The following is a 112,829-nucleotide window of genomic DNA, read 5'->3' as shown; positions in this document are numbered from 1 at the left end:
TGGCCTGGTCGTCCATATTCCGGAAAAGCAGAGCTGACGGCGTTCCGGAGTCCGGCAAAAAAATGCCTCGCTCGACGGTGAAGGCGAGCGAGGCAAGTAAGACGCATCGTCAAACAGGCGAGGGAGGAGACACCTGTTGCCACTCCAATGCGTCGGGGAAACCACACATGACACCGTAAGGAAGGCTGCTCTACGCTGCGACCGCTTCGACCTGTTCAGTGATTGAGAACCTATTTAAGTTAGTCCGCAAGTTCAATTGGGACAAATGGCGGGCCAATTAACAGGAAGTGCGCAAGCTACGCGCAAGCCTGCTGCTCCATTTGGGCTGATTTTGCGGATTCGAGGGGCGCTTCAAACGGCCGGGATCGTTATTCGGCGCGGCCGGTCGCCCGATAGCGCAGCAGGCGCGTCATCCGAGCGCTGAAATTTGCGGCTTCGATTCGGTCGAATCGCTTCTGATCCGCGTCATGCGCTTCGAGCGCCTCTGCGGTGACCCGCGAGACCTGGGCCTTGAGCGTTTCGCAATCGCGTTCCGGCCGAAGCGCGCGCAGCGCCTTTTCGAGCGCGCGGGCATGGTTGCGGGCGATTTCCGCATGCCGCTCCTCATGCCGTTTGATGTCGGCCGACAGCGTGTCCCACAGCAGCCCCATGCGGGCGTCGGCCTTCGAGCGGTTTCTCCATCGCGGCAGCGTCATCTTCGTGGTCAGCAGAATGCGCGCCTCGCCGATGCTGCAACGACCTTTTTCCGCCACGTAAGACGCCTTTCCGGAAAACGTGACGCGCGTCGCGCCGGGATGCCGACGTCCAGTGCCGAGCAGCGGGCCGCGTTCGGCCATTTCCCGGTCGAGGTCGGCGGCCGTCTTTCCGCCGATGCTGAAATAAGTGACGGTCTTGCGCGCGATCATTTCGGATTGTGCGGATGGAGCGATCGCGAGAACGGCGGCGACAAGCGCGAGGCGGGCCATTCTCTTCATCGGTTCACTCCTCGCATCCCCGGCGCGTCTATGCCGTCCGTCGGCATTTTCGGTGATTGTCTGTCGGCGCGCAATATGCAATCAGCAACCCAGCACATTCCGAGCGGAGATCCCGGATGACCTCGCCCTTCGCGCCCTTCGACTGGAAACTCGCGCATGGACGCAGCCTGACGCTGGGTCCGGACGCCGTGATCATGGCGGTGATCAACGTCACGCCCGATTCCTTCTCCGACGGCGGCCGAAATCTCGCGCTCGACAGCGCCGTGGAGAATGCTCTGCAGGCGGTGCGGGACGGCGCGGCGATCATCGATATCGGCGGCGAATCCACCCGGCCCGGCGCAGCCCCCGTATCGGCCGAGGAGGAGCAGGCGCGCATCCTTCCGGTGATCGAGCAACTGGCGCGCCGATCCGACGCGCTGCTGTCCGTCGACACCTACAGGGCGGAGACCGCGCGGTCGGCGATCCGCGCTGGCGCGCATATCATCAACGACATCGAGGGGTTGCAGAAAGATCCTCAGATGGCCCCGGTGGCGGTGGAGGCCGGCGCCGGCGTGATCGCCATGCATACCGGAAGAGGTCGCGAAAAACTGGCCGATCCCATCGAGGACCAGCGGCATTTCTTCTCGGCGACGCTCGCCGTCGCGAAGGCGGCCGGACTTGCTCGGGAACGGATCGTGCTCGATCCCGGTTTCGGCTTCAACAAGGAAACGCCCTCCGAGAATCTGGCGCTGATGGCCCGGTTTGACGAGTTGATCGCACTCGGCTATCCGCTTCTGGCGGGAACGTCGCGCAAACGGTTTCTCGGCGCGCTGACGGGCCGCGAACCCGCCGAGCGCGACGTGGCCACCGCGGCGACGAGCGCCCTTCTCAGAATCTCGGGCGCTGCCATTTTCCGCGTCCATAATGTCGCAATCAACCGCGACGCCCTGCGCGTCGCCGATGCTATTCTCAAGGCCCGCGAAACGGATGGGCGAGGAACACCTGCATGACTGGCACTTACACGATCACACTCGCCAACTGCGCCTTCTTCGCGCGCCACGGCGTCATGGACGAAGAGGAAGTGCTGGGGCAGCGCTTTTTCGTCGACGCCGAACTCGAAGTCATGCCGGCCGGCCCGCTCGAGCACGACGCGCTGGAGACGACCGTCGATTACGGCGTCGCCTTCAAGTTGATCGAGAAAATCGTGACGGGCCGTCGCTATTATCTGATCGAGGCGCTGGCCACTGAAATCGCCCGGGCGCTCGCCCAGCAGTTCCCGCAGATCGTGCGGGCCAAGATCACCTTGCGCAAGCCAAATGCGCCGATTTCCGGCGTTCTCGATTATGTCCAGGTGTCCGTCGAGCATCATGCCCAACGCTGAGGCCGTCGCCTATCTCGGGCTCGGCGGCAATCTCGGCGATCCCGTCGTCAATATGGCCGAGGCTTTGAGACGCGTCGACGAACGCCCTGACTGTAGGGTGGTCTCAGTTTCGCGCCTCTACCGGACGCCGCCCTGGGGCAAGACCGATCAGGACTGGTTCTTCAACAGCGCGGCGGAAATCGCCACCACGTTGGATCCTTTGTCGCTTCTGCGTCTCTGTCTGGAGATCGAGCGGTCGATGAAGCGCATCCGGGTGGAGCGCTGGGGCCCGCGCACGATCGATCTCGATGTGCTCGCCTATGGCGACCTGCAGATGTCGACCGAGGACTTGACCTTGCCGCATCCACGGATGACCGAACGCGCCTTCGTGCTCCAGCCGCTCGCGGACGTCGCCCCGGTCCTGATGATCGCCGATCGTTCGGTCACCGCATGGCTCGCCGAAGTCGACGCCGCGGGCATCGAACTGGCCGACGCCGATCGAAACTGGTGGCGGCGCGCATAAAACAAAAAGGCCGGCGCATCCGCCGGCCGATATTCAGATCATCGAGTTCAAGCTTTCACTCGACCGAGCCGACCGCTATCTCATCCGTCTGGCGGTTCAACGACATGCCGATCACCGGGATCATTGTTTCGTCGACTTTGACCGAAATCGTCACGGTCATGGAATTCTTGCCCTGCAGGCGGGCGATCATCGCTCCGTTCAGACGGGCGCGGGTGATGCCGACGACCATCTTCTGGCCTGTCACGTTGCCCGAGACGATGTCGAGGCCCTTGCCGGCCGCGCCGTCGAGGAACTTGCCCTTATAGCTGCGTCCGTCGGCCATGATGGTGGCCTTCATCGGCTGCTTGAAGAAGCCGACGCGGCAATGTCCGTCGAGCGTCATGCCCGTGGACTTGCCCTCGGTGACGCCGGTGAGCGTGCATTTGAACTTGGTGCCCTTGTACTTGCCGGCGACGATTTCGCCCGGGCCGCTCCACTCGCCGGCGACGCCCTCGAAGAACACCTTGTCGCGGCTGCCGGCTTCCGCCGGCGCAACCATCGCCGGCCCGAAGGCGACGAGGCTCGCAAAGCCAAGGACGAATGGGGTAACGCGCGAAAACATTGAGCTTCCTTCCGGGTCAGCCGCTACTGGAACTAAGACGCCAGTTTTGGCCGATATTGGTTAACGGAGAGTTTCGATATAGTCGTATTTAGCCGTCTCTCTCCGCGAATGGGAAGCGTTTCGGGCCGCGAGCGAGTCTCCCGCCGCCATAGGCCGAGGGGGCTGTTGCGCGGTTGCAACGGCAAGCCGTCCGAGATCGTTTATCCACCGGAATATCCGGTCAGATCCCCTACGAAATCACTGACGCCGGGCCGCCGCTGGGCGCGGAATGGAAGCGGACGCAGCAGATCCATGGCCGCGATGCCGATTCGCGCCGTCATCAGGCCGTTAATGACGCCTTCGCCGAGGCGCGCTGAAATCTTGGAAGCGACACCGTGGCCGAGCACCTGCTGGGCGATGCCGTCGCCGACCGCGATCGAACCGGTGACGGCGAGATGGGCGATCACGTCGCCGAACAGCCGCAGCATGCCGAGACGACCCGGCCGGGTGCCATAGGTCTCGGCCACCGTCCGCACCAGCCGCGCCGATTCGAACAGCACATAGCCGAGATCGACGATGGCGCGCGGGCTGACGGCGGTCACGATCGACACCCGTTTGCTGGCGTCGAGGATCAGCCTTCGCGCGCGGCGGTCGGCGGGAGAGAGCAGTTCGAGCTCGGCGAGCCGGATCAGGCCCTCGGGATCGATGACGTCCTGTTCTGTCGCCGCCAGCGCCTTGCGGCCCGATTCGGTTTCCGGGATAGACGCCGACAGCGCCACGAGCCGCGCCACGACGGCGCGGGCATGGGCGGGTTTGCGGTCGGCGAGGGCGATTTCCGCCTCTCGCTTCAGGTCCTGCACCGACGACAGCCGGCGCAGCGCCCAGATCTCGCGGCCGACCATGCCGAGCGCGGCGAGCACGGCCACGACGGTCAGCGTCAGCGCCGTGTAGCCGAGCCAGTCGGCGCGGGCGTAGAGATCGCGGATCAATCCGTCGAGCCACAGCGCGAAGGCGGCTGAAAACAGCAGGCCCAGCGCGCCCGTGAGGATGGAAAGCAGCGGCAGACCTCTGCGGCGCGGCGCGGCCACCGGCGGTTCCGCCATCTGTTCGGCCAGAAACGGGTCGTCCTGCGCCGCGGTCAGCGTCACGTCGGCGTCGAAGGCGGCCGGCGCCCGCGGCGATCTCGGCGCGGCCGGCTGCGGTTCGTTCAGGGAAAACGCCTGGGGAGGGCGGCTTTGCTTATCGTCGGTCATGTCAGCCGGTCTCCGATGAGGAACTGGAGGGCGCGGTCGAGGCGGATATGCGGCAGCGACAGTTTCACGCCGCCGCCGGTGGCTTCGATCTCGGGCGGCCTGAACCTGACGATGTTGATCTGCGGCGGCGCGGTCGCCGCGACCTGGTCGTCGCGGTCGAAATAGACGTCGGGGTTCGACGGCAGGTCGCCCGGAAACACCGCCGTCTTCTTTTCGCCGTCGAAGGTCTCGCCGCCGATCTTCTCGCCCAATATCGGGGTGCCGACGATCACCGGCAGCGTGTCGCCGTCGCGGGACACGGTCGCCTCGCGGGTGGCGCGCACCGAGGCGAGAGCGATCACGTCGATGCCCGCCCCGGTCCGGCCGATGCGCTTGACGGCGCGATCGACCATGCGGCGGGTAATCGCTTCCAGCCGATCATGACTTTCGTGATGCAGGTGATCGGCTTTGGTGGCGGCGATCAGGACCTTGTCGATCTTCCGCGTCAGAAGCGAGCCGAGAAAAGAATTGGCGCCGGGACGGAAAGAAGCCAGCACGTCGCCGAGCGCCGATTCGAGATCCTCGATCGCATCCGGCCCGCCATTGATCGCCTGCAACGCGTCGACGAGCACGATCTGTCGGTCGAGACGCGTGAAATGGTCGCGGAAGAACGGCTTCACGACATGCGCCTTATAGGCCTCGAAGCGCCGCTCCATCATCGCCTGGAGACTGCCTTTCGGCGCCTTGCCGGGCAAGAGCTTGACGAGCGGCGCAAAGGTGAGCGCCGGCGAGCCGTCGAGATCGCCGGGCATCAGAAAGCGGCCGGGAGCCAGCGAGGAGAAGGCCTGTTCATCGTCCTTGCAGGCGCGCAGGTAAGCGGTGAAATCCTGGGCCAGATCCCGAGCCGTCATCTCGTCGGCCGCCGCATCCGGCGGGATCTGTTCGGCGCGCGCCAGCCACTCCCGGGCGAAGGCGGCGCGGCGCGGCTGGCGGGCGAGCCGCGCGGCCTGTTCGCAGAAGCCTGCGAAATCCTGCGTCAGCAGCGGCAGGTCCATCAGCCATTCGCCGGGGTAATCGACGATGTCGATCGACAGCTTTCCGGGCGACAGCCAACGCCCCCAGCCCGACGCGCTCTGATAATGCAAGGTGATGCGCAGCTCGGAAATCGCCCGCGTCGACCCCGGCCAGATCCGTTTTCCGACGAGCGCCTTGACATGATCCTCATATTGAAAGCGCGGCACGGCGTCGTCGGGCTGCTCCTCAAGCGCCACCGATTTGATGCGCCGGGACCTTTGCGCTTCGAACAACGGCAGACGGCCCTCGTTGAGGAGATTGTGGATCAGCGCCGTGATGAACACGGTCTTGCCGGCGCGGGAAAGGCCGGTCACGCCCAGGCGTATGGACGGATTCAGCAGCCCGGCGGCTTTGTCGCCGAGATTTTCAAACGCGATCCGAGCTTCATCGGTGAACGACGTGGGGGAAGGAGACAAGGCGACATCCGCATGCGTTTCTGTGACTTCAATATAGGTCGCCTGGATCGGAGATCAAAGCGGCGCGATCATGTCTACGACCGCCGCAGCTTTCTGTTTCAGGCGCGCGGGACGCTCAAAATCGAGAACCAGCAATCCGGCCGTCGGGTAGCCGAAGGCCAGTTCCGCCGGCTGCTCTTTCGCAAATTGCCCGGCAAGCGCCTCGATCATCGGGTTATGGCCGACGATCATCAGCGCCGGCTCGCTTACATGGCGTTCGATCAGCCGGCGGTAGGCGTCGGGACCCTGATCGTAGAGCGCTTCGTCGAAATCCACTTTCGCGGCCCCGAACACGTCGACGACGGCCAGCGCCGTCTCCCGGCAGCGACGCGCCGGCGAGGCGATGATCCGGTCGGGCTGGTAGCCGGCGGCATAAGCGCGGATGGCGACGTCGCGGATGTCGGCCTGCCCCTTGCGATCGAGCGCGCGGTCGAAATCGCGACCGCCCGGCTCAGGCCAGGCGGCGTTTGCGTGGCGCAACAGGAAAAGACGGAAAAACGGACTTATGGGCGACGTCATCTCGTTCTATCCGGCTCGCTACGGCATGATCGTCGTTTAAACCAGCCGTGCCGGGAAAGGTCAATCCTGTGCCGGATCGGGACGCGATGTCACGGGCCGGTGAATTGCGTCGCATCTGACGCAACGTAACGCAGTCCGCCTCCGGCCGCCCATTGGCAAGAAAGGTAATTCTTGCACGAAAAATAACCACTTAGCACAAGAATATGACAGATTTAAAATTTGTTAAAGCCGCGCTTTCCGCTTGAAACCAAAAGGCGGCGGAGCTATAGAGCCGCCTTGTACGGGTTGTTCTTCAGGAGAAGCGCGTTGAGTGAGAGTATCGATCTTACGAACTATGTTCCCTCGGAAAACGAAGAATTCATGAACCCGAGACAGCGAGCATATTTCCGGACTAAACTGATCGCCTGGAAAAACGAGATCCTGCGCGAGGCGCGCGAGACGCTCGGCCATCTCGCCGAAGAAAGCGCCAACCATCCCGATCTCGCCGATCGCGCGTCTTCGGAAACCGACCGCGCCATCGAACTTCGGGCGCGCGACAGGCAGCGCAAGCTGATTTCCAAAATCGACGCCGCCGTGCAGCGTATCGACGACGGCACCTACGGCTACTGTGAGGAAACCGGCGAACCGATCAGCCTCAAACGTCTCGACGCAAGGCCGATCGCCACGCTGTCGATCGAAGCGCAGGAACGCCACGAGCGCCGCGAAAAAGTCTACCGTGACGAATGATGTTCAAGGCCGCCTCCGAGCGGCTTTTTTTTATTGTTCCGCTGCGCTTCGGCTTCGTTGGCGAAGGGCGCCTTCCGCCACATGGCCGGTTGCTTTCCTTTTTGGCGTGACCGGGCGTCAGAAAGTTGTTTTGAAAGAATATTTCAGGCTTGAGCGATATCCAGCGCAAATTTTGCGCGCGCTTCTCTCGGCAGACGTTATAGTCGCCGTCGCACAATCATCACGGCGTTTCCGGGATATGTCTTTTCGGAACGCGCCGACCAAGGGAGGACCTCATGAGCAAAGACAATCCGGGCTTTTCCACGCTCGCCGTACACGCCGGCGCGCAGCCTGATCCGACCACCAAGGCGCGCATCACGCCGATCTACCAGACGACGAGCTTCGTGTTCGACAATGCTGATCACGCCGCCGCTCTCTTCGGCCTGCAGCAGTTCGGCAATATCTACACCCGCATCATGAACCCCACCCAGGCCGTGCTCGAAGAGCGCGTCGCGGCGCTCGAAGGCGGCACCGCCGCTCTGGCCACGTCATCCGGTCACGCCGCACAGTTGCTGATCTTCCACACCATCATGAACCCGGGCGACAATTTCATCGCCGCCAAGCGCCTCTATGGCGGTTCGATCAACCAGTTCGGCAACGCCTTCAAGAGCTTCGACTGGCAGGTGCGCTGGTCCGACATGTCCGATCCCTCCGCCATGGAAGCGCTGATCGACGAAAAGACCAAGGCGGTGTTCATCGAAAGCCTGGCCAATCCCGGCGGCGCCTTCGTGGATATCGCGACCATCGCCGAGATCGCCCACAAGCACGGCCTGCCGCTGATCGTCGACAACACCATGGCCTCGCCCTATCTCGTGCGCCCGATCGAGCACGGCGCCGACATCGTCGTCCACTCGCTGACCAAGTTCATGGGCGGCCATGGCAATTCCATGGGCGGCATCATCGTCGACGGCGGCACGTTCGACTGGTCGGCCTCCGGCAAATATCCGATGCTGTCGGAGCCGCGTCCGGAATATGCCGGCGTGATCCTGCACCAGACCTTCGGCAACATCGCTTTCGCGATCGCCGCCCGCGTGCTGGGCCTGCGCGATTTCGGCCCGACGATCGCGCCGATGAACGCCTTCCTGCTGATCACCGGCATCGAGACCTTGCCGCTGCGCATGCAGCGCCATTGCGAGAACGCGCTCGCCGTCGCCAAGTGGCTCAAGTCGCATCCGAAGGTAGGTTGGGTCAGCTATGCCGGTCTCGAGGATGATCCGAACAACGCGCTGCAGAAGAAGTATTCGCCCAAGGGCGCCGGCGCCGTCTTCACCTTCGGCCTCAAGGGCGGCTACGACTCGGGCAAGACCCTGGTCGAAAGCCTGAAGCTGTTCTCGCATCTCGCCAATATCGGCGACACGCGCTCGCTGGTCATCCATCCGGCCTCGACCACGCATCGCCAGTTGACCGCCGAGCAACAGATCGCCGCCGGAGCCGGCCCGGATGTGGTGCGCCTGTCGGTCGGCATCGAAGACGCCTCCGACATCATCGCCGATCTCGAACAGGCTCTGGAAAAAGCATGACCAACCACGCCCTCGGCTTCGATCTCTCCTCCGTCACTCCGGAAACCGGCGCGCCTGCGCCGGACAGACTGATCGCGGGAGAACCGGTTTTCACAACCTGGAACATCGAAGAGGCCGAGGGCGGCCTCTATGCCGGCGTGTGGCGATCCACACCCGGCAAGTGGTATATCGTCTATGACGAGTGGGAATATTTCCACATCCTCGAAGGCTATTCGATCGTCACGGAGGAGGGGGGTGAGCCGATCCACCTCCGCGCCGGCGACAGGCTGATCCTGAGGCCCGGTTTCATCGGGACATGGGAAGTAGTCGAGACGACCACGAAGGATTATGTGATCAGGGTGTAGGCCAGAACACGGGTGAATTTTTATCCGCCAACAAATAGCCTCGCGGCGTCCTGTTTTCGGACGCCAGAAGGCTCAGAGGGTCACCACTCCAGATCCAGCCGCTCCAGTCCATGGAAGTGATACACGTCCTTCACCACCGGCTCCCGGGCGATCCGCATCTTCGGCAGCCGCTCGAACAGGATCGGCAGCGCGATGTTCATTTCCAGCCGCGCCAGCGGCGCGCCGATGCAGAAATGGATGCCGGCGCCGAAGGAGAGGCTGAGGCCTTCATTGCGATCCGGCTTGAAGGCAAGGGGATCGGAGAACTTTTTCGGATCGAGATTGGCGGCGGCGAGGATGAGGCCGATCTCGTCGCCCTTGCGCAGTTGCACGCCGTCGACCTCGACATCCTCGAGCGCCCAACGCTTGAAGATGTGGACAGGGGCGGAAATGCGGAAGCTTTCTTCGACGGTCAATTCGGTGCTCTTCGCGTCAGAAAACAGCGTCTTCGGGTCGTGCTCGGAGCCGAGGATGATGTTTACCGCATTGCCGATCTGATGCACCGTTGCTTCATGGCCGGCATTGAGCAAAACGATTGCGGTGGAGACCAGTTCGTCCTCGGTCAGGAACTGGCCATCGCGGGCCGGAGACAGCATCAGCGTGAGAAGGTCATCCTGCGGATTGGCGCGCTTTTCCTTGGCGAGCGTCTTCACATAATCGGCGAATTCCCGCGCCGCCTTATTGGCCAGCGTTTCATCTTCCGCGGTGCGGCCGAACATGTACATCCGCACGTAGTCGTGGCTCCAGTCGAGCAATTGCCGCCGCATGCCCATCGGCACGCCCATCATGGCCGCGATGATGGTGACGGGGATGACCTCGGCGAAGGAGGACAAAAGCTCCGTGCCGCGGTCGGGCGCAAAGCCGTCGATCAGTTCGTGACAGAGCGAGGTGATCTCGGGCCGGAGCTTCTCGATCTGGCGCGACACGAAAGCGCGGTTCACCAGAGTGCGCAGCCGCGTATGCTCGGGCGCTTCGAGCGACAGAAGCGATTTCGACTCGGCGCGATCGAAATCGGCGAGATCGGCGCGCGGCTCCGCCCAGCCCAACTCTTCGCGGCTCATCACATGGGTGATCTGCCGGCCGAAGCGGCGGTCGCGCAGGAAGGCGTTCACCGTGTCATAGCCGGTGAAATACCACTGCTTTTCTTCCTCCCACCAGAAGGTGGGCGAGGCGGCGTGCATGGCCGCGTAAGCGATGTTCGGATCGCGGTAGAAGTCCGGATTGCGGGCGTCGAGCGACACGCGGCGATTGCCGGCGTCGAATTTGAAATAGGCGGGGAAATGGGACATGCGGGATACTCGTGTGAACTCCGCGGGACTTTATGGCGGGGCCTGTGAAAATTGCAATGGCGCCGCTCCTGTCTCATATTCAGGCCCGTTGAGCGGGAGAACGGCCATGCGTCATGTTAGCCTGCAGGAAGCGGAAGAAAACTTCAGCGACTTGATGTCGGCCGCCGAGAGCGGCGAGACGATTATCGTTGAAAAGGCGGGTAAGCCCGTGGTGCGTTTCGAGCCAGCGGAAAAAGCTCCTCGCCGACCGCGCCGTTTAGGCTTTCTCGATGGCCAGATGAGCGTTCCCTACGATTTCGACGCCATGTGTCGGGACGAGAGCATTGCGCTTTTCGAGGGGCGCGATGAACTGCCTCGTTGACACCAACATCTTGATTTGGATGTCGATGCAGTCGGCTCGATTGTCCAGGGAGACGACGGAAATTCTGGAGAACTCCGGCAACACTCCGGCAACAATATCTGGTTCAGCGCGATCTCGGTCCTTGAGGTGGCGATCAAGCAATCGCTGAGGAAGGCGGACTTCAATGTCGACCCATAAAGGCTGAGGTCGATGCTGATCGCCGAAGGCTACGAGGAACTCCCCGTCACCGGCGCCCATGCGGTTCGCGTTCTGGATCCGCCGCTCATCCACCGCGACCCGTTTGATCGGCTGCCGATCGCCCGAGCGCCGGCCGAAGATCCGCTGCTGATGACGTCGGACCATGTGATAGCCGAATATCCCGTCCGCCATCTCCGCGTCTGATTTTGACGCGGCATTTCATAGATTGTTCACCGTGACGGCCAATTCCGGTGCAGGCATGCCCCGCCGTAATCTGACCTTAAGTGCGAATCGTACAGGGATAGCGCAATTTCCGCGCATGGCTTGAAGTCCGGGGGACGGACACTCTATGTATGGGAAAAGAGAAAAGGTTGATTCCCGAGAAAATAACCGATCTCCGGGGAGTTTATGTGAAGGATGGACATGAGAGATCCGATTGAAACCACCATGGCGATTATTCCCCAGGTGATCGAGCAGACCAATCGCGGCGAACGTGGTTGGGACATCTTCTCGCGGCTGCTTCGGGAGCGGATCATCTTTTTGATCGGCCCGGTGGACGACACGATGGCGGCGCTCGCCTGCGCGCAGCTTCTGTTCCTGGAGTCGGAAAACCCGAAGAAGGAAATCTCGCTCTACATCAATTCGCCGGGCGGCTATGTCACGGCCGGCATGGCGATCTACGACACGATGCAGTTCATTCGTCCGCCGGTCTCGACGCTCTGCGTCGGCCAGGCCGCGTCCATGGGCTCGCTGCTGCTGACCGCAGGCACAAAGGGCCTGCGTTTCGCCACGCCGAACGCCCGCATCATGGTCCACCAGCCCTCCGGCGGCTTCCAGGGCCAGGCGGTCGACATCGAACGTCACGCCCGCGACATCCTCAAGATGAAGCGCCGCCTGAACGAGATCTACGAGAAGCACACCGGCCGCTCTTACGAGGAAGTCGAACGCGCTCTCGACCGCGACAATTTCATGACCGCCGAGGAAGCCAAGACCTGGGGTCTGGTCGACGACGTGATCACCACCCGCGCCGAACGCGAGGGTGGCGAGGAGGCCTGAGGCTCATGGCCGCGCGAAATGCTTCGACTGGAAGAGCGGCGCGTCCGCTCTTCGCTTGACAAGCCCTGTTCTTGACAAGATTGTGTCCGATAGCAGTTTGCGTGGAAGCCTTGGGCGTTTAGGAATAGCATTAAGCCTATGTTGAAGAATTGTGACATAGGCTTCCCATTGAGCAATGGGGACATGTTGCTGTTTTCTGGCGAATGTGCTGCGTTACGCCGAACCATCTGTCCCCCAGGCCTCGTGTAACAGCGGAATGCCGCTTCATGCCGGGGTGTCATGATCGACCCCGCGTTCCTTTCTGGTCGCGGCGTGCTGGAAGGAAGTGAAAATGAGCAAAGTCAGCGGAAGCAACAGTGGCGACTCGAAGAACACGCTTTATTGTTCTTTCTGCGGCAAGAGCCAGCATGAGGTGCGCAAGCTGATCGCGGGGCCAACCGTGTTCATCTGCGACGAATGCGTCGAACTCTGCATGGACATCATCCGCGAGGAAAACAAATCCTCCATGGTCAAGTCGCGGGAAGGCGTGCCGACCCCGCAGGACATCATGAAGGTTCTCGACGAGTATGTCATCGGCCAGAAGACGGCCAAGCGCATTCTCGCCGTCGCCGTGCACAATCACTACAAGCGGTTGGCGCACGCCTCCAAGAGCCAGGACATCGAACTGGCGAAGTCCAACATCCTGTTGGTCGGCCCCACCGGATGCGGCAAGACCTATCTCGCCCAGACGCTGGCCCGCATCATCGACGTGCCGTTCACCATGGCGGACGCCACGACGCTCACCGAAGCGGGTTATGTCGGTGAGGACGTCGAGAACATCATCCTGAAACTGCTGCAGGCTGCCGATTACAACGTCGAACGCGCCCAGCGCGGCATCGTCTATATCGACGAAGTCGACAAGATCAGCCGCAAGTCGGACAATCCCTCGATCACCCGCGACGTGTCGGGCGAGGGCGTCCAGCAGGCTCTGCTGAAGATCATGGAAGGCACCGTGGCCTCGGTTCCGCCGCAGGGCGGCCGCAAGCATCCGCAGCAGGAATTCCTGCAGGTGGACACGACCAACATCCTGTTCATCTGCGGCGGCGCTTTCGCCGGCCTCGAAAAGGTCATCTCGGCGCGCTCGGAGAAGACCTCGATCGGCTTCGCCGCCAAGGTCGCGGCTCCGGACGATCGTCGCGTCGGTCACGTGCTGCGCGATCTCGAGCCGGAAGATCTGGTCAAATTCGGCCTCATCCCGGAATTCATCGGTCGTCTGCCCGTCGTGGCGACGCTGGAAGACCTCGACGAGGACGCGTTGATCCAGATTCTCAGCGAACCGAAGAACGCGCTGGTGAAGCAGTATCAGCGCCTGTTCGAGATGGAAGACGTGGAACTGACCTTCCACGAAGCGGCGCTTCGCGAAATCGCCCGCAAGGCGATCATCCGCAAGACCGGCGCCCGCGGCCTTCGCTCGATCATGGAAAAGATCCTGCTCGACACGATGTTCGAACTGCCGGCCATGGACGGCGTCCAGGAAGTGGTGATTTCGGAAGAAGTGGCCAAGGGCAGCGCCCGTCCGCTCTACATCTATGCCGATCGCCGCGACGAAAAGGCTCCGGCCTCCGCTTGAGGTCATGACCGTCGATATCCGACCTGAAGCCCGGCTCCGGCCGGGCTTTTTGCGTCCGAGACGCGGTTTGGCGAGCCGATGGCGAAAAACGCGTTGCCTTGGCGGCCGTATGGGCGCAAAACACTTGTGAGATTCCGGCGATGCTAATACGCGGCGACCGCGTAAGCTTCGGACCATCCGGATCGTATTGAATGTTCACGGGGATATGACGGATTTTTGACGGCAGGCAATTGGGGGCGCTCGTTCCAGCCTTGAATTGCATGCTTAGGATCTCCACCTCTACCCCGAACAGGCCGATGGCGCGGACCACTCTCCGGCAGTCATAGGGGTCTGGACTGAAAGGGAAACAAATGACCAAAAAAACATTCCCGACGGAAGAAAGCCAGCAGAACTATCCCGTCCTGCCGTTGCGCGACATCGTGGTGTTTCCACATATGATCGTGCCGCTGTTCGTCGGCCGCGAGAAGTCGATCCGCGCGCTGGAGGAGGTTATCGGCACCGATCGCCAGATCCTTCTGGTCACGCAGAAGAACGCCACCGATGACGATCCGTCGCCCTCGGCGATCTTCGAGGTCGGAACCGCAGCCAACGTGCTTCAGCTTCTGAAGCTGCCCGACGGCACCGTCAAGGTGCTGGTCGAAGGTCGCGGCCGCGCGAAGATCGACAGCTACACAGATCGCGAGGATTACTACGAGGCCGCCGCCAGCGTTCTGGTCGAGCCGAAGGAAGACGCCGTCGAGATCGAGGCTCTGTCTCGCTCCGTCGTGTCCGAGTTCGAGAACTATGTGAAGCTCAACAAGAAGATCTCGCCCGAAGTGGTCAACGCCGCCGGCCAGATCGACGACTATTCCAAGCTCGCCGACACCGTGGCCTCGCATCTGTCGATCAAGCTGACCGACAAGCAGGGCATGCTGGAAACCGTCAGCGTCAAGGAACGGCTGGAGAAGGCGCTGGGCTTCATGGAAGGCGAGATTTCCGTCCTCCAGGTCGAGAAGCGCATCCGCTCGCGCGTCAAGCGCCAGATGGAAAAGACCCAGCGCGAATATTACCTCAACGAACAGATGAAGGCGATCCAGAAGGAACTGGGCGACGAGGACGGCCGCGACGAGATGGCCGAAATCGAAAGCCGGATCGCCAAGACCAAGCTGTCGAAGGAAGCGCGCGAAAAGGCCGACGCCGAATTCCGCAAGCTCAAGCAGATGAGCCCGATGTCGGCGGAAGCCGCCGTCGTGCGCAACTATCTCGATTGGCTGCTCGGCCTGCCCTGGGGCAAGTTCTCGCGCGTCAAGACCGACTTGCTGAACGCCGAGAAGATCCTCGACACCGATCACTTCGGCCTCGACAAGGTCAAGGAGCGCATCGTCGAATATCTCGCCGTGCAGGCGCGGTCGACCAAGATCCGCGGCCCGATTTTGTGCCTCGTCGGCCCTCCGGGCGTCGGCAAGACCTCGCTGGCGCGTTCGATCGCCAAGGCCACCGGACGCGAATATGTCCGCATGGCGCTGGGCGGCGTGCGTGACGAGGCCGAGATCCGCGGTCACCGTCGGACCTATATCGGCTCCATGCCCGGCAAGGTCGTGCAGTCGATGAAAAAGGCGAAGAAGGCCAATCCGCTCTTCCTGCTCGATGAAATCGACAAGATGGGCATGGACTTCCGCGGCGATCCGTCTTCGGCTCTGCTCGAGGTGCTGGATCCGGAACAGAACTCCACCTTCATGGACCACTACCTGGAAGTGGAATATGACCTGTCCAACGTGATGTTCATCACCACGGCGAACACGCTGAACATCCCTGCGCCCTTGATGGATCGCATGGAGATCATTCGCATCGCCGGCTATACCGAGGACGAAAAGCTGGAAATCGCCAAGCGGCACCTGATTTCCAAGGCCATGCGCGATCATGCGCTGCAACCGAAGGAATTCTCGATGACCGACGAAGCGCTGCTCGAGGTCATCAGGTCCTATACCCGTGAAGCGGGCGTTCGAAATTTCGAGCGCGAGATCAGCAAGCTGGCCCGCAAGGCCGTGACCGAAATCCTGCGCACCCGCGTGCTCAAGGTCGAAGTCACCAAGGATAATCTGTCCGATTATCTCGGCGTGCCGCGCTTCCGTCACGACGAGGCCGACAAAGAAGACCAGGTCGGCGTGGTCAACGGTCTCGCCTGGACCGAGGTCGGCGGCGAATTGCTGATGATCGAAGGGCTGATGATGCCGGGCAAGGGCCGCATGACGGTCACCGGCAATCTGAAGGACGTGATGAAGGAATCGATTTCCGCGGCGGCGTCGTATGTCCGTTCGCGCGCCATCGATTTCGGCATCAAGCCGCCCTTGTTCGAAAAGCGCGACATCCACGTGCACGTTCCGGATGGAGCGACGCCCAAGGACGGTCCGTCGGCCGGCATCGGCATGGTCACCGCCATCGTTTCGGTGATGACCGGCATTCCGGTTCGTCACGACGTGGCGATGACCGGCGAGATCACCCTGCGCGGGCGCGTTTCGCCGATCGGCGGGCTCAAGGAAAAGTTGCTGGCGGCGCTGCGCGGCGGCATCAAGAAGGTGCTCATTCCGGCCGACAACGCCAAGGACCTGGCGGACATCCCGGACAACGTGAAGAACAATATGGAGATCATTCCGGTCTCCAGAATGGGCGAGGTGCTGGAGCATGCTCTGGTGCGTCAGCCGGTTCCGATCGAATGGGACGAATCTTTCGAGAACGCGCCGGCCAAGGCCGATGCCGACGGCGACGCGACGGTGTCGATCGCTCACTGAGGCCGCGACGCCTCAGAATGATCCGAAAACACGATGGCCGGTCGAAAGACCGGCCATTTCGTTATGGAAAAAGCGTTGAACAGGCTGGATTCGCCGGGTTTTTCGTATAACAGAGTTGCCGCCGGGCAGCCGATGACTATTCTGCCCATCGCGTTACGAATCGTTTCATACCAACCAAGAAAGGGGTGGAAACATGAACAAGAGTGAACTCGTGGCGGCTGTCGCCGAACGCTCTGGCCTCAGCAAGGCCGATGCAGCGACCGCTGTGGATGCGGTGTTCGACACCGTGCAGGACGAGCTCAAGAAGGGCGGCGAGATTCGCCTCGTGGGTTTCGGCAACTTCTCCGTTAGCCGCCGCGAAGCCTCCGTCGGCCGCAATGTTTCGACCGGCGAGAAAGTGGACATCCCGGCGCGCAACGTGCCGAAGTTCACGGCAGGCAAGGGCCTGAAGGACGCGGTCAACAGCTGATCGCTTCCGCCTAGATTTGGCGCAAGGCCCGGCCCTTCACATGGCCGGGTTTTGTTTTTTGCGGGCCGGCCTGGGCGGCGCGATCAGGCCCCGCCAGGCCATGAAGGCGATCAGCGCCAGGAGCGCCACGCCGCCATGGGCGAGATAGGCGAGGCTGTAGCCGCCCTGTTTGGTCAGGAAACCGGCGGCGATATTGCTCAGCGAGGCGCCGACGCCCTGCACCGTCATCACGGCTGCAAGTCCGGTGTTGAAACGGCCCGTGCCCGCCAGGATCCGCTCCGCCGCGATCGGCGTCGCGATGCCGATCAGGCCAGCCCCGACGCCGTCGAGGATCTGGATCGGATAGACCATGACGAAACCTTCGGTGAGACCGGCGAGCGCCCCGCGGAGCGGCAGGGCCGCCAACGCGACGATGAACAGCGCCGGCAGGCCGAAGCGTTTGAGGGCAAACGGCGCCAGCGCCGCCATCACGATCATCGACAGTTGCGACACGCCGGTGGTGATGGCCGTGGTCTGGAAGGGCGAGCCGAGTTCGATCGAAAATTGCTGGGCGATCAGCCGGCTGATCGGCGCGTTGCCGAAATGGAAGATCAGCAGCACCACCGCCAGCCGCCAGAGGCCCGGCGCCGACAGGGCCTGGCGGAAGCCCTGATCGCCGCCGTCGTCTCCGCCGCGCGCCGCCTCATGGTCGATCTCCTCGCCGCGAATGGCGCCGGCCGCAGCGCTCGCCGCCAGCGCCGTGAAGATCATCAGGCCGATCACGCCCGACAGGCCGAACATCATGCTGGCCACGAAGACTGCCGCCAGCGAGGCGACATTGCCGGCGTGGTTCCAGATTTCGTTACGCGCAACCTGATGGGAAAAAGCCCTTTCGCCCACCAATCCCAAAGTCAGCCCCATCACGGCCGGGCCGATCACCGCGCCGACCACGGCGGTCAGCGCCTGGCCGCCGAATACGGAGATCGGGTTGGGCGCGATAAGCGTCCACAGCGCAGCCGCCGTCACCAGCACGATCGGACAGACGATCAGCAGTCTCTTTCGCGTGCTCTTGTCGACCAGCGCCCCGAAAAACGGCGTGGCGGCCATGCCCAGCAACCCGCCCATGGTGGCGATAATCCCGAGCGTGAAGGGGGACCATCCGCGCGTGGCCAGAAAACCATCGAGAAAGGGCCCCAACCCGTCGCGGGCGTCGGCGAGAAAGAAGTTGAGGAAAGCGAGAGCGATCAAGGACCGGGTGGAGGGGGAGGAGGCCATGAAAAATCCGAATCTGGAGCCGCGCCCACCTCAACGCGCCGATCCGAAAGCGGTTCCCCCGTCGCAGCGCCGTCGATCGTTGGTCCCGTGCAGCCTTGATCTCTCGCCGTGGCGGCGCTACATCTGCCGCGCCGGGCGATCGGCGACGTTCTCAGGGCGGGGTGAAATTCCCCACCGGCGGTAAAGGAGAAATCCAAGCCCGCGAGCGGCCTCTTGCGAACGCAGGAGGCGTCAGCAGATCTGGCGCAATTCCAGAGCCGACGGTCACAGTCCGGATGAAAGAGAGCGGGTTTGACAATGGCTGCCGGGAACGCGCTCTGCGCATCTGCGGTGAAATTGCGCATCCTCGTGCGCCCTGATTTGTGTTGGCCCCGATGGGATAGGAACATGAATCAGTCTGGTTTGAATGCAATATCTTCGCCCGCCTTCCGCGGCGCGGCGTTCATGGTGCTGGCGGGCCTCGGCTTCACGCTGGTCAATGTGGTGACGCAGCATGTCACGATGAATCTCGGCCTTCCCCCCACCGCCGACGCTTTCTGGCAATACGGCTTCGCGCTGTTGTTTTCACTGCCTGTCGTGGTCAAAGCCGGTTTTCGCGCGCTGGCGACCCGGCGGCCGCTGACGCATCTGGCGCGCGTGGCGCTGTCGGTGCTCGGCGTGCAGGCCTGGGTGATGGGTCTGGCCAATGGCGTGCCGATCTGGCAGGCCATTGCGCTGGTGATGACCTCGCCCTTCTTCGTCACATCAGGCGCGGCGTTGTTTCTGGGTGAAAAAGTGACGGTGGAGCGCTGGGGCGCGATCACGCTCGGCTTCGCTGGCGCGATGGTCATCCTCAGCCCGTGGTCCGACGCCTTTTCGCTCTATTCGCTGCTGCCGGTGCTGGCGGCGGCTTTCTGGGGCGGCGCCTCGCTCCTGACCAAGAGCCTGCTGCCCGAGGAGAGTTCCGCGACCGTCACCGTCTGGCTGCTGCTGCTGCTGACGCCGATCAATGCCGCTTTCTCTGTCGCGGCTGGGTTCCAGTGGCCCACAGGCGAAGTGTTGGGCTGGGTCGCGCTCTCCGGCCTGGTGATGGCGCTCGCGCAATACTGGCTTGCCAAGGCCTATGAAAGCGCCGACGCGGCCTATGTGCAGCCCTTCGACGATCTCAAGCTGCCATTGAATGTCGCAGCAGGCTGGATCGTCTTCGGCTACGCGCCAGAGGGCTATCTCTGGCTGGGCGCCGCGATGATTCTCATCGCCTCCATGGCGAATATCGCCGTCGAGCAGAAGCGCCTGCGCACGGCCTGACGTCGACATTCACCATGGCGCCGCCCTTACCTTGATTGCGACACAACCGCATTCTATATCGCCTTGGCGGCTCCTTCACGGGGCCGCCTTTCCTTGGCGATATAGGGTGCTTTCTTGGCCAACAACGCGGCTTCCTCCTCCGATATTCACGTTCTCGAACAGCTCGCCGGCATCTTTCGCCGCCGCTGGAAGGGATTGGCTGTCTTCACCATTCTCGGCCTCGCCGCCGGCGGTCTCTATGCCGCCAGCCAGCCGCCGCGCTACAGCGCCGCCGCCACCGTCATGGTCCGCTCCGGCTTCGCCGTCGATCCGCTTCGGGAAGGCGCTGTCACCACGACGCCGGAAGAAGAAGGCCAGTTCCTCAGCCAGATGGAACTCGCGAAGTCGACCACCGTGTTGCGCGCCGCTGCCGCTAAGATGTCGCATCTCGATGAATTGCTGGGATATACCGGCGTCCAGCCTTCTCTTCTTGATCAGCTCTTAGGTCAAACGCCACTGGCGCGCTATCATGTCCAACTGGGAGAAGCCGCAGCGGGCGATGAAATTGTTCTCAGCGCACTCCGGAATGGTGTAAGCGTCACTCGGCAGGGGCGCACTTACGTCGCCTCAATAGGATTCACCCATGGAAATCCTGATGTTGCGAAGGAAGCGGCGTCCGCTGTGGCTGTGGCCTTCACCGAAGTATTGAAGCAGATTTCAGACGCCGCCAACGCCCGTATCCGCTCCACCATCGAAGCCGAACTCGCCACAGCCGCGGGTCCGGCGCGCGACGCGCTGGCCGCCAAGCTGCAGGACGTGACCATCTCTCGCGCGCTGCCCGGCGTCGACGCCGTCATCATTTCAGACGCCAGACAGCCCGGCGCGCCGATCGCGCCGCGCAAGGGCTTCCTGCTGGCGGTCGGGGCTATTCTCGGCGCGGCGCTGGGCTGCCTTTTCGCCGCTTGGCGGGAAATGCGCGACCGGGGCTTCCGTGACGGCGACGCGCTCGCCCGCAGCCTCGGCGTCCGTTTCCTCGGCTATATGCCCGTGGTGCCCAAGGAGCGCCGTCGCGCAGGCTCCACCACCGTCTCCGAATTCAGCCTGCCCGCCGGCGCCCGCCGATCGGTCGACCAGCCCTATAACCGCTTTGCCGAGACGCTGCGTTCCGCTGGCGTGGCGGCCCTTCCTGCGCCTGGGGACAAAGCCCGGGTCATCGGCGTCACCTCGGTTCTCCCCGGCGAGGGCAAGACCGTGGTCGCCGCCAATCTCGCCGCACAGCTCGCCAATCAGGGCCGCCGCGTGCTGCTGGTCGATGGCCATCTCCGCGATCCCGACCTCACCAACTGGCTGGCCGGCCGTCCCGCCGGCGGCATTGTCGACGCCGTCATGGTCGACGCCCCGCTCGATCAGGCCGCGCTTTTCGACCGCAAGAGCAATCTGACGCTTCTGCCGGTGGGCGAGGGCCGCAAGGCCGATCCCGCCGCTCTGTGGACAGGGGAGAAGTTCCGTGAATTCCTGGCCAAGCAGGCCGGCGAGCACGATATCGTCATCCTCGACTTCCCGGCCATCGCCGCCGTCTCCGACGCGTCCGCCATCGCTCCCGTGGTCGACGGCTTCCTGCTGGTCGCCGAATGGGGCGGCGCGCCGGCCGATCTGATTGCGTCAGTGCTGGCGGGCGAACCCGCCATCAAGGCCAAACTCCTGGGCGTCGTGGTGTCGAAGACCCGGCTCGGCAAATTGTCGCGCTATGTGTCGGGAGCGTCTCGCGGCGCCTATCAGCATCGGATTGGGTGAGTCTCGCGTGCTATTATAGGGCGTGTTCCGCCCCTTATCCGGCTCCCGCCACCTTCTCTCCGAAGAACGAGGAGAAGGCGGTCGTGGCGATTTCGGCGCTCCATTGCCCTTCTCCCCGCAAGCGCGGAGAGAAGGTGGCGGCAGCCGGTTGGGGCTATGCACGCCGGCCAGATCACCAAGTGACGCCAAGGCCTAAAACTTCTTCCGCTCCCGGATCTTCTTCGCCGGGTTCCCCGCGTAGATCCCCCAGGGTTCGAGATTCTTCGCCGCCACGGCGCGCGCGCCGAGAATAGCCCCTTCGCCCACCGTGACTCCCGGTCCCACGAAGGCCTCCGCCGCCACCCAGGCCTTGGGCTCGATGGTCACAGGCTTGGGCTGGATCTGGAAATGCGGATCATCGGGATCATGCGTGCCGCCGCAGAGATGGGCGCGCTGGGAGATGATGGCGTAGGAGCCGATCCGCATCGGTCCCATATTGTAGAGAATCACGCCCGGCCCGACCAGCGCATGGTCATCCATAGTGAGGTTCGGCGGATACCAGATCGTCGTCTTGGGATAGACCCGCGCCTTGGGCGAGAGTTTCGCGCCGAAAGCGTTGAGCAGGAATCGCCGCCAGCCATAGAGCGGCACCGGCGTCCAGCTGCCGGCGACAGCCCAGGTCAGGTTCCAGGCGGCGCGGAACAGCCGGTGTTTCAGCGAAAAGCTCGGTCCGCCCTCGCGCGGATTGGCCGATTTGGCGTCGAGAACGCTCATTGTTTCACCTTCTTCCAATCGATGGCTGCCTGATAGAGATCGAGCAACCCGTTGCGCACGCTTTCCTCGGAGAATTCCTCCGCCGCCAGCGCCCTCGAACGCTCTGACGCCTCGTTCCACTCCGCATCCGACAGCATATGCGCAGCCTTGAGAGCCGGATAGATCGTCTCCGGCGTAAAGCCTGTGCGGAAGGCTGCGCCGCGCTCGAAGCCGATCGCGAGGTTGCATTCAGGCGTCAGGATCGCGGGCACGCCCGCCGCCCAGGCCTCGAGCACCGCCATCGGCAGGCCCTCGCTCTTGGAAGGCAGAAGGAAATAACGGGCCGACGCCATGGAGCGGGCCTTGTCAGGCCCATATTGCGGGCCGGCGAACAGCACATTGCCGAATTTACGGTTGAGCTCATCTGCGCGCCGCTCGAAACCCTCGATGCCGTCGTTCCAGCCGCAGAACACCAGCAGCGACGACCGGGCAAAATCGGCATCGTCGATCGACAGCTTTTCCCAGGCCTGCATCAGCTCCATGCAGCCCTTCTTCTCATGGATGCGGCCGAGGAACAGATAGACCTTGCGGCCCTCATAGTCCGGCTTCATCCAGGAGGGTGGTTGCCCGTCGCTCGCGAAGGCCTGCGCGAAATTGCGGATGATGCGGCTCGGCTGGCCCGTCACGAATTCCGCGACATCGCCGCCTTCCTTGTCGGTCAGCAGATGAAAGCCGGCGGCCTTGCGCAGGAAGCGATTCTGATAGAGTTTCGACACCGCGCCCTTGAGCTCAGGCGAACGCGCCCGGATCCACGGCTCCAGCATGCCATGCGGGCTCACCACATAGGGACGCCCTGTCAGCATCGACCAGGCATAAGCGGCGGCGGCTTGAAACTGCCAGACCCCATGCACATGCACGAGATCCGGATCGGCTTTGAGCAGCGAGACAAGCGCGCCGGGCGCAAAACTGTAGCTCTTCGGCCCGAGGAAGCGATGCAGATGCAGTTCCGCCGCCCGCCATTGTTCCGGATCGACCTTCTCGGTCGAGTCGTCCACGGCATGCACGCTGATGTTCTCAAAACCCGCCGGCGCCAACGCCGACAGATGCAGCCGCACCGCTTCCGACACGCCGCCGCCGAGCGGAGAGACCGTGGGCAGCGTCAGCGCCAGCCGCCTGATCATGAGCGGCTCCCGATCTTGGTGAGTATGTCCTGCAGCCGGGTGAAATTGGTCTGGTAGACCTTCACGGCGTTCTGGATCTCGGCCTCGGATGCGGCGAGATCGGCGTAATCCTTCGACACCCGCTCGATCAGATAGGCGTAGTCGATCTTGTCGATCGGCGTATGCCGGTGGCTGAGCTTGAGGTCGTTCATGATATATTCGGTCTTCGGCAGATAGGCGATGGCGAAGGTCGGCCGGCCCGCCATCATCGCGAAGATGCAGGAATGAAAGCGCGTGCCGAGAAACACGCTTGAGCGACGGATCAGCGCGCGCAGAATGTCCGGCTCGCGGCTGACCGCGTCGATCACCACCGGATGCTTGGCCTTCTTCTGCACGTCATAGGCCGTCTTCAGGTCTTCGGAGACCTGATTGAAGATCACCGGCGTCACGCCGTGCGTCTCGCTCATACGGTCGGCGGCTCGCGCCACGGCGTCGGTGTAGCGCTCGTAGTCGGCGCGCGGCTCCTTCGATTTCGGGAAGGACCAGTTGACCACCGTCATGCCGAAGATCGGCTTGGCCGGATCGACGCCGATCTGGCGATAGATGCCGTCCACCAGCTCACTGTCGTCCTCGACGCGGTCGTTCCAGAAGGCGCTGTCGCCGGTGCGGAAGATCTGCTTTTCCGGCAGCTTCAGTTCATGGGCGAGGAAGTCGTAGGAATAGCTTTCGCGGGCGCAGAGGAACGGCACCCTGCCGAGCACATGGCGGGCGACGGCGCGTGACAGCGGCCGCTCGATCGGCCCCACGCTTTGCGGCGCGAGAATGACCGTCTTCCTGTAGAGCGTGCCGAGATGCACATGCAGAAGCGCGATGAAATAGGCGAAATTGGTGTCGTGGATATAGCCGCCCGGCGCTGAAATCACCACATCGGCGTCGCGGATGGCGGCGAGCGTCTCGCGCTGCGCCGGCGGCAGCAGTTTTTCGAGACCGAGAAAGGGCAGATAGGGCGACAGCCAGGCCGCCAGCAGATAGACGAGCGACTTCAGCCGGTTGACGAGACCGCCGCCGCCGGTATTGCCGATGCGTTCGGACCAAGCCACTTTCGGGTGCACGGCGGCCGCGTCGGCGATGCCTTCGAAGACCGCGCCGGCGATCTTCGCATCCGGATAACGCGCGCGGATTTCGTGGATGCATTCGTCGAGCAGGACGGAGTCGCCGCGGTTCGAACGCCCGAACGCGTTGACGATCATGAACTTCATCGGTGGTGGTTCTCCGAAATGAGGGCAGGGCGGCGTCAAACGATCATAATGCGGTGAGATTAAGTCGGTTCCCGCTGTTTTTCCTGCCAGACCGGGTCGTCGCTGTCAAAAGTCTCGGCGTTTTTCCGATTCCGTCTGCGCATTAGCGTCAACAAACCGAAAAAGGCCGGCCAGAGCGGATTGGCGATCAGGAAGTTCGACGCCGGAAAAGCGAAGACGATGGTGTAGATCAGGTAAAAATAGAAGAACAGCACGATATCGTCGAGCCGGCCGCGAAACAGGTCCGCGAAGAACATGCCGAACACCGTCAGGATCAGGCCGCCCACCAGCGCCAGCCCCGCAAAGCCGAATTTATGGAAGATGGCGAAGTGCAAGAAGTGGATGTTGTGCACTTCCGTCGCGCCGAGCAGCGCATGCTGTCCCGGCGTCTTGTCGGCGGCGCCGGTCATGTCCACGGTGCGGCCCAGCCCCATGCCGAACAGCCATTCGGCATCCGTGGCGTCGCGATAATCCTCCATCACCATCTGGCCCTCATAGACCCGCTGATAGGAGGAGACGTGGTTGTAGACGTTGTCTCCCTTCATCAGCATGATGGCTTCCTTGATGTTGCGCGGCAGCGTTTCCACCGTCTCGTCGTCGAGCGACAGCGCGTAACCGATCGAACCGAGCGCCGCGAAGATCAGGAAGAACAACACGACGAGATGCCGGCGCGACAGCAGATGGAGGACGCCGATCGCGCCCACCGCCAGGATCGAGGCGCGGTTGATCTCCACCTGCACGAAACCGTCGTTCGAACCGAGATGGATCAGCAGATAGATGATCGCGCCGAAGGCCTTGTCGAGCAATCGCGGCCGCACCAGCATGCCGTAGAGGGCGATCACCTCGAACAGCATATACTGGTAGTGATTGTCCTTGTTGAACACCGAGAGAAAGGCGAAAACCAGCGCAATCGCCAGGAAGGGCGGCGAATAGAGCAGCTTCACCACCGTGTCGGGCTGGCTCTCCATGCGCGGATTGCGGAAGAACTGAAACACCAGCACGGCGGTGACGACATAGAGGCTCCAGGCGACGATATATTGTTGCGCATTGCCGTTCAGCAGGCCGGTCACGGCGGCGATGAAGCCCGCGAGCAGGAATAGAATCGCAAAGGGATGCGGCAGGAAAAAGCGGATCGTCACCTTGTTGAGCGCAAGCCCCGCGGCCACGAAGCCGAGAGCGTAGAGATAAGACGCGGCGTTGAGATAGGGCGCCTTGGCGAAACCGATGATCCCAGCCCCATGTTCGAGCATCAGCGACACCGCGCCATAGAGCAGGATGAAGCCGGACAGGAACAGCGTGAACGGCTCCATCCGCGCAAGCCGCGCCGTCAGGCCCGCGCGCTCAGCTGTTTCGGGGATCGAAGCCGCCGCCATCAGGTCCTGTCACCCCTCTTCAGCCAGTAGAATGTCAGCGATATCACCAGCATATGCGACAGAAGATCGGACAGGATGAACACCTGCGGTCCGAGGCTGCGCGCCAGAGCATAACCGAAGATCGTGGCGGCGACCACCGCCGTCAGCCGCGCCACGCCCGCGCCATGGATGCGCCCGCGCGCGAACAATCCTTGCACCAGCCCCTGTCCGACGGATTCGCTGAGGATCGTCACCGAAAATAGCGCCAGGAAAGTCCAGGCTTCCACACTGAAACCCGAGGCGAAAGCCTTGACGACGAAGCTGGTCGCCACGACCCCCAAAAACAGCACGCTGGCGATCGCGAAGGAGCCTTTCTGCATCATCATCAGCGGCCCGACGCCGAGCGACGGATTACGCTCCAGCGCCTGCACCATGCGCGGAAATTCGATGCGCCGGGCAAAGGCCGCGACCTGGCTCGCCGCGCCGATGATCTGCTTTGAGTAGACCAGCATGGCCGTAGGGGTCGCGCCGAGAAACAACGAAGAGATCGCCAGCTGGGCGCGGAAATAGAGCTGGCCGGGCAAAAGCCCCATCAGCATCGAGCTTTCCTCTATGAAAGCCTTGCGGATGCCGACTGCGCTGGGACGCGCCCATGCGGGCCGCCAGCCGAAGGCCGAAAGCGCGGTGAACTGCGCGAGCACGGTGACACTATAGCCGAGGCTCAGCGCGCCGCCGGTCACATAGCCGGCGGTCTCGGAATCGAGATCGAGAGAAAGCACAAGCGAGATGGCGGAGGCGACATAGGCGATTGCGCCGGTGAGGCCGCTGACGCCGCTCTTCTGCAAGCCGTCCAGAAAACCCGCGCCGTTGAAGGCCCAGACGGCGAAGGCTGGCAGGATCGACATCACATAGGCGCGGGAAAAAGCGGGCAGGGGCAGGAACGCGACGGTCAGGAGCGACCCGACGATCAGCAGCGCCGCCATGGTGACGCGGAAGGTCGTGGTCTCCCAGTAAAGCCGCCACAGGTCGCGTTTCTCGCCGCCGGAATGCAGCAGCCTTGCAATCTGCGCCGCTAGAATCGTCAGTGATCCCGCTTCGACAGCGATAATGCCGAGCATGGCGAAGGAGAAATGCGTGCCGAACAGCGCCAGAAGCTCGGTGCGGCCGGTGGCGACCAGATAAGACTGTGCGAGGAAAATGGAGCCCTGGCCGGCGCCGAAGCCGCCGATCAGCAGACCCAAATTGACAAGGCGCCGAAAGGCGCCTTGCTCGGTCGATCCGGATTGCGGCATCGGGCTCAGCCCGTGACGGCGTTGATGAACAGAATGCAGCCGTCCTGCTTGGACAGTTTGCGCGACAGGTCGGCGCGGCGATCCTTGTAATCTTCGCGGTCGCCCTTGGACGCGTTCTGGATGGCGCGGGTCAGCGCGTCGACATCGCCGGGCGGGGTAATCAGCGCGCTGTCGCCGAGGAAGTTGGCGAGTTCGGTGCCCATATCGGCGGTCACCACCACCGGCGCGCCGGAGGCCAGCATACCGCCGAGCTTGGAGGGCAGCACGAGGTCGGCTGCGCCGCGTTCCTGCGGCAGCGCATGCAGGCTGGCGAGATTCATGAACTCGTTGAAGCGCTCATAGGGCTGGAAGGGCAGGAACTGCACATTGGTCGATCCTGCGTATTTGGCCATCAGCGATTTTTTGGCCGGGCCTTCGCCGGCCACGACGAACTTGATCTTGCGATGGCTGTCTTCCAGCCTCCGCGCGGCGTCGAGCAGCGTGTCCAGACCCTGCTTGGCGCCGATATTGCCCGAATAGAGCACGATGAAATCATCGTCGGCGTAGCCGAGTTCCTGGCGATAGGCCGAGGTCCGGCCGAGCGGATAGATATGTTCGAGATCGACCCAGTTGCGGACGATCACCACCTGTTCGGGATTGCCGGTCTTCTCGGCGAGCTTGCCCGCCATACGCTCGGAAATCGTGATGATGCGGTCGAACATCTTCAGCGTGGTCTTCTCGAACAGGAAGGCGGCTTTCTGCAGCCACTTGTTCGCCTTCAGGTGACCGACGGCGAAAGCCGCGTCGACTTCCAGATCCTGCGAATGCAGCACGGTGCGCGCGCCGACCGCCTTGGCCGCCAGGATGGCGAGCGGGGCGGCGAACAAGGTCGGCTCGATGCAGATGACGATATCGGGACGATGGCGCAGGATACGCCAGAGCGCCACGGGCGCCGAGGTCAGCGCGAATGAGAGCGGAGCGATCAGGCGCCAGACGCCGCCCATGTTTTCCTTCAGGAAGAGCGGAACGCGGAAGACCTTCACGCCCTTGCGGCTTTCCACCGAGTAGGCGTTCTTGTAGCCGTCGCGCACGGCCCAGCCGGGATAATGCGGCGGCGTGGTCACGACGGTGACATCGGCATTCTGACCGCTCAGATATTCCGCGATTTCGCCGGTGTATTTGCCGACGCCCGCGATCTCGGGAGAGAAATTCATCCCGTAGATCAGGACTTTCTTTCCTTCGATATCGGTCATCTCCGCCTTGGCGGCGCGAGAGAAGGAGGTCGGCGAGACATTCATCGTCATGTTGTGGAACCCGTTAGACGCAAGCAGCGAGGGACGAATCTGGTGTTTTCGATCGATAATCAAGGTTTCGGGCAAGAGTCTGTCGAATTTGCGGTTTTAACGCGCCGCCGTCGGCGCTGGTTCCATAAGCCTTGTGCGGCGCCCCTAACTGAGGGCCTCGACAGTGCATGGCCGGCAAATTGTCTGGTCGGCTCCCTTGCATTCGCGTTCGTATCGTCCTTGCGCCTCCGATCTCCTGGACGCGGCTATCCGCCAGCCGACGTGTATCACCGGCCGGCGCCGTGTCGGATCACGACAGGGCGCGACCGCCGGTGCGGCGGCGATGGATATGCGCGGGCTTGACGAGAGGCGCATGGGGCGGCTTTTCCAAGCCGACCACATTCAACTCCAAGCGGTTGAAATACGGTCGATTTATGACGTGGGAAAGCCGTGGCTCACAATTACGTGAAATCTGTTTTTTCCGCAACGCGGCGCCGAAAAAAATCTGTTCGAAAATGCATGCCTTTCGCTGTTTTTTAACGGTTGGAAAACGGATTGATCCAGGTCATTGAAAAGTCCTTTTCCGTGCCCATATCTCCTCGCGCCGGCGGCGACCGAACGCCGCCCGGTTCGCAATCCAGATCAGGGAGGCAAGCGAATGAAAATCGATGATCGTTCCGCTTCTTCTTGCGGCCGCTCCATGACGGCCGGCTGTACCGGATACAGTCGCTAGCGCGGGTTTCCCGCCTCCAGTGATTTCACTCCCCAGCAGAACGACAGAGCGACCTGCGCAACAGGCGCAATGGAAAGGAATGCCATGGAAAAACAAGTCATCGAACATGCCGGTCAACCGGTCGGCGTTGCGCTTCACCACGACGGCAAGGTCAAGTTCATGGCCGTCAAATATCACGTGATGGATCTCGACGACGTCGTCTTCAATTCCGTCACGGAACTGCGCGGCGCTCTGGCGCGGCTCAAATCTCCCCAGCCTCGCGCCGCGGCCTGACGGTCGATAATCCTCTCGCGGGCCGCCTCACGGGCGGCCCTTCGTCGTCGTCGATTCGACGGCTTTCGTCGGCGCAAAGTCGTCGCGACTGCGTATAATCGTGGTAAATCCGCAACAATCCCGCGCAAAAGATAGTATGTGCTACGACCGGCTCGATGAGCGGTGATCGCTATCGATTTTGACTAAATTTCTAAGCATGAATAGTAAATCCGGTGGGTTTCCCGCATCGCGGCGAACGCGCCCGGCCCGCGCAGCGACGAAAGTCGACCGAATCAGCGGCTTGGGCTTGCGAGCCGGCATCGGGAGCCGTGTGGACAAATCTTAAATTTTTGTTGAATTCCTGTCATCCGCGCTGAATAAAAGAGTATGGTTCCGGAACTCGGCGCGGAGGAAGCCGCGCTGCTCGTTTTGCGTGATGTGCCGGTCGCGGCTTTTGCATTCTGCTGGTTCGCCAGCATCCAGTTAGGTTCGCGCTTTTTCGCATGTGCGGGAGAAGCGCATTTCACAATGCCTCGGGGAATGATTCCTGGGGATCAGGAGTTCGTCTGATCCATGTCGAAAAATCTTGTCGCGCTGGCCGCTTTCGCAGCCCTGATGTCGTCCTGCAGCACCAATTTCATCGCCGGGCCCGACATTGCCCTGACGCCGCATTTCAAGGAACGAGTGACGACCAAGGGTGAGACCATCCAGCCGACCACGACCTGGTGGGCAAATTTCGGCGATTCCAATCTCAATCGCCTGGTCGACGAAGCGCTCGCGCAAAACCTCAACGTCGAGACGGCCCGTGAGCGTGTTCGGCAAGCCCGGATCGTGGCGCGCGTCAATGTCGGCGCCTATCTGCCGGCCGGCGGCCTGAACGCGTCGATCACGCGCAGCCACACCAATCCGGAAGGCCAGCCCAGCACGACGTTCACCAACAATTCCGCCACGGTCGGTCCGACCTGGACCCTCAATCCGTTCGGCTGGGCGAAAACGTCCGAGCGCGAAAAGGCCAATATCGAAGTGGCCAAGGAAAACCTCAACGACGCCCGCCTGACGGTGATCGCCAATATCGCGACCGCTTATATGAATGCGCAGGGCACCGGTCGTCAGATCGAGATCGCCAAGAAGTCGCTGGCGGTGCAGAACAATACGACGCAGATCACCAAGGCTAAGCTCGAAGCCGGATCGGCGAGCGCGCTCGACGAAGCCCAGGCCTCCGCTCAGGCCGCGCTGACGGCCGCCGATATTCCGCAGCTGGAGCAGGCGCGTCTGCAATATATCAACCAGATCGCCATCCTGCTCGGCAAGGAGCCGGCGGCGCTCGACAATCTCTTCACCAAATACAACGCCATCAAGCGTCCCAAGGTGAAGTTCAACGAAGGCATCCCGGCCGACCTCCTGCGCAATCGCCCCGATGTGCGCTTGGCGGAGCAGGATCTCAATTATGCGCTCGCCGATATCGGCGTGGCCGAAGCCGACCGCCTGCCGACGATCACCCTGTCCGGCTCCGTCGGCCCGGGTCGTTCGAACGGCGTCTCCTACAACGGCTGGAGCTTCGGCCCGTCGCTGAACATCCCGATCTTCAATCAGGGCACGCTCAAGGCCGCGGTCGATCTCAACAAGTCCACGGCCAAGGTCCAGTATCTCGCCTATAAGAGCGCGGTGCTGACGGCGGTCAAGGATGTCGAGGATGCGTTGGTGGCGCTGCGCAAGGAACGCGAGCACTATTCACGCCTTTCGGTCGCGGTGAGCGAATATCGCCGCGCGCTGGAACTCGCCCAGCAGCTCTACGACGCCGGCAACACGGAATTCTCCGACGTGCTTCTGGCGCAGGATTCGCTCTACACGGCCGAGCTGCAACTCGCCCAGAGCTCGCAGCAGCTGGCGCTGAACTATATCGCGCTGTGCCAGGCGCTCGGCGGCGGCTGGGCCGGCGACGAACAGGTGATGGCGTCAAACTAAACCGGCGCGTTGAACGGCGTCACCACATCCAGTTTCGACAGAATCGGCCCCCGATCGGGGCCGATTTTTTTGTGCCAGTCGAGAAAGGCGCGAAACACCGACGCCGCGTCCCGACGCAGGTCGTGCCATAGAACGAAATTCACCCGCTCCTGCGCAAGCAGATCGCGATTGTCCTCGTCGAGATCATGCGCCACGAAACAGGCGACCTTCCTCCCTAGGGCGTCGAATTCCGCCAGGATCGACCTGTTGCCGCCGCCGATCGAATAGACGGCGTTGACATCGGCATGGCGGCGAAGCGCGGCGCGCACGATCTCGCCCGTCGCCCGATCCCTGCCGTATCCTTCGCTCGCCTCGACGATTGCGAGATGCGGCCAGCGCGCGCCGAGCAACCTGCGAAAGCCCGCGATCCGCTCCTCTTCACCGCGGAAGCGGCTGGACGACAGGGTGACCAGGACCGCGCCCCGCGCCAGCGTCGAGCCGATCAGATAGGCGGCGGTTTCCCCGGCCGCGCCATTGTCGGCGCCGGCATAGGCGATCCGCACGGATCCCGGCAGGTCGGTGGCGATGGTGACCACCGGAATGCCTGCCTGCGCGAGATCCGCGACGGCCTGGTTGACCACAGGCGTATCGGCCGCCTTCAGCACCACGCCATGGCTGCCGCGGCTGCGCACCCGGGCCAGCAATTTCACCAGCGCCGCGTCCTCGATGCGCTCGGAAAAGTGAAAACGCGCCCGCAGCACCGCCGGCGGAGAAATCGCCGCCTCCTGTTCGAAGGCCTGCCGCACCGCCGTCGAGAACCGGTCGGGCGTTTCCATGATGACGTCGAAGACATAGGTCCGTCCGGCCAGCGCTTGCGCCTGTTCCTGCTGCCTCAACTCCTCGATCGCCGCCTGCACCCGGTTGAGGGTTTGCCGCCGCACGCCGCCGCGGCCGTTGATCGCCCGATCGACGGTGGCGGCGGAGAGACCGGCCTGAAAGGCGATGTCCTTGATCAGAAAGTCATGCGCCATGCGCGCCCCGATTTGATGGATTTTTGATGGATCTCGCCCCTGTGCCTATCACGACGCGCGCCTATACTGAACTCACATTCGTCAAGCTCGGGGAGGAGCGCATGAAGACCGATAATCCCAAGGCCGTCAGGGCAAACCGCGTCTGGTATCGCGAGACCGATTGCGATCTCGACGATTTCGCCGCGCTGGTCAGCCGGACCACCGACCTCACTGACTATCCGCATGCGAGCGCGGTCGAGAAGAATGTGCTGATCTACGACGCCCGGGACATCGTCGAGGCCTGCGCCACGGAGGAGGGGCGTCGCGACGTTCTGGCCGAGATCTGCGACGTTTTCGCTCACGGCCCCGGCGTCGCTGTGTTCAAGCGCGCCTACACGGATCTCGGCGCGATTGATCGCGCCACGCAGATCTTCGCCGACATCATCGAGGAGCAGCATCGCAGCAAGACCGGCGGCGGCGATCACTTCGCCAAGCCCGGCGCAAACGATCGCATCTGGAATTCGCTGGAAAAGCACTGCCTCGCCGACGCGGAGAATTTCGCTCATTATTACGGCAACGCCATCGTCGCGCTCGCCTCGGAAGCCTGGCTCGGCCCTCATTATCAGATGACGGCGCAGGTCAACCGGGTCAATCCGGGCGGGGCGGCGCAGAAATTTCACCGCGACTACCATCTCGGCTTCCAGTCGGCCGCCGAGATCGAGCGCTATCCCGCCCATGTCCACCACCTGTCGCCGGTGCTGACGCTGCAGGGCGCGGTCGCCCATTGCGACATGCCGCTCGAAAGCGGCCCGACCTGGTTCCTGCCCTATAGCCAGCTTTACCCACTCGGCTATCTGGTTTCGGCGCGGCAGGAGTTTCAGGACTACTTCACCGCCCATCACGTCCAATTGCCGCTGGAGAAGGGCGACGTGGTGTTCTTCAATCCGGCGCTCATCCATGCGGCGGGAACCAACCGGTCGGAGAATATTCTGCGCACCGCCAATCTCCTGCAGGTCTCCTCGGCTTTCGGACGCGCGATGGAATCGGTCGGCCGGGAAAAGATGTCGGCGGCGCTCTATCCGGCGCTGAAGGCCATGCTCGCTTCCGGCCGGATCAGCGACGCTGCGGCCGACAACGCCATCGCCTCCTGCGCCGAAGGCTATTCCTTCCCGACCAATCTCGATCGCGATCCTCCGCTCGGCGGCCTGGCGCCCAAGACGCAGGCGCAGTTGTTCCGCGAAGCGCTCGCGTCCGACATGACGCCGGACGACTTCGCAAAAGCGCTGGCCGATCAGTCTGAGAAAAAGCTCACCTGACCAACCCTTTCGTCTGCGCCGCTGACCGATCGGCGCGGGCGACGAGCCGGGGCGCGTTCCGGCTCGCACAAGCGGAGACCAAAATCCCCGCACGGGCATTTCCAGCAAATACGCCAAGCTTTGCATGGGGAAATGCTCCGGACGTCCGTCTCCTGTCGCGGTTTCTCCCCCGCGTCCGGACGTCGTCAAAGACCCTCCCCGGCGCCGGGGAGGGTTCTTCGTTTTGGATCGGGTCACCGCGAAGTGACCAAGGAGGACGCATGACTGACAACGCCGCCCGTCTCACGGGCAAGATCGCCGTCGTCACCGGCGGAACGCAGGGACTGGGCGCCACCGTGGCGAGGCTGTTCGCCGAACGCGGCGCGGAAGGACTGGTGATCTGCGGCCGCAACCAGGCCAAGGGTGAGGCCAAGGCGCGCGAGATCGAAGCCGCCACCGGCGTCCGCACCATCTATCAGCCCGCCGACCTTGAAAAAGTGGAGGACGCGCGCGCTGTGATCGCCCGCGCCGACGCGGAGTTCGGCCGGATCGACTGCCTGGTCAACGCCGCCGCCATCACCGATCGCGGCACGATCCTCGACACAAGTCCCGAACTGTTCGACCGCATGTTCGCCATCAATGTGCGGGCGCCGTTCTTTCTGATGCAGGAGACGATCGGATTGATGCGCCGGGAAAACACCGAGGGCGCGATCGTCAATATCGGCTCGATGTCGGCCATGGCCGGACAGCCCTTTCTGGCCGCCTATTGCGCCTCCAAGGGCGCGCTGGAGACGCTGACCAAGAACACGGCCTATGCCGTTCTGCGCAACCGCATTCGCGTCAATGGCTTGAACATCGGCTGGATGGCGTCGGAAGGCGAGGATCGCATCCAGCGCGAATTCCATGGCGCCCCCGCCAACTGGCTGGAAAAGGCCGCCGCCGGCCAGCCCTTCGGCCGCCTGGTCGATCCGCAGGAAGTGGCGCGCGCCTGCGTCTATCTCTGCTCGCCGGAATCCGGCTTGATGACGGGGTCGGTGATCTGCCTCGACCAGTCGATCTGGGGCGCCTATGACGGTTCGCCTCATCCCGCCGCACCGCTCTGACCCGGGCAGGGCGCGTCAGATCTGCATCTGTCGCGCCTCTTCCACCACCCATTCGCGAAACGCGGCGATGCGGGCGTCGCCGGCGTTCTGCTGCGGATAGACGAGGAAATAGGCGTATTCCGAGGGCGCGCGGATGCTGAGGTCGAACGGCCGGATCAGCTTGCCTTCCGACAGGTCGCTGGCCACCATGGCGAAATCCGCCAAAGCCACGGCTTCGCCGGCAAGCGCCGCCTCGACCGCGTCGGTCGAAGTGCCGAAGACGATGGTGCGGCTGTCGTCGAAATCCGCCACGCCGGCGGCGGCCATCCACATTCGCCAGTTCGGCCAGGTCACGCCGGGGCGCGACCATTCGATATGCGCCAGCGTGTGCAGTTGCAGGTCGCGCGGCTCCTTCAACGGCTTGCCGGAATCGAGCAGCCGCGGGCTGCAGACGGGCACGATGATGTTGTCGAACAGACGATGCGACCCCAGCCCGGCATATTTGCCGGAGCCGTAACGGATCGCGACATCGACGTCGTCGAGATCGAAGTCGCGCACTTCGTAGGAGACGTCGAAGCGCAGTTCGATTTCCGGATGCCGCTTGCGAAATTGATCGACGCGGCGCATCAGCCATTTGGTGGCGAATTGCGGATCGACGGTGACGCGCAGATAGTCGGCTCCGCGCGCTTTCTTGCGCGCCCGCGACACGGCTTTCTCCAGAACGTCGATCGCTTCCTTTGCGGCGTCGAACATGATCGCGCCGGCTTCGGTCAGACGAATGGAGCGGCTCGTTCTGACAAACAACTGCGCGCCGACCTGATCCTCGATTTCCTTGATCTGGTAGCTCACCGCCGCCGGCGTCAGGCCGAGTTCGTCGGCCGCGCGGGTGAAGTTGAGGTGATGTCCTGCGGCCACCAGCGTTCGCAATGCTCGGGCGCCGGGTGCGGCTCGCATGTTGGACCTTCAAAAAAAGCTTGAAATTAGATTGAGAATTACTCGTTTCCCCAATTCCCGTCAATGCGTCATAACAGGACCATCAAATCAGCTTAAAGAAAAACTTGATGGAGCAGGCTATGTCGACCTCTTTCGCCACGCATCACGCCGGCCATGTTTCCCTCGATTGGAGCAATGCGCTCAATCGCATCGCAGCCCTGTTCGGCGCAGACGAGACCACCGCAGCGGCGCCAGAACTTCCGGCCGAATTGCGCCGGCTGTCGCCGCATCTGCTCGCCGATATCGGCGTGGACCCGCGCTTCGTCACGGACGACGATTTCTCCCGGCGCGGCACCTCGCCCGGCCTCTGAGCGTTCCCGTCATCGGTCGCGGACCGCGCGCGCCGTCTCCGCGATCCGGAGAAACTCGCGCGCCGCGGTCGGCAGGGAAGATCCCCTCCGCCAGACGAGCCCGACCTGAACGACGGGCAAAGCGCCGGAAACATCCCGGCTTTCGATCCTGTCGCCTTCCAGTGACCACGGTCGATAGACGAGGTCGGGGAGCAGCGCGACCCCGGCGCCGGTGGCGACCAGGCTGCGCACCGCTTCCACCGATCGCGTCCGGAAGGCGACATGCGGCTTGGCGCCCAACGCCGTCAACAACTTGCCGGTATTCTCCTCGATTTCATCGACCGTCAACATGATCAGCGGTTCGCGCGCGATGTCCTTCACCGAAATGATGTCGGCGCCGCCGAGCTTGTGGCCCATCGGCAGCCAGAGCCGATAGGGTGAGGTTTCGATGATCTCCGCCTGCAACGCCATGCGGTCGCGCAGGTTGGAAATCGTCATCACCGCGATATCCAACTCGCCGCCGACCAGCAGATGTTCGAGATAAGAGCCGTTGTCCTCCATGGCGGTCACGTCGACGCCCGGATAGGCGCGCCTGTAGCGGCGGAGAAGATCCGACAGAACGTAACCTGCGACCAGCGAGGTGACGCCGAGATTGAGCGCGCCGGAGACATCCTGCTTCTGTTCAGAAAAAGCCCGGCGGGCGTCCGACACCTGCGAAAGAATGTTGGTGGCATGGCGCAGGAACTGATGGCCGTTATGGGTGATCGTCAGCCCGCGCGAATGCCGCTCGAACAGCGTCACGCCGAGATCGCTTTCGAGTTCCTTGATCGCTTCGGTGATCGAGGATTGCGAGATCGACAACATCTGCGCCGCCCCGGATACTGTGCCCTGTTCGGCCACGGCGATGAAATATTGCAATTGTCTGAGCGTAAAGGCCATGGGACGAGTTTAAAGCACATCGCCCCTGACGGCGCAGCAAGTTTCGGGGATGTCAGTTTGGGCTGTTGGCGAACGCGCACAAAAAAGCCTCGACGTGCTGGAAGGGCGCTCGCTGGATACTCTCCAGTTAACGGAATTGGCGGAACATCGCCAAAGGCTGTTTCCACTAAGAGTTTCTCAATTGTTATCGGATGTTTTAGGGGCGGGTGGCTCCGGCCCGTTTCGCGCTTGAAACCCCAAAGGCAAGGCCTATACCTCTTTTAGGGCGCAGCGTGCTGATTACACGTAATCCGGCATACGCATTAAGATACGCAGTCTTCGCCTTGTGGAGAATATACGTGTCATATTGTTGGTCGGTAAAAATTCCAAAGGATCGAAAACGTGTGGGTGAAATTGTATTACGTTTTCTGGGTGAATCATGCTGAATTATTCCGTTAGAGTAGCGATTGTATCGCTGTTGATACATGCGTTTTATTTGAATAACGCTTATACTAAGTTTGTGATATTTTTTATCATGACAGTGTTGATGGGCTTTTCTGCTGCCATGTTCGCCAAATCCATGGGTTTGGAAAACGGTTGGATGCAATATTCTCTTCCTTACCACATTTGGAAGCGTCTCTGGAATTTGGGGCGACAAAATGTCGATGACAAGTAATTCACCTCGGCATTTCCGGTAGCCAGCCAAGCAAGCCCCAGTTGGAAAATAGGATCGGAAGCGCCGTTGCCCCCACTTGCCAATCAAAAGTCGTATGTCGGTATTCATGTTTCCGAGGACACCCGGCCAATAAAGCTGGTCACCAGAGATGAAGACGGCTGGTGCTTCCTGTGTGGAGACCTTCATCCTCAGGACGGGGCATCTTATCGTGTGGTCGGCGCCGGTCACCTCTTTGAACGCGACCAAACCTTGCTGCAACTCGAAAGTCTTGATCTCAACTATGAGGCGGAAAGAAGCGAAGTCGGATCGCCATGGATTATCACGCTATCTAAAATGAATTAGACCCGCTTCTAGCCCTGGATCGGAGAGGCGACAAGAACTCTCTCAGCGTGACCGGGAATTTGGTTTACTGCAGCTCCAGAATCTTCTGCAGCACGCGCTGGGCTTCGTCCTGATCCGGCTCCCAGAAATGGATGCTGGCGCTGTCTTCCGAGCCCAGCGAAATATGGAACGCCTCGCGGTCCATGCCGAGTTCGACCATGCGCGCCTCGATCCGGCTCGCGTCGGCGGCGACGCCGTTGAATTTCAGGGTGGCGCTATACTGAGCTGCGTGGCTGGACATCCGTTTTCCTCCCGTATTCCTTGCAGAATGCTATCGTATATAGAGAGAATTTTCGCAATGTGAAGGTTTCGTTAACCTTAATAAGGCGGCCAACTATAAGTAATACTATTTATATTTCACTTTTGGCAGGTTCGAGGCAAGTCTTGGCGGCCTGGGCGATTGCAGCGGTGAGTTGCACGAGCTGGTCCGCCGCCATACGGTTGATCTGCCAGAACAGGGGAATGTCGAGATGCGCGCCGGGCACGAGTTCGACGAGCCGTCCGGCTTTGAGATGGTCGCGCACCAGCAGATCCGGATTCATGCCCCAGCCCAGCCCCAACAGGCAGGCGTCGACGAAAGCCTGGGTCGACGGCAGCCAATGACCCGACAGCCCCGCCTTGCAGCCGAGCGCGACTTTCGCCCATTGTTCCTGCAACAGGTCTTTCTGATTGAAGGTCAGCGACGGCGCGTCCGCCAGCGCCTCCGCGGTGACGCCCGACGGAAAATGCCGGGCGAGGAAGGCGGGGCTGGCGGTGGCCCTGTAGCGCAGGGCGCCGAGCGACAAAGCCCGGCAGCCGGACACCGGCTTGGCGAGGCTCGTGACCGCGGCCAGCACCTGGCCGCGCTTCAGCCATTCCGCCGTGTGGTCCTGATCGTCGACGGTGACGGCGAGCAGATGCCCGGCGCGTTCGGAAAACCGCGCCGCCGCCGGCAGGAACCACGAGCCGAGACTGTCGGCATTGACCGCCACCGCCACCGTGGCCCGGCCGCTCGACCGGTCGCCGTCCTCCAGTCCCGGCAGTTCGCGAAACAGGTCCTGCTCGAGCAGGCTGACATGCTGCATGTGCCGGCACAGCCAGGCGCCTTTTTCGGTGGCGACGCAGGGCGCGCCGCGGACGATCAAGGCCGCCCCGATCCGGTCTTCCAAGTGTTTTACGCGTTGCGACACGGCCGAGGGCGTGACATTCAGCTGTCGCGCGGCCTTCTCGAAGCTGCCGGTCTCGGCCACTGCGGCCACGGCGCGCAGCGAGGCGTAGTCGATCATCGTGATTAGCCATGCTTAATCCAAGTAAGATTGTTTAACTAGCCTAAATCAACTGGCCGCGCTAGCACAGCTCCGACCGCAAAGGAGCGCAGATGACATTGCCTATTTTCTTCACCGGTTTCGGCGCCGGTCTCGGCCTGATCATGGCCATCGGCGCGCAAAACGCCTTCGTGCTGCGGCAGGGACTTCTGAAACAGCATGTGCTGGCCGTCTGCCTCGCCTGCGCGCTGTCGGACGCGGCGCTGATTGCGCTGGGCGTCTCGGGCTTCCGGCTGGTGTCCACGGTGATGCCCTGGCTCGACCCCGCCATGCGCATCGGCGGCGCGCTGTTTCTCCTCTGGTATGGCGCGCGCAGCTTTCTCTCCGCCTGGCGCGGTGGGGCCGCGCTGCTGGCCGAGCAGGGAATGACGCGTCCGCTCTGGCCGACGCTTCTGACCTGTCTGGCGCTGACCTGGCTAAATCCGCATGTCTATCTCGACACTGTGGTGCTGCTGGGCGCGATCTCCACCCGCTATGACGGCGCCGAACATGTCTTCGGCCTCGGCGCCGTCACGGCGTCGTTCGCTTTCTTCTTTTCGCTCGGCTACGGCGCGCGCCTGCTCAGGCCGCTGTTTGCCCGCCCCAATGCCTGGCGGATCCTCGACGCCCTGATCGGCGTGGTGATGTGGACGATTGCGTTGACCCTCGTCGCCGGTCGGTGATGCCGGCGCGACAGCGCCCGGCGCGACAGCGCCCGGAAAGCCAGTGTTTCAGCGCGGCAGCGCCGGAACGTCGATATGATCGGGCGCCAGCCCCCGCCGCGCCCGCTCCGCCATCATGTCGTACGCCGTTTCAAGATGTCGCGTCATCCTGACGGGATCGAACAGCGGCGAAATGACCCTGGACGCCTCCAGCTTCGCCCGATAACCGGCGCGCCTGTGGCCGTCGCCGATCAGCTCCAGCGCCAGCCGCACATAATCGCGCTCCGTCTCCGCCGCCAAGTCCTCGCAGCCGGAGAGCTTCAGCAGCGCCCAGCTGACCCGGGAATGATAGGATTGCCCGCGCATGGTCACGAGCGGCGTTCCGGCGCGGAGGATATCGGCGCTGGTGGAATGACCGTTGTAAGGCAGGGTGTCGAGCGCGAGATCGGCGAGCGCGATCTGGCCGAGATAGATCGGATGCGGCGCAGGCCCATCGATGAACACAATGCGGTCCGGCGTCACGCCCTGCCGCCTGGCTTCCGCCAGCAGCGAGCGCTGCGCCTCCGGGTTTCGACACAGGATCCACAGCACCGCCTCCGGCGCTGCGCGCAGGATCTCCATCCAGAGATCGAACAGTTTCGGCGTCATCTTGCGCGGCGCGTTGAAGGCGCCGAGAATGATCTTGTCGTCCGGCAGGCCGACATCGGCGCGGTTGACGGCATGGATATCGGCTGGGTCGAAGGCGCGGTTCGGCATCTGCGTCTCCGGCAAGCGGCAGAGCTTTTCGCGATACTGCGGCTTTGCGTCGTCCGGCGTCACGAGCCGGTCGGTGACGGCGCAATCGAAATCGCCGCCGGGCACGCTGGCGGGATAGCCGAGATAGACGGCCTTGACCGGCGCGCCGCAAAGGCGGGCGATGTTGAGCCGGGCATTGCGAGTGAAACCCTTGAGATCGACGAGAATGTCGATCCCCTCGGCATCGATCCTGTCGGCCGCCGCCTGGTCGTCGAGACCCGAGAGATCGATATAATCGGGCTCGAGCGCTCCGAGCCGTTTGTCGGCGATTTTTCTCGAGCCATAACCGAACAACCGGATCTCGAATCGCGCGCGGTCATGGGCCAGAAACACCGGCTCCATCACGTCGAAGACGATGAAATTTCCGAATTCGTCGCTGAGATAGCCGATGCGGATCTTGCCTTGCTGCTGCATGGTTCGGCGTGGACGCGGAGCGGGCCCTGTCTTCGCCATCTGCCGCAGCCGCAATTCATCCGCCGACGGCGCGCTCTGCTTCGCCGGGTCGTCGAGCCAGTACAGCCGGTCGAGCGCCGCCTGATGGGTGAACACGGCTTCGGCGAAGGGCGTGCGCGGCGGCGTCATCATCGCGTCGAAACCGCGCATCGTGTCGAAATCCATCATCGCGCGGGCCGATGAGACGAGATCCACGGTCAGCATCACATCGTCTGGATGATGGGCGAGCGCCGCCTTCAGGCAGTCGCGCGCCGCCGCCATCCGCCCGATCGCCTTGAAGCAATTGGCTTTGAAGAAGGCCTGCGCCGGCGTCTCGTCGCCGAGCCGATTAAGAAGGGCAGGCAGCGCATCGACGTTCCCGCGGGCCTGCAGGGCGCGGATGAGCGCCGTCACCAGCTTTGGCTCCGGCGCGGGCAAAGCCGCGATCAGCGGCGCGACCCGGTCGAGATCGTCACTCGCGCCGGCTTGCAGAAACAGCTGACAGGCCAGTGTGGTGAAGGCGTTCGCTTTGTCGGGGACCAGCGCGCCGAGCCGTTCATAGAGCCGGCCCGCCTCGATCGTCCGGCCGGTTTTGGCGAGACTCGCCGCGAGCGCGCCGATCAGCGCCGGCTCGCCCGCCGCCTCCGGCAGCGGCGACAACAAGTCGACGACGCGCGGATGATCGCCGCTCTGCTGCAACTGGCGGATATCGGTGAGCAGGGAAATGAGGTCGGGGCGCATGCGGGGCTCGATTCGGTTGCGCCGATGCTACATCAGGCCGCAGGCGGTCGAGCGAACAAAAAAATGACCGGACGGGCAGGGGAGGCCGTCCGGTCAAGAAAAGCGCGGGTGATGCGGGGAGGGGAACGCACCCGCGCTGGGGGGAGGAGGTCAGTTGGTTGTTTAGAAAGCGGCGCGGCGAAGGGCGGCGCGGCGGGCGGCGTCGTTCTCGCGGATGGAGGTGACGATGGACGACACGGCGGTCGCGACGAACATTACGGTGATCAGGCCTGCCATTGCTGTAAGGGTCATGTACATCATCTCGTTCATCCTTTCGTCAGACCGTTTGTCCGCCCGGCCACTCTTATGGCCGATTTCGCGGGTCTTGCCTGTTTCCTGGGGAACACCGGCTGAGTTCCGGACTTTCCCTCTCATCGGCGTTGATTAGAACCGATCAGCCTTGAAGCGCCGCTGAATGCTTCGTTCAGATAACGTTCAGCCTATGAAAAAGTTTCGGGTCTTTCGAAAATTTAGTTGACAGGGGCGAGCGGCTGGCGCAGCCGCCTGCCCGGCCTTGTGTGAAAGGCCTATGAATATCCTGCAGGAATCGGCTAGTTTGCCTCCGAACAGGAGATGCCGATGCCCCGCTACAAAACCCGCGACGGATGGATCGAGGTCGACAATTGGGGCTACCAGCTCCAGGGCCGCAACGCGCCGCTGTCGGTGGAGGCGCTCGCCCGCCAGCCGCATGACATGCTGGTGATCGACGCCACCCGCGACGGAACCGACGCGACCCGCTTTTCCCGCAGGGATGTCGCCGCCATGCAAGACGGCCCGGACGGCCGCCGTCTCGTCGCCTCCTACATCTCCATCGGCGAGGCCAGCGATTTCCGAGACTACTGGGACGAGGACTGGACGACCACCGGCAAGGCGACCGGCAGGCTCACCGCCGACGCCCCCGACTGGCTAGGCCCCGTCAATCCCGATTGGCCGGAAAGCCGAAAGGTCCGGTACTGGGACGAGGATTGGCAGGACATCCTCTTCAACGACAAGCGAAGCGGCGATCTCGACAAAATCGTTAAGGCCGGCTTCGACGCCGCCTATCTCGACATCGTCGACGCCTATTATTTCTGGGGTTCGGAGGTGAAGAAATCCGACCGCCAGCCGGGCGACCCGAAAAACGACACCCAGGCCGCCGACCGCATGGTCGAGTTCATCAAGGACATGACCGACCACGCCCGCGAAAAGAACGCCGATTTCTTCGTCATCCCGCAGAACGGCGCCTGGATCATCGACGCGCTGAAGGACGGAGGTCGGGCCTATCGCAACGAGATCGCCGACTACTATGCCTCCATCGGCGGCATCGGCATCGAAGACCTCTATTTCCGCGGCGACAAGGACGAAAACAACCGTTTTCGCCCCGACGAAGACACGATCCGCATCCTCAAGCGCGACTTCCTCGCCCACGACATCCCCGTCTATGTCACCGACTACATCACCGGCGACAAGCGGGTCGCGACGTTCGAAGCGGCGGCGGCAGAAGACGGGTTCATCCCCTATGCGGCGCCGGACCGGGATCTGGACCGGATGGGGGATGGGTGGGAGATGTGAACTCCTGCACACAACCTGCGCTGCCGGGCGACGCCGATGCGAAGCGCAGGGTCGATGCGCGACGTGCGGGCCCTGACTGATCGACCAAGTCGCCGCCGACGACTGCATGGAGACGTTTTGGAAAGCGGCGGAGGGCCGATCACTCCCCGCGCCGCGCCGGAACAGGATGGATGTCGGCATCTGACCCTGAGCGGACTTGGCGGGAAATCGGCGCGGGCATCATTTCAATAGCCCGGCTTTACGCAAGGCGTCGTTAATGACCTTGCCGACACCCTGCTCCGTCCAACGGTCGCCACGAGTCTGGCCGCCTTTGCTCTTCGCGAAGTCGAGCGCCCTGGCCAAGAGCGATTCTATCCGGTCGCGCCCGGCGTCGACGTTTCGGGTGGTGGTGGACTGTTCATACATCGATACGTCGTTCGCATCGGCCAGCCCCCAGGACATGGCGATTCGAGCGGTAGACGATATGCCGGCGCTCAGCATGTAAGGTCCCGCCTTACCCAGTGCAGTGTGGGCCGGCGATGCCAGGGGAACGCCATGCGCCATGCCTTTGACAAGATAGAGCTCGACCAGCGTCCGCCCATGCGGGTCCGACCAAGCCTGGCGCAGATGGCCATTGATCGTCTCTGCGCTCGGCAAGCCCGGCAGGTCGTGAGCGCCGCGCCATTGATCGGCGATCTGTTCGGCATTGACAGATTTTACGGTCTGGTCATGCGTGCCGTGCCAGATGGAGACGGACGGCAATCGCCGAGGTCTCGTCGATGTGGTCGCCAGCGCCTTCCGCAACGTCTTGCTGCTCGGCGGATTTCTCCCATGCATACGCTCGAAAGCCTGGGCAACGCCGGAGGACACCCCGTAAGGCAGCCCGCCAATGATGGCGCCGCCCGCGAAGAGATCGGGATAGGCTGCAAGCATCACATTGGCCATAGCCCCGCCTGCCGATAGGCCCGTGACGTAAATGCGGTCCGAGTCCAGTCCATGGGATTGCATGACATGGTCGACCATCTCTTTGATGGAGGCGGCTTCGCCAACATCTCTGCGGATGTCGCCCGGCTCGAACCAATTGAAGCAGAGATTCGCATTGTTCGATCTCTGCTGTTCTGGAAACAGCACCGCGAAGCCCTTCTCCTCGGCAAGCTGCGACCATCCGGAACCGAGGTCGTAGCCTGCCGCAGTCTGGGTGCAGCCATGCAGGACAACGACGAGTGCTGCTTTGGGAGCCAGGATCGAGGGCAGAAAGAGCCAACCCCTCAAAGCGCCCGGGTTTGTGCCGAATCTTTTCAGTTCGACGAGTTCTCTTACTCTGTTTGCGGGGGACATTTTCATTCTCCAAAGCCCGGCCATGGGGCGAGGATTAGACATGGGGACGAATGCTGCGCTGCACAATGAGGCGTCGGAATTTATCGCGCGGCGCCTTAGGGCCCTGCTGAGACGGCGGCCCCCGTGGTTGCTCTTGGGCGGAAATCCAGGACTCTCAGCGGAACTGGAACTCGCTTCCGCCGTTAACTCCGCCACGGGACACTCAGGTTTCGCATCAGGGAGACGACGATGGGCGGCGCCGCAGACAAGGTCGTCGGCAAGGCGAATGAATTGGCCGGTCAATCTCGCCAGGGCGTCGGTCAGGCCGTCGAACACGATGAGATTTCCTGCTGCGGGTTGCTGCGCTGATGGGCCGAGCCGCCAAGCAACGAAAAGGCGCATGTCCTTGTCAGCGAGATACTCGACCAGCAAAAAGCGACGCATGCGAAACTGACGACGCTGACGATCACTGCCCTCAATTTGAAAACGTCCAAGTGCTATTTTGAATTCTGGCCTCGTCGCATTCAGCGGCGGAGCGTTCACCGCTCACAGGCTTCCAACGCGGAGTGCGCGAACATGACCACAGACCCACAGGCGCCGGCGCCTCCAGCTCCCGACGCCTCGCCGGGATCGACAAGACTTCAGAAATATGTAGGATCCATTCTGTTTCTGATGATCATCTATAGCCTCTATGTCGGCCGAGAGTTTCTCACGCCGATTGTGTTGGCGTTCCTCCTCGCCCTTACGCTAAGCCCGATCGTCCGCTTCCTTTCCAAGCGCTCGGTGCCCGCGGCGATTTCCGCGACGCTGCTCATCATTCTGACGGCGCTGTTTATTTCGGCCCTGGTTTATGTGACCAGCGGCCCGATATCGGCGCTGGTCGCCGATGCTCCCGCCATCGGCCAGAAACTGCAGGACAAGGCTCATAGCCTTCAGATGACGGTCGAAAAGGCGATCAAGGCAACCGCGCAGATCGACTCCGCCACAGAGGCGGTCGCGGACTCCAATGTCCAAAAAGTCGTCGTGGCTCAACCCGGCATCCTGTCGCGGGCCGCCGGCAACGCGGTATCGATTGGAACCACGCTTGCCATCACCTTCGTTCTGTCCCTGTTTCTTCTCGCATCAGGGACCCTGTTTTACGAGAAGATCATCCAGTCGGCGCCGAAGCTGAGCGATAAGAAAAAGGCGCTGCGGGTGGTCTACAATGTCGAGCGGGAAATCTCGCGCTATCTGTTCACGATCACGATCATCAACGGTCTTCTTGGCGTCACGATCGGCATCGGGCTTTGGTTCATCGGAATTCCAAACGCGCTCGTTTGGGGTGTCGCCGCAGCCATCCTCAACTTCCTCCCCTATATAGGCGCATTGCTGACGGTGATTGTTGTCGCCGTCATCTCGCTGGCCACGTTCGACGGAATTCTGATCGGTCTTCTTGCGCCCGCCTTCGTGCTGACCTGCAACATCGTCGAAGGACAGTTCGTCACCCCGCTGATGCTCGGCAGACGGCTGGAGCTGAACACCGTCGCGGTGTTCATCTCGATCTCATTCTGGTCCTGGATCTGGGGTTTCATCGGCGCTCTTCTCGCAGTCCCCATTCTTGTTGTGATCAAGGTCATTTGCGACCATTTCGAACCACTGCAAGCGTTCGGAAACTTCCTCTCCGCCCAGCAGACGATCAACAAGTCGGAGGAATGACGCGTTCGCCGTTTTCCCATCGCTTTACATCCATCGACATGACGGGGCCGTCAGCATTACGGAAAGAGAAAGCGAAACAGACACTTATGAACGCGCAAGAGCGACGGTTGCCGCCATCAAGGCGGATGATGCGCTTTGGACGAGTTCATAATAGTGTGTTTTCGACGCGCCTTCACGCCAAATTTTCAGAAGAATCTTCCCTTGCCTCATCCCCCACCATCCCACGCCTCTTATCCTCGTCTCGTCCCATCATCGGCTACACCGCGAGGCGTCGCGGCGAGGTGGGGCCGGCGCTGGGGCAAGGGGGACGACGTGAACCTTCTTTCTCCGGGGCTTCGAGAAACGACGATCCCAGAAAGGCCGAGGGTGAGACTGTGTATGCGTTCCCTCGGTATTCTCGCCCGCAAGGGCGTCTAGATTACGGCGCGCCTCAGAGGCGCACATCCCGCATGGCTTCTGCGCATGCGGATCAGATCGTCAAGTTCGAGGCACAAACCGCCGAATCCGGGGCGCGACGAGCGTCATACTAAACTAACTTAACGAGGCGTTCTTCGCGCCCCGGCCGAGCCCGCATGGGCGAAGCGAGAGAATGAGGCTTAACTCCGGGCGATGAGACGCGGCGGAGGGTTTTGGCGCGCCCGGTCCCGATCAACGGCCGGGAGGCCCGCCGCCCACCCTTCCAAAACCGCCCAAATCGCTCTATACCGCGCGCGTCAACTGCCGGATCTTCCGGCCTCACCACCCGCATTCGTTGGCGGGACTGGATAAAGGAAAAGCATATGTCCGTTTCCCTGACTTTCCCCGATGGCTCCGTCCGCTCTTATGACGCCTCCGCAACCGGACGCGACGTCGCCGAGAGCATTTCGAAATCGCTGGCCAAGAAGGCCGTCGCCATCAAGATCGACGGCGCGCTGCGCGATCTCTCCGACCCCGTCGTCGACGGCCGGATCGAGATCGTCACCCGCACCGATCCCGCCGCCCTCGAGCTGATCCGCCATGACGCGGCCCATGTGATGGCCGAAGCCGTGCAGGAACTCTGGCCGGGCACTCAGGTCACCATCGGCCCGGTGATCGAAAACGGCTTCTATTACGATTTCTATCGCGACGCGCCCTTCACCCCCGACGACCTGCCGGTCATCGAGAAGAAGATGAAGGAAATCATCGGCCGCAACAAAGCCTTCACCAAGGAAGTCTGGTCGCGCGACCGCGCCAAGCAGGTCTTTGCCGATAAGGGCGAGACGTTCAAGGTCGAGCTGGTCGACGCCATCCCCGAGGGACAGGATCTCAAGATCTACCACCAGGGCGACTGGTTCGATCTCTGCCGTGGGCCTCATATGGCTTCCACCGGTCAGATCGGCACGGCCTTCAAGCTGATGAAGGTGGCCGGCGCCTATTGGCGCGGCGACAGCAACAATCCCATGCTGACCCGCATCTATGGCACCGCCTGGGCCGAACAGGCCGAGCTCGACGCCTATCTGCACAAGCTCGCCGAGGCCGAAAAGCGCGACCATCGCAAGCTCGGCCGCGAAATGGATCTCTACCATTTCCAGGAAGAAGGCCCGGGCGTGGTGTTCTGGCATGGCAAGGGCTGGCGCATGTTCCAGACCCTGACCGCCTATATGCGCCGCCGTCTCGCCGGAACCTATCAGGAGGTCAACGCGCCGCAGGTGCTCGACAAATCGCTCTGGGAAACATCCGGCCATTGGGGCTGGTATCAGGAGAACATGTTCGCGGTGAAATCCGCCCATGCCTTCACCCATCCCGACGACGAGGAAGCCGACCAGAAGGTTTTCGCGCTCAAGCCGATGAACTGCCCCGGCCATATCCAGATCTTCAAGCATGGCCTGAAGTCCTATCGCGACATGCCGGTGCGCCTGGCCGAATTCGGCCTCGTGCATCGCTATGAAGCCTCGGGCGCGCTGCACGGGCTGATGCGCGTGCGCGGCTTCACCCAGGACGACGCCCATGTCTTCTGCACCGACGAGCAGATGGCGGCGGAATGCCTGCGCATCAACGATCTCATCCTCTCGGTCTATCAGGATTTCGGCTTCGACGAGATCGTGGTCAAGCTCTCCACCCGCCCGGACAAGCGCGTCGGCGAGGATGCGCTATGGGATCGCGCCGAAAGCGTGATGATGGACGTGCTGAAGACCATCGAGGAACAGTCCGGCGGCCGCATCAAGACCGGCATCCTGCCGGGCGAGGGCGCCTTCTATGGTCCGAAATTCGAATACACGCTGAAGGACGCCATCGGCCGCGAATGGCAGTGCGGCACGACCCAGGTCGACTTCAACCTGCCCGAACGCTTCGGCGCCTTCTATATCGACAGCAATTCGGAAAAGACCCAGCCGGTGATGATCCATCGCGCCATCTGCGGCTCGATGGAGCGCTTCCTCGGCATTCTCATCGAAAACTATGCCGGTCATATGCCGCTGTGGTTTGCCCCGCAGCAGGTGGTGGTCGCCACCATCACCTCGGAAGCCGACGACTACGCCATGAAGGTGGTGGAGCGTTTGCGTCACGCCGGCCTGTCGGTCGAGGCGGATCTGCGCAACGAGAAGATCAACTACAAGGTCCGTGAGCACTCGGTGACCAAGGTTCCGGTGATTCTGGTCTGCGGCAAGCGCGAAGCGGAGGAGCAGACGGTCAATATGCGTCGGCTCGGCTCGCAGAATCAGACGCCGATGGCGCTGGAGGAAGCCATCGCCGCGCTCGTCGACGAGGCGACGCCGCCGGATCTCAAGCGTCGCAAGGCGCTTTAAACGCGCAAGCGAGACAAAAGTTCCGACAGGCGTGGACAAAATCCACGCCTGTCGTCATTATGTCACCATAGGTTCTTATGGGTGTAAGAACTGTCGACGATAATACTGGAAACGCCCCGTGAAATTCAGAGAACTGTCTTACGCCAATGAGAGCGACCCGCTTCTCAAGCGCATGGTGATCCGCACCGTCGAGAACCTTTCCGGCCGCGACAGATATGTCGAAATGTACAAGATCTGGCGCTCCGAAGTGGTGGGCAAGTCCGATCGGGTGTTTTCCAGGATGCTCGAACTGATCAAGATCGACCTTTCGGTCAAGGGCAACTGGCCGCCGAAGGATCTGCCCGAAGGCCCGGTCGTGATGATCGCCAATCATCCTTACGGCATCGCCGACGGCATCGCCGTGCTGGCGCTGGCCGAGCAGCTCGGCCGTCCCTTCAAGGTGCTGATCAACGACCAGTTGTTGAAGATCCCGGAAATGAAGCCCTATGCGCTGCCGGTGTCTTTCGAAGAGACCAAGGAAGCGCTGGCCATCAACATGGCCACCCGCAACGAGGCCCTCCGGCTGTTGAAGGACGGCGTCACCATCGTGATCTTCCCGGCCGGCGGCGTCGCCACCGCGCCCAAGGGGTTCGGCCAGGCCGAGGATCTGCCGTGGAAGATGTTCCCGGCCAAGCTCATCCAGTCGGCCAAGGCCAGCGTGCTGCCGATCTATTTCGAGGGACAGAACGGCTGGCTGTTCCATCTCGTCAGCCGCTTTTCGCTGACGTTGCGCCTGTCGCTGCTGATCCGCGAATTCTGCCAGTTGTCGGGCGAGACGATCTATTCGAATATCGGCCAGATCGTGCCCTGGGACGAGCTGTCGCGCATTCCCGACCGCAAGGCGATCCTGCAATATATTTACGAGTCGGTGTTTTCGCTGGACGCGCGCGCGGTGAAAACTGCGTAAGACTGGACCGACGGATCAGCCGCCGTCCAGCAGCACTTCGACATCCTGGTTCTTGCCCGGCGCGACGGTGAAGTCGCGCTGGTAGATCTTGTCCTTGTGGCGCGCCACGGCGGTGTATTTGCCTTCGGCCAGGATCACCACCGGAAAGGCGCCGACGCTCTCGCTGACCGAGTCGCCCGAGCCCGACAGGATCGACCAGGCCGTGTCGGCGATCGCCTCGCCGCCCTCCTGCGACACCAGCTTGAGCGCGATCTTGGCCGCCTTGTGCTGCAGCGTCGCCTTGGTCAATTGCCCGGCTCGGATCTGGATATCGGCGCGGATCGTGGCGTTGATGTCGCCGTAATTGGAGACGATGTGATAGGTGCCGGCGTTCAGCCGCACGATCTCGCCGGGCTTGACGTCGCTCATGATCAAGCCGCGCTCGCCATCCTCGCGAACCTCGGACGCATAGATGTTGAATTTCAATTCGCTGACCGGAATGCGGTTGTCGGAGCCCGACACCGCGTTCAACACCACGCCGCCGGCGTCGAGCACCAGCGTCTGCGCGGCGACATCGCCTTTGGCGGGCACGACCAGCTTCTTGGTGGCGCCGGCGCGGCCGAAGGCGACATGCACGAAATATTCGCCCGGCTCGAGTTCGAGATCGGCCGAGCCGCCCTCGGCGCTGGCCAGCAGCGGCAGCTTGCCGTCGGGACCGGCGATGGGGCGGAAGACCCGCCAGGACAGGCCGTATTTCATCGGCTTGCCTCCGTCGGTCAGTCGGGCCTCAAAATGCACGGGCTTGCCGGTGGACAACAGCGCGTCACCGCTCGGGGACAGTGGCGAAAACGCGTTGACTGCGGGTGTTTCGGCCGGCGGCGTCATCTCTGCGCCGGGCTTGGCTTCATCCGGCCGACGGCTCGGTTCGATGACGGTGAAAGGGTCGGTGTCCTGCGCTGCGGCCGGCGCGGCGAAGCCGGCGACCATGAGGGCGAGGGCCGCTGGCGCGAATGAGGCGATGATGGCGGTCTTCATTTCCGAGCTTGACTCTCCGTTCGCGGCGGATCACTTCTCCCGCAAGCTGGACAGGATTTCAAGTCCGACATCTCCGTCGGAATAGAGGCAATATGAAGACCGATATCACGCTGATCGATTATCTCCGCACCCGCCGTTCCATTCCCGCTTTCCAGATGCGCGAGCCGGGTCCCTCCAAGGAAGAGGTCGACGCCATGTTGACGCTGGCGAGCCGGGTTCCCGACCATGGCAAGCTCGCCCCCTGGCGCTTCATCGTCTATTCCGGCCCGGTGCGCGAGCGGATCTCGCTCGAACTCTCCGCCATCCGCAAGGGCGACCAGCCGGATCTCTCCGAAGAGATGGTCAAGGTCGAGGAGACACGCTTCACCCGCGCTCCCGTGGTGATCGCCGTCGTCTCCCGCGCCGCGCCGCATGCGAAAATCCCGGAATGGGAACAGGTGATGTCGGCCGGCGCCGTCTGCCTCAACCTGCTGATGGCGGCCAATGCGCATGGCTATGTCTCGAACTGGCTGTCGGAGTGGATGGCCTTCGACGAGCGCGCCTTCCCGATCCTCGGCGTTCAGCCGGGCGAGAAGGTGGCGGGCTTCATCCATATCGGCTCGACCGATTTTCCCGTCGTCGACCGGCCGCGGCCGGAGCTGTCCGACATCGTCAACTGGGCGGAATAGACGGATGTTCTACAAGGCCGATACGCGCGACCACGGCCTGCCGCATGATCCGTTCAAGGCGATCGTCGCGCCGCGGCCGATCGGCTGGATCGGCACGCGCGGCGCCGATGGCGGCCGCAATCTCGGCCCTTACTCCTTCTTCAACATCGTCAGCGACAGCCCGAAGATCGTGATGTTCTCGTCGTCGGGCTACAAGCACTCGGCCCGCAACGCCGCCGAGACCGGCGTCTTCACCGTAAACTATGTCAGCGCCGACCTGATGGCGGCGATGAACGCGTCCTCCGCCGCCGTACCCTACGGGGTCGACGAATTCGACCTCGCCGGCCTGACTGCCGCCGAGGGCGAAATGGTCGATGCGCCCTATGTGGCGGAAGCGAAAGCCGTGCTCGAATGCCGCGTCACCCAGATCATCCGCCCCGTCGGTCTCGACGGCCGGGAGGCGGATGCGCATATGGTGCTCGGCCAGGTAGTCGGCATCCGCATCGACGACTCCGTCATCCAGAATGGCCGTTTCGACGTGGCCCTGGCGCGTCCGGTGACGCGGCTCGGCTATATGGATTACGCCGAAGCCGGCCCGCTGTTCGAGCTTGCCCGACCCAAGGTCGGTTGACGCTTACCCGACATGCCCCGCAAAGCCGAGCGAACGGGCTTCGTCGGCATTGCCGCTCGCGCCTGTGCGCCATTCGAACGCCGGCATTCCGGCCGCCGCCGCCGCGAACAACAATTGCAATCGCGCCTGGTCGAGAAGCGGCGAAGGGTCGGCGCAGCCGAGGCTGGTTCGCAGGCCGGCGCGGTCCCAGGTGAAGCCGACGAGGCGCGGCGAGGCGATCGGAGGTTTCTGCAACGCGAGCACGGCGCGCGCGGTGTCGGCCATGCTGGCGACCACGGGCGTGGCGCCGTCGGCGATCCCCATCCGCGCTTCTGCGACCCGCAAAGCCGTATCCGCTCTTTCAAGGCCCGCCAAGCCGGTGCAGCATCGGATGAGAAGCCCGTCGCTGCGCGCGCCAAGGGCCGATTGAAGGTCGGAGGCGAGACGGTCCGACTCGCCGTTGACGACCGCCAATGTCAATGGCGGCCGATCCGACTGAAACCAGCGAAGCGTCGCCAGAGCCGTCGCGGAAATGGAGTCTTCGTTCATTTCGCCGCTCGTCTCATAGAGTTAACCGACCCTCTCCAAACATGGTGAACCAATCTTAAACTTTTGCCGGATAGGCTCAATTCAGTACAGGGCGCGAGTCTGGGAGTCGGGCGTGATCATAGAGACTTTTATCCGTTGGGCGGAAAAGGCGAAAGCGTCCGAACGCGCCAAGGCGGCCAATGCGCTCGGCCGAGCCTATCTTCACTCCGTCATGGATGCGCATGAGCGTCAGGCGGCTCTCCTGGCCATGACCTGGCTGCTCGACGATTCCTCGCCGAAAGTTCGTCTGGCGCTCGCCCAGGCGCTGGGCGGGGCGGAGCAGGCGCCGCGAGCCCTCGTGCTCTCCCTCTGCCTGGACCAGCCGGAAATCGCCGCGGAAGTCATCGGCCGGTCGCCGATCCTGTCCGATGTCGACCTCGTCGACCTCGCCGCCCGCGGCGATGGCGTCACCCGCGCTTTGATCGCCTCGCGCTATGTCTTGACGCAACCGGTCTGCGCGGCGATCGCCGAGATCGGCGACGAGGCGGAGATCGAGATCATGCTCGCCAATCCCGGCGCAATCGTCACGCGCCACAGCCTGCGGCGCATCGCCGAACGGCATGCCGGCAACGCCATCCTGCGCGAGATGCTGCTGGAGCGCGAGGAACTGCCGCTCGACGCCCGCCATCGACTGGCGCTCAGCCTGTCGGAGGCGCTCGGCGACAGCGATCTGGTGCGCAATATTCTCGGCGCGCGCCGCTCCGAGCGGTTGTTGCGCGAAGCCTGCGAAGAGGCGACCGTCGCGCTGGCCGGCGCAGCCGACGTCGCCGACATGGACAGCCTGATCGACCATCTGGCGGAACAGGAATTCCTGACGCCCGCCTTCCTCATGCAGGCGCTCTGCCTCGGCAAGATCGATTTCTTCGCTGCCGCGATCTCGCATCTCTCCAGCCTACAGGAAAAACGCGTCCGCTCGATTCTCGCCGATGGGCGCTGGCACGCGATCCGCGCTCTCTACGAGGCGGCGGGCATCGCTCGGGAAATGTCGGAAGTGTTCGTCGAGGCGACGCTGGAATGGCGCCGTCAGGCGATCGATCCTCATGCCCAGGGTTTCGGCGCGATCGCCCTGAGGCTGGTGGATCGGTTCCGCAGCCGCAAGGCGATCGGAGAATTATCGAGCCAGCTCATCGACATGGTCGAACGGCTGCAATTCGTCGAACAGCGTCAGTCGGCTCGCGCTTACGCGTCATTCCTCGCGGTCGAGGCGGCTTGAGCATCCAAGGCACAGTGTGGGAATTGCCGATGCTTTCGGCGTTACGGTGAGATCTTTCGCGCGACCCAGGAATAGGTGTCGCCGACGAAATGCACCGGCGCTTCCACCGATTTCTGCAGCGCCGCACGGCTCGGCACGGCACGGCCGAACAGCGCCTTGGCCCGCGTCATCAGCCCCTCGTGATCGTCCTTGTGGGCGGGCGGCGGCGCCGGCGGCTGCGAGACCGTGCTTTCCGAGATGTCGGAGGACGGCTCGATGTCGTCGCCCGTATCCGCCGTCTGGCAGATGGCCGCGACCATGGGCTTCTTGACGTTCTGATACCGTTTGAGGACGCTTTCCGACGCCGCGTCGCAGGCGGCGATGCTTTGCCATTCCTGCGACACCGACGCGACCGGCGTGCAGTGGACGCCGGAATCGTCGCAGCCCAGAATGCTCATCACGATGAATGCGGCCTTCATGACAGTTCCTTTCCGCCCCCGTCATCCGGCTCGCATTCAATCATGGTGTTTTCATGAAATGAATTTCAGCGCTTCCCGGATCATCTCGGCATTGTGGGCGAGCTTGCCGCCGTCTTCCATCTTGCCGCCATGCGGCTTCAAGGCCACGCCGTCCTTGATCGGGATGATATGGAAATGCAGGTGGAACACGGTCTGGCCTGCGGCTTCCTCGTTGTATTGGACGATCTTGACGCCGTCGGCGTGAAACGCCTTCTTGGCGGCGCGGGCGATCTTCTGCACCGTCGGCATCAGCCACATGAAGGTGGTCGGGTCGGCGTCGAGCAGATTGCGCGACGGCGTTTTCGGGATGACCAGCGCATGGCCTTCGGCCTGGGGCATGATGTCCATGAAAGCCAGCGTGTGCTCGTCCTCATAGATGGCGTGGCACGGAATCTGACCCTTGAGGATCTTCGAGAAAATGTTTTCGGGATCGTAGGGAATGGTTCCGGGCATGCGCGTTCTCCTCAGTCTGTAGGGAGAAATTTGCGCCCGAAACGATTTGTTTTCAAGCCGCTGAAGGCGGCAATTCACTCTTCTTCGGCGCCGCTTTTTCGGAACGGGCTGTGTTCCGTCAAATAAGAGCCGATCGCCTCGACCTCGGCGCGTTCCTGGCGAAGATAGTCGTCGACCGCCCGCCTCAGGCCGGGATGGGCGATATAATGCGCCGAATGGGTGGTGACCGGCAGATAACCGCGCGCCAGTTTATGCTCGCCTTGCGCGCCGGCTTCCACCCGCTCCAAGCCTCGATCGAGCGCGAAATCGATGGCCTGATGATAGCAGACCTCGAAATGCAGGAAGGGATGATCCTCGATACAGCCCCAATGGCGGCCAAACAGCGCGTCGGACCCGATGAAGTTGATTGCGCCCGCCACATAGCGGCCTTCGCGTTTGGCCATCACCAGCAGGATGTCGTCGGCCATTCGCTCGCCGATCAGCGAATAGAAGCTGCGAGTGAGGTAAGGGCGGCCCCATTTGCGGCTGCCGGTGTCCATGTAGAAGTCGTAGAACTGGTCCCAAATGTCTTCGGTCAGATCCTTGCCGGTGAGCCAGTCGATGGAAATGCCGTTTTCCAGCGCCGCGCGCCGTTCTTTCTTCAGCGCCTTGCGCTTGCGGGAGGCGAGCGTTTCGAGAAACTGGTCGTGGTTCGCGTAGCCGGCATTTTGGAAATGGAACTGCTGATCGGTGCGGTGCAGGAAGCCTTGCGCCTCCAGAAGCCGCCACTCCTCGTCCGGCAGGAAGGTCGCATGCGCGGAGGACAAGCCGAGTTCGTCCGTCTCTTCCTGGATGGCGGCGGCGAGGCGTCGCATCAAGGCGGGCCGATCTTCGCCGTCGGCCGTCAACAGCCGCGGGCCCGTGGCGGGTGTGAAGGGTGCGGCGATCTGGAGTTTGGGATAATAACGGCCGCCGGCGCGTTCGAAGGCCTGCGCCCAGCCATGGTCGAAGACATATTCGCCCTGGCTATGGCTCTTGAGATAGCCGGCGACGGCGCCGACCAGCCGGCCCTCGTCCTCCAGCAGCAGATGCCGGCCCATCCAGCCGGTTTTCGCCACCGCCGATCCCGACTCTTCGACTGCCGATAGAAAAGCGTAGGAGGCGAAGGGATTGTAGTCGGGCCCGCCGCGGCGGGCGCCGGTGAGCTGGCCCCAGGCTTCCGGGTCGATGTCCCCAAAACTCTGAACCAGCCGGGTCTTCATGCCGCCTGCGTTTCCGGCGAAAAGCCTTCGAAAGTGATCTGGTCGACATGGGCGTCCGAATGCGCCTTGAGTTCAGGCGTCCGCACCGTCCAGGAGATCACCGGCACGCCGCGCTGTTTCTGTTCGCTGACGAAAGCGTTCGGCAGATGCATGACATTGTAGGAAATGAAGTCGAGGCCGTAGGCCATCGCCTTCCTATGGATCTCGAACTCGCTCTCCTTCACGCCCTCGGCGGTGAGGCCGACCGGGTAGGGGCTTTCGAGCGCCTTCAGCTCTTCGAGCAGCCACACGTCGAAGCTCATCAGCGCGACCTCGCCCTGATAGCCTTCGAGCGTTTCCAGCACCGCGGAAGCGAAGCCTTCGTCGTCGCCTTCGCGGCCCTTGAGCTCCAGCACCAGCGGCGCACGGCCCTTGACCAAGCGCAAAAGCGCCTTGAGCGACGGCACCTTGTCCCCGGTGCCGCCGATCGAGATCAGGCCGAGCTCGCCAGAGGTCTTTTCGCGCACATCGCCCTTGATGTTGCAGAGCCGTTCCATGTCGTCGTCGTGAAAGACGACGGGCTCGGCGTCGGAGGCGTATTGCAGGTCGCATTCGATGGCGTAGCCGCCCGCGATCGCCGCCTCGAATGCCGACAGCGTGTTTTCCCACACCGCCTTGTTGCCGTCATGCAGTCCACGATGGGCGATGGGGCGGCGAATGATGAACGAGGCGTCGGCCATTATCTCACTTCCAGGATGGCGTCGATTTCCACCGCCGCATTGAGCGGCAGCGCCGCCACGCCATAGGCGGCGCGGGCATGCTTGCCGGCGTCGCCCAGGACGTCGGCGAGGAAATTCGACGCGCCGTTGGCGACGAGATGATGCTCATAAAAATCGGGCGCGGAAGAGACCATGCAGGTTATACGCACGACGCGGGTGATCCGGCTCAGATCGCCGCCGAGCGCGGCCTTGGCCTGGGCCAGAATGTTGACGGCGCAGTTCTTCGCCGCCTCCTGGGCCTCGGAGACCATGACGCCGGCGCCGAGCTGGCCGGTATGGGAGAGCTTGCCGTCCACGAGCGGCAGCTGACCCGAGATGAACAGCTGGTCGCCGCTCTGGACGAAGGGCACGTAATTGGCCGCCGGGGCCGCCGCCTGCGGCAGGGTCACGCCGAGTTCTTCGAGTTTCGCGTCGATCGCGTTCGCCATGGTCGTCCTCGCCTTTCAAATGATTTTTGTTTGCCGATCCGGTCGGATCGTCTATTTCCTGTGAAGCTGACGGCTCTTACTTAATCGCAATCGGATGCGGCGCAACAGGAGATTTGCATGATTTCGCGGCGTGTATTTTCAGCGGCGATCCTCTCGGTTCTGTCGGCCTCCAGCCTGACGCCGGCGCTGGCGCAGACGCCGGCCGGCCTCGTGCCGCATCGCGCCGTCTATAATCTCGAACTCGCGGAGGCGTCGGAAAGATCCGGCATTTCCAACATGTTCGGCCGCATGGTGTATGAATTCACCGGTTCGGCCTGCGAAGGCTGGCGGGTGAATTTCCGCTTCGTGACCCAGCTCGAATCGGGCGGCGAGAAGAAGACCACCGACCAGCAGAGCTCGACCTTCGAGGATCCGAAATCCGGTCGATTCGAGTTCGAATCGCGCACCTACAACGAGGACCGGCTCGAGAAGGAAGTGAACGGCTTCGCCGAGCGCAAACCTGAGGGCATCGCGGTGGACATTACCTCGCCGGAAGAGAAACAGGTCGATCTCGCCAAAGCCCGCTTCCCCACCCAGCATACGCTGGACGTTCTGAACATCGCGGCAAAGGGCCAGCACTTCTACGAAGCGCGGATCTTCGACGGGTCCGATGACGGCGACAAGACGCTGGTGACCTCCACGGTTGTCGGCGCGCCTGTGGCCACCGACACGGACGCCAAAGACCTCAAGGCGATCGGGGCGCTCAAGGACGAGAAGGCATGGCCGGTCACCATCGCCTATTTCGAGGACGGCAAGATGACGGATGCGCTGCCGAACTACCGCATGTCCTTCAAGCTTTTCCCCAACGGCGTTTCCCGAGACCTGACCATGGACTATGGCGACTTCGTGCTGAAGGGCAGCCTGGTGAAGCTGGACATGCTGCCGGGCGAGGGCTGCAAGAGCAAATAGACGGTGTTTCGAGCGCTGAACGTCGAAATCTCGGCGTCGTCGCTTGCATTCGCGGGCGTTTCGGTTTAAGGCGCGCCCATTCCACACGTGAAGTCGGGCCTGTCCGGGAGAAATCCGGTCCGGTCCACCCGGTGGCGGGGCAACCTGCTTCAAGCTTCACGGAGGTTCAACCGGAAAAGGAGTCAGAGGCATGGCATTGCCCGATTATTCCATGCGCCAGCTGCTGGAAGCAGGCGTTCATTTTGGTCACCAGACCCATCGCTGGAACCCGAAGATGAAGAAGTACATCTTCGGCGATCGCGGCGGCATCCACATCATCGATCTCGCACAGTCCGTGCCGATGCTGCATCAGGCGCTGAAGGTCATCAGCGACACCGCCGCCAACGGCGGCCGCGTGCTGTTCGTCGGCACCAAGCGCCAGGCGTCCGACATGATCGCCGACGCCGCCAAGCGTTCGGCCCAGTATTACGTCAACTCCCGCTGGCTCGGCGGCATGATGACCAACTGGAAGACGATTTCCAACTCGATCCAGCGCCTGCGCAAGGTCGACGAAATCCTCGCCTCCAACGGCTCGGGCTATTCCAAGAAGGAACGCCTGAACCTGGAGCGCGAACGCGAAAAGCTCGAAAAGGCCCTCGGCGGCATCCGCAATATGGGCGGCACGCCGGACCTGATGGTCGTGATCGACACCAACAAGGAAAAGATCGCCATCGATGAAGCCAAGCGCCTGGGCATCCCGGTCGTCGCCATCATCGACTCCAATTGCGATCCGGACCTGATCGACTATCCGATCCCCGGCAACGACGACGCCTCGCGCGCCATCGCTCTGTATTGCGACCTGTTCGCCCGCGCGGCTCTCGACGGCCTGTCCCGTCAGCACGCTGCTTCCGGTCAGGACCTCGGCGCCGTCGCCGAGCCGATCGCAGAGCCGGCTCTGGCCGACGCCTAATATCGACATGGGCAGGCTCAGGCCTGCCCAGAGACTTCAGGGCAAAGGTCCCGGCGGTCCCCGCCCGAGGCCTTTGCCTTTCTGATATCCAGGACTGCGTTCGACGACCATGACCGAGCTCGACAGGGCCTGTCACATGCGTGTCACGCGTCTGGCTAAACTCCGTCCGCAAAGCGCGGCCCGCTGAATTCATCTGGAAGCACGGCGCGGCTCGCCGACATGAAAGAGGTTTGAAATGACTGCTATTACGGCTGAAATGGTCAAGACCCTGCGCGAAAAGAGCGGCGCGGGCATGATGGATTGCAAAAAGGCCCTCGCCGAAACCGGCGGCGACATGGAAGCCGCCATCGACTGGCTGCGCGCCAAGGGCATCGCCAAGGCCGACAAGAAGTCCGGCCGCACCGCTGCGGAAGGCCTGATCGGCATCGCCTCCAACGGCGCGAAGGCCGTGGCCGTCGAGCTGAACTCCGAAACCGATTTCGTCGCCCGCAACGAAGCGTTTCAGGAACTGGTCCGCGGCGTCGCAGCCGTGGCGCTGACCACGGACGGCACTGTCGAAGCCGTCTCCAAGGCGACCTATCCCGCCACCGGCAAGTCGGTCGAAGATTCGATCAAGGACGCGATCGCCACCATCGGCGAAAACATGACGCTTCGTCGTTCGGCTCTCCTGCAGGTCGAAGACGGCGTGGTCGCCACCTATATCCACAACGCGGCCGGTGACGGCATCGGCAAGCTCGGCGTTCTCGTGGCGCTGAAGTCTGTCGGCGACAAGGAAGTTCTGAACTCGATCGGTCGTCAGGTCGCGATGCATATCGCCGCCACCAACCCGCTCGCCATCCGCGCCGAAGAAGTGGACGCCGCCGTCGCCGAGCGCGAACGCAACGTGTTCATCGAGCAGGCCCGCGAATCCGGCAAGCCGGACGCCATCATCGAAAAGATGGTCGACGGCCGCATGCGCAAGTTCTTCGAAGAAGTCGCGCTGCTGTCGCAGGCTTTCGTGATCAACCCGGACATCACCGTCGGCCAGGCCGTCAAGGACGCTGAAAAGCTCGCCGGCGCCGAAATCGAAGTGACCGGCATGGTCCGCCTCCTGCTCGGCGAAGGCGTCGAGAAGGAAGAGACCGACTTCGCGGCCGAAGTCGCCGCCGTCGCCAAGAAGTAAGAATTAGCGAACCTTTATTCAAAAGGTCGAAACGAAACCGAAGGGCATTGCGTGACAACGCGATGCCCTTCGTGTATCGGGCAAGGCCACAGGATGATTCCGATCGGAGTCGTCGACGCGGGGCCGCGCCTAGGTCCCGCCCGCGGCGGTCCCCGCTTTCGAAGAGCGATGCCGGCCCGTCGCGTGAAAAACCAGATGTTCGGGAGACGATATGACGTCCACTCCAATCTACAAACGGGTGCTTTTGAAAGCCTCAGGCGAAGCGCTGATGGGAAGCCAGGGCTTCGGCATCGACGTGGCGGTCGCGGACCGCATCGCCAATGACATTTTCGAGGCCCGCAAGCTCGGCGTCGAGGTCGGCGTCGTGGTGGGCGGCGGCAACATCTTCCGCGGCGTCGCCGTGGCCTCCAAGGGCGGCGATCGCGTCACCGGCGATCACATGGGCATGCTGGCCACCGTCATCAACGCGCTGGCGCTCGCCACCTCGCTGCGCAAGCTCGACATCGACACGGTCGTGCTCTCGGCCATCGCCATGCCGGAGATCTGCGAGAGCTTCTCGCAGCGCGCCACGCTCTATCACCTGTCGCTCGGCCGCGTGGTGATCTTCGCCGGCGGCACCGGCAATCCCTTCTTCACCACCGATTCGGCCGCGGCGTTGCGCGCCGCCGAGATGGGCGCCGAGGCAATCTTCAAGGGCACGCAGGTCGACGGCATCTATTCCGCCGATCCCAAGAAGGATCCGCACGCCACGCGTTTCGACGAGTTGACCCATTCCGAAGTGCTCGAAAAAGGCCTGGCGGTCATGGATGTCGCCGCCGTCGCGCTGGCGCGGGAGAACCACATTCCGATCATCGTCTTCTCGATCCACGAAGATGGTGAATTCTCGCGCATCCTGACCGGCGGCGGACGCCGCACGATCGTCAAGGACGCCTAAAATCAACTGGATGGCTGCTCGCCGGGGGCGGCGGGCCGAATTTGTGAAAACGGGAGCTGGTTATGAGCTTGAAATTCGATCTCAAGGAGTTGAAGCGCCGCATGGAAGGCGCCGTGGCGGCGTTCAAGAGCGATATCGCCTCGCTGCGCACCGGTCGCGCCTCGGCCAATATTCTCGATCCCGTGCAGGTGGAAGCCTATGGTTCGCGCATGCCGCTGAACCAGGTCGCCAACATCACCGTGCCGGAGCCGCGCATGCTGGCGGTGTCGATCTGGGACAAATCGATGGTCAAGGCCGTGGAAGTCGCGATCCGCGAATCGAATCTCGGCCTCAACCCGATCATCGAAGGCCAGAACATGCGCATCCCGCTTCCGGAGCTCAACGAAGAGCGCCGCAAGTCGCTCGTCAAGGTCGCGCATGATTACGCCGAAAAGGCCAAGGTTGCGGCCCGCCACGTTCGTCGCGACGGCATGGACGCCCTTAAAAAGGCCGAAAAGGACGGCGACATGGGACAGGATGACAGCCGGTCCAATTCCGATAAGGTCCAGAAGATGACCGACGACACCATTTCGGAAATCGACCGCTTGCTTCAGGACAAGGAAAAGGAAATCATGCAGGTCTAGACTGACGGGCATGATGGGCGGCATCGAACGGCGAGCTTATTTTAATGAATAAACTGGAAACGGTGAAGATACCCAGGCATGTCGCCATCATCATGGATGGCAATGGCCGCTGGGCTCAGAGCCGCGGACTTCCGCGCGCCATGGGCCATCGCAAGGGCGTCGAAGCCGTGCGCGAAGCCGTCCGGGTCGCCGGCGACACCGGGGTGCGTTACCTGACCCTGTTCGCCTTCTCCTCGGAGAACTGGACGCGGCCGGAAACCGAGGTCAACGAATTGATGGGGCTCCTGAAGGCCTTCATTCGTCGCGATCTCGCCGAGCTGCATGGGCAGAACGTGCGAATTCGGGTGATCGGCGCGCGGGACAATCTGCGCGGCGACATCCTGCCGCTGTTGATCGAGGCCGAGGAAACCACCAGGGCTAATACCGGCCTGACGCTGGTGATCGCCTTCAACTACGGCGCGCGCGACGAGATCGCCCGCGCGGCCCGAAAGCTCGCCGAACAGGTGGCGGCGGGAGCGTTGCGCCCGGAGCAGATCGACGCGGTGGCGCTGGATGGCCAACTCGACACGCAGGGCATACCGGATCCGGATCTCGTCATCCGCACGTCCGGCGAGGAGAGGCTTTCCAATTTCCTGCTCTGGCAGGCGGCCTATGCCGAATTGCTGTTCGTGCCGGAATACTGGCCGGATTTCACCCGCGAGGTGTTTTACCGGGCGCTGGCCGTCTATGCCGGCCGTGAGCGTCGCTATGGCGGCCTCGGCGCCGCTGCGGTGACGGGATGACCCGGGAACTGAGACTGCGCATTCTCTCCGCGATCGTGCTCGCGCCGATCGTGCTCGTGGCGACCTGGCAGGGCGGTCTACCTTTCCGCTTGCTGTCGGCGCTGACCGGGGTGCTGATCTTCTACGAATGGTCGACGATGACGGGTCTGGCGAAAAGCCGATTCGGCTATGTCTTCGGCTGGGCGGCCACAGTGCTGATCGCTTTCGAAACGGCGTTCCGGTCGATCGAAACGGCGCTGGTGCTGCTCTTGGGCTTCAGCCTGACCGCCTTGGCGCTCGCGGCGTTGCGTCGCTCCAGCTGGTGGCTTCCCGGCGGCGTGCTCTATGCAGGTCTCTCGGCCGTGTCCCTGGCTGCGCTGCGCGGCGCCGATCGAGACGGCCTGATCACCATGCTGTTCCTGATCGCCATCGTCTGGGCGACGGACATCTTCGCCTATTTCATCGGCCGGGCCATCGGCGGTCCGAAGCTCGCTCCCGCCATTTCGCCCGGCAAGACCTGGTCCGGCGCCATCGGCGGCGCCGTCTGCGCGGTGATCGCGGGTTACGGCGTGATTCTCGGGGTCGGGGAGGATGTGAGCTTCTGGCTGATTCCCGTCATTCTCCTGCTGTCGGCGGCGTCGCAGAGCGGCGACCTGTTCGAATCCTGGGTCAAGCGACGGTCCGGCGTCAAGGATTCGAGCCGACTGATTCCGGGTCACGGCGGGGTGATGGATCGGGCCGACGGCCTGGTCGCGGCCTGCTTCCTCGCCTTTGTCGGCGGGCTGGCGCTGTCGGCGGCGAATGGCGGCTGGATCGCCGACGCCGGCAAGCTTGTGACCGGCCCCTGAACGTCTTAAGTATGCGCAACCCGCTGTAAGGAGGCGCAAGCCCAATGATCGTGATCGCCGATTTCTTCTCGACGCTGTTCGGATATGTTATCCCCTTTCTCGTCGTGATCTCGCTGATCGTCTTCGTGCATGAGATGGGTCACTATCTCGTCGGGCGCTGGAGCGGCATCCGCATCCTCGCCTTTTCCTTCGGCTTCGGCCCCGAACTCGTCGGCTTCACCGACAGGCATGGCACACGCTGGAAGATTTCGGCGATTCCCCTGGGGGGATATGTGCGTTTCTATGGCGATGCGGATGCGGCGAGCTCACCCGATTTCGACGGTGTCGGCGCTCTGCCCGAATCGGAACGCGACAAGACGTTCCTCGGCGCCGCCCTTTGGAAGCGCGCGGCCACCGTGGCGGCCGGTCCGATCGCCAACTTCATCCTGGCGATCGTCATTCTGGCCGGGATTTTCATGGCCTTCGGCAAATATGTCGCAGATCCCGTGGTCAGCGAAGTGAAACCCGGAAGCGCCGCCGCCGAAGGCGGCGTCGTCACCGGCGACATTCTGCTGAAAATGGATGGCGAGACGGTGGAAACCTTCGACGACGTCCGTCGCTATGTCAGCGTGCGTCCCGGTTTGCCGATTTCTCTGACGATCCGGCGCGACGGCCAGGAAATACCCCTGACGGTCACGCCGAAATTGACCGAGATCACCGATGGTTTCGGCAACAAGATGGAAATCGGCGTCATCGGCGTCCTGACGACCCGAGACGCCGGGAACATGCGCACCGTCACCTATTCGCCGCTCGGCGCGGTGAAGGAAGGCGTGCGGGAGACCTGGGGAATCGTCACCGGCACGTTCGACTACCTGTCCAACCTCGTGACGGGACGGATGTCGGCGGACCAACTGGGCGGGCCGATCCGTGTGGCGCAAACCTCGGGTCAGGTCGCGACGCTCGGGGTGGTGGCCTTGCTGCATCTCGCAGCGGTTCTGTCCGTTTCGATTGGATTGCTGAATTTGATGCCGGTTCCGGTACTTGATGGCGGCCACTTATTGTTCTATGCGATTGAGGCCTTGCGCGGAAAGCCCTTGGGGGAGGCTGCGCAGGGCGTGGCCTTCCGTATCGGAATGGCGCTGGTTTTGTCCTTGATGGTCTTCGCCACCTGGAACGACATCACGTCTCTGATCGGTTGAGTGGGGAATTCGGCAGGAATTTGTTTACCATAACTTCGACTGTCCGTGGCGAAACAGCCACGCATCGAAATGAAGTAAACAGAATTTAACTGTCTCCCTTGCTTGTAAGGGAAAAGCGGTTAAAACGGCAGACGAGGACTAAGGTCGTCGTTGCTGCTGCTGTGAAGCGGAAAAAGGTAAGACGTTACAATGAATGGTAGTTCGAGATTTCGGAACGCGGTTTCTGTCCTGGCTATAACAGCCAGTGTTTTGACTTCTACCGGAACTATGGTGTTCGTCGCGCCTACTTCCGCCGAAGCCGCAGTTATTCGCAACGTTGTCGTACGCGGCGCTGACCGCACCGGGCCCGATGCGGTTCGCGCGGCGCTGACGATCGCTCCCGGCAAGAATTTCACCAATGCCGACATCGATGCGTCGATCAAGAAGCTCTATGCGACCGGTTTCTTCTCCGACGTTCGCATCAGCGTTTCCGGCGGCTCGCTGGTGGTGACGGTCAATGAAAACCAGCTGCTGAACCAGGTCGTGTTCAACGGCAATCGCAAGATCAAGGACGACAAGCTGTCCGGCATGGTGCGCTCCCGCGCCCTCGGCCCGTATAGCCAGGCCTCGATCGAAGCCGACATTCAGGCCATCAAGAAGGCTTATGCCGATATCGGCCGTTCGGACGTCGAAGTGACCACGCAGACCGCGCCGGTGGGCCAGGGTCGCGTGAACCTCGCCTTCGTGATCAACGAAGGCGACCGCACCAAGATCGCCGACATCAACTTCACCGGCAACACGCATTACGGCGCCGGCCGCCTGCGCTCGGTCATCCTGACCAAGGAATCGGGCATCCTGTCCTTCCTGACCCGCAAGGACATCTACAACGAGGACAAGCTGCGCGCCGACGAAGAGGCGCTGCGGCAGTTCTATTACAATCATGGTTTCGCCGACTTCCGCGTCATTTCCTCGAATGCGGTGCTCGATCCGGCGACCAACAAATACACCATCACCTTCGACGTTGATGAAGGCGAGCGCTACAACTTCGGTCCCATCAATGTCGAAAGCACAGTCGACGGCGTGAACGCCGAAGACCTTCGCGGACTGACCGAAAGCGCCGAAGGCAAGACCTATCGCGCCAAGGACGTGCAGGACTCGATCAGCAAGATCTCCGAGCGCGTCGCGGCGGCCGGTTATCCCTTCGCCCGCGTGACCCCGCGCGGCAATCGCGATACGGTCAGCAAGACGATCTCGGTCGATTACCTCGTCGACCAGGGCGAGCGCGCCTATGTCGAGCGCATCGAAATCCGCGGCAACACCAACACCCGCGATTACGTCGTTCGTCGCGAATTCGACCTGTCGGAAGGCGACGCCTTCAATCAGCAGGAAATCGCCGAAGCCAAGCGCCGTCTCGAGCGCCTGGGCTATTTCCAGTCGGTGAACATCACGACTCAGCAGGGCTCTGCCCCCGACCGCGTCGTCATCATCGTCGACGTCGTGGATCAGTCCACCGGCTCCTTCGGCATCGGCGGCGGTTACGCGACCGGTTACGACGGCGGTTTCATCGTGGAAGCTTCTGTGGAAGAAAAGAACTTCCTCGGCCGCGGCCAGTATATCCGCGTGGCTGCCGGCGGCGGCGCCTCGACGCGCAATTACTCGCTGTCGTTCACCGAGCCTTACTTCCTCGGTTATCGCCTTGCGGCCGGCTTCGACCTGTTCAAGACCGAAAACGACTATTACGACAATTACAGCTACGGCGAACAGGGCTTCTCCCTGCGCGTGGCCGCGCCGATCACCAACGACATCAGCAGCCAGTTCAAGTACACCTATCGTGAGATGCGGTACGAGGCTGACGACGAGGATATCGACGATCTGTCGAGGCCGTATCAGCGGATCGTGAACGGCAGCCCCTGGGTGACGTCCTCGGTCGCCAATACGATCACCTTCAACACGCTCGACTCGACCGTCCTGCCGCGTGAAGGCGTGTTCGCGTCGCTCACCAACGAAGTGGCCGGTCTGGGCGGCGACTCCTATTTCCACAAGATCAGCGCCAAGGCGCGTAACTACTATACGCTGTCCGACGAGATGGATCTGATCGGGTCGGTGGCCGGCACGGCGGGTCATGTGACCTCGCTCAACGGCGGCAACCTGCACGTCTTCGACCAGTTCATGCTGGGTTCGGGCGACATCCGCGGCTTTGCGAGCCAGGGACTTGGTCCGCGCGCCTACAAGAACGACGATCCGCTCGGCGGCACCACGTATTTCACCGCTTCGGCGGAAGTTACGTTCCCGCTGCCCGGCGTTCCGCAGGACTCCGGTTTCCGCGGCGGCTTCTTCATGGATGCCGGTTCGCTCTGGGGCAACGACGTGAAGGTGAAGAACAGCGACGCCCAGGGCAGCGCCTTCGCTCTGCGCGCGTCGGCTGGCGCCAGCTTGATCTGGGCGTCGCCTTTCGGCCCGTTGCGCGTCGATTATGCGATCCCCTTCATGAAGGAAGATTTCGACGAGCAGCAGCGCCTGAAGTTCGGCATCTCCAGTTCGTTCTAATGTCTTGACGGTCGGCCGCGCCCGGTGTTCGCGCCGGGCGGGGCCGCATGGTGTATGATGACCCATTCGGAATTTTTTCCGCCACATGGGGGCGTGCGGCTGGATGATCTGGCCGCTGCCCTCAATTTGCGCTTGGCCGACAGCGAGTCGGGCGCGTTGACCGTGACCGGCGTGGCGCCGGTACATCGCGCCAGGCAGGGCGACCTCTGCTATATCCTTTCCCGCAAGAACAAGGCCGAACTGGAAACCTGCCAGGCGACGGCCATCATCTGCGACGAGGCGCTGGCATCGATCATTCCGGCGCATATCGCGGTGCTGACCACGGCGCATGCGCAGACTGCCTTCGCCAAGGCGGGTAATCTCCTGCATCCGGCGGCGAGCCGGCCATTGCCGACAACGGCGGGCGAGGGGGTGCATCCGGCGTCCTTCGTCGATCCCACCGCCGTTCTCGAAGACGGCGTCACCGTCGAGCCGATGGCGGTCGTCGGCGCGGGCGCCCATATCGGGTCGGGCACCCGGATCGGGGCCGGCGCGGTCGTCGGGCCGGAGGTCAAGATCGGTCGCGACTGCACGATCGCATCCGGCGCGACGGTGCTGTGCGCCTATCTCGGCAATCGGGTGATTATCCACAACGGCGCGCGGATCGGTCAGGACGGTTTCGGCTATGCGCCGGGTCCGGCCGGCATGATCAAGATCGTGCAGATCGGCCGGGTGATCATCCAGGACGATGTAGAAATCGGCGCCAACACCTGCATCGATCGCGGCGCGATGGACGACACGGTGATCGGCGAAGGCTCCAAAATCGACAACCTCGTGATGATCGGCCACAATGTTCGCATCGGGCGTCATGTGGCGATCGTGTCGCAGGTCGGCATCGCCGGCAGCGCCCGCATCGGCGACGGCGTGCAGATCGGCGGCCAGACGGGCGTCAACGGCCATATCGAAATCGGCGCCGGGGCCAAGATCGCCGCCATGAGCGGCGTGGCGGCGGATGTGCCGCCGGGGCAAATCTACGGCGGCGTGCCCGCGCGGCCCTACAAGGACTTCATGCGCGACATGGGCGAGATCCTGCTGCGCTCCAGATCAGGCAAAAAGGGGGATTCCGGCAAATGAGCGAGGAGACGAAAGTTCTCACATCGATCGATGTTTTGGAGATCATGAAACTCCTGCCGCATCGTTATCCGTTTCTGCTCGTCGACAAGATCATCGACATCGACGGCGACGACTCGGCGATCGGCGTCAAGAACGTCACTTTCAATGAGCCGCAGTTCCAGGGGCATTTCCCGGAACAGCCGATCATGCCCGGCGTGCTGCTCATCGAGGCGATGGCGCAGACGGCGGGCGCTATCTGCGCGCTGAAGACCGGCGGCAAGGCCAACCTGGTCTACTTCATGACCATCGACAACGCCCGCTTCCGCAAGCCGGTGGTGCCCGGCGACCGCGTCGAGTTCCACGTCGTCAAGCAGAAGCAGCGCGGCAACATCTGGAAGTATCACTGCGACGCCAAGGTCGACGGCGTGCTCGTCGCCGAGGCCGATGTCGGCGCCATGATGGTGGCCAAGGATAAAGCATGACAAGCATCTCCCCGTCCGCCCGCATTCATTCGATGGCGATCGTCGAGGACGGCGCCGTCATCGGCGACGATTGCGAGATCGGTCCGTTCTGCCGGGTCGGTTCGCAGGTCGTGCTGGGCCAGGGGGTTCGACTGCTTTCCAACGCCGTGGTCACCGGCAAGACCACGATCGGCAAGGGATGCGTCATCCATCCCATGGCGGTGATCGGCGGCGTGTCGCAGAGCCTGCACGAAGCCGGTGAGGACTCGGTTCTCATCGTCGGCGACAACTGCACCATGCGCGAAGGCGTGACAATGAACGCCGGCACGGTGGGCGGCGGCGGCGTGACCTCCGTGGGCGACAATTGCCTGTTTCTCGCCAACAGCCATGTGGCGCATGACTGCCGCCTGGGCGACAACATCATCCTGTCGAACAATGTCATGCTGGCGGGCCATGTCCGCGTGGAGGATCGCGTGATCCTGTCGGGTGGCTGCGCCGTGCACCAGTTCACCCGGATCGGCCGTCAGGCCTTCGTGGGCGGGTTGACGGGCGTCGCCTACGACGTGATTCCTTTCGGCATGATCAACGGCAATCCGGGCGTGTTGAGCGGGCTGAACATCGTCGGCATGAGCCGGGCCGGCATCGCGCGCGAGACGATCCATCGCGTCCGCCGTGCCTACAAGGATATTTTCGAGAGCGAGGAAGCAGTGCGCGTTGCCGCCGCCCGCATTCGCGACGATTATCTCGATTGCCCCGAAGTGATCGAAATCCTCGATTTCATCGCCGCCGATTCGGATCGCGCTTTGTCGTCGCCGAACCGCATCAAGGGTTGACGGCTCAGATGGTCGGGGCGGGCGACAAGGGCCGGCTGGCGATCATCGCAGGCAGCGGCAAGCTTCCCCAATATGTGGCCGATGCGGCGTCCGTCGCCGGCGAAAAGCCGTTCATTTTTGCGCTGCAAGGCGAAGCGGACGGCGATTGGTCGGCCTATGACCATGTCGCGATCGGACTCGGCGACATAGCCCGCTTCAAGCGCATGGCCGAGGAACTGGGCGTCGACAGGATCATCATGTCGGGCGGCGTCTCCCGTCGACCGCCGATCCGCGAGGTGAGGCTCGGCTGGGCTGGACTCGCCAAGATTCCCGGCGTGATCCGCAAGCTCACCGGCGGCGGCGACAATACGGTGCTGACCGCCGTCATCGAGTTTCTGGAGGCGCCCGGGCGTCGCGTCATCGGCGCCCATGAGGTCGCGCCGGATCTTCTCGCCCAGACTGGTTCGCTCGGCGCGATTGCCCCGGATGACGCCGCGCGCAAGGATATCGCCGCGGCCGTGCGCGCGGCCCGGTTGATCGGCGCGCTTGATATCGGTCAGGGCGCGATCGCCGTCGGCGGCCGCGTCGTGGCGCTGGAGGGGCCCGAGGGCACCGACGCGATGGTCGCGCGGGTGCGGGATCTCAAGGCGGCGGGCCGCGTCTCCGCGAAGCGCAAGGGTGTGCTGGTGAAACTCTGCAAGCCCGGCCAGGACATGCGCGTCGACCTGCCGTCGGCGGGTCTCCGCACGGTGACGGCGGCGGCGGAAGCAGGACTGGCGGGCATCGCGCTCGAGGCCGGCCGCTCGCTGCTGCTCGACGCGCCCGAGGCGCGGGCGCTCGCCGACCAGTTGGGCGTCTTCGTGTTCGGGCTCGAGCCAGAAATCGGGGAGGGCGGCGCATGAGACCGCTTCGCATCGGCATCGTCGCCGGCGAATCTTCCGGCGACCTGCTGGGCGCGGACCTGGTCGCGGCGGTGAAGACGCAGAGCGGTCGGCCGGTCGAACTGGTGGGCGTGGGCGGTCCGGCGCTCACCCGCGAAGGTCTTGCTTCCCTCTTCGAATTCTCGGAAATTTCGATCATGGGCTTCGTCGCCGTGATCAAGAAACTGCCGCGCCTGCTGTCGCTGATCCGCAGGACGGCCGACGCCATCATCGCCGCCAAGCCCGATGTGCTGGTGATCGTCGACAGCCCGGATTTCACCCATCGCGTCGCCAAGCGCGTGCGCAAGGCGCTGCCCGATCTTCCGGTCGTCGATTATGTCTGCCCCAGCGTCTGGGCTTGGAAGGAATACCGCGCCGCGGCTATGCGCGCCTATGTCGACCATGTGCTGGCGGTGCTGCCGTTCGAACCCGAGGTGATGCGCCGCCTCGGCGGACCCGAGACCACCTATATCGGCCACCGGCTTCGCTATCTGCCGCAGGTGCTTTCGGCCAGGGCGGCCAACGAGGCCCGCTGGAACGCTGCAGAGCCGGCGCGGAAGACCGTGCTGTTGCTGCCGGGTTCCCGCAGCCATGAGGTGAAGCGCCTTCTGCCGATCTTTGGCGAGACGGCGCGCCAGATGCGCGCCGCCAATCCTGATGCTTGCTTCGTCATCGCCACCGTGCCGCACAAGGAAGAGATGGTCCGCTCAATCATTGCCGATTGGGAGGAGAAGCCCGAGATCTTCGTCGGCGAAGAGAGCAAATGGGCGGCCTTTTCCAGCGCCGATGTCGCGCTGGCCGCCTCAGGCACCGTGCTGCTCGAACTGGCGCTGTGCGGCATACCGACCATTTCCACCTACAAGACCGATGTGCTGATCCGGCTGGTGCTCAACCGCATCAAGGTCTGGAGCGCGGCGCTGCCGAACCTTATCGCTGATCGCCCGGTCATTCCCGAATATTTCGACGAGTTCATTCGGCCCTCGATGCTGGCGCGGTCGCTGGCGCAATTGATGCGCCCCTCCCTGGACAGGACAGCGATGCTCGCCGGGTTCCGTGATGTGTTCGACCGCATGACTGCGCCGCGGCTTCCGGCCGAGGTCGCCGCCGAGATTGTGCTTGCGAAAATCAGCGAGAAGTTGAAAAATTAACCCTTTCCAATCAGGCACATGGCGCAAATCGGATATTGCGACGCGGCAGAATTCTTGACTTTTTTGTGCGCTGCACCTAAGTATTAGCAGCAACGGAAATGGGAAGGAGACCATTCATGTTCAAATTCGACGACGCCAATATGTTCGGCAAGGACGCCATGGACAAGATGCTGAAAAGCTATTCGACCACGGCCAAGGGCTTCCAGGCGATCGCCTCGGAGACCAGCGAATACTCCAAGAAGTCCTTCGAATCCGCCGTCGCCCATATGCAGGCGCTGATGGGCGTGAAGAGCTTCGAAGCCGCCATCGAACTGCAGACCAATTTCACCAAATCGGCGCTCGAAGGCTATGTGTCGGAAATGACCAAGCTCAGCGAGATGTACGCCGATCTGGCCAAGGACGCCTACAAGCCGGTTGAGAACGTGGTTCCCGCCGCAGCCGAAATCGTCAAGACGAAGGCCGAGAAGATGACCAGCGCCGCCGCTTCGGCCGCCGCCTGATCATTCCGACTTCAACGTTTCGCCGGCCGCTCCTTTCAGGGGCGGCCTTTTTCGTTTGCGCTCGGTCAAAAGCGTGGACCATCAGGCGCACGACGTCATTTCCGGTAAAGCCTGGTTAATTATTATTGCGGCCTGATGAAAGGGCCTTAAAATGGCGCTTCGGGACACCACATAGTGCGTTGCATTCCGACTTGGGATGCAGTCGCAGTTACGGCAGGTTTTACGGCACACATGAATATCCACGCATACCGCATGCAGGGCGAAGGCGAACGGGACGGGTTCTCTGGCAACAAGGGCACCTCCGTGATCACGCGCGTTCAGCCCAAGGTCAAAAAACCCAGCCTTTACCGCGTCTTGCTTTTGAATGACGACTACACGCCGATGGACTTCGTCATCCATGTCCTCGAGCGTTTTTTTCAGAAAGACAAGGAAGCCGCCACGCGCATCATGCTCCAGGTGCACAATCACGGAGTAGGAGAGTGCGGCGTCTATACCTATGAAGTCGCGGAAACGAAGGTGATGCAGGTCATGGATTTCGCCCGCGAGCATCAGCATCCCCTGCAATGCGTCATGGAAAAGAAATGAGGTTCTGATCGTGCCCACATTCTCATCAAGCCTTGAAAAGGCCCTTCACCGGGCGCTAACCCTCGCCAATGAACGCCGCCACGAATATGCGACCCTCGAACATTTGCTGCTTTCCCTGATCGACGACGGCGACGCCGCCGCGGTGATGCGGGCATGCAGCGTCGATCTCGACAAACTGCGCAAGACCGTTACCGACTATGTCGACAACGATCTCGCCAACCTCGCCACCGGCTATGACGAGGATTCCAAACCGACTTCCGGCTTCCAGCGCGTCATCCAGCGCGCGGTGATCCATGTTCAGTCCTCTGGACGCGAAGAAGTGACCGGCGCCAATGTGCTGGTGGCGATCTTCGCCGAGCGCGAGAGCCATGCCGCCTATTTCCTGCAGGAGCAGGACATGACCCGCTACGATGCGGTCAACTACATCTCGCACGGCATCGCCAAGCGTCCGGGCGGCGGCGAAGTGCGTTCGCCCAAGGGCGTGGAGGAAGAAACCCAGGACGCCAAGGCGGCCAAGGAAGGCGACGACGCGCAGAAGAAGCCGCAGGACGCGCTGAAAGCCTATTGCGTCAACCTCAATGAAAAAGCCAGGAACGGCCGTATCGATCCCCTGATCGGGCGTCATTCCGAGGTCAACCGCACGATCCAGATCCTGTGCCGTCGGTCGAAGAACAACCCGCTCTATGTCGGCGATCCCGGCGTCGGCAAGACGGCGATCGCCGAGGGTCTCGCCAAGCGCATTGTCGAAAAGCAGGTGCCCGAGGCGCTGCTCGACGCGACGATCTTCTCGCTCGACATGGGCACGCTGCTCGCCGGCACCCGCTATCGCGGCGATTTCGAAGAGCGTCTGAAGCAGGTCGTCAAGGAACTCGAGGATTTCCCGGGCGCGGTGCTGTTCATCGACGAGATCCATACGGTGATCGGCGCGGGCGCAACTTCGGGCGGCGCCATGGACGCGTCGAACCTCTTGAAGCCGGCTCTGTCTTCCGGCGCGATCCGCTGCATCGGCTCGACGACCTATAAGGAATATCGCCAGTTCTTCGAAAAGGACCGGGCGCTGGTGCGTCGCTTCCAGAAGATCGACGTAAACGAGCCGAACATCGACGACGCCATCGAGATCATCAAGGGCCTGAAGCCCTATTTCGAGGAGTTCCACCACCTGCGTTATTCCAACGACGCCATCAAGGCGGCGGTGGAGCTGTCGGCGCGCTACATCACCGACCGCAAGCTGCCGGACAAGGCGATCGACGTGATCGATGAAACCGGCGCCTCGCAAATGTTGCTGCCGGTCAACAAACGCCGCAAGCTGATCACCGAGAAGGAGATCGAGGCGACGATCGCGACCATGGCCCGGATACCGCCGAAGACCGTGTCGCGCGACGACGAGGAGCTGCTCTCCAATCTCGAGCAGGAACTACGCGCCGTGGTCTATGGCCAGGAAATCGCCATCGAAGCGCTGACCTCGGCGATCAAACTGGCGCGGGCCGGCCTGCGCGAGCCCAACAAGCCGATCGGCTCCTATCTGTTCTCCGGTCCGACCGGCGTGGGCAAGACGGAAGCCGCAAAGCAGCTGGCCTCGTCGCTCGGCGTCGAGTTGATCCGCTTCGACATGTCGGAATATATGGAGCGTCATACGGTCTCCAGGCTGATCGGCGCGCCTCCGGGCTATGTCGGTTTCGACCAGGGCGGTCTCCTGTCCGACCAGGTCGACCAGCATCCCTATTGCGTGCTGCTGCTCGACGAAATCGAGAAGGCGCATCCGGATATCTACAACATTCTGTTGCAGGTGATGGACAACGGCACGCTGACCGACAATAACGGCAAGAAGATCGACTTCCGCAACGTGATCCTCATCATGACCACGAATGCGGGCGCCGCCGACATGGCCCGTTCGGCCATCGGTTTCGGCTCCTCGCGCCGTGAAGGCGACGATATCGAGGCGATCAACAAGCTGTTCACGCCGGAATTCCGCAACCGCCTCGACGCGATCATCCCGTTTGCGCCGCTGCCGATGACCGTGGTGCACAAGGTCGTGCAGAAATTCGTCCTGCAGCTGGAAACCCAGCTGGCCGAACGCAACGTGACCTTCGAACTGACCCAGGAAGCCACCGACTGGCTGGCCGAAAAGGGTTACGACGAAAAGATGGGCGCGCGTCCGCTCGGCCGCGTGATCCAGGAAAACATCAAGAAGCCGCTCGCCGAAGAGATCCTGTTCGGCAAGCTCAAGAAGGGCGGCGTGGTGCGCGTCAGCATCGGGCAGAAGGAAAACGGCAAGACCGGCATCGTGCTGGAATCCCTGCCGGATGCGCCGGTGAAGCCGAAGGAAGAGGCCGAAGTCGCCTCCACCCCCTCGCGCAAGTCGCCGCGCTCCAAGCCGACGGAGGCGGTGGCGGTCGAGACCTCCACCGTCACCGACGAGGAGCCGCCGCGCAAGCGCCGGACCAAGAAGGAAGACTGAGGTTTTCCGGCAAAGATGAGCAAAGGGCGGGGCGAGACCCGCCCTTTGTAGTTTCGGGCTTTCGGCCATCCGTCACCACCCCCAAGGCCGATTTTGTCTGGCGCATCCGTTTTTCAGCATGTATCAAAAACCTCGGGCGGATGACGCCGGCGACTGCCAAGGGAGAGGCCTGGGGTATGAGGATTTTCAGCTACCTGTTCAATTACAAGGCCGCGCCCTATGCTGAAATCCGGGCTTTCTGCGTGCATTTGCTGACGGCGTCGGGGTCCTTCCTCGCCTTTCTCGGCGTGGTCGCAGCGTCGGAAAAACGATTCGTCGACATGTTCTGGTGGCTCGGGCTGGCGCTTCTCGTCGACGGCATCGACGGCCCCATCGCGCGCAAGGTGCGGGTCAAGGAAGTCCTGCCCAACTGGTCGGGCGACACGCTCGACAACATCATCGACTATGTGACCTATGTGCTGCTGCCGGCCTTTGCGCTTTACCAGAGCCATATGATCGGCGAGCCCTGGTCCTTCGTGGCCGCGGGGCTGATCGTGGTGTCCTCGGCGATCTACTACGCCGATACGGGCATGAAGACCGACGAATATTTCTTCTCGGGCTTCCCGGTGGTCTGGAACATGGTGATCTTCACCCTGTTCGTCATCGACGCCAGCGAGGCCGTGGCCTTTTCGGTGGTGATCATCTCGGTCATCCTGACCTTCTTCCCGATCCATTTTCTGCATCCGGTGCGCGTCAAACGGCTGCGCCCGCTCAATCTGGCTGTCTTTTTGATCTGGTCGCTGCTCGGCGGCATCTCGTTGCTCATGCATTTCCGCGCGCCGGACTGGGTGGAGTGGGGTGTGATCGCGACGGGGCTTTATCTCTATGTGATCGGCTTCATCCTGCAGCTTTTCCCCAAACTCGGGCGATGAACCCAAGCGAGGCGTCGTGACCAAAAGCAAGGCCATCCTCATCCGCGCCCATGGCGGCCGCGATGTTCTGGAACATGTCGAGATCGACGTGGCGGCGCCCGCCGCCGGCGAGGCGCAGATCCGCCATCACGCCATCGGCGTCAATTTCATCGACACCTATATCCGCACCGGGCTCTACCCGGCGCCGGGCGGCTTTCCCTATGTGATGGGCAAAGAGGGCGCCGGCGAGGTGATCGCAGTGGGCGAGGGCGTGTCGGGCGTTGCGATCGGCGACCGCGTCGCCTATCCGGCCGTCGACGGCGCCTATTGCGAGATCCGCAACATCGCCGCCTCAAAGCTGGTCAAGGTTCCCGACGATATCGCGCTCGACACCGCCGCCGGCATGATGATGAAAGGCATGACGGCGGAATATCTGCTCAACCGCACCTACAAGGTCGGCCCGGACACCGTGCTGTTGTTTCATGCCGCAGCCGGCGGCGTCGGCCTGATCGCGGGCCAATGGGCGAAGGCGCTGGGCGCCACGGTGATCGGCACCGCGGGCGGTCCCGATAAGGTGAAGCTGGCTCTGGCGCATGGCTATGACCATGTCATCGACTACCGCATGGACGATTTCGTCGCGGCGGTGAAGGATCTGACCGGCGGAAAAGGCGTCGACGTGGTCTATGATTCCGTCGGCAAGGATACGTTTCCTGGCTCTCTGGATTGCCTGAAGCCGCGCGGGCTGTGGGCGTCCTTCGGACAGTCCTCTGGCCCGATCGAGCCGATCAGCCTCGGCATCCTGGCGCAGAAGGGTTCGCTCTTTGCAACGCGGCCGACATTGTTCAACTATATTGCAACGCCGAAAGAACTGGATGACTGCGCCGGGGCGCTTTTTTCTGTTGTTCGCAGCCGCAAAGTGGTTATCAATATCAACCAAACCTATCCTTTGGCGGAAGCCGCACGCGTGCACGCCGATCTGGAAGATAGAAAAACGAGCGGAACGACACTGCTGCTTCCCTGAGGCCAAAACGGCCCGGGCGGGCGGCGAAGACTGGGGTGGTTCGTGGTCAACACGCAATCGGGGGGCTCGCGTCCTCTGCTGGAAGTGCGCGGGATAACCAAGCTGTTCGGCTCGTTCGCCGCTTGCAGCGCGATAGACCTTACGATCGAGCCGGGTGAAATTCACGCGCTTCTCGGCGAAAACGGCGCCGGCAAATCAACTCTGGTCAAGATGCTGTTCGGCGTGTTGCAGCCGAGCGCGGGCGACGTTCTTTGGGAAGGCCGGCAGATTTCGATCGGCAGTCCCGGTGAAGCGCGCAAGACCGGCATCGGCATGGTGTTCCAGCATTTTTCGCTGTTCGAGGCGCTGACGGTGGCCGAAAACATCGCGCTGTCGCTGGACGGCAAGGCGCCGCTCTCCAAGATCGCCGAAGAAGCGCGCCGGCTGTCTGAAGCCTATGGCCTGCCGCTCGACCCCAATGCGCATGTCGCCGATCTCTCGGTCGGCGAGCGCCAGCGCATCGAAATCGTCCGGGCGCTGTTGCAAAATCCCAAGCTGATCATTCTCGACGAGCCGACCTCGGTCTTGACGCCGCAGGAGGCCGACCGGCTGTTCGAGACGCTGGACAAGCTCAAGGCCGAGGGACGCTCGGTGCTGTATATCAGCCATCGGCTCGAAGAGGTGCAGCGCATCTGCGACCGCGCCACGGTGCTGCGTCACGGCAAGGTGACCGGCGCCTGCGACCCCCGCCAGGAAACCCCGGCCTCGCTCGCCCGGATGATGGTGGGCTCGGATGTCGCGAGCGTGTCGCGGCCGCACCATGCGGACGCCGGCGCGGTGGTGCTGGAGACGCGCGCGCTCAATGCGGCGGCCCGCACGCCCTTCGCCGTCGCCTTGAAATCCGTATCGCTGAGTGTCCGCGCCGGAGAAGTGCTGGCGATTGCGGGCGTGGCTGGCAATGGGCAGGGCGAACTGTTCGATATTCTCTCCGGCGAGTATCTTGCCGAGAGCCATGACGCAGTCCAGCTAAAGGGCAAGCCCTGCGGCCGCGCCGGCATTTCCGCGCGGCGGCTGATGGGCGGGGCTTTCGTGCCCGAGGAACGCCACGGTCACGGGGCGGTGACAGGCATGAGCCTGTCGGACAACCTCGTTCTGTCGCGCAACGCCTCGGATCGCGCCTCGCTGCTGACAGGCGGTCTCCTGAAGGTTATCAAAGGCGGGGCAGTGAGATCGCTGTCGCGCAAGATCTGTCACGACATGGATGTGAGAAAAAGCGGCGAGGACCCCGCCGCCGGCTCGCTGTCGGGCGGCAATCTGCAGAAATTCATCGTCGGCCGCGAACTCGACCGCAAGCCGACGCTGCTGGTGGTCAACCAGCCAACCTGGGGTGTGGACGCGGGCGCGGCAAGCCGCATCCGCCAGGCGCTGGTGGATCTCGCCCGCTCGGGCTCGGCGGTCGTAGCCATCAGCCAGGATCTCGACGAGATCTTCGAGATCGCCACCCATATCGCGGTGATTTCGGATGGAGCGCTGTCGCCCGCTTATCCGGCCGCCGACCTCAATCGTGAAAAGATCGGCCTCCTGATGGGCGGCATGCATGACAAGGCGAAGGAAGCAGCGCATGCGCATTGAGCTCGAAAAGCGCGCCGGCGCATCGCGTTTTTATTCGATCGCCTCGCCGATCATCGCGCTGGTTATGACACTGATCTGCGGCGCGATCCTGTTCGCCGCGCTCGGAAAAGATCCGCTTGAGGCGCTCTATCTGTTCTTCATCGATCCGCTCCGCGAGGAATGGTCGCTGCATGAACTGGCCATCAAAGCGGGGCCGCTGATCATGATCGGCGCGGGCCTGTCGATCTGCTATCGCGCCGGCAACTGGAATATCGGGGCCGAGGGACAGTTCATTTTCGGCGGCATCGTCGGCTCCATCCTGCCGGTGGTCTTCTATGGCTGGAACTCGCCCCTGGTGCTGCCGCTGATGCTGCTGATGGGGATGATCGGCGGCGCGGCCTATGCCGCCATTCCCGCTTTTCTCAAGACGCGCTTCAACACCAACGAGATCCTGACCAGCTTGATGCTGGTCTATATCGCCCAGCTCTTCCTCGACTGGCTGGTGCGCGGCCCCTGGCGCAATCCGGAAGGGCAGAATTTTCCGGAAACACGCCTGTTCGACGCCGCCGCCGTGCTCGGGCCGATCTGGCCGGATTCAGGCCGCGCCCATTGGGGCTTCGCCTTCGCCATCATCGCCGCCGCGCTGCTGTGGTTCATGATGGAGTTCACGCTGCGCGGCTATCAGGTCAAGGTGCTGGGGCAATCGGCGCGGGCAGGGCGCTTCGCCGGCTTCTCCTCCTCGGGCATGGTGTGGTTTTCCATGTTGCTGTCGGGCGCGCTGGCGGGGCTTGCGGGCATTTCGGAAGTCTCCGGCGCGATCGGTCAGCTGCGTCCGTCGATCTCGCCGGGCTATGGCTTCACCGCCATCATCGTTGCTTTTTTGGGCCGGCTCAATCCGATCGGCGCGATCATCTCCGGTCTCATCCTGGCGCTGACCTATCTCGGCGGCGAGGCGGCGCAATTGTCGCTCGGCGTGTCCGACAAGGTCACGCGTCTGTTTCAAGGGCTGCTGTTGTTCTTTGTGCTCTCCTGCGACACGTTGATCCTCTACAAGATTCGGCTGGTGGGGACGCGGGCCGCCCAACTGGTCAAGGGAGGCTGACATGGGCGTGTGGGAATCGATCCTGATCACCATCATCACGGCTTCGACGCCGCTGGTCATCGCCTCCCTGGGTGAATTGGTGACGGAACGCGCGGGCGTGCTCAACCTCGGCGTCGAAGGCATGATGGTCATGGGCGCAGTCTGCGCCTTCGCCGCCAGCCAGATGACCGGCTCCCCCTATCTCGGCATCGTGGTCGGCATCCTTGCCGGCGCCGCCATCTCGCTCTTGTTCGCGTTTCTGACGCTGACGCTGGTCGCTAATCAGGTGGCCACGGGCCTGGCGCTCACCATTCTCGGCCTCGGCCTGTCCGGCATGATCGGCGAGCCCTATGTCGGCATGCAGGGCGTCAAGCTGCAGCCCATCGCCATCCCGCTGCTCTCCGACATCCCTTTCATCGGGCCGGTCCTGTTCCGGCAGGACCTGATCTTCTACATGTCGATCGCGCTCATCGTCGGCGCCAACTGGATGCTGTTCAAGAGCCGCGCCGGCCTCGTGCTGCGGTCGATCGGCGACAACCACGCCTCGGCGCATGCGCTCGGCATCAAGGTCATCCCGATCCGCTATCTGACGGTGGTGTTCGGCGGCGCCTGCGCCGGTCTCGCCGGCGCCTATCTGTCGCTGGTCTATACGCCGCAATGGGTGGAGAATATGACCGCCGGACGCGGCTGGATCGCGCTGGCGCTGGTGGTGTTCGCCTCCTGGCGGCCCTATCGCCTGCTGGTGGGCGGCTATCTGTTCGGCGCCGTGTCGATCGGGCAGTTGCACGCCCAGGCCTTCGGCATCGAGGTGCCCTCGCAATTCCTGTCGGCGCTGCCATACGCCGCCACCGTCATCGTGCTGATCGTCATTTCGCAGAACCGGCGGATGACGCTGATCAACACGCCCGCATCCCTCGGGAAACCCTTCGTTCCCGACAGATGATCCTAGAGAGTAACAACCAACAGGGAAAACCCATGAAGAAATTCCTTCTCTCCCTCGCCGCCACCGCCGCCGTGCTCGGCTTCTCGATCCAAGCCCAGGCCGCAGACAAGCTGAAGGTCTGCTTCCTCTATGTCGGATCCAAGACCGACGGCGGCTGGACCCAGGCCCATGACATCGGCCGCCAGCTTCTCGAAAAGGAAATGGGCGACAAGATCGAGACCCAGTATCTCGAAAACGTGCCGGAAGGCCCCGACGCCGAGCGCGCCATCGAGCGCTTCGCCCGTTCCGGCTGCGGCCTCGTCTTCACCACCTCCTTCGGCTTCATGGATGCGACCGTGAAAGTCGCCGCCAAGTTCCCCAAGGTGAAGTTCGAGCACGCCACGGGCTACAAGACCGCGCCGAACCTGACGGCCTACAATTCGCGCTTCTATGAGGGCCGCTACATCCTCGGCCAGATCGCCGCGAAGACCTCGAAGAAGGGCGAAGCCGCCTATATCGCCTCCTTCCCGATCCCGGAAGTGGTGCAGGGCATCAACGCCTTCGTCATCGGCGCCCGCTCGATCAACCCGGCCTTCAAGCTGAAAGTGATCTGGGTCAACACCTGGTTCGACGCCGGCAAGGAAGCCGACGCCGCCAAGGCCGCCATCGACCAGGGCGTCGACATCATCACCCAGCACACCGATTCCACCGCCCCGATGCAGGTGGCCGAAGAGCGCGGCATCAAGGCGTTCGGCCAGGCCTCCGACATGATCAAGGCCGGCCCGAATGCGCAACTGACCGCGATCGTCGACAATTGGGGCGCCTACTACGTCAAGCGCGTCAACGCGGCCCTCGACGGCAGCTGGAAGTCGGAAATGAGCTGGGACGGACTGAAGGACGGCATCCTCTACATGGCGCCCTACACCAACATGCCCGACGACGTGAAGAAGATGGCCGAGGACACCGAGGCCAAGATCAAGTCGGGCGAACTCAAGCCCTTCACCGGCCCGCTGAAGAAGCAGGACGGCGCCGAATGGCTGAAGGCTGGCGAAAGCGCCGGCGACGATGTGCTCGGCGGCCTGAACTTCTACGTCGAAGGCGTCGAAGGCGACCTGCCGAAGTAATTGTCTTTCGCACTCATCGGAAAGCCCCGCCGTCGACTGCGACGGCGGGGCTTTTCTGTGGCGCCATGGGGACGTGGAAGGCGAGGCTCGGCCTCGCCTTTGTTCGCACCGGCGCTTCTTGCCGAAGAGAAAACGCAAGTCCGTGGCGGATGGGCTCGAGATTGCCGGAAACAACGGGTGACCGGCCGAACCGGACCGATCGCTCAGGCGAGAGGGGCTGCAGGTTTTGCAACGCCGCCGGCGAGACGACGTCCAAGCGAAATGCCGGGCAGTTCGATCAGTCGATAGGCGAGATAGGCGAGCCCATAGGTGATCGCCAGCGTCAGCGCGAGCGCTGCAGCGAAACGAGGCTCGGGCGACAGGCCCGGCTGGGTGCGCGCCAGCCAGGCGCAGACCGGAAGCATCACCAGAAGATGGATCAGATAGACGCCATAGGAGACGTCGCCGAAGAAGCGGCTCACCGCGTTGGACAGCAGCCAATCCACTCCGCCGAGCGCCCTCTGCGCGACATTCGGCAGGCTCTCGCGATAGAGGAAGGCGAAAAAGGCAAGCACGAGGCCGATCTTGATCGCGCGGTGCAGGCTGTCGCGTCCGCCGCCGAGAGGCACGAAGACGACGGCGCAGGCGGACATCAGGTAAAGCCATTTCGCCTGACCCTCGGCTCTCAGCGACATCGCGATCAGCATCCCGGCCGCGAAGAGGTGGAATTTCATCGGCAGCATGGAGAACGCGCCTTTGACGAAGCCGTTGGCCTGCAGCCAACTCCCAAACGCCCACATCACCGCGACCAGACCGGCGATCGCAACGAGGCGGCCTCCCTTCAGCACGAGCAGCATCATCAAAGGCAGAAAGGCGTAGTACTGCATCTCCAACCCGATCGACCAGTCGGGCAGGGGCGTCTGGAAATTATGAGTCCAGGTGGCGCCGAAGATGAAACTCACATGCAGGAGGATATTGGTGAGCGACTGATCGAGATAGCGATCGGCGTAGCGCACCTGCTCCTCGACGCCGCCCGGGAAAATGGCGGCCGCATCCAGCCGGTCCTGCCAGAGTTGCGGGCCGAACCAGAGCGCCAGCGCCAGGCAGACATAATAGAGCGGCGCGATGCGGAAGAAGCGGCGGATCCAGAAGATCGTCCAGGTCGAAACCCTATCCCACGGCTCGCGGCTTTCGCGCAGCTGGTAATGGTAGGTCATCAGGAAGCCGGAGATGATGATGAAGATTTCCACCGCCAGATCCGGCTGAGCGAAGAGGCCGACCTTGTAGCCTGTCAGAAACATCGCATGGCCGATGACCACCCAGAGCGAGGCGTAACCGCGCAAGCCGTCGAGAAATCCCAGTTGTTGCCGGGGATCGGCCATGCGCGGCTCCCTGATATCAGGCCTTGTTGGCGAGGAACCACCGATAGACGCTGGCCACGCCCTCTTCGAGCCCGATCTTCGGCGCCCAACCCGTGGCGCGGAGCTTGTCGGCGCTCATCAGCTTGCGCGGCGTTCCATCCGGCTTGGTCAGATCATGGACAATCTCGCCCTCGAAGCCGACGACGTCGCAGACCAGTCTGGTCAGATCGAGGATGGTGATGTCCTCGCCCGAGCCGATATTGACGTGACCGGCCTCCGAATGCGTCTTCATCAGATGCACGCAGGCGTCGGCGCAGTCGTCGACATGCAGGAATTCGCGGCGCGGCGTGCCGGTGCCCCAGACGGTGATCGAGGGCGCGCCCGAGAGCTTCGCCTCATGCGCCTTGCGGATCAGCGCCGGCATCACATGGCTGGAATTGAGATCGAAATTGTCGCCGGGACCATAGAGATTGGTCGGCATGCCCGAGATGAAATCGGAGCCATGCTGCTTGCGATAGGCGTCGCAGAGCTTGATGCCGGCGATCTTGGCGATCGCGTACCATTCATTGGTCGGCTCCAGCGCGCCGGTCAGCAGCGCATCCTCGGTGATCGGCTGGGGCGCGAATTTCGGATAGATGCAGGACGATCCCAGGAACATCAGCTTTTCGACGCCCACTTTGTGGGCGCCATGGATGATGTTGGCCTCGATCATCAGGTTGTCATAGAGAAAATCGGCCGGGTAGGTGTCGTTGGCGAAAATGCCGCCGACCTTGGCCGCGGCGAGAAACACCGCGTCCGGCTTGGTCTTCTCGATCCAGGCGGTGGTGGCCGCCTGGTCGCGCAGATCGGCGTCCGCGCGAGAGGCGGTGACAACCTCCGCGCCTTCCGACGCCAACCTTCTTACGATGGCGGAACCCACCATGCCGCGATGGCCGGCCACCCAGACCTTTTTCCCGCTGAGCGAATACATCGGCCTCACGCTTCCTTCATCACGGTGGCGGTCTGCATGACCTTGAGGTCTTCATTGACCATTTCGCGGCAGAGTTCGCGCACCGGCGTCTCATGTCTCCAGCCGAGCTTGGTCTGCGCCTTGGTCGGATCGCCGATCAGGAGCTCGACTTCGGTCGGGCGGAAATAGCGCGGATCGATCTCGACCACGACCTTGCCGGTCAGCGTGTCGTAACCCTTCTCGTCGACGCCTTCGCCCTTCCATTCCAGATGAATGCCGACATCCTCGAAGGCCCAGGTGATGAACTGGCGGACTTCGGTGGTCTCGCCGGTGGCGAGCACGTAATCGTCTGCCTCTTCCTGCTGCAGCATCATCCACATGCCGCGGACATATTCGCGGGCATGGCCCCAGTCGCGCTTGGCGTCGATATTGCCGACATAGAGCTTTTCCTGCTTGCCGAGCCGGATGGCGGCGGCGGCGCGGGTGATCTTGCGGGTGACGAAGGTTTCGCCGCGCAGCGGGCTCTCATGGTTGAACAGGATGCCGTTGGAGGCGTGCATGCCATAGGCTTCGCGGTAGTTGACCACGATCCAGTAGGAGTAGAGTTTCGCGGCTGCGTAAGGCGAGCGCGGATAGAAAGGCGTCGTTTCGCGCTGCGGCACTTCCTGCACGAGACCGTAGAGTTCGGAGGTCGAAGCCTGGTAGAAGCGTGTCTTCTTCTCCATGCCGAGAATACGAATGGCTTCCAGCAGGCGCAACGTGCCGATGCCGTCCGCATTGGCGGTGTATTCCGGCGTCTCGAAGGACACGCGCACATGGCTCTGGGCGGCGAGATTGTAAATCTCGTCCGGCTGGGCTTCCTGGACGATGCGGATCAGGTTGGTCGAGTCCGTCATATCGCCGTAATGCAGGATGAAGCGCTGGTCGGCCTCATGCGGATCCTGATAGATGTTCTCGATGCGGCTCGTATTGAAGGAGGAGGAGCGGCGCTTGATGCCGTGGACAATGTAGCCCTTGCTCAGCAGGAGTTCCGCGAGATAGGCTCCGTCCTGGCCGGTGATGCCGGTTACCAGCGCTACCTTCTTCTTGTTGTCGCTCAATGCAGTCTCCCAGAAACAGTGTGATGGCGCAGATGCGCCGCCAGAGCCGCTAAGCAGGGATTCTGGCGGTAAAATGTCAAGCACGACGACTGCTGAAATTCGTCGACAAGAACATTCGTCAGGCGGCCCCATTTAACAAAAAAGAGGCCGTACGACGCTTTGCATATTCAAATGCGCGAGAAACTGCAACGGTTCCGAAAGAAGTCGAGCCGCTATGGATAACAACCGAAAAAACGACGCCGGCCGTCTCCGGCTCTCTCAGTGATAGCGACGAATGAGGCCGACCAGTTTACCCTGCACCTTCACTCTGTCGGGGCCAAAAATGCGTGTTTCATAGGCTGGATTGGCCGCCTCGAGGGCAATGGACGCTCCCTTGCGGCGAAAGCGCTTGAGCGTAGCTTCCTCGTCGTCGACCAGAGCGACGACGATATCGCCGGGACTTGCGGTCGAGCCATTGCGGATGATGACCGTGTCGCCGTCGAGAATGCCGGCCTCGATCATCGAGTCGCCTCGAACCTCGAGCGCATAATGTTCGCCAGCGCCCAGCATCGACATCGGCACCGCGATGTCGTGCGTGATGTTCTGTATCGCGGAGATCGGCACGCCCGCTGCAATCCGACCCATCACGGGCACGGTTACGCTTGAGCCCGTCTCGTCATTGGCCGCCGCTTTCGGCGCTGTCTGCGGCTGCTGCTTTCCGAGAGAGCCCTCGATCACGCTCGGGGAGAAACCTCGCGCCGCCGGCGGCCTGAGGCTCGGCGAATAGGCCTCCGGAAGTTTGATGACTTCCAGCGCTCGCGCCCGGTTTGGAAGTCTCCGGATGAAACCTCGTTCCTCGAGCGCGGTGATCAATCGATGAATGCCGGATTTCGAGGCGAGATCCAGCGCATCCTTCATTTCGTCGAAGGACGGGGGCACACCCGATTCCTTCATGCGCTCATGAATGAACAGCAGTAATTCCTGTTGTTTTCTGGTCAGCATCGGCGCGCCCCCGGGAATCGCACAAGAAACAAATCTGGAACAGACGGTATCTGTTCTTTTTATGTTCTGCAAGCGTTTTCCCGGATGCTGGGTGCGGGGTTCCCCGGGTTAAGCCGGGCCCGAGCGAATACCGCCCGGGACGACCTCCGACGCATGGCGCGCCGAAGGCCGATGGGATTTCTACTGGGCGGTGGTGTCGGTCTGGCAGTTGGTGCCGGAAGTCGCGGCGTCGTCGCGGCAGTTTTGCGATGTGCTGGTGGGGTCGTTGTTGTCGCCGGCGCCGCTTTTTCCAGCTTGGCCGCTCTGAGCGCCGGAATTTGCCCCGCCATTGTTGTTGTCCTGCGCCAGGCTGACGCCTGAAAGGCTGGCGAGCGCGAGCGCGGAAGCGAGCGAGAGGTTGACGAGTCTTTTCATCGGGTGTCTCCTTGGGAATGTCCGCTCTTCGGCGGCATATTCGTAACCGCGTCGACGCCGATTCGTTTCCGGTGCGACATAAGAAAACGTCTCGCGGCTTGTCTTCCGTCGCCGACCCGTGCGAGAGGCGCGGCAACAGAAAGGCATCGCCCATGCGCCCGCTCGATCACCTCGTGCTGCCCGTCGCCGATTTGATCACGGCGAGGCAGCGTCTTTCCGCGCTCGGCTTCACGGTCGCTCCAGACGGACTGCATCCGTTCGGCACCGGCAATTGCTGCGTCTATTTCGCCGATCAGACGTTTTTGGAGCCGCTCGCGATCATCGACCGAGATGGCTATGAAAACGCCGCCGCAGCCGGCAACCGCTTCGTTCTCGGCGATCGCACCTTTCGGGACGCGCGCGGCGCCGAGGGCTTTTCGGCGGTCGTCTATGGAACAGCGGACGCCGCTTCGGACCACGTCGCCTTCGCGGAGAACGGGTGTTCGGCCGGAAAGATGCTGGATTTTTCGCGGTCGATGGTGTTGCCGGATGGAAGCAGCGGGGTGGCAGGTTTTCGCTTGGCCTTCGCCGGGGCCGATCCCGCCGGCGGCGTCTTCGCCTTCACCTGCCAGCGCATCAACGTTCCCCCGAACGGTCGGACGACGCTGACCGACCATGACAACGGCGTACTCGGCATCCGCGAGGCGGTCTTCGTGCATCGGCATCCGCACGACGTCTCGTCATTTCTCCGGGTGGTGACATGTGGCGACGCGACCGTCTCGGCGAGCGGCGATGGCCTGTCTTTCGCGAGCGCGCGACTGACCGTCTTGACGCCGGCGGCATTTGTGGACACCTATGGCCTCGAATTGCATGAGGATGCCGGCTTGACGGGTGGTCTCATCATGTTCTCGGTGGCATCGATGGTCGAACTCGACACGATATTGACGCGTGCGGGCATCGGCTATTTCAGGCGCGGACCCCTGCGGCTCGTACCGCCCTTGGCGGGGCAGGGCGTCGCGTTCGCATTTTCGGAGGTATGACTCATGACCGCTAACAACAGCACCGTGACGGTGGGCGAAGGCTCCCGCAAGGTCTCGTTTTCCAATTCCGGCCGACTGTCGATCATCGCTGGTCCCTGCCAAATGGAAAGCCGCGACCACGCCTTCATGATCGCCGGCAAACTCGTCGAACTCGCCGATGCGCTCGGCATCGGCCTGGTGTACAAATCCTCCTTCGACAAGGCCAATCGCACCTCGCTGACCGGCAAGCGCGGCATCGGGCTGGAAAAGGCCATGGAAGTCTTCGCAGATCTCAAGGCCGAATACGGCTTTCCGGTGCTGACCGACATCCATACGGAAGAGCAGTGCGCGCTCGTGTCGCCCACGGTCGACATCCTGCAGATCCCGGCTTTCCTCTGCCGCCAGACGGACCTGCTCGTGGCCGCCGCCAAGACCGGCCGGGCGATCAACGTCAAGAAGGGGCAGTTTCTCGCGCCTTGGGACATGAAGAACGTGCTGGCCAAGATCAACGGCAGCGGCAATCCCAATGCGCTGCTCTGCGAACGCGGCGCTTCTTTCGGCTACAACACGCTGGTCTCCGACATGCGCTCGCTGCCGATCATGGCCGCCATGGGCGCGCCGGTAATCTTCGACGCGACCCATTCGGTGCAGCAGCCGGGCGGTCAGGGCGGATCGAGCGGCGGCGACCGCACCATGGTGCCGGTTCTCGCGCGCGCGGCCGTGGCGGTCGGCGTGGCAGGCGTGTTCATCGAGACCCATGAAGATCCCGACAACGCCCCGTCCGATGGTCCGAACATGGTCAAGTTGCCGGACATGCCGGCGCTGCTCGAAAAGCTGCTGGCTTTGGACGCGATCGCCAAGGGCTGACCTCGTTTTTCGCGGTTGTCGCCACTGGCCGAACCCGTCCGGCCAGTGTTTTTTGCGGCGGTCAGAATTCCTCCCAATTGCCGCCGCCTTGCGCCGCCGCCTGTCTCGGCCCGGTGAAGGCGCTGGCGATCCGGCCGGCCAGGGCGCGGGCCGGGGAGGGGCGCGACACTGTCTCTCGTTTCCCGCCGCGCGGCGTCTGGCCGATGGCGGCGATCGCAACCGGCGCGGTCAGCGGCGCCTGTTTCGCGCCGAGACGGAAGACGCTCAGCACGCTGTTCAGCGTGTCGGCTTCCGTGCTCAATGACCGACAGGCTGCGGAGGTCTGCTCCACCATCGCGGCGTTTTGCTGGGTCGTCTGGTCGAGCATCTGCACGGATCCATCGATCTGTCGTATCGCGTCCGACTGTTCGGCTGAGGATGCGCCAATGCCGTTGATGATGTCCGCCACGCGGGTGACGCGGGAGGCGATTTCATTGAGAGCCTCGCCCGTCTTGTTGACGAGCGACACACCATTGTTGACCTGGGATGTCGAGGTCGAAATCAGCGCCTTGATTTCCTTGGCGGCATTGGCGGAGCGCGACGCCAGTTCCCGCACTTCCTGGGCGACCACGGCGAAGCCCTTGCCGGCTTCGCCCGCGCGCGCCGCCTCGACGCCGGCGTTCAGCGCCAGGAGATTGGTCTGGAAGGCGATCTCGTCGATCACGTTGATGATTTGCCCGATCTGGCTCGACGAGCCGGCAATGCCTTCCATCGCTGCGATCGCCTGTTTGACGATCGCGGCGGATCGTTCGGTGGACTGCGTCGCCTCGGTCATCATCTTGCCGGCTTCTCGAGAGCGCGCTGCCGACGATTGCACGGTGGTGGATACCTCACCGAGCGCGGCGGCGGACTCTTCCACCGTCGCCGCCTGCTGTTCGGTTCGCTGCGCCAATTGATCTGTGGCGGAAGAAATCTCGAAAGCGCTGTTTCGCACCACTTGCGTGATCGCGGTCACCTTGGCCATGGATTCCGACAGGGCGGACTGGCTGCCGTTGAAAGCCTGACGCAGATTTTCATAGGCGACGTCGAAGGGCTGTTCGATCCGATAGGCTAGATTCCCCCCGGCGAGTTGCGACAGTCCCTCGGTGAGCTGATCGATGACGAAGCGACGTTTTTCATCATCGAGGGATTTCTCGGCCGCGAGTACGCGTTCTTTCTCAAGTTCAGCGGCCTTGGCCGCTTCGTCACGCTTGCGCTGGTCGATGCGCTCCATGGCGTTGTTGCGGAAGATCGCAACAGACTGCGCCATCGCGCCAATCTCGTCGCTGCGGCCCGCGAAGGGAACCTCCTTGCTGTAGTCGCCTTTGGCCAGCACTCCCATATAGCTTTTCATGTCGTCGAGAGGCTTGACGGCGCGGGCCCTGAGCACCCAAAGGCCGGCGAGGAAGAGCAGGATCGAGCCGCCGGCGGCAGACAAGGCCAGCGCCGTGAGTTTGGCTGAACTGGCGTCGGCGTTGGATTCCGCCTGCGCAAGATAGGCGTTGGATGCATCGACAAGCTTCGCTACCGCGTCTCGATGGGTGTAGAATGCCTCCATCAGCGCGTCCAGCGCGGCCATGCGGGCATCTGGATCCGCGGAATTGAATGCGTCCTTGATCTTTTGATCGATGATCCTCCAGAATGCGTCGCCTGTGGCGATGACATCGGTTTCAAGCTCGGTCTTCAAGGATTCCGGCAGTTCTGACGCGCGCCAGAAATCTCGCCGCGCAATGTAATCTTTGTGCAGCGCGCCGATTTTTTCGAGATTTTCCGGACCACGTTCCGGATGATACATGCCCTCGGTGGCCAGCATATATGTTTCGACGACGAACAAGGGCGGCGGCAGGATGTCGGCGATCAAATCCTTGCCATAGACGATCTGTTCATATTCCGGCCCGCGCACCTTGAGATGGTCGAGCGCATATTGCTGGATGCCTGTCGAAAAGATCAATCCGGCCGTGACCAGCGCCCCAAACAGCACCAAAAGCCTGGAAATCGTCATGCGCATGAAGTCCCCCGATACGACTGTGTCAGCTTTGCCGCTACGCACAAAAAATGAACTCAGCGGCAAAATAATAGCGGCTTCACTTTCGGAAGGGTTAATAAAGCTTCCGCTTTTCATTATTATTTTTCATAGTGCTGATATGGGGGTGATCTAGGGTTTAATGAGCGGGTCTTCATGTGTGCTGGGGTCGAAAAAATCCCTTGAAGGGCTTTTGCCATCATCGGCGTTCGCGGGATCCGGCAGTCGCTGGCGCGAATTAAATCGGTTCAGATATTGCCTGCCATTGTTTTTTCGCAGAAACGGGATATTGCAGGCAACCGGAAACACTCTCTCAACCTCACAAACGCAAGGAAGAGCATATGACCGCTATCGTTGACATTCTGGCCCGGGAAATTCTCGACAGCCGCGGCAACCCCACCGTGGAAGTCGATGTGCTGCTCGAAGACGGCAGCCTTGGTCGCGCCGCGGTTCCGTCGGGCGCCTCCACCGGCGCGCATGAAGCGGTCGAACTGCGCGACGGCGGCAAGCGCTATCTCGGCAAGGGTGTCGAGAAGGCCGTCGAGGCCGTCAATACCGAGATCTTCGACGCCATCAGCGGCATGGACGCGGAAGACCAGGTCGAGATCGACATGGCGATGATCGAGCTCGACGGCACGCCCAACAAGGCCCGCCTCGGCGCCAACGCCATTCTCGGCGTCTCGCTCGCCGTCGCCAAGGCCGCGGCTCTCGCCTCTGGCCTGCCGCTCTATCGTTATGTCGGCGGCGTCAACGCCCGCGCGCTGCCCGTGCCGATGATGAACATCATCAATGGCGGCGCCCATGCCGACAATCCGATCGACTTCCAGGAATTCATGATCATGCCCGTCGGCGCCGAATCGCTGAAGGACGCCGTGCGCATGGGCTCTGAAGTGTTCCATACGCTCAAGAAGGAACTGTCGTCGCAGGGCCACAACACCAATGTCGGCGATGAAGGCGGCTTCGCGCCGAACCTCGCCTCTGCTCCCGCCGCACTCGACTTCGTGATGAAGTCGATTGAAAAGGCCGGCTACCGTCCCGGCGAAGACATGTTCCTGGCGCTCGACTGCGCCTCGACCGAATTCTTCAAGGACGGCAAATACGACATGCATGGCGAAGGAAAGGTGCGTGAGCCGGCCGAAATGGCCGCCTATCTCGCCGAACTCGTCAACACCTATCCGATCATCTCGGTCGAAGACGGCATGGCCGAAGACGATTGGGAAGGCTGGAAGATGCTGACCGATCTCGTCGGCTCCAAGTGCCAGCTGGTCGGCGACGACCTGTTCGTGACCAACTCGACCCGCCTGCGCACGGGCATCGAGAAGAAGGTGGCCAACTCGATCCTCGTCAAGGTCAACCAGATCGGCTCGCTCACCGAGACGCTCGACGCCGTCGAGACCGCCCACAAGGCCGGCTACACCGCCGTGATGTCGCATCGCTCCGGCGAAACGGAAGATTCGACGATCGCCGATCTCGCCGTCGCCACCAATTGCGGACAGATCAAGACCGGCTCTCTGGCCCGCTCCGACCGCACCGCCAAGTACAACCAGCTGATCCGCATCGAGCAGGAACTGGGTTCGGCCGCGATCTTCGCCGGCCGCTCGATCCTGAAGCGCTGATCGGACCGTCGCCTCTGACGAAAAAGGCTGGCGCGGAGATCTCCGCGCCGGCCCTTCTCATTTTCGGGCTTGCGGCGAATTATGCTAAACGCTCGGTTAAAGAATTTGCGGCACATTGCGCTTTGTCGTTTTGCGTCAAAGGCATGTCATGTGGACCAAACATCATAAGCGGCGGCATTGGGGTCGTCTGATCACACCGCTGCTCACAATCGCTTTCTGCAGTTACTTCGGCTATCATTCGGTGCACGGCGAACTCGGCTTGAACGCCACCAAGGAGTTCGAGCGCCGGCGGATCGAGCGGGAAGCCCAGCTCGCCGAGTTGGTGAAGGCGCGAAAGGATCTCGAACGTCAGGTGTCGCTGATGAGCGACGGCTCGCTCGAGAAGGACATGCTCGACGAAAAAGCGCGCTATTCGCTCAATGTCAGTCGCGCCGACGAAATCGTCATATTCAAATAGTATAATTCCCGTTTTGGGAGAGATTGTGCATCGCAATAACCTTGTTGCGATGCACGGTTGAATTAACCGAAATTTGGTTAATAATAGCTTTTCCTATACATTTCATAGGCTTGCACCGAATGTCCGCCATGCATTTATGGCATTGCTAGGGCGGTCAATATTTCTTATGCTCGCTCCAAAATCGGACGCCCATAGGGAGGCATTCTGGATGGCAGCGCGTAAGGTCGCGTCTACCCCTGCTCGCAAACTCGCAAGCGGCAAATCTCAAAAATCAGAAGGAAAAGCGATGATCGCAGAATTCGATCGTGATCAGGAGCTCAAGGCTTACCGCGAGATGCTTCTCATCCGCCGCTTCGAGGAAAAGGCCGGCCAGCTCTACGGCATGGGCTTCATCGGCGGCTTCTGTCACCTCTATATCGGCCAGGAAGCCGTCGTGGTCGGCATGCAGATGTCGCTGATCGAAGGCGACCAGATGATCACCGGCTATCGCGACCACGGTCACATGCTGGCCATGGGCCTGAGCGCGCGCGGCGTCATGGCCGAGCTGACCGGCCGTCGCGGCGGCCTGTCCAAGGGCAAGGGCGGCTCGATGCACATGTTCTCGAAAGAGAAGCATTTCTACGGCGGCCACGGCATCGTCGGCGGCCAGGTGTCGCTCGGCACCGGCCTGGCCTTCGCCAACGCCTATCGCGGCAACGGCAATATTTCCTGCGCCTTCTTCGGCGACGGCGCCGCCAATCAGGGCCAGGTCTACGAGAGCTTCAACATGGCCGCGCTCTGGAAGCTGCCGGTGGTCTATGTGGTGGAAAACAACCGCTACGCCATGGGCACCTCCGTCAATCGCGCCTCGGCCCAGACCGATTTCTCCCAGCGCGGCGCCTCCTTCGGCATTCCCGGCATGCAGGTCGACGGCATGGATGTGCGCGCCGTCAAGGCCGCGACGGACGAAGCGGCCGAGCACGCTCGTTCCGGCAAGGGTCCGATGATCCTGGAAATGCTGACCTATCGCTATCGCGGTCACTCGATGTCCGACCCGGCGAAGTATCGCTCCAAGGACGAGGTGCAGAAGATGCGCTCCGAGCACGATCCGATCGAACAGGTGCGCCTGCGCCTTCTCGAAAAGAACTGGGCTACGGAAGACGATCTCAAGGCCATCGACAAGGATGTGCGCGACATCGTCGCCGACTCGGCAGATTTCGCCCAGGCGGACAAGGAGCCGGATGCGTCCGAGCTCTACACCGACATCCTGCTCGACGCGTAAGGCGACTCCGGCCGGCCTTTGCCGGCCGCTTCGCTCCGCCAGCATCAATTTCGCGGCCGGCCGAGGTCGCCGCACACGATACACCAGGTGAGGAAACACCATGCCGATTGAGATTCTCATGCCCGCGCTGTCGCCGACCATGGAGGAAGGCACGCTCTCGAAATGGGTGAAGAACGAAGGCGATACCGTGAAGTCCGGCGACGTGATCGCTGAGATCGAAACGGACAAGGCCACGATGGAAGTGGAAGCCGTCGATGAAGGCGTGATCGGCAAGCTGCTGATCGCCGCCGGCACCGAAAACGTCAAGGTCAACACGCCGATCGCGGTGCTGCTGCAGAATGGCGAAAGCGCCGACGCGATCGGCTCCGCATCCAAGAAGTCCGATGCCGACACGCCGGCTGCGACCGCCGACGACGCTGGCGGCAAGGCGCGCGAATCCGCCGCCGAGCCGACCGCTGCGGCCGACACGAAGGTCCCGGCGGCTCCGAAGACGGACGTCGCTTCGGATCCGGATATTCCGGCCGGCACGGAAATGGTACAGACCACGGTGCGCGAAGCGCTGCGCGACGCCATGGCCGAGGAAATGCGCGCCAATCCCGACGTCTTCGTCATGGGCGAGGAAGTCGCGGAATATCAGGGCGCCTATAAGGTGACCCAGGGCCTGCTGCAGGAATTTGGGGCCAAGCGCGTTGTCGACACCCCGATCACCGAACACGGCTTTGCCGGCATGGCGGTGGGCGCGGCGATGACCGGCCTGCGTCCGATCGTCGAATTCATGACCTTCAACTTCGCTATGCAGGCGATCGACCAGATCATCAATTCCGCCGCCAAGACGCTTTATATGTCGGGCGGCCAGATGGGCGCTCCGATGGTGTTCCGCGGCCCGAACGGCGCCGCCGCCCGCGTCGGCGCTCAGCACTCGCAGTGCTACGCCGCCTGGTACAGCCATATTCCAGGCCTCAAGGTCGTCATGCCCTATACGGCCGCCGACGCCAAGGGCCTGCTCAAGGCTGCTATCCGCGATCCCAATCCGGTGATTTTCCTCGAAAACGAGATCCTTTACGGCCAGAGCTTCGACGTGCCGAAGATGGACGATTTCGTGCTGCCGATTGGCAAGGCCCGCATCCACAAGGCCGGCAAGGACGTGACCATGGTGTCCTTCGGCATCGGCATGACCTACGCCATCAAGGCCGTCGCCGAACTCGAAAAGATCGGCGTCGACGTCGAACTGATCGACCTACGCACCATCCGTCCGATGGACCTGCCGACCGTGATCGAATCGGTCAAGAAGACCGGCCGCCTCGTCGTCGTCGAAGAAGGCTTCCCGCAGAATTCGGTCGGCGACTTCATCGCCAACCGCGTCAACCGCGAAGCTTTCGACTATCTCGACGCTCCTGTCATCACGATTGCCGGCAAGGACGTTCCGATGCCCTACGCCGCCAATCTCGAAAAGCTGGCTCTGCCGAATGTCGGCGAAGTCGTCGATGCGGTCAAAGCCGTCTGCTACAAGTAAGAGGGAGGCAAGGTCATGCCGATCAATATCACCATGCCCGCGCTCTCTCCGACGATGGAAGAGGGCAATCTGGCCAAATGGCTGGTTAAGGAAGGCGATACGGTCAAGTCCGGCGATGTGATCGCCGAGATCGAAACCGACAAAGCGACCATGGAAGTGGAAGCCGTCGATGAAGGCGTCGTCGCCAAGATCGTCGTTCCCGCCGGAACCGAGGCCGTCAAGGTCAACGCCGTGATCGCCATCCTCGCCGCCGAAGGCGAGGATGTCGGCGCTGCGGCCGCCGGCGGCGGCGCTGCCGCCCCGAAAGCCGAGGCTGCGCCTGCGTCAAAGGCTGAAGCCGCTCCGGCACCTGCCGCCCAGGCTCCCGCCGCCGCGGCGCCCGCGCCGGCTGCGGCTCCTTCCGCTGCGCCCGTGGCCCATGGCGATCGCGTGTTCTCCTCGCCGCTCGCCCGTCGTCTCGCCAAGGAAGCCGGTCTCGACATCAAGCTGATTTCCGGCTCCGGTCCCCGCGGCCGCGTCGTGAAGTCCGACGTCGAAAAGGCCGTCTCCACCGGCGGCGCCAAGCCCGCGGCAGCCGCTGCTCCGGCGGCATCGCCGCAGGCCGCAGCAGCCGCGCCGCTCGCCAAGGGCATGAGCGAGGACGCCGTGTTGAAGCTGTTCGAGCCCGGCTCCTACGAACTCGTGCCGCATGACGGCATGCGCAAGACGATCGCCAAGCGCCTGCAGGAAAGCAAGCAGACCATTCCGCACTTCTACGTGTCGGTGGATTGCGAACTCGACGCCCTGCTTGCGCTGCGCGCCCAGCTCAACGATGCCGCGCCCCGCAAGGACAGCGCGCCAGCCTACAAGCTGTCGGTCAACGACATGGTGATCAAGGCGCTCGCGCTGGCGCTTCGCGACGTGCCGGACGCCAATGTCTCGTGGACCGACCAGAACATGGTCAAGCACAAGCATGCCGATGTCGGCGTCGCCGTGTCGATCCCCGGCGGCCTGATCACCCCGATCATCCGCTCCGCCGAGCTCAAGAGCCTGTCGGCCATCTCCAACGAGATGAAGGATCTCGGCGCCCGCGCCAAGAGCCGCAAGCTGAAGCCCGAGGAATATCAGGGCGGCACCACGGCTGTCTCCAACATGGGCATGATGGGCGTCAAGAACTTCGCCGCCGTCGTCAACCCGCCCCACGCCACGATCCTGGCGGTCGGCGCGGGCGAGGAGCGTGTCGTGGTCAAGAACAAGCAGATGGTGATCGCCCAGGTGATGACGGTGACGCTCTCGACCGACCATCGCTGCGTCGACGGCGCGCTCGGCGCCGAACTCCTGGGCGCCTTCAAGCGCTACATCGAAAACCCGATGGGGATGCTGGTCTGATCCCACCCGCGGCGTCATCCTCGGGCTTGTCCCGAGGATCTGCCGTCGGGGGATTTAGGCGCCGACGCTCCGGTGAAGATATGGTTGGATCCTCGGGACAAGCCCGAGGATGACGAGCGCGAATATTTTCGGCGGCTTACGCCAGAGTGGTGAATTGTGGAATTGCAGACGCCATCTATAATGATGGTTGAACCAGCCTCTAAGGAGACGCGCAATGGCCAAGGAACCCGATGACATGGTGATGCCGATGCTTCGCGAGATGCGGGCGGAAATGCGTGAAGAGTTTGCATCCGTTCGTGCTCGCCTCGACAAGCTGGAAGCCGGCCAGAAGAGCATACGTCACGCGCTCACTGCCGACACGATGATGTCGAAATACATGATTGGCGACTTCGAGGAGCGGATCAGCGATCTCGAGCGCAAGGTCGAAGACCTGATAAAAGCGAAATAAAACAGCGCTTCGGGCGGCAGCACGAAGCGCTCGAAGCGGATGGTTTGAGCGGCATGAAAACAGTTCTGGCCTATGGCGACAGCCTCACCTGGGGTGTGGATGCGGAAAACCGCACCCGCCACGCCTATGAGAATCGCTGGCCGTCCGTTCTGCAAAAGGCGCTGGGGCATGGCGTGCGGGTGATCGCCGAAGGGCTGAACGGCCGCACAACCGTCTATAGCGATTATACGGCCGATTGCGACCGCAATGGCGCGCGCATTCTGCCGACGATCCTGCACACGCATGCGCCGCTCGATCTCGTCATCATCATGCTCGGCACCAATGACCTGAAGCCTGTCTACGCCAACAACGCCGTCGTGGTGGGCCATGGGATCAAGAGGTTGGTGAGCCTGGTTCGCAATCACGAATGGCCGGCGGAAATGGAGACGCCGGATATCCTGATCGTGTCGCCGCCGCCGCTCTGCGAAACCGACGATCCGCTGCTCGGGCCGATGTTTTCGGGTCGGATCGAGGAGAGCCATATGCTGGCCTCCGTCTATGCCGATCTCGCCGACGAACTCGAATGCGGGTTTTTCGACGCCGGTTCGGTGGCCAAGACCACGCCGGTCGATGGCGTGCATATGGACGCCGAGAATACCCGGGCGGTGGGCAAGGGGCTGGAGCCCGTCGTCCGCATGATGCTGGGGCTTTGAAGCGCTTGATCGTGATCAAGGAGGACTGACGCGGAAGGTCTAGTCTGGTTCCGAACTCAAAAGAGGAGAGGGACCATGTCGAACACACCGCACGAACTGGCTGCAGAGTTTCCGGAATATGTCGCGCAGATGCGGCATCTCAAGGAAACGGATGGACATTTCGCCCGGCTTTATGATCGCTATCATGAGGTCAACGGCAAGATCCACCGCGCCGAAACCGATATCGAGCCGGCAGACGATCTGACCATCGTCGATCTCCGCAAACAGCGGATGCAGCTCAAAGACGAACTTTACGGGATGCTGGTTCACTACGAGCCGGAGGCCGAGCCGCTGACCGAATAGCAAGCGCGGCGTCCACATCCCCACGGCTTCCGGACAGCAAGCCGGAAGCCGCACACGCAAGGAGTGGAAGCGCCCATGTCGAATGCTTATGACGTCCTCATCATCGGTTCCGGCCCCGGCGGCTATGTGACCGCGATCCGCTCGGCCCAGTTGGGCCTCAAGACGGCGATCGTGGAGCGCGAGCATCTGGGCGGCATCTGCCTCAACTGGGGCTGCATCCCCACCAAGGCGCTGCTGCGGTCCGCCGAAATCATGGACCACGCCAATCACGCCAAGAGCTTCGGCCTGACCTTGAACGGCACGATGACGGCGGACGTCAAGGATGTCGTCGCCCGCTCGCGCGGCGTATCGGCCCGCCTCAATGGCGGCGTGGCCTTCCTGATGAAGAAGAACAAGGTCGACGTGATCTGGGGCGAAGCCAAGCTCACCAAGGCCAATGAGATCGTCGTGGGCAAGATGACCAAGCCGGTCGTCGAGCCGCAGAATCCGGTGCCGAAGGGCGTGCTGGGCGAGGGGACCTACACCGCCAAGCACATTATCGTCGCCACCGGCGCTCGCCCGCGCGCGCTTCCCGGCATCGAGCCGGATGGCAAGCTGATCTGGACCTATTTCGAAGCGATGAAACCTGATTTCATGCCGAAGTCTCTGGTGGTGATGGGCTCGGGCGCGATCGGCATCGAATTCGCGTCCTTCTATCGCTCCATGGGCGTCGATGTAACCGTGGTCGAGCTGATGCCGAACATCATGCCGGTGGAAGACGTGGAAATCTCCACCTTCGCCCGCAAGCAGCTCGAAAAGCGCGGCCTCAAGATCATCACCGAAGCCAAGGTCTCCAAGGTCGACAAGGGCGCCAATTCCATCACCGCCCATGTCGAGACCAAGGACGGCAAGGTGCAGCAGATCACCGCTGACCGCCTGATCTCCGCCGTCGGCGTGCAGGGCAATATCGAAAATCTCGGCCTTGAAGCGCTCGGTGTGAAGACCGATCGCGGCTGCATCGTCATCGACGGTTATGGCAAGACCAATGTGCCGGGCCTCTACGCGATCGGCGACGTCGCGGGCCCGCCGATGCTCGCCCACAAGGCAGAGCATGAAGGCGTGATCTGCGTCGAGAAGATCGCAGGTCTTCCGAATGTCCACCCGATGGACAAGGCCAAGATCCCGGGCTGCACCTATTGCAATCCGCAGGTCGCTTCTGTCGGCCTCACCGAAGCCAAGGCGAAAGCCGAAGGCCGCGACATCCGCGTCGGCCGCTACAATTTCAACGCCAATGGCAAGGCCATCGCGCTCGGCGAAGACCAGGGCATGATCAAGACGATCTTCGACAAGAAGACCGGCGAACTGATCGGCGCCCATATGGTCGGCGCGGAAGTGACTGAACTCATCCAGGGCTTCGTCGTCGCCATGAACCTCGAAACCACCGAAGAAGAGCTGATGCACACCATCTTCCCACATCCGACCCTGTCGGAAATGATGAAGGAAAGCGTGCTCGACGCCTATGGGCGCGTGTTGAACGCCTGAAAGAGTCGAATGATGGAACTCTTGCGCCAATCAACCGTTTTCTCCGCGTCGAACAGTCGAAACGGGGACGTAAAACATGGATTTGAATGGCGTAGGATTTCTGGCCGCAATCATCGTCGGCGGTCTTGCCGGTTGGCTCGCGGAAATGTTCATGAAGTCCAATATGGGCCTCATCATGAACATCATTCTGGGCATCGTCGGCGCGGCGCTTCTGAACTTCGTGCTGGCGCTGCTCGGCATCTACACCGGCTCGGGCTGGCTGGTCTATCTGATCGTGGGCTTCGTGGGAGCCTGCATTCTCATTGCGATCGGACGCGCGCTCAGGCGCGGTTGATTTCGACGTTCCACGGACTTAAATGTGCCGAGGCCGCTGCTTGACGCAGCGGCCTTGTTTTGTTTTCTGAAGCCATCCGGCCAGCGCCGGTAGCGAAACGGGGGCCCGAATGGTCACGATCCTCGACACGGTGAACACGGAAAAGCGCGTCCGGCATCCGGAAAAGGCGCATCGCCCCGACACCGAGGTCATGCGCAAGCCGGAATGGATCCGCGTCAAGGCGCCGGTGTCGAAGGGCTATCAGGAAACCCGTGAACTGGTGCGTGAGCACAAGTTGGTGACGGTCTGTGAAGAGGCCGGCTGCCCGAATATTGGTGAATGCTGGGACAAGAAGCACGCCACCTTCATGATCATGGGTGAGATCTGCACCCGCGCCTGCGCCTTCTGCAATGTTTCCACCGGTCGTCCCCTGCCGCTCGATCTCGAAGAGCCGGCGAATGTCGCGAAAGCTGTGAAGAAGATGGGGCTCAGCCACGTCGTCATCACCTCGGTCGATCGCGATGATTTGGCCGACGGCGGCGCCGAACATTTCGAAAAAGTAATCTGGGCGATCCGCGAAGCCTCGCCCGAAACCACGATCGAAATCCTCACGCCCGACTTTCTCAAGAAGCCCGGGGCGCTGGAGCGCGTCGTGGCGGCCAAGCCCGATGTCTTCAACCACAATCTTGAGACCGTGCCGGGCAACTATCTCACCGTCCGTCCCGGCGCCCGCTATTTCCATTCGATCCGCCTGCTGCAGCGGGTCAAGGAACTCGATGCGACCATGTTCACCAAATCCGGAATCATGGTGGGCCTCGGCGAAGAACGCAATGAAGTCCTGCAGCTGATGGACGACCTGCGCACCGCCGACGTGGACTTCCTGACCATCGGCCAGTATCTGCAGCCCACCCGCAAGCATCACCAGGTGATGTCTTTCGTGACGCCGGAGGAATTCAAGTCCTATGAGACGGTCGCTTACGCCAAGGGCTTCCTGATGGTGTCGTCGAGCCCGCTCACCCGCTCCTCCCACCATGCCGGCGACGATTTCGCCCGGCTGAAGGCGGCCCGCGAGAGGCTGGTGCTGGCCAAGGCTGGGTAAAGCTGTTTCCGGAGCCTTGGGAATATGATACAAGGCTTCAGAGACATGCGAACTGACGAGCTCTTTCGAGGCCGACCGACAAAATCTATTCCGTCGGACGTCGTGGCCAGGGCGCGGCGGAAGCTGATGAGCATAAACGCCGCGCATGTGGTCGAGGACCTTCTTGCGCCTCCGGGAAACCGGTTGAAAAGCTGAGCGGAAGTAGGTCAGGCCAGGATTCCATCCGCGTGAATGACCAGTAGCGGAGCTGATTTAGGTGGAGCGATGGCGACGCCTACGATGTCGAGTTCTGTGATCATCATTGAGGCGGTCATGAAATTCATTCCAGATGAGGCGATCCATCCGGGCGAAATTCTCGAACACGAATTCATGGCCGACTTCGATCTGACGCCGGATCTCGTGGCTGCAGCGCTCGGCGTCTCCTCGAGCGCTCTGCAGCCGGTGTTGAGCGGCGCCGCGCCGTTGACCGCAGAACTTTCGCTTCGACTGGCGAGGTACTTCGGGAACACCCCCGAGTTTTGGCTGAACCTGCAGCGAACATTTGATCTCGCGGTGGCCACGCGGACGGTGCGTGATCTGGATTCCATACGCCCGGTTTCCGCCGCCTGACAGGCAGAAACTCCCGCATCGCAGCATGCCGTAACGAGAGCTTCGGGACATCACGTAACGTAAGCTCTGGCTGATCGTGACGAGCCGAATCCGTTGAGTCTCCCGCGTCGCCATCGCCTTTTTGAAATTACCCAATTTTCGCCCGATTTCATCGAGATGGTGAGGCGTATGCGGGAGGAAATTAAACCGCTTTTAACTTCTTGCAGCCCCTGAAACGGGGGCAATAAACTTGACCCTGCGCAAAATTTTCGCAGGGGGTGATTATTGTTAATCTACGCTTGCTTCTCCCCCCTAGCTGCGCTAACCACGTCGCGTTGCAACAATTTTCGGCTATGCCGGAGCGGTGATGCGCACTCGCGCGCCTCCCATCGCGCGGCGCGGCGGGGTTGGATTGAAATGACTGCACTTCTTGGCTCTTACCTGCCAATCGCCATCTTCATCGGAATAGCTTTGGTCATCGGTTTGGCGCTCCTCGTGACGCCGTTCCTGGTCGCCTATCGCGCACCCGATTCGGAAAAGCTTTCCGCTTATGAATGCGGCTTCAACGCGTTCGACGATGCGCGCATGAAATTCGACATCAGGTTCTATCTCGTGTCGATCCTCTTCATCATTTTCGACCTGGAAGTGGCCTTTCTCTTCCCGTGGGCCGTATCATTCGGCGCGATCGGCTGGTTCGGCTTCTGGTCCATGATGGTGTTCCTGGGCGTGCTGACCATCGGCTTTGTCTATGAATGGAAGAAGGGAGCGCTCGAATGGGAGTGACATCCGCTAATTCGACCCTCGTCGCCCAGCAGCCCAAGGGGCTCGTCGATCCGTCGACGGGTCGCCCGGTCGGCGCAGACGACCAGTTTTTTGGCGAGATCAACAACGAACTCGCCGACAAGGGCTTTCTCGTCACCTCGACCCAGGATCTGATCACATGGGCTCGCACGGGCTCGTTGATGTGGATGCAGTTCGGCCTCGCCTGCTGCGCCGTCGAGGGGCTTATGCAGGCGTCTGGCCCGCGTTACGACATGGAGCGTTTCGGTGTTGCTCCGCGCGCCTCGCCGCGCCAGTCGGACGTGATGATCGTGGCCGGCACGCTGACCAACAAGATGGCGCCGGCGCTTCGCAAGGTCTATGACCAGATGCCCGAGCCGCGTTACGTGATCTCGATGGGCTCCTGCGCCAATGGCGGCGGCTACTATCACTATTCCTACTCGGTGGTGCGTGGTTGCGACCGCGTCGTGCCGGTGGACGTCTATGTGCCGGGCTGTCCCCCCACTGCGGAAGCGCTGCTTTACGGCGTGTTGCTTTTGCAGAAAAAGATTCGCCGCACGGGCACGATCGAGCGCTGAGGACTGATTGATGACGACTGCTCTCGAAGATCTCTCGATCTATTTGCGCGAAACGCATGGCGAAGCCATTCTCGACGTCAGCGCCGCTTTCGGCGAATTGACGATCGAAGTCGCTCAGGAAGCCTATGTGCCGGTGCTGAAGTTCCTGCGCGATGATCCGCGTTGTCGCTTCCTGAATTTCATCGACACCTGCGGCGTCGACTACCCGGAGCGCGAGAAGCGTTTCGATGTCGTGACGCATCTCTTGTCCGTCCACAAGAACCTCCGTATCCGCGTCAAGGTTCAGGTGGGCGAGGATGACGTTCTCGAATCCGCCACGGGCTTGTTCCTGGGCGCCGACTGGTTCGAGCGCGAAGCCTACGACATGTACGGCATCCTGTTCTCGGGTCATCCGGACCTGCGTCGCATCCTCACCGACTATGGTTTCGAGGGTTTCCCGCTCCGCAAGGATTTTCCGATGACCGGCTTCGTCGAAGTTCGCTATGACGACATGGTCAAGCGGGTTGTCTATGAGCCGGTCCAGCTTCGCCAGGAAATGCGCAGCTTCGATTTCCTTTCGCCTTGGGAAGGCACGGATTACGTGCTGCCGGGCGACGAGAAGAAAAGTCAGTAAGGCAGGGGCAGGGCGGCCAGTGGGCCGCCGGCCTTTTTGCGATGATGCGATCTGGGGTGCATCCAAATGGCAGAACATAACGTCCGCAATTTCACCATCAACTTCGGACCGGAGCATCCGTCGGCGCACGGCGTGCTGCGTCTGGTGCTGGAGCTGGATGGCGAGATCGTCGAGCGCGTCGACCCGCATATCGGACTGCTGCATCGCGGCACCGAGAAGCTGATCGAATCCAAGACCTATCTCCAGGCTTTGCCCTATTTCGACCGTCTCGACTATGTCGCGCCGATGAATCAGGAGCATGCCTATTCGCTGGCCGTCGAAAAGCTGCTCGGCCTGGAAATCCCGATGCGCGGTCAGCTGATCCGCGTGCTCTATTCCGAAATCGGCCGCATCCTGTCGCATATCATGAACGTGACGACGCAGGCCATGGACGTGGGCGCGATGACGCCGCCGGTCTGGGGTTTCGAAGAGCGCGAAAAGCTGATGGTGTTCTATGAGCGCGCGTCCGGCGCCCGCATGCACGCCGCTTATGTTCGTCCGGGCGGCGTCCATCAGGACATTCCGGAAAAGCTGGTGGAAGACATCGGCAACTGGTGCGATCCCTTCATCAGGACGCTCGACGATATCGAAGGTCTGTTGACCGACAACCGCATCTTCAAGCAGCGCAACGTCGACATCGGTGTGATCTCGCTGGAAGACGCATTGTCCTGGGGCTTCACCGGCGTGCTGGTGCGCGGTTCGGGCGCGGCCTGGGACTTGCGCCGTGCGCAGCCTTACGAGTGCTATTCCGATCTCGAATTCGATGTCGCCGTCGGCAAGAACGGCGATTGCTATGATCGTTACCTGATCCGCATGTTCGAAATGCGTCAGTCGGCCCGGATCATGAAGCAGTGCGTCGAACTCCTGAACGGCAAGCACAAGATCGGTCCGGTATCGGCGATCGACGGCAAAGTCGTGCCGCCCAAGCGCGGCGAGATGAAGCGGTCGATGGAAGCGTTGATCCATCACTTCAAGCTCTACACCGAAGGCTATCACGTGCCCGCCGGCGAGGTGTATGCCGCCGTCGAAGCGCCCAAGGGCGAGTTCGGCGTCTATCTCGTCTCCGACGGCACCAACAAGCCGTATCGCTGCAAGATCCGCGCTCCGGGTTTTGCGCATCTGCAGGCGATGGACTTCCTCTGCAAGGGCCATCAGCTTGCCGACGTCACCGCCGTTCTCGGCTCTCTCGATATCGTGTTCGGGGAGGTCGACCGCTGATGATCCGGCTTCTGTCCTCGCTTTTGCTTGCGTCCGCCGCGGCCCCCGTGCTCGCGGCGGAAGCCGGCATCGTCGCCGACAGCGACGGGGCGAAGACGCAAATCGGTCAGCTGATCGCCGACGGATACGAGATCAAGGCGGCTGTGCCCAACGGCAAGCGCTTCGTCGTGTTCCTGCAGAAAGACTCAACAGCCTATGCCTGCGAGATGTCCTCCCTGACACAATCGCAGTGCGGCCAGATAAATTGATAGGGCGTCCATAACATGTCCGTACGTCGCTTAGCCGAAGACAGCGTTCAGCCAGCCAGCTTCGCCTTCAACCCGGAAAACTCCGTCTGGGCGGAAGCCACCATCAAGAAATATCCCGTGGGTCGCGAACAGTCGGCGGTCATTCCGCTGCTCATGCGCGCCCAGGAGCAGGACGGCTGGGTGACCAAGGCTGCGATCGAAATGATCGCCGACATGCTCGGCATGGCCTATATCCGCGTGCTCGAAGTCGCGACCTTCTACACGCAGTTCCAGCTTCAGCCGGTCGGCACGCGCGCCCATATCCAGGTCTGCGGCACCACGCCCTGCATGCTGCGCGGCGCGGAAGACCTGATTTCGGTCTGCAAGTCCAAGATCCATCACGATCCGCATCATCTCAATGAAGACGGAACGCTGTCCTGGGAAGAAGTGGAATGTCTCGGGGCCTGCGTGAACGCGCCGATGATCGCGATCTTCAAGGATACCTATGAAGACCTGACCGCGACGCAGCTCGAGCACATCATCGACCGTTTCAAGGCCGGCAAAGGCTCCGACATCAAGCCCGGCCCGCAGGTCGAGCGCATCTATTCGGCTCCCGCCGGCGGCCTGACCTCGCTGACGGAAGAAATTCCGCCGGCTCCGAAGTCGGAAGCGCTGACGGGCGCGCCCGCCGCCTCGTCCGAGCCGGCTCAGCCCGCCCATACGCCGCCGTCGAACGCCGCCAAGCCGGACACCAGCGCGCCGGAAACCGATCCCAAGCTGAAGACGCCTGCCGACGGCAAGTCGGCCGAGCCGGATGCGTCGGTCAAGCCGGCGGAGACGGACGCCGGCGTAAAGGCCGCCAAGCCTTCGCTCGACGATCCCAATCGTCCGGCCGGCGTGGATAAGCCCGAGAAGCCGGATGACCTCCAGCTGATCTCCGGCATCGGTCCGAAAATCGAGGCGACGCTGAACGGCATCGGCATCTACACCTATGCACAGGTTGCGGCTTGGGGCCCGGCCGAACGCGATTGGGTTGACGGTTTCCTCAATTTCAAGGGCCGCATCGAGCGCGACGATTGGGCGCGCCAGGCCAAAGCGCTGGCCGATGGCGGCGAAGAAGAATATATCAGGGTCTTCGGAAAGAAGCCGCGGTAAGGAATGAGCCATGCTGAGTGACAAGGATCGTATTTTTACCAATATCTACGGCCTCAAGGACAAGTCCCTAAAAGGCGCCATGGCGCGCGGCCACTGGGACGGCACCAAGCAGTTGCTTGAGATGGGCCGTGACTGGATCATCAACGAAGTGAAGGCGTCCGGGCTTCGCGGTCGTGGCGGCGCGGGCTTCCCGACCGGCCTGAAATGGTCCTTCATGCCGAAGGAAAGCGACGGTCGTCCGCATTACCTCGTGGTCAACGCCGACGAATCCGAGCCCGGCACCTGCAAGGACCGCGAAATCATGCGCCACGATCCGCATACGCTGATCGAGGGCTGCGTGGTGGCGTCCTTCGCCATGGGCGCGCATGCCGCCTACATCTATGTTCGCGGCGAATTCATCCGCGAACGCGAGGCGCTGCAGGCCGCGATAGACGAATGCTATGACGCCGGTCTGCTCGGCAAGAACAACAAACTCGGCTACGACATCGACATCTATGTCCATCACGGCGCCGGCGCTTACATCTGCGGCGAAGAAACCGCGCTGCTCGAAAGCCTCGAAGGCAAGAAGGGCCAGCCGCGCCTGAAGCCGCCGTTCCCGGCCAATATGGGCCTCTATGGCTGTCCGACCACGGTGAATAACGTCGAATCGATCGCCGTGACCCCGACCATCCTGCGTCGCGGCGCGGGCTGGTATTCGAGCTTCGGCCGTCCCAACAACGCCGGCACCAAGCTGTTTTCGGTCTCCGGCCACGTCAACAAGCCGTGCACCGTCGAAGACGCCATGTCGATTACCTTCGAAGAGCTGATCGAAAAGCATTGCGGCGGCATTCGCGGCGGCTGGGACAATCTTCTCGCCGTCATTCCCGGCGGCTCGTCGGTGCCTTGCGTGCCCGGCGCGCAGATGCGTTCGGCGATCATGGATTACGACGGCCTGCGCGAGCTGGGCTCCGGCCTCGGCACCGCCGCCGTCATCGTCATGGACAAGTCCACGGATATCGTCAAAGCCATCTGGCGCCTGTCGGCTTTCTACAAGCATGAGAGCTGCGGCCAGTGCACGCCCTGCCGCGAAGGCACGGGCTGGATGATGCGCGTGATGGAGCGCATGGTGAAGGGTCAGGCGCAAAAGCGCGAAATCGACATGTTGTTCCAGGTGACCAAGCAGGTGGAAGGCCATACGATCTGCGCGCTCGGCGACGCAGCCGCCTGGCCGATCCAGGGTCTGATCAAACATTTCCGTCCGGTGATGGAAGAGCGGATCGACCAGTACACCCGCAACGCCATGGCGCATGGAGCGGTGCTCGAAGCGGCGGAGTGAGCGAGATGGACAGTGGCGGGACGGAGAAGCAAGGCAAGACCGACAACGGGTCGAGCAGTCGCTCTCCGGAACTCGCCGAGCTGTCCGCCCGCATGCTGGCCGAACAGGCCTCGATGCTTCAAGTGATGACCGCCTTCGGCATGCAGATGGCGGGCGCTTTCATGGGCGCCGTCGCCAATGCGCTGGAGCGGAAGACCGAAGAAGGTCCTGCCGCCGGACCGACGCCGCAAGAGGCGTCGATGGTGGAGACACGGGAACCGCAACAGGAGCCTGTTGCGGCAAAGCCGCAGAAAAAGGCCAGGGCGTCGGTCGCGAAAAAGGTTCGCAAGCCGGCGCAGGCGGGCCCGGACGATTTGAAGAAGATTTCGGGCGTCGGCCCGAGATTGGAAAAAGTGCTCAACGGCATGGGCGTCACGACCTACGCGCAGATCGCGACATGGTCCGACGACGAAATGCTGAAAATGGATGAGACGCTTGGCCTCGATAACCGGATTGTCCGGGATCAATGGGTCAAACAAGCGAAAGCGCTGTTGGAAGGCTGAAATGGCGAAGCTGAAAGTTGACGGAAAAGAGATCGAGGTCCCGGATCATTTCACGCTGTTGCAGGCGTGTGAAGAGGCTGGCGCCGAGGTTCCCCGGTTCTGTTTTCACGAGAGACTGTCGGTCGCCGGCAATTGCCGCATGTGTCTGGTCGAGGTGAAGGGCGGTCCGCCGAAGCCGGCGGCCTCCTGCGCCATGGGCGTGCGCGACATCCGCGGCGGACCGAACGGCGAACTGCCGGAAGTGTACACCAACACGCCGATGGTCAAGAAGGCGCGCGAAGGGGTGATGGAGTTCCTGCTCATCAACCATCCGCTCGATTGCCCGATCTGCGACCAGGGCGGCGAATGCGACCTGCAGGACCAGGCTATGGCCTTCGGCGTCGACTCCTCGCGCTACACCGAAAACAAGCGCGCGGTCGAAGACAAATATATCGGCCCGCTCGTCAAGACCGTGATGAACCGCTGCATTCACTGCACGCGCTGCGTCCGCTTCACCACCGAAGTGGCCGGCATCACCGAGCTCGGCCTGATCGGTCGCGGCGAAGACGCCGAGATCACCACCTATCTCGAACAGGCGATGACGTCGGAGCTTCAGGGCAACGTCGTCGACCTCTGCCCGGTCGGCGCGCTGACCTCCAAGCCCTTCGCCTTCACGGCGCGTCCCTGGGAACTCGGCAAGACCGAATCGATCGACGTTATGGACGCGCTCGGCTCGGCGATCCGCGTCGACACGCGTGGTCGCGAAGTGATGCGCATCATGCCGCGCGTCAACGAAGACATCAACGAAGAGTGGATTTCCGACAAGAGCCGCTTCATCTGGGACGGCCTGCGCACCCAGCGCCTCGATCGTCCCTACGTCCGCAAGGATGGCCGCCTCGTTCCGGCCTCTTGGGCTGAAGCCTTCACGACCATCAAGGCCGCCGTCGCGAAGACCTCGGGCGACAAGATCGGCGCGATTGCCGGCGATCTGGCCACCGTCGAGGAAATGTTCGCGCTGAAGTCGCTGATGGCCTCGCTCGGCTCCGAAAACATCGATTGCCGTCAGGACGGCGCACAGCTCGATCCGTCGCTGGGCCGTTCGACCTATCTCTTCAATCCGACCATCGCCGGCATCGAAGACGCCGACGCGCTGCTGATCATCGGCTCGAACCCGCGCTTCGAAGCGGCCGTGCTCAACGCCCGCATCCGCAAGCGCTGGCGCCGCGGCGGCTTCCCGATCGGCGTGATCGGCGAAGGCGGCGAACTGCGCTACGATTATGACTATCTCGGCGCCGGCACTGACACCCTAAACGATCTCGTCGCCGGCAACGGCGCGTTCCTCGACAAGCTCAAGAACGCTCAACGTCCGCTGATCATCCTCGGTCAGGGCGCAATCACCGGCGCTGAAGGCCGCGCGGTTCTCGCCGCCGCTGCTGCGCTCGCCGAAAGCGTGGGCGCGATCAAGGACGGCTGGAACGGTTTCGCCGTGCTGCACACTGCGGCGTCGCGTGTCGGCGGCCTCGACCTCGGCTTCGTGCCGGGTGAGAAGGGCGTGGATGCGCAGACCCAGATCGCAACCATGGACGTGTTGTTCCTGCTCGGCGCCGATGAACTCGACTTTTCGAAGAAGAGCACGAATCTGCTCGTCTATATCGGCTCGCATGGCGACGCCGGCGCATCGCAGGCCGACGTGATCCTGCCGGGCGCTGCCTACACCGAAAAGGCCGGCATCTTCGTCAACACCGAAGGCCGCGTCCAGTTCGCCAACCGCGCCAACTTCGCCCCCGGCGAGGCGCGCGAGGACTGGGCTGTGCTGCGCGCTCTGTCGGATGTTCTCGGCAAGAAGCTTCCCTTTGATTCGATGCAGCAATTGCGCGCCAAACTGTTCGCGGCGCATCCGCATTTCGCAGAAGAGGATACGATCGTGACAGGCTCGGGCGACGAGGTTGCTGCGCTTGCGAAAAAACCGAAGGCAATGGCGAAATCTGCGTTTGCTTCTCCGGTCAAAGACTTCTATTTGACGAACCCGATAGCGCGTGCGTCGGCCGTCATGGCCGAATGCTCGGCCTTGGCTCGCAACAACTTCAAGGCGGCCGCCGAGTAAGGCGCGAAGGGGCTAAAGGATCATGGACACTTTTCTTTCGACCTATTTGTGGCCAGCGTTGATCATCGTAGGGCAATCGCTGCTCCTGCTGGTCTGCCTGCTCGTCTTCATCGCCTATGTTCTGCTCTATGACCGTAAGATCTGGGCGGCCGTTCAGCTGCGCCGTGGTCCTAACGTGGTGGGTCCCTGGGGACTTTTCCAGTCCTTCGCCGACCTTTTGAAATTCATGTTCAAGGAGCCGGTCATTCCGGCCGGCGCCAACAAGGGCGTCTTCCTGCTCGCCCCGCTGGTCGCCGTGACGCTCGCGCTCGCCACATGGGCGGTGATACCGGTCAACAACAACTGGGTGATCGCCAATATCAATGTCGGCATCCTGTTCGTGTTCGCGATTTCCTCGCTCGAAGTCTATGGCATCATCATGGGCGGCTGGGCGTCGAACTCGAAATATCCGTTCCTCGGCGCGTTGCGCTCGGCGGCGCAGATGGTGTCCTACGAAGTCTCCATGGGCTTCATCATCGTCACCGTTCTGCTCTGCGTCGGCTCGCTGAACCTGACCGACATCGTGGTCGCGCAGCAGGACGGCCTCGGCACTCGCCTCGGCCTGCCCAGCTCCTTCCTGGACTGGCATTGGCTGGCGCTGTTTCCGATGTTCATCATCTTCTTCATTTCGGCGCTCGCTGAAACCAACCGCCCGCCCTTCGATCTTCCCGAAGCGGAATCGGAGCTGGTCGCCGGCTTCATGGTGGAATACGGCTCCACGCCCTACATGATGTTCATGCTCGGCGAATATGCCGCCATCGTGCTGATGTGCGCGCTGACCACCATCCTGTTCCTCGGCGGCTGGCTGCCTCCTGTCGACTTCTGGCTGATCAACTGGGTGCCCGGCATCGTCTGGTTCCTGCTCAAGGTCATCTTGTGTTTCACGATGTTCGGCATGGTGAAGGCGATCGTTCCGCGCTACCGCTACGACCAGCTGATGCGCCTGGGCTGGAAAGTGTTCCTGCCGCTGTCGCTCGCCATGGTCGTCGTCACCGCCTTCGTCCTCAAGCTGACGGGTTGGGCATGATGTCGGCGGCAAAGTTTACTGGAAAAGGAGAATAGACGATGGCTGCTCTTTCCCAAGCTGTCAGCTCGCTGTTCCTGAAGGAATTCGTGAAGGCGCTCGGCCTCGCCTCGAGCTATTTCATCAAGCCGAAGGCGACGGTGAACTATCCGTTCGAAAAGGGTCCGGTCAGCCCGCGCTTTCGCGGCGAACACGCGCTGCGTCGTTATCCCAACGGTGAAGAGCGCTGCATCGCCTGCAAGCTGTGCGAGGCGATCTGTCCTGCCCAGGCCATCACCATCGAAGCCGGCCCGCGCCGTAACGACGGCACCCGCCGCACGGTGCGCTACGACATCGACATGGTGAAGTGCATTTACTGCGGCTTCTGCCAGGAGGCATGCCCGGTCGACGCGATCGTCGAGGGCCCGAATTTCGAATTCGCGACCGAAACGCGCGAAGAGCTTTATTACGACAAGGAAAAACTGCTCAACAACGGCGACCGGTGGGAGCGCGAAATCGCGGCGAACATCGCGATGGACGCGCCGTATCGCTGAGCGGGAACGACAAAACCCCCGGTCTCCGGGGGTTCATTCAATTGGGCCCGGAGAAACCGGGCGATATTCGGGGCAGGGGCTGGCTTTCGTCACGCTCCGGGGAAGAAAAAGGCGCCAAAATGGGTCTGCAGGCTCTGTTTTTCTATCTGTTCGCCTTCGTCGCTGTGGCGTCGGCATTCATGGTCATCTGGGCTAAAAACCCGGTTCATTCGGTTCTGTTTCTGATTTTGACATTCGTCAACGCGGCGGGTCTGTTCCTGCTGACCGGCGCCGAATATCTGGCCATGCTTCTGCTGGTCGTCTATGTCGGCGCGGTCGCGGTTCTGTTCCTCTTCGTGGTGATGATGCTCGACATCGATTTCACCAAGCTGAGGGCCAGCGCGCTGGAATATGCGCCGGTGGGCGTGTTGATCGGCCTGATCCTCGCGGCCGAACTGATCATCGTGATCGGCGGCAGCGTGTTTTCTCCGGAAGTCGCCAAGAATGTGTCGATGCCGATTCCGGCGGTGACGGA

The 112,829-nt window shown here is 62.3% G+C and carries 114 protein-coding genes and 1 riboswitch (2 of these 115 running past the window's edge); of the genes, 80 read left to right on the top strand and 34 right to left on the bottom strand.

All coding sequences use genetic code 11. The features are described from left to right. A protein-coding gene (locus tag OCK01_RS01145; protein ID WP_263822334.1) for a (2Fe-2S)-binding protein crosses the window boundary here: on the top strand, positions 1-37 show its final stretch. The gene continues 284 nt to the left of window position 1, outside the view; only the last 37 of its 321 coding nucleotides appear in the window; its start codon lies beyond the left edge, outside the window; it ends in the stop codon at positions 35-37. A 331-nt stretch (positions 38-368) separates the two neighbouring features. Here the strand turns inward: OCK01_RS01145 and OCK01_RS01140 are convergent, their stop codons facing one another. Further along, positions 369-974, bottom strand: coding sequence for a DUF922 domain-containing Zn-dependent protease (locus tag OCK01_RS01140; RefSeq protein ID WP_182826178.1), 606 nt, complete (start codon positions 972-974; stop codon positions 369-371). Between the two features lie 116 nt (positions 975-1,090). On the opposite strand from OCK01_RS01140, the gene folP reads away from it, so the two are divergent. Genes folP through folK form a run of 3 tightly spaced genes read left to right on the top strand, consistent with a single transcriptional unit; the run spans position 1,091 to position 2,836 of the window. Continuing rightward, positions 1,091-1,963: a dihydropteroate synthase gene (gene folP, locus OCK01_RS01135; RefSeq protein ID WP_263822333.1), complete on the top strand. Its 873-nt coding sequence runs from the start codon at positions 1,091-1,093 to the stop codon at positions 1,961-1,963. Beyond that, a complete protein-coding gene (gene folB, locus OCK01_RS01130; protein WP_182826180.1) occupies positions 1,960-2,334 on the top strand; it encodes a dihydroneopterin aldolase in 375 nt (124 codons plus the stop codon). The genes folP and folB overlap by 4 nt, the downstream gene beginning before the upstream one ends. Continuing rightward, a complete protein-coding gene (gene folK, locus OCK01_RS01125) occupies positions 2,318-2,836 on the top strand; it encodes a 2-amino-4-hydroxy-6-hydroxymethyldihydropteridine diphosphokinase (RefSeq protein ID WP_412178970.1) in 519 nt (172 codons plus the stop codon). The genes folB and folK overlap by 17 nt, the downstream gene beginning before the upstream one ends. A 55-nt stretch (positions 2,837-2,891) precedes the next feature. Here the strand turns inward: folK and OCK01_RS01120 are convergent, their stop codons facing one another. From OCK01_RS01120 to OCK01_RS01105, 4 genes are all read right to left on the bottom strand, one after another. After that, positions 2,892-3,437 carry a hypothetical protein gene (locus tag OCK01_RS01120; protein ID WP_263822331.1) on the bottom strand — a complete coding sequence of 182 codons (546 nt, stop codon included), beginning with the start codon at positions 3,435-3,437 and terminating at the stop codon, positions 2,892-2,894. 200 nt (positions 3,438-3,637) lie between these two features. Beyond that, positions 3,638-4,669 carry a YcjF family protein gene (locus OCK01_RS01115; protein ID WP_263822330.1) on the bottom strand — a complete coding sequence of 344 codons (1,032 nt, stop codon included), beginning with the start codon at positions 4,667-4,669 and terminating at the stop codon, positions 3,638-3,640. Continuing rightward, positions 4,666-6,138, bottom strand: a complete 1,473-nt coding sequence (locus OCK01_RS01110; RefSeq protein ID WP_263822329.1) for a YcjX family protein — start codon at positions 6,136-6,138, stop codon at positions 4,666-4,668. Before OCK01_RS01110 ends, OCK01_RS01115 begins: the two co-directional genes overlap by 4 nt. Before the next feature lie 54 nt (positions 6,139-6,192). Further along, positions 6,193-6,696, bottom strand: coding sequence for a SixA phosphatase family protein (locus OCK01_RS01105; RefSeq protein ID WP_263822328.1), 504 nt, complete (start codon positions 6,694-6,696; stop codon positions 6,193-6,195). A 306-nt stretch (positions 6,697-7,002) separates the two neighbouring features. On the opposite strand from OCK01_RS01105, the gene dksA reads away from it, so the two are divergent. The 3 genes from dksA (at position 7,003) to OCK01_RS01090 (ending at position 9,325) form a co-directional block, all read left to right on the top strand. Continuing rightward, positions 7,003-7,422 carry an RNA polymerase-binding protein DksA gene (gene dksA, locus OCK01_RS01100; protein ID WP_182826186.1) on the top strand — a complete coding sequence of 140 codons (420 nt, stop codon included), beginning with the start codon at positions 7,003-7,005 and terminating at the stop codon, positions 7,420-7,422. A 275-nt stretch (positions 7,423-7,697) separates the two neighbouring features. Continuing rightward, entirely contained in the window at positions 7,698-8,981 is a 1,284-nt protein-coding gene (locus OCK01_RS01095; protein WP_263822327.1) for an O-acetylhomoserine aminocarboxypropyltransferase, read from the top strand. Next, the gene (locus OCK01_RS01090; protein ID WP_263822326.1) at positions 8,978-9,325 is read left to right on the top strand and encodes a cupin domain-containing protein; all 348 of its coding nucleotides are present in this window, start codon (positions 8,978-8,980) and stop codon (positions 9,323-9,325) included. Before OCK01_RS01095 ends, OCK01_RS01090 begins: the two co-directional genes overlap by 4 nt. Before the next feature lie 80 nt (positions 9,326-9,405). On the opposite strand, the gene OCK01_RS01085 is transcribed toward OCK01_RS01090, so the two are convergent. After that, a complete protein-coding gene (locus OCK01_RS01085; RefSeq protein WP_263822325.1) occupies positions 9,406-10,653 on the bottom strand; it encodes a cytochrome P450 in 1,248 nt (415 codons plus the stop codon). On the opposite strand from OCK01_RS01085, the gene OCK01_RS01080 reads away from it, so the two are divergent. The 6 genes from OCK01_RS01080 (at position 10,652) to hupB (ending at position 17,093) form a co-directional block, all read left to right on the top strand. Then, positions 10,652-11,014 carry a type II toxin-antitoxin system Phd/YefM family antitoxin gene (locus tag OCK01_RS01080; protein ID WP_263822324.1) on the top strand — a complete coding sequence of 121 codons (363 nt, stop codon included), beginning with the start codon at positions 10,652-10,654 and terminating at the stop codon, positions 11,012-11,014. The two genes, OCK01_RS01085 and OCK01_RS01080, sit on opposite strands and share 2 nt — an antisense overlap. Before the next feature lie 189 nt (positions 11,015-11,203). Further along, the gene (locus OCK01_RS01075) at positions 11,204-11,395 is read left to right on the top strand and encodes a hypothetical protein (RefSeq protein ID WP_263822323.1); all 192 of its coding nucleotides are present in this window, start codon (positions 11,204-11,206) and stop codon (positions 11,393-11,395) included. A 219-nt stretch (positions 11,396-11,614) separates the two neighbouring features. Then, on the top strand, positions 11,615-12,247 hold the full coding sequence (locus OCK01_RS01070; protein ID WP_263822322.1) for an ATP-dependent Clp protease proteolytic subunit: 633 nt from the start codon (positions 11,615-11,617) through the stop codon (positions 12,245-12,247). A 331-nt stretch (positions 12,248-12,578) separates the two neighbouring features. Beyond that, entirely contained in the window at positions 12,579-13,856 is a 1,278-nt protein-coding gene (gene clpX, locus OCK01_RS01065; RefSeq protein ID WP_263822321.1) for an ATP-dependent Clp protease ATP-binding subunit ClpX, read from the top strand. Between the two features lie 350 nt (positions 13,857-14,206). Continuing rightward, complete coding sequence (lon, locus tag OCK01_RS01060; RefSeq protein WP_263822320.1) at positions 14,207-16,624, top strand: endopeptidase La; 2,418 nt, start codon at positions 14,207-14,209, stop codon at positions 16,622-16,624. Positions 16,625-16,817: 193 nt separating this feature from the next. Continuing rightward, complete coding sequence (gene hupB, locus OCK01_RS01055; protein WP_137158040.1) at positions 16,818-17,093, top strand: DNA-binding protein HupB; 276 nt, start codon at positions 16,818-16,820, stop codon at positions 17,091-17,093. 36 nt (positions 17,094-17,129) lie between these two features. Here the strand turns inward: hupB and OCK01_RS01050 are convergent, their stop codons facing one another. Then, the gene (locus tag OCK01_RS01050) at positions 17,130-18,347 is read right to left on the bottom strand and encodes an MFS transporter (protein WP_263822319.1); all 1,218 of its coding nucleotides are present in this window, start codon (positions 18,345-18,347) and stop codon (positions 17,130-17,132) included. Positions 18,348-18,490: 143 nt separating this feature from the next. After that, positions 18,491-18,638: riboswitch (FMN riboswitch) on the top strand. Positions 18,639-18,734: 96 nt separating this feature from the next. Between OCK01_RS01050 and OCK01_RS01045 the strand changes: the two genes are divergently transcribed. Both OCK01_RS01045 and OCK01_RS01040 read left to right on the top strand, forming a co-directional pair. After that, positions 18,735-19,634 (top strand): DMT family transporter, encoded by a 900-nt coding sequence (locus OCK01_RS01045; protein WP_263822318.1) that lies wholly within the window; start codon positions 18,735-18,737, stop codon positions 19,632-19,634. Positions 19,635-19,748: 114 nt separating this feature from the next. Then, on the top strand, positions 19,749-21,407 hold the full coding sequence (locus OCK01_RS01040; protein WP_263822317.1) for a Wzz/FepE/Etk N-terminal domain-containing protein: 1,659 nt from the start codon (positions 19,749-19,751) through the stop codon (positions 21,405-21,407). A gap of 192 nt (positions 21,408-21,599) precedes the next feature. Here the strand turns inward: OCK01_RS01040 and OCK01_RS01035 are convergent, their stop codons facing one another. The 6 genes from OCK01_RS01035 to OCK01_RS01010 are packed head-to-tail and all read right to left on the bottom strand — an operon-like array spanning position 21,600 to position 28,524. Continuing rightward, positions 21,600-22,160, bottom strand: coding sequence for a putative colanic acid biosynthesis acetyltransferase (locus OCK01_RS01035; protein WP_263822316.1), 561 nt, complete (start codon positions 22,158-22,160; stop codon positions 21,600-21,602). Beyond that, positions 22,157-23,320 (bottom strand): glycosyltransferase, encoded by a 1,164-nt coding sequence (locus OCK01_RS01030; protein WP_263822315.1) that lies wholly within the window; start codon positions 23,318-23,320, stop codon positions 22,157-22,159. Before OCK01_RS01030 ends, OCK01_RS01035 begins: the two co-directional genes overlap by 4 nt. Further along, complete coding sequence (locus OCK01_RS01025; RefSeq protein WP_263822314.1) at positions 23,317-24,558, bottom strand: polysaccharide pyruvyl transferase family protein; 1,242 nt, start codon at positions 24,556-24,558, stop codon at positions 23,317-23,319. The genes OCK01_RS01030 and OCK01_RS01025 overlap by 4 nt, the downstream gene beginning before the upstream one ends. A 59-nt stretch (positions 24,559-24,617) precedes the next feature. Next, the gene (locus OCK01_RS01020; protein ID WP_263822313.1) at positions 24,618-25,970 is read right to left on the bottom strand and encodes a hypothetical protein; all 1,353 of its coding nucleotides are present in this window, start codon (positions 25,968-25,970) and stop codon (positions 24,618-24,620) included. Next, entirely contained in the window at positions 25,970-27,241 is a 1,272-nt protein-coding gene (locus OCK01_RS01015) for a hypothetical protein (RefSeq protein WP_263822312.1), read from the bottom strand. The genes OCK01_RS01020 and OCK01_RS01015 overlap by 1 nt, the downstream gene beginning before the upstream one ends. 5 nt (positions 27,242-27,246) lie before the next feature. Further along, entirely contained in the window at positions 27,247-28,524 is a 1,278-nt protein-coding gene (locus OCK01_RS01010; RefSeq protein ID WP_263822311.1) for a WcaI family glycosyltransferase, read from the bottom strand. Positions 28,525-29,320: 796 nt separating this feature from the next. Between OCK01_RS01010 and OCK01_RS01005 the strand changes: the two genes are divergently transcribed. The 3 genes from OCK01_RS01005 (at position 29,321) to OCK01_RS00995 (ending at position 31,453) form a co-directional block, all read left to right on the top strand. Next, on the top strand, positions 29,321-29,509 hold the full coding sequence (locus OCK01_RS01005; RefSeq protein WP_263822310.1) for a hypothetical protein: 189 nt from the start codon (positions 29,321-29,323) through the stop codon (positions 29,507-29,509). 366 nt (positions 29,510-29,875) lie between these two features. Further along, positions 29,876-30,058 carry a hypothetical protein gene (locus tag OCK01_RS01000; RefSeq protein ID WP_263822309.1) on the top strand — a complete coding sequence of 61 codons (183 nt, stop codon included), beginning with the start codon at positions 29,876-29,878 and terminating at the stop codon, positions 30,056-30,058. Between the two features lie 3 nt (positions 30,059-30,061). Next, positions 30,062-31,453, top strand: a complete 1,392-nt coding sequence (locus tag OCK01_RS00995) for an efflux transporter outer membrane subunit (RefSeq protein WP_182826201.1) — start codon at positions 30,062-30,064, stop codon at positions 31,451-31,453. Here OCK01_RS00995 and OCK01_RS00990 read toward each other — a convergent pair. Next, positions 31,450-32,463: a LacI family DNA-binding transcriptional regulator gene (locus tag OCK01_RS00990; RefSeq protein ID WP_263822308.1), complete on the bottom strand. Its 1,014-nt coding sequence runs from the start codon at positions 32,461-32,463 to the stop codon at positions 31,450-31,452. The two genes, OCK01_RS00995 and OCK01_RS00990, sit on opposite strands and share 4 nt — an antisense overlap. Before the next feature lie 101 nt (positions 32,464-32,564). Between OCK01_RS00990 and OCK01_RS00985 the strand changes: the two genes are divergently transcribed. Both OCK01_RS00985 and OCK01_RS00980 read left to right on the top strand, forming a co-directional pair. Next, positions 32,565-33,758, top strand: a complete 1,194-nt coding sequence (locus OCK01_RS00985; RefSeq protein ID WP_263823137.1) for a phytanoyl-CoA dioxygenase family protein — start codon at positions 32,565-32,567, stop codon at positions 33,756-33,758. Positions 33,759-34,018: 260 nt separating this feature from the next. After that, on the top strand, positions 34,019-34,840 hold the full coding sequence (locus OCK01_RS00980) for an SDR family oxidoreductase (protein ID WP_263822307.1): 822 nt from the start codon (positions 34,019-34,021) through the stop codon (positions 34,838-34,840). A 15-nt stretch (positions 34,841-34,855) separates the two neighbouring features. On the opposite strand, the gene OCK01_RS00975 is transcribed toward OCK01_RS00980, so the two are convergent. After that, positions 34,856-35,773: a LysR substrate-binding domain-containing protein gene (locus tag OCK01_RS00975; RefSeq protein ID WP_182826204.1), complete on the bottom strand. Its 918-nt coding sequence runs from the start codon at positions 35,771-35,773 to the stop codon at positions 34,856-34,858. 119 nt (positions 35,774-35,892) lie between these two features. Here OCK01_RS00975 and OCK01_RS00970 point away from each other — a divergent pair, with 119 nt between their 5' ends. Further along, positions 35,893-36,123, top strand: coding sequence for a hypothetical protein (locus tag OCK01_RS00970; RefSeq protein WP_182826205.1), 231 nt, complete (start codon positions 35,893-35,895; stop codon positions 36,121-36,123). 9 nt (positions 36,124-36,132) lie between these two features. On the opposite strand, the gene OCK01_RS00965 is transcribed toward OCK01_RS00970, so the two are convergent. Beyond that, complete coding sequence (locus OCK01_RS00965; protein WP_263822306.1) at positions 36,133-37,041, bottom strand: LysR substrate-binding domain-containing protein; 909 nt, start codon at positions 37,039-37,041, stop codon at positions 36,133-36,135. Positions 37,042-37,762: 721 nt separating this feature from the next. On the opposite strand from OCK01_RS00965, the gene OCK01_RS00960 reads away from it, so the two are divergent. Beyond that, the gene (locus OCK01_RS00960; RefSeq protein WP_263822305.1) at positions 37,763-38,038 is read left to right on the top strand and encodes a hypothetical protein; all 276 of its coding nucleotides are present in this window, start codon (positions 37,763-37,765) and stop codon (positions 38,036-38,038) included. 64 nt (positions 38,039-38,102) lie between these two features. On the opposite strand, the gene OCK01_RS00955 is transcribed toward OCK01_RS00960, so the two are convergent. Then, positions 38,103-38,318 (bottom strand): hypothetical protein, encoded by a 216-nt coding sequence (locus OCK01_RS00955; RefSeq protein WP_137158023.1) that lies wholly within the window; start codon positions 38,316-38,318, stop codon positions 38,103-38,105. Between the two features lie 109 nt (positions 38,319-38,427). Then, positions 38,428-39,342 (bottom strand): LysR family transcriptional regulator ArgP, encoded by a 915-nt coding sequence (locus tag OCK01_RS00950; RefSeq protein ID WP_263822304.1) that lies wholly within the window; start codon positions 39,340-39,342, stop codon positions 38,428-38,430. A 92-nt stretch (positions 39,343-39,434) separates the two neighbouring features. Between OCK01_RS00950 and OCK01_RS00945 the strand changes: the two genes are divergently transcribed. Then, on the top strand, positions 39,435-40,043 hold the full coding sequence (locus OCK01_RS00945) for a LysE/ArgO family amino acid transporter (protein ID WP_263822303.1): 609 nt from the start codon (positions 39,435-39,437) through the stop codon (positions 40,041-40,043). Between the two features lie 48 nt (positions 40,044-40,091). Here OCK01_RS00945 and OCK01_RS00940 read toward each other — a convergent pair whose 3' ends face one another. Beyond that, on the bottom strand, positions 40,092-41,990 hold the full coding sequence (locus OCK01_RS00940) for a hypothetical protein (protein WP_263822302.1): 1,899 nt from the start codon (positions 41,988-41,990) through the stop codon (positions 40,092-40,094). 162 nt (positions 41,991-42,152) lie between these two features. Continuing rightward, complete coding sequence (locus OCK01_RS00935; protein ID WP_263822301.1) at positions 42,153-42,281, bottom strand: hypothetical protein; 129 nt, start codon at positions 42,279-42,281, stop codon at positions 42,153-42,155. A 327-nt stretch (positions 42,282-42,608) separates the two neighbouring features. Here OCK01_RS00935 and OCK01_RS00930 point away from each other — a divergent pair, with 327 nt between their 5' ends. After that, a complete protein-coding gene (locus OCK01_RS00930; protein WP_263822300.1) occupies positions 42,609-43,580 on the top strand; it encodes an endo alpha-1,4 polygalactosaminidase in 972 nt (323 codons plus the stop codon). A 219-nt stretch (positions 43,581-43,799) separates the two neighbouring features. Here OCK01_RS00930 and OCK01_RS00925 read toward each other — a convergent pair whose 3' ends face one another. Next, on the bottom strand, positions 43,800-45,419 hold the full coding sequence (locus OCK01_RS00925) for an alpha/beta hydrolase family esterase (RefSeq protein ID WP_263822299.1): 1,620 nt from the start codon (positions 45,417-45,419) through the stop codon (positions 43,800-43,802). A 33-nt stretch (positions 45,420-45,452) separates the two neighbouring features. Here OCK01_RS00925 and OCK01_RS00920 point away from each other — a divergent pair, with 33 nt between their 5' ends. The 3 genes from OCK01_RS00920 (at position 45,453) to OCK01_RS00910 (ending at position 50,279) form a co-directional block, all read left to right on the top strand. Continuing rightward, positions 45,453-46,571, top strand: a complete 1,119-nt coding sequence (locus OCK01_RS00920; RefSeq protein WP_263822298.1) for an AI-2E family transporter — start codon at positions 45,453-45,455, stop codon at positions 46,569-46,571. Between the two features lie 779 nt (positions 46,572-47,350). Continuing rightward, positions 47,351-49,333 (top strand): threonine--tRNA ligase, encoded by a 1,983-nt coding sequence (thrS, locus tag OCK01_RS00915; RefSeq protein WP_263822297.1) that lies wholly within the window; start codon positions 47,351-47,353, stop codon positions 49,331-49,333. 118 nt (positions 49,334-49,451) lie between these two features. Then, entirely contained in the window at positions 49,452-50,279 is an 828-nt protein-coding gene (locus OCK01_RS00910) for a lysophospholipid acyltransferase family protein (protein WP_263822296.1), read from the top strand. Between the two features lie 15 nt (positions 50,280-50,294). On the opposite strand, the gene OCK01_RS00905 is transcribed toward OCK01_RS00910, so the two are convergent. Next, a complete protein-coding gene (locus OCK01_RS00905; RefSeq protein WP_263822295.1) occupies positions 50,295-51,293 on the bottom strand; it encodes a hypothetical protein in 999 nt (332 codons plus the stop codon). A 92-nt stretch (positions 51,294-51,385) separates the two neighbouring features. Between OCK01_RS00905 and OCK01_RS00900 the strand changes: the two genes are divergently transcribed. Both OCK01_RS00900 and OCK01_RS00895 read left to right on the top strand, forming a co-directional pair. Then, entirely contained in the window at positions 51,386-51,961 is a 576-nt protein-coding gene (locus tag OCK01_RS00900; RefSeq protein ID WP_263822294.1) for a nitroreductase, read from the top strand. Positions 51,962-51,965: 4 nt separating this feature from the next. Then, positions 51,966-52,571 carry a flavin reductase family protein gene (locus OCK01_RS00895; RefSeq protein ID WP_263822293.1) on the top strand — a complete coding sequence of 202 codons (606 nt, stop codon included), beginning with the start codon at positions 51,966-51,968 and terminating at the stop codon, positions 52,569-52,571. A 3-nt stretch (positions 52,572-52,574) separates the two neighbouring features. Here the strand turns inward: OCK01_RS00895 and OCK01_RS00890 are convergent, their stop codons facing one another. Further along, positions 52,575-53,099 carry a hypothetical protein gene (locus tag OCK01_RS00890; protein WP_263822292.1) on the bottom strand — a complete coding sequence of 175 codons (525 nt, stop codon included), beginning with the start codon at positions 53,097-53,099 and terminating at the stop codon, positions 52,575-52,577. 112 nt (positions 53,100-53,211) lie between these two features. Between OCK01_RS00890 and OCK01_RS00885 the strand changes: the two genes are divergently transcribed. Then, positions 53,212-54,351 (top strand): DUF2336 domain-containing protein, encoded by a 1,140-nt coding sequence (locus tag OCK01_RS00885; protein ID WP_263822291.1) that lies wholly within the window; start codon positions 53,212-53,214, stop codon positions 54,349-54,351. Positions 54,352-54,392: 41 nt separating this feature from the next. Here the strand turns inward: OCK01_RS00885 and OCK01_RS00880 are convergent, their stop codons facing one another. The 5 genes from OCK01_RS00880 to OCK01_RS00860 all read right to left on the bottom strand — a co-directional run bounded on the left by OCK01_RS00880 (position 54,393) and on the right by OCK01_RS00860 (position 57,728). Beyond that, positions 54,393-54,809, bottom strand: a complete 417-nt coding sequence (locus OCK01_RS00880) for a hypothetical protein (protein ID WP_182826219.1) — start codon at positions 54,807-54,809, stop codon at positions 54,393-54,395. Positions 54,810-54,860: 51 nt separating this feature from the next. Next, a complete protein-coding gene (locus OCK01_RS00875) occupies positions 54,861-55,301 on the bottom strand; it encodes an HIT family protein (protein WP_182826220.1) in 441 nt (146 codons plus the stop codon). A gap of 74 nt (positions 55,302-55,375) precedes the next feature. Continuing rightward, on the bottom strand, positions 55,376-56,542 hold the full coding sequence (locus OCK01_RS00870; protein WP_263822290.1) for a GNAT family N-acetyltransferase: 1,167 nt from the start codon (positions 56,540-56,542) through the stop codon (positions 55,376-55,378). Next, complete coding sequence (locus OCK01_RS00865) at positions 56,539-57,261, bottom strand: glycerophosphodiester phosphodiesterase (RefSeq protein WP_263822289.1); 723 nt, start codon at positions 57,259-57,261, stop codon at positions 56,539-56,541. Before OCK01_RS00865 ends, OCK01_RS00870 begins: the two co-directional genes overlap by 4 nt. Then, on the bottom strand, positions 57,261-57,728 hold the full coding sequence (locus OCK01_RS00860) for a RidA family protein (protein WP_182826222.1): 468 nt from the start codon (positions 57,726-57,728) through the stop codon (positions 57,261-57,263). The genes OCK01_RS00865 and OCK01_RS00860 overlap by 1 nt, the downstream gene beginning before the upstream one ends. A gap of 117 nt (positions 57,729-57,845) precedes the next feature. Here OCK01_RS00860 and OCK01_RS00855 point away from each other — a divergent pair, with 117 nt between their 5' ends. From OCK01_RS00855 to OCK01_RS00745, 23 genes are all read left to right on the top strand, one after another. Next, complete coding sequence (locus OCK01_RS00855; RefSeq protein WP_263822288.1) at positions 57,846-58,676, top strand: cell envelope integrity EipB family protein; 831 nt, start codon at positions 57,846-57,848, stop codon at positions 58,674-58,676. Positions 58,677-58,866: 190 nt separating this feature from the next. Continuing rightward, entirely contained in the window at positions 58,867-59,625 is a 759-nt protein-coding gene (gene rpsB, locus OCK01_RS00850; protein ID WP_182826224.1) for a 30S ribosomal protein S2, read from the top strand. Between the two features lie 235 nt (positions 59,626-59,860). After that, positions 59,861-60,787: a translation elongation factor Ts gene (tsf, locus tag OCK01_RS00845; protein ID WP_182826225.1), complete on the top strand. Its 927-nt coding sequence runs from the start codon at positions 59,861-59,863 to the stop codon at positions 60,785-60,787. A gap of 211 nt (positions 60,788-60,998) precedes the next feature. Next, positions 60,999-61,721: a UMP kinase gene (gene pyrH, locus OCK01_RS00840; protein WP_182826226.1), complete on the top strand. Its 723-nt coding sequence runs from the start codon at positions 60,999-61,001 to the stop codon at positions 61,719-61,721. A 62-nt stretch (positions 61,722-61,783) separates the two neighbouring features. Continuing rightward, positions 61,784-62,344 carry a ribosome recycling factor gene (gene frr / locus OCK01_RS00835; RefSeq protein WP_263822287.1) on the top strand — a complete coding sequence of 187 codons (561 nt, stop codon included), beginning with the start codon at positions 61,784-61,786 and terminating at the stop codon, positions 62,342-62,344. A 44-nt stretch (positions 62,345-62,388) separates the two neighbouring features. After that, entirely contained in the window at positions 62,389-63,126 is a 738-nt protein-coding gene (locus OCK01_RS00830; RefSeq protein ID WP_182826228.1) for an isoprenyl transferase, read from the top strand. After that, the gene (locus OCK01_RS00825; RefSeq protein WP_263822286.1) at positions 63,123-63,953 is read left to right on the top strand and encodes a phosphatidate cytidylyltransferase; all 831 of its coding nucleotides are present in this window, start codon (positions 63,123-63,125) and stop codon (positions 63,951-63,953) included. Before OCK01_RS00830 ends, OCK01_RS00825 begins: the two co-directional genes overlap by 4 nt. Positions 63,954-63,997: 44 nt before the next feature. Further along, complete coding sequence (gene rseP, locus OCK01_RS00820; RefSeq protein WP_263822285.1) at positions 63,998-65,131, top strand: RIP metalloprotease RseP; 1,134 nt, start codon at positions 63,998-64,000, stop codon at positions 65,129-65,131. 189 nt (positions 65,132-65,320) lie between these two features. Beyond that, positions 65,321-67,657 (top strand): outer membrane protein assembly factor BamA, encoded by a 2,337-nt coding sequence (gene bamA, locus OCK01_RS00815; RefSeq protein ID WP_263822284.1) that lies wholly within the window; start codon positions 65,321-65,323, stop codon positions 67,655-67,657. 57 nt (positions 67,658-67,714) lie between these two features. Then, positions 67,715-68,770 carry a UDP-3-O-(3-hydroxymyristoyl)glucosamine N-acyltransferase gene (gene lpxD, locus OCK01_RS00810; protein ID WP_263823136.1) on the top strand — a complete coding sequence of 352 codons (1,056 nt, stop codon included), beginning with the start codon at positions 67,715-67,717 and terminating at the stop codon, positions 68,768-68,770. After that, entirely contained in the window at positions 68,767-69,231 is a 465-nt protein-coding gene (fabZ, locus tag OCK01_RS00805; RefSeq protein WP_182826231.1) for a 3-hydroxyacyl-ACP dehydratase FabZ, read from the top strand. The genes lpxD and fabZ overlap by 4 nt, the downstream gene beginning before the upstream one ends. Then, on the top strand, positions 69,228-70,043 hold the full coding sequence (gene lpxA / locus OCK01_RS00800; protein WP_263822283.1) for an acyl-ACP--UDP-N-acetylglucosamine O-acyltransferase: 816 nt from the start codon (positions 69,228-69,230) through the stop codon (positions 70,041-70,043). Before fabZ ends, lpxA begins: the two co-directional genes overlap by 4 nt. 8 nt (positions 70,044-70,051) lie before the next feature. Next, positions 70,052-70,924 carry an LpxI family protein gene (locus OCK01_RS00795; protein ID WP_263823135.1) on the top strand — a complete coding sequence of 291 codons (873 nt, stop codon included), beginning with the start codon at positions 70,052-70,054 and terminating at the stop codon, positions 70,922-70,924. Further along, entirely contained in the window at positions 70,921-72,090 is a 1,170-nt protein-coding gene (gene lpxB / locus OCK01_RS00790) for a lipid-A-disaccharide synthase (protein WP_263822282.1), read from the top strand. Before OCK01_RS00795 ends, lpxB begins: the two co-directional genes overlap by 4 nt. Positions 72,091-72,206: 116 nt before the next feature. After that, positions 72,207-72,590, top strand: coding sequence for a phasin family protein (locus tag OCK01_RS00785; protein ID WP_182826234.1), 384 nt, complete (start codon positions 72,207-72,209; stop codon positions 72,588-72,590). A gap of 231 nt (positions 72,591-72,821) precedes the next feature. Continuing rightward, positions 72,822-73,175, top strand: coding sequence for an ATP-dependent Clp protease adapter ClpS (clpS, locus tag OCK01_RS00780; protein WP_182826235.1), 354 nt, complete (start codon positions 72,822-72,824; stop codon positions 73,173-73,175). Positions 73,176-73,185: 10 nt separating this feature from the next. After that, a complete protein-coding gene (gene clpA / locus OCK01_RS00775; protein ID WP_412178955.1) occupies positions 73,186-75,633 on the top strand; it encodes an ATP-dependent Clp protease ATP-binding subunit ClpA in 2,448 nt (815 codons plus the stop codon). Between the two features lie 176 nt (positions 75,634-75,809). Further along, a complete protein-coding gene (gene pcsA / locus OCK01_RS00770) occupies positions 75,810-76,544 on the top strand; it encodes a phosphatidylcholine synthase (RefSeq protein WP_263822281.1) in 735 nt (244 codons plus the stop codon). Positions 76,545-76,560: 16 nt separating this feature from the next. Next, positions 76,561-77,544, top strand: coding sequence for a quinone oxidoreductase family protein (locus OCK01_RS00765; protein ID WP_263822280.1), 984 nt, complete (start codon positions 76,561-76,563; stop codon positions 77,542-77,544). Positions 77,545-77,586: 42 nt separating this feature from the next. Beyond that, positions 77,587-79,155: an ABC transporter ATP-binding protein gene (locus tag OCK01_RS00760; RefSeq protein WP_263822279.1), complete on the top strand. Its 1,569-nt coding sequence runs from the start codon at positions 77,587-77,589 to the stop codon at positions 79,153-79,155. Then, positions 79,145-80,236 (top strand): ABC transporter permease, encoded by a 1,092-nt coding sequence (locus OCK01_RS00755; protein ID WP_263822278.1) that lies wholly within the window; start codon positions 79,145-79,147, stop codon positions 80,234-80,236. Before OCK01_RS00760 ends, OCK01_RS00755 begins: the two co-directional genes overlap by 11 nt. Position 80,237: 1 nt before the next feature. Further along, a complete protein-coding gene (locus OCK01_RS00750) occupies positions 80,238-81,158 on the top strand; it encodes an ABC transporter permease (protein WP_182826240.1) in 921 nt (306 codons plus the stop codon). 32 nt (positions 81,159-81,190) lie between these two features. Beyond that, entirely contained in the window at positions 81,191-82,261 is a 1,071-nt protein-coding gene (locus OCK01_RS00745; RefSeq protein WP_263822277.1) for a BMP family ABC transporter substrate-binding protein, read from the top strand. A gap of 203 nt (positions 82,262-82,464) precedes the next feature. Here the strand turns inward: OCK01_RS00745 and OCK01_RS00740 are convergent, their stop codons facing one another. From OCK01_RS00740 to OCK01_RS00720, 5 genes are all read right to left on the bottom strand, one after another. Next, positions 82,465-83,622, bottom strand: coding sequence for an acyltransferase family protein (locus OCK01_RS00740; RefSeq protein ID WP_263822276.1), 1,158 nt, complete (start codon positions 83,620-83,622; stop codon positions 82,465-82,467). Positions 83,623-83,638: 16 nt separating this feature from the next. Beyond that, entirely contained in the window at positions 83,639-84,571 is a 933-nt protein-coding gene (fcl, locus tag OCK01_RS00735; protein WP_263822275.1) for a GDP-L-fucose synthase, read from the bottom strand. 5 nt (positions 84,572-84,576) lie between these two features. Then, on the bottom strand, positions 84,577-85,650 hold the full coding sequence (gene gmd, locus OCK01_RS00730; protein WP_263822274.1) for a GDP-mannose 4,6-dehydratase: 1,074 nt from the start codon (positions 85,648-85,650) through the stop codon (positions 84,577-84,579). A 258-nt stretch (positions 85,651-85,908) separates the two neighbouring features. Beyond that, positions 85,909-86,631 carry a transcriptional repressor LexA gene (gene lexA / locus OCK01_RS00725; RefSeq protein WP_263822273.1) on the bottom strand — a complete coding sequence of 241 codons (723 nt, stop codon included), beginning with the start codon at positions 86,629-86,631 and terminating at the stop codon, positions 85,909-85,911. 180 nt (positions 86,632-86,811) lie between these two features. Continuing rightward, a complete protein-coding gene (locus tag OCK01_RS00720) occupies positions 86,812-87,045 on the bottom strand; it encodes a hypothetical protein (RefSeq protein WP_182826245.1) in 234 nt (77 codons plus the stop codon). A 152-nt stretch (positions 87,046-87,197) separates the two neighbouring features. Between OCK01_RS00720 and OCK01_RS00715 the strand changes: the two genes are divergently transcribed. Together OCK01_RS00715 and kdsA are read left to right on the top strand one after the other, a co-directional pair. After that, positions 87,198-88,064 carry a VOC family protein gene (locus OCK01_RS00715; protein WP_263822272.1) on the top strand — a complete coding sequence of 289 codons (867 nt, stop codon included), beginning with the start codon at positions 87,198-87,200 and terminating at the stop codon, positions 88,062-88,064. A gap of 3 nt (positions 88,065-88,067) precedes the next feature. After that, positions 88,068-88,910: a 3-deoxy-8-phosphooctulonate synthase gene (gene kdsA / locus OCK01_RS00710; protein WP_263822271.1), complete on the top strand. Its 843-nt coding sequence runs from the start codon at positions 88,068-88,070 to the stop codon at positions 88,908-88,910. Between the two features lie 61 nt (positions 88,911-88,971). Here the strand turns inward: kdsA and OCK01_RS00705 are convergent, their stop codons facing one another. Further along, positions 88,972-90,936, bottom strand: a complete 1,965-nt coding sequence (locus tag OCK01_RS00705) for a methyl-accepting chemotaxis protein (RefSeq protein WP_263822270.1) — start codon at positions 90,934-90,936, stop codon at positions 88,972-88,974. Between OCK01_RS00705 and OCK01_RS00700 the strand changes: the two genes are divergently transcribed. The 25 genes from OCK01_RS00700 to OCK01_RS00580 all read left to right on the top strand — a co-directional run. Beyond that, the gene (locus OCK01_RS00700; RefSeq protein ID WP_263822269.1) at positions 90,929-91,087 is read left to right on the top strand and encodes a hypothetical protein; all 159 of its coding nucleotides are present in this window, start codon (positions 90,929-90,931) and stop codon (positions 91,085-91,087) included. The genes OCK01_RS00705 and OCK01_RS00700 overlap by 8 nt on opposite strands. Positions 91,088-91,292: 205 nt before the next feature. Further along, positions 91,293-92,567, top strand: coding sequence for a phosphopyruvate hydratase (eno, locus tag OCK01_RS00695; protein WP_263822268.1), 1,275 nt, complete (start codon positions 91,293-91,295; stop codon positions 92,565-92,567). A 148-nt stretch (positions 92,568-92,715) separates the two neighbouring features. Then, positions 92,716-93,024 (top strand): FtsB family cell division protein, encoded by a 309-nt coding sequence (locus OCK01_RS00690; protein WP_182826250.1) that lies wholly within the window; start codon positions 92,716-92,718, stop codon positions 93,022-93,024. 208 nt (positions 93,025-93,232) lie between these two features. After that, positions 93,233-94,285, top strand: coding sequence for a pyruvate dehydrogenase (acetyl-transferring) E1 component subunit alpha (gene pdhA, locus OCK01_RS00685; protein WP_182826251.1), 1,053 nt, complete (start codon positions 93,233-93,235; stop codon positions 94,283-94,285). 100 nt (positions 94,286-94,385) lie between these two features. Next, positions 94,386-95,798 (top strand): pyruvate dehydrogenase complex E1 component subunit beta, encoded by a 1,413-nt coding sequence (locus OCK01_RS00680; RefSeq protein ID WP_263822267.1) that lies wholly within the window; start codon positions 94,386-94,388, stop codon positions 95,796-95,798. A 15-nt stretch (positions 95,799-95,813) separates the two neighbouring features. Continuing rightward, positions 95,814-97,166: a pyruvate dehydrogenase complex dihydrolipoamide acetyltransferase gene (locus OCK01_RS00675; RefSeq protein WP_263822266.1), complete on the top strand. Its 1,353-nt coding sequence runs from the start codon at positions 95,814-95,816 to the stop codon at positions 97,164-97,166. A gap of 214 nt (positions 97,167-97,380) precedes the next feature. Then, positions 97,381-97,614 carry a hypothetical protein gene (locus OCK01_RS00670; protein ID WP_263822265.1) on the top strand — a complete coding sequence of 78 codons (234 nt, stop codon included), beginning with the start codon at positions 97,381-97,383 and terminating at the stop codon, positions 97,612-97,614. 53 nt (positions 97,615-97,667) lie between these two features. Further along, positions 97,668-98,306 carry an SGNH/GDSL hydrolase family protein gene (locus OCK01_RS00665; protein WP_182826255.1) on the top strand — a complete coding sequence of 213 codons (639 nt, stop codon included), beginning with the start codon at positions 97,668-97,670 and terminating at the stop codon, positions 98,304-98,306. 75 nt (positions 98,307-98,381) lie between these two features. Further along, on the top strand, positions 98,382-98,648 hold the full coding sequence (locus OCK01_RS00660; RefSeq protein ID WP_182826256.1) for a YdcH family protein: 267 nt from the start codon (positions 98,382-98,384) through the stop codon (positions 98,646-98,648). A gap of 75 nt (positions 98,649-98,723) precedes the next feature. Next, entirely contained in the window at positions 98,724-100,169 is a 1,446-nt protein-coding gene (gene lpdA, locus OCK01_RS00655) for a dihydrolipoyl dehydrogenase (protein WP_263822264.1), read from the top strand. Positions 100,170-100,245: 76 nt separating this feature from the next. Further along, complete coding sequence (locus OCK01_RS00650) at positions 100,246-100,503, top strand: GlsB/YeaQ/YmgE family stress response membrane protein (RefSeq protein ID WP_263822263.1); 258 nt, start codon at positions 100,246-100,248, stop codon at positions 100,501-100,503. A gap of 109 nt (positions 100,504-100,612) precedes the next feature. After that, positions 100,613-101,581, top strand: a complete 969-nt coding sequence (gene lipA, locus OCK01_RS00645; protein WP_263822262.1) for a lipoyl synthase — start codon at positions 100,613-100,615, stop codon at positions 101,579-101,581. A gap of 231 nt (positions 101,582-101,812) precedes the next feature. Next, a complete protein-coding gene (locus tag OCK01_RS00640; protein ID WP_263822261.1) occupies positions 101,813-102,190 on the top strand; it encodes a HigA family addiction module antitoxin in 378 nt (125 codons plus the stop codon). A gap of 396 nt (positions 102,191-102,586) precedes the next feature. Then, positions 102,587-102,952, top strand: a complete 366-nt coding sequence (locus OCK01_RS00635; protein ID WP_182826259.1) for an NADH-quinone oxidoreductase subunit A — start codon at positions 102,587-102,589, stop codon at positions 102,950-102,952. After that, positions 102,943-103,527 carry a NuoB/complex I 20 kDa subunit family protein gene (locus tag OCK01_RS00630; protein WP_263822260.1) on the top strand — a complete coding sequence of 195 codons (585 nt, stop codon included), beginning with the start codon at positions 102,943-102,945 and terminating at the stop codon, positions 103,525-103,527. Before OCK01_RS00635 ends, OCK01_RS00630 begins: the two co-directional genes overlap by 10 nt. A gap of 10 nt (positions 103,528-103,537) precedes the next feature. Then, positions 103,538-104,140: an NADH-quinone oxidoreductase subunit C gene (locus OCK01_RS00625; RefSeq protein WP_263822259.1), complete on the top strand. Its 603-nt coding sequence runs from the start codon at positions 103,538-103,540 to the stop codon at positions 104,138-104,140. 66 nt (positions 104,141-104,206) lie between these two features. Further along, positions 104,207-105,397 (top strand): NADH-quinone oxidoreductase subunit D, encoded by a 1,191-nt coding sequence (locus OCK01_RS00620; RefSeq protein ID WP_263822258.1) that lies wholly within the window; start codon positions 104,207-104,209, stop codon positions 105,395-105,397. Continuing rightward, positions 105,397-105,645, top strand: a complete 249-nt coding sequence (locus tag OCK01_RS00615; protein ID WP_182826263.1) for a hypothetical protein — start codon at positions 105,397-105,399, stop codon at positions 105,643-105,645. Before OCK01_RS00620 ends, OCK01_RS00615 begins: the two co-directional genes overlap by 1 nt. 15 nt (positions 105,646-105,660) lie before the next feature. Beyond that, positions 105,661-106,779 (top strand): NADH-quinone oxidoreductase subunit E, encoded by a 1,119-nt coding sequence (locus OCK01_RS00610; RefSeq protein ID WP_263822257.1) that lies wholly within the window; start codon positions 105,661-105,663, stop codon positions 106,777-106,779. 10 nt (positions 106,780-106,789) lie between these two features. Next, positions 106,790-108,094: an NADH-quinone oxidoreductase subunit NuoF gene (gene nuoF / locus OCK01_RS00605; RefSeq protein WP_263822256.1), complete on the top strand. Its 1,305-nt coding sequence runs from the start codon at positions 106,790-106,792 to the stop codon at positions 108,092-108,094. After that, on the top strand, positions 108,091-108,636 hold the full coding sequence (locus OCK01_RS00600) for a hypothetical protein (RefSeq protein ID WP_263822255.1): 546 nt from the start codon (positions 108,091-108,093) through the stop codon (positions 108,634-108,636). The genes nuoF and OCK01_RS00600 overlap by 4 nt, the downstream gene beginning before the upstream one ends. 1 nt (position 108,637) lies before the next feature. Then, positions 108,638-110,719: an NADH-quinone oxidoreductase subunit NuoG gene (gene nuoG, locus OCK01_RS00595; protein ID WP_263822254.1), complete on the top strand. Its 2,082-nt coding sequence runs from the start codon at positions 108,638-108,640 to the stop codon at positions 110,717-110,719. A 22-nt stretch (positions 110,720-110,741) separates the two neighbouring features. Further along, positions 110,742-111,785, top strand: coding sequence for an NADH-quinone oxidoreductase subunit NuoH (gene nuoH / locus OCK01_RS00590; RefSeq protein WP_182826267.1), 1,044 nt, complete (start codon positions 110,742-110,744; stop codon positions 111,783-111,785). Positions 111,786-111,823: 38 nt separating this feature from the next. After that, positions 111,824-112,315 carry an NADH-quinone oxidoreductase subunit NuoI gene (gene nuoI, locus OCK01_RS00585; protein ID WP_263822253.1) on the top strand — a complete coding sequence of 164 codons (492 nt, stop codon included), beginning with the start codon at positions 111,824-111,826 and terminating at the stop codon, positions 112,313-112,315. A 119-nt stretch (positions 112,316-112,434) separates the two neighbouring features. Continuing rightward, on the top strand, positions 112,435-112,829 hold the 5' portion of the coding sequence (locus tag OCK01_RS00580) for an NADH-quinone oxidoreductase subunit J (protein ID WP_182826268.1). It continues 220 nt past the right edge of the window; only the first 395 of its 615 coding nucleotides appear in the window; its start codon is at positions 112,435-112,437; the stop codon falls past the right edge of the window.

The organism is Rhizobium sp. TRM95796, assembly GCF_025779995.1.
Lineage (GTDB): Bacteria > Pseudomonadota > Alphaproteobacteria > Rhizobiales > Rhizobiaceae > Rhizobium_E.
Note: the sequence above shows the minus strand (reverse complement) of the source record. Positions and strands in the feature narration are given on the sequence as shown.

Bases quoted from the DNA above. Each gene is read 5' to 3' on its own strand.
- OCK01_RS01140 (WP_182826178.1), bottom strand. From the start codon at position 974: ATGAAGAGAATGGCCCGCCTCGCGCTTGTCGCCGCCGTTCTCGCGATC.
- folP (WP_263822333.1), top strand. From the start codon at position 1,091: ATGACCTCGCCCTTCGCGCCCTTCGACTGGAAACTCGCGCATGGACGC.
- folB (WP_182826180.1), top strand. From the start codon at position 1,960: ATGACTGGCACTTACACGATCACACTCGCCAACTGCGCCTTCTTCGCG.
- OCK01_RS01120 (WP_263822331.1), bottom strand. From the start codon at position 3,437: ATGTTTTCGCGCGTTACCCCATTCGTCCTTGGCTTTGCGAGCCTCGTC.
- OCK01_RS01115 (WP_263822330.1), bottom strand. From the start codon at position 4,669: ATGACCGACGATAAGCAAAGCCGCCCTCCCCAGGCGTTTTCCCTGAAC.
- OCK01_RS01105 (WP_263822328.1), bottom strand. From the start codon at position 6,696: ATGACGTCGCCCATAAGTCCGTTTTTCCGTCTTTTCCTGTTGCGCCAC.
- OCK01_RS01095 (WP_263822327.1), top strand. From the start codon at position 7,698: ATGAGCAAAGACAATCCGGGCTTTTCCACGCTCGCCGTACACGCCGGC.
- OCK01_RS01090 (WP_263822326.1), top strand. From the start codon at position 8,978: ATGACCAACCACGCCCTCGGCTTCGATCTCTCCTCCGTCACTCCGGAA.
- OCK01_RS01080 (WP_263822324.1), top strand. From the start codon at position 10,652: ATGCGGGATACTCGTGTGAACTCCGCGGGACTTTATGGCGGGGCCTGT.
- OCK01_RS01085 (WP_263822325.1), bottom strand. From the start codon at position 10,653: ATGTCCCATTTCCCCGCCTATTTCAAATTCGACGCCGGCAATCGCCGC.
- OCK01_RS01075 (WP_263822323.1), top strand. From the start codon at position 11,204: ATGCTGATCGCCGAAGGCTACGAGGAACTCCCCGTCACCGGCGCCCAT.
- OCK01_RS01070 (WP_263822322.1), top strand. From the start codon at position 11,615: ATGAGAGATCCGATTGAAACCACCATGGCGATTATTCCCCAGGTGATC.
- clpX (WP_263822321.1), top strand. From the start codon at position 12,579: ATGAGCAAAGTCAGCGGAAGCAACAGTGGCGACTCGAAGAACACGCTT.
- lon (WP_263822320.1), top strand. From the start codon at position 14,207: ATGACCAAAAAAACATTCCCGACGGAAGAAAGCCAGCAGAACTATCCC.
- hupB (WP_137158040.1), top strand. From the start codon at position 16,818: ATGAACAAGAGTGAACTCGTGGCGGCTGTCGCCGAACGCTCTGGCCTC.
- OCK01_RS01050 (WP_263822319.1), bottom strand. From the start codon at position 18,347: ATGGCCTCCTCCCCCTCCACCCGGTCCTTGATCGCTCTCGCTTTCCTC.
- OCK01_RS01045 (WP_263822318.1), top strand. From the start codon at position 18,735: ATGAATCAGTCTGGTTTGAATGCAATATCTTCGCCCGCCTTCCGCGGC.
- OCK01_RS01035 (WP_263822316.1), bottom strand. From the start codon at position 22,160: ATGAGCGTTCTCGACGCCAAATCGGCCAATCCGCGCGAGGGCGGACCG.
- OCK01_RS01030 (WP_263822315.1), bottom strand. From the start codon at position 23,320: ATGATCAGGCGGCTGGCGCTGACGCTGCCCACGGTCTCTCCGCTCGGC.
- OCK01_RS01025 (WP_263822314.1), bottom strand. From the start codon at position 24,558: ATGAAGTTCATGATCGTCAACGCGTTCGGGCGTTCGAACCGCGGCGAC.
- OCK01_RS01020 (WP_263822313.1), bottom strand. From the start codon at position 25,970: ATGGCGGCGGCTTCGATCCCCGAAACAGCTGAGCGCGCGGGCCTGACG.
- OCK01_RS01015 (WP_263822312.1), bottom strand. From the start codon at position 27,241: ATGCCGCAATCCGGATCGACCGAGCAAGGCGCCTTTCGGCGCCTTGTC.
- OCK01_RS01010 (WP_263822311.1), bottom strand. From the start codon at position 28,524: ATGACGATGAATGTCTCGCCGACCTCCTTCTCTCGCGCCGCCAAGGCG.
- OCK01_RS01005 (WP_263822310.1), top strand. From the start codon at position 29,321: ATGGAAAAACAAGTCATCGAACATGCCGGTCAACCGGTCGGCGTTGCG.
- OCK01_RS01000 (WP_263822309.1), top strand. From the start codon at position 29,876: ATGGTTCCGGAACTCGGCGCGGAGGAAGCCGCGCTGCTCGTTTTGCGT.
- OCK01_RS00995 (WP_182826201.1), top strand. From the start codon at position 30,062: ATGTCGAAAAATCTTGTCGCGCTGGCCGCTTTCGCAGCCCTGATGTCG.
- OCK01_RS00990 (WP_263822308.1), bottom strand. From the start codon at position 32,463: ATGGCGCATGACTTTCTGATCAAGGACATCGCCTTTCAGGCCGGTCTC.
- OCK01_RS00985 (WP_263823137.1), top strand. From the start codon at position 32,565: ATGAAGACCGATAATCCCAAGGCCGTCAGGGCAAACCGCGTCTGGTAT.
- OCK01_RS00980 (WP_263822307.1), top strand. From the start codon at position 34,019: ATGACTGACAACGCCGCCCGTCTCACGGGCAAGATCGCCGTCGTCACC.
- OCK01_RS00975 (WP_182826204.1), bottom strand. From the start codon at position 35,773: ATGCGAGCCGCACCCGGCGCCCGAGCATTGCGAACGCTGGTGGCCGCA.
- OCK01_RS00970 (WP_182826205.1), top strand. From the start codon at position 35,893: ATGTCGACCTCTTTCGCCACGCATCACGCCGGCCATGTTTCCCTCGAT.
- OCK01_RS00965 (WP_263822306.1), bottom strand. From the start codon at position 37,041: ATGGCCTTTACGCTCAGACAATTGCAATATTTCATCGCCGTGGCCGAA.
- OCK01_RS00955 (WP_137158023.1), bottom strand. From the start codon at position 38,318: ATGTCCAGCCACGCAGCTCAGTATAGCGCCACCCTGAAATTCAACGGC.
- OCK01_RS00950 (WP_263822304.1), bottom strand. From the start codon at position 39,342: ATGATCGACTACGCCTCGCTGCGCGCCGTGGCCGCAGTGGCCGAGACC.
- OCK01_RS00945 (WP_263822303.1), top strand. From the start codon at position 39,435: ATGACATTGCCTATTTTCTTCACCGGTTTCGGCGCCGGTCTCGGCCTG.
- OCK01_RS00940 (WP_263822302.1), bottom strand. From the start codon at position 41,990: ATGCGCCCCGACCTCATTTCCCTGCTCACCGATATCCGCCAGTTGCAG.
- OCK01_RS00935 (WP_263822301.1), bottom strand. From the start codon at position 42,281: ATGACCCTTACAGCAATGGCAGGCCTGATCACCGTAATGTTCGTCGCG.
- OCK01_RS00930 (WP_263822300.1), top strand. From the start codon at position 42,609: ATGCCCCGCTACAAAACCCGCGACGGATGGATCGAGGTCGACAATTGG.
- OCK01_RS00920 (WP_263822298.1), top strand. From the start codon at position 45,453: ATGACCACAGACCCACAGGCGCCGGCGCCTCCAGCTCCCGACGCCTCG.
- thrS (WP_263822297.1), top strand. From the start codon at position 47,351: ATGTCCGTTTCCCTGACTTTCCCCGATGGCTCCGTCCGCTCTTATGAC.
- OCK01_RS00905 (WP_263822295.1), bottom strand. From the start codon at position 51,293: ATGAAGACCGCCATCATCGCCTCATTCGCGCCAGCGGCCCTCGCCCTC.
- OCK01_RS00900 (WP_263822294.1), top strand. From the start codon at position 51,386: ATGAAGACCGATATCACGCTGATCGATTATCTCCGCACCCGCCGTTCC.
- OCK01_RS00895 (WP_263822293.1), top strand. From the start codon at position 51,966: ATGTTCTACAAGGCCGATACGCGCGACCACGGCCTGCCGCATGATCCG.
- OCK01_RS00890 (WP_263822292.1), bottom strand. From the start codon at position 53,099: ATGAACGAAGACTCCATTTCCGCGACGGCTCTGGCGACGCTTCGCTGG.
- OCK01_RS00880 (WP_182826219.1), bottom strand. From the start codon at position 54,809: ATGAAGGCCGCATTCATCGTGATGAGCATTCTGGGCTGCGACGATTCC.
- OCK01_RS00875 (WP_182826220.1), bottom strand. From the start codon at position 55,301: ATGCCCGGAACCATTCCCTACGATCCCGAAAACATTTTCTCGAAGATC.
- OCK01_RS00870 (WP_263822290.1), bottom strand. From the start codon at position 56,542: ATGAAGACCCGGCTGGTTCAGAGTTTTGGGGACATCGACCCGGAAGCC.
- OCK01_RS00865 (WP_263822289.1), bottom strand. From the start codon at position 57,261: ATGGCCGACGCCTCGTTCATCATTCGCCGCCCCATCGCCCATCGTGGA.
- OCK01_RS00860 (WP_182826222.1), bottom strand. From the start codon at position 57,728: ATGGCGAACGCGATCGACGCGAAACTCGAAGAACTCGGCGTGACCCTG.
- OCK01_RS00855 (WP_263822288.1), top strand. From the start codon at position 57,846: ATGATTTCGCGGCGTGTATTTTCAGCGGCGATCCTCTCGGTTCTGTCG.
- rpsB (WP_182826224.1), top strand. From the start codon at position 58,867: ATGGCATTGCCCGATTATTCCATGCGCCAGCTGCTGGAAGCAGGCGTT.
- tsf (WP_182826225.1), top strand. From the start codon at position 59,861: ATGACTGCTATTACGGCTGAAATGGTCAAGACCCTGCGCGAAAAGAGC.
- pyrH (WP_182826226.1), top strand. From the start codon at position 60,999: ATGACGTCCACTCCAATCTACAAACGGGTGCTTTTGAAAGCCTCAGGC.
- frr (WP_263822287.1), top strand. From the start codon at position 61,784: ATGAGCTTGAAATTCGATCTCAAGGAGTTGAAGCGCCGCATGGAAGGC.
- OCK01_RS00830 (WP_182826228.1), top strand. From the start codon at position 62,389: ATGAATAAACTGGAAACGGTGAAGATACCCAGGCATGTCGCCATCATC.
- OCK01_RS00825 (WP_263822286.1), top strand. From the start codon at position 63,123: ATGACCCGGGAACTGAGACTGCGCATTCTCTCCGCGATCGTGCTCGCG.
- rseP (WP_263822285.1), top strand. From the start codon at position 63,998: ATGATCGTGATCGCCGATTTCTTCTCGACGCTGTTCGGATATGTTATC.
- bamA (WP_263822284.1), top strand. From the start codon at position 65,321: ATGAATGGTAGTTCGAGATTTCGGAACGCGGTTTCTGTCCTGGCTATA.
- lpxD (WP_263823136.1), top strand. From the start codon at position 67,715: ATGACCCATTCGGAATTTTTTCCGCCACATGGGGGCGTGCGGCTGGAT.
- fabZ (WP_182826231.1), top strand. From the start codon at position 68,767: ATGAGCGAGGAGACGAAAGTTCTCACATCGATCGATGTTTTGGAGATC.
- lpxA (WP_263822283.1), top strand. From the start codon at position 69,228: ATGACAAGCATCTCCCCGTCCGCCCGCATTCATTCGATGGCGATCGTC.
- OCK01_RS00795 (WP_263823135.1), top strand. From the start codon at position 70,052: ATGGTCGGGGCGGGCGACAAGGGCCGGCTGGCGATCATCGCAGGCAGC.
- lpxB (WP_263822282.1), top strand. From the start codon at position 70,921: ATGAGACCGCTTCGCATCGGCATCGTCGCCGGCGAATCTTCCGGCGAC.
- OCK01_RS00785 (WP_182826234.1), top strand. From the start codon at position 72,207: ATGTTCAAATTCGACGACGCCAATATGTTCGGCAAGGACGCCATGGAC.
- clpS (WP_182826235.1), top strand. From the start codon at position 72,822: ATGAATATCCACGCATACCGCATGCAGGGCGAAGGCGAACGGGACGGG.
- pcsA (WP_263822281.1), top strand. From the start codon at position 75,810: ATGAGGATTTTCAGCTACCTGTTCAATTACAAGGCCGCGCCCTATGCT.
- OCK01_RS00755 (WP_263822278.1), top strand. From the start codon at position 79,145: ATGCGCATTGAGCTCGAAAAGCGCGCCGGCGCATCGCGTTTTTATTCG.
- OCK01_RS00750 (WP_182826240.1), top strand. From the start codon at position 80,238: ATGGGCGTGTGGGAATCGATCCTGATCACCATCATCACGGCTTCGACG.
- OCK01_RS00745 (WP_263822277.1), top strand. From the start codon at position 81,191: ATGAAGAAATTCCTTCTCTCCCTCGCCGCCACCGCCGCCGTGCTCGGC.
- OCK01_RS00740 (WP_263822276.1), bottom strand. From the start codon at position 83,622: ATGGCCGATCCCCGGCAACAACTGGGATTTCTCGACGGCTTGCGCGGT.
- fcl (WP_263822275.1), bottom strand. From the start codon at position 84,571: ATGTATTCGCTCAGCGGGAAAAAGGTCTGGGTGGCCGGCCATCGCGGC.
- lexA (WP_263822273.1), bottom strand. From the start codon at position 86,631: ATGCTGACCAGAAAACAACAGGAATTACTGCTGTTCATTCATGAGCGC.
- OCK01_RS00720 (WP_182826245.1), bottom strand. From the start codon at position 87,045: ATGAAAAGACTCGTCAACCTCTCGCTCGCTTCCGCGCTCGCGCTCGCC.
- OCK01_RS00715 (WP_263822272.1), top strand. From the start codon at position 87,198: ATGCGCCCGCTCGATCACCTCGTGCTGCCCGTCGCCGATTTGATCACG.
- kdsA (WP_263822271.1), top strand. From the start codon at position 88,068: ATGACCGCTAACAACAGCACCGTGACGGTGGGCGAAGGCTCCCGCAAG.
- OCK01_RS00700 (WP_263822269.1), top strand. From the start codon at position 90,929: ATGCGCATGAAGTCCCCCGATACGACTGTGTCAGCTTTGCCGCTACGC.
- OCK01_RS00705 (WP_263822270.1), bottom strand. From the start codon at position 90,936: ATGCGCATGACGATTTCCAGGCTTTTGGTGCTGTTTGGGGCGCTGGTC.
- eno (WP_263822268.1), top strand. From the start codon at position 91,293: ATGACCGCTATCGTTGACATTCTGGCCCGGGAAATTCTCGACAGCCGC.
- OCK01_RS00690 (WP_182826250.1), top strand. From the start codon at position 92,716: ATGTGGACCAAACATCATAAGCGGCGGCATTGGGGTCGTCTGATCACA.
- pdhA (WP_182826251.1), top strand. From the start codon at position 93,233: ATGGCAGCGCGTAAGGTCGCGTCTACCCCTGCTCGCAAACTCGCAAGC.
- OCK01_RS00680 (WP_263822267.1), top strand. From the start codon at position 94,386: ATGCCGATTGAGATTCTCATGCCCGCGCTGTCGCCGACCATGGAGGAA.
- OCK01_RS00675 (WP_263822266.1), top strand. From the start codon at position 95,814: ATGCCGATCAATATCACCATGCCCGCGCTCTCTCCGACGATGGAAGAG.
- OCK01_RS00670 (WP_263822265.1), top strand. From the start codon at position 97,381: ATGGCCAAGGAACCCGATGACATGGTGATGCCGATGCTTCGCGAGATG.
- OCK01_RS00665 (WP_182826255.1), top strand. From the start codon at position 97,668: ATGAAAACAGTTCTGGCCTATGGCGACAGCCTCACCTGGGGTGTGGAT.
- OCK01_RS00660 (WP_182826256.1), top strand. From the start codon at position 98,382: ATGTCGAACACACCGCACGAACTGGCTGCAGAGTTTCCGGAATATGTC.
- lpdA (WP_263822264.1), top strand. From the start codon at position 98,724: ATGTCGAATGCTTATGACGTCCTCATCATCGGTTCCGGCCCCGGCGGC.
- OCK01_RS00650 (WP_263822263.1), top strand. From the start codon at position 100,246: ATGGATTTGAATGGCGTAGGATTTCTGGCCGCAATCATCGTCGGCGGT.
- lipA (WP_263822262.1), top strand. From the start codon at position 100,613: ATGGTCACGATCCTCGACACGGTGAACACGGAAAAGCGCGTCCGGCAT.
- OCK01_RS00640 (WP_263822261.1), top strand. From the start codon at position 101,813: ATGACCAGTAGCGGAGCTGATTTAGGTGGAGCGATGGCGACGCCTACG.
- OCK01_RS00635 (WP_182826259.1), top strand. From the start codon at position 102,587: ATGACTGCACTTCTTGGCTCTTACCTGCCAATCGCCATCTTCATCGGA.
- OCK01_RS00630 (WP_263822260.1), top strand. From the start codon at position 102,943: ATGGGAGTGACATCCGCTAATTCGACCCTCGTCGCCCAGCAGCCCAAG.
- OCK01_RS00625 (WP_263822259.1), top strand. From the start codon at position 103,538: ATGACGACTGCTCTCGAAGATCTCTCGATCTATTTGCGCGAAACGCAT.
- OCK01_RS00620 (WP_263822258.1), top strand. From the start codon at position 104,207: ATGGCAGAACATAACGTCCGCAATTTCACCATCAACTTCGGACCGGAG.
- OCK01_RS00615 (WP_182826263.1), top strand. From the start codon at position 105,397: ATGATCCGGCTTCTGTCCTCGCTTTTGCTTGCGTCCGCCGCGGCCCCC.
- OCK01_RS00610 (WP_263822257.1), top strand. From the start codon at position 105,661: ATGTCCGTACGTCGCTTAGCCGAAGACAGCGTTCAGCCAGCCAGCTTC.
- nuoF (WP_263822256.1), top strand. From the start codon at position 106,790: ATGCTGAGTGACAAGGATCGTATTTTTACCAATATCTACGGCCTCAAG.
- nuoG (WP_263822254.1), top strand. From the start codon at position 108,638: ATGGCGAAGCTGAAAGTTGACGGAAAAGAGATCGAGGTCCCGGATCAT.
- nuoH (WP_182826267.1), top strand. From the start codon at position 110,742: ATGGACACTTTTCTTTCGACCTATTTGTGGCCAGCGTTGATCATCGTA.
- nuoI (WP_263822253.1), top strand. From the start codon at position 111,824: ATGGCTGCTCTTTCCCAAGCTGTCAGCTCGCTGTTCCTGAAGGAATTC.